The sequence below is a fragment of the Zunongwangia sp. L-65 genome, from assembly GCF_056859415.1.
In genome coordinates, this window is sequence record NZ_JBSXOK010000084.1 from 57,672 (window position 1) to 173,014 (window position 115,343).

At 35.9% G+C, this 115,343-nt stretch carries 92 protein-coding genes, 1 tRNA gene and 1 pseudogene (2 of these 94 cut by a window edge); 62 read left to right on the forward strand and 32 right to left on the reverse strand.

All coding sequences use genetic code 11. The annotated features are described in order from the left end of the window. The 3 genes from AC13DP_RS21600 to AC13DP_RS21610 form a co-directional block, all read left to right on the forward strand. Positions 1-756, forward strand: the 3' portion of a protein-coding gene (locus AC13DP_RS21600; RefSeq protein ID WP_483068454.1) for a hypothetical protein. Its footprint begins 81 nt before the window's first position; 756 of the gene's 837 nt are visible here — the last part of the coding sequence; its start codon lies beyond the left edge, outside the window; its stop codon occupies positions 754-756. 255 nt (positions 757-1,011) lie between these two features. Further along, on the forward strand, positions 1,012-1,617 hold the full coding sequence (locus AC13DP_RS21605; RefSeq protein WP_483068455.1) for a DapH/DapD/GlmU-related protein: 606 nt from the start codon (positions 1,012-1,014) through the stop codon (positions 1,615-1,617). Continuing rightward, on the forward strand, positions 1,614-2,342 hold the full coding sequence (locus tag AC13DP_RS21610) for a carbon-nitrogen hydrolase family protein (protein ID WP_483068456.1): 729 nt from the start codon (positions 1,614-1,616) through the stop codon (positions 2,340-2,342). Before AC13DP_RS21605 ends, AC13DP_RS21610 begins: the two co-directional genes overlap by 4 nt. A 27-nt stretch (positions 2,343-2,369) precedes the next feature. On the opposite strand, the gene AC13DP_RS21615 is transcribed toward AC13DP_RS21610, so the two are convergent. From AC13DP_RS21615 to msrA, 6 genes are all read right to left on the reverse strand, one after another. Continuing rightward, the gene (locus AC13DP_RS21615) at positions 2,370-6,860 is read right to left on the reverse strand and encodes an ATP-binding cassette domain-containing protein (RefSeq protein WP_483068457.1); all 4,491 of its coding nucleotides are present in this window, start codon (positions 6,858-6,860) and stop codon (positions 2,370-2,372) included. A 93-nt stretch (positions 6,861-6,953) separates the two neighbouring features. Next, complete coding sequence (locus AC13DP_RS21620; RefSeq protein WP_483068458.1) at positions 6,954-7,547, reverse strand: hypothetical protein; 594 nt, start codon at positions 7,545-7,547, stop codon at positions 6,954-6,956. Then, positions 7,537-8,016, reverse strand: a complete 480-nt coding sequence (locus AC13DP_RS21625) for an RNA polymerase sigma factor (RefSeq protein ID WP_483068459.1) — start codon at positions 8,014-8,016, stop codon at positions 7,537-7,539. Before AC13DP_RS21625 ends, AC13DP_RS21620 begins: the two co-directional genes overlap by 11 nt. Positions 8,017-8,247: 231 nt before the next feature. Then, positions 8,248-8,424, reverse strand: coding sequence for a hypothetical protein (locus tag AC13DP_RS21630; RefSeq protein WP_483068460.1), 177 nt, complete (start codon positions 8,422-8,424; stop codon positions 8,248-8,250). Between the two features lie 173 nt (positions 8,425-8,597). Beyond that, on the reverse strand, positions 8,598-9,194 hold the full coding sequence (gene folE, locus AC13DP_RS21635; RefSeq protein ID WP_013071967.1) for a GTP cyclohydrolase I FolE: 597 nt from the start codon (positions 9,192-9,194) through the stop codon (positions 8,598-8,600). A gap of 9 nt (positions 9,195-9,203) precedes the next feature. Next, a complete protein-coding gene (gene msrA, locus AC13DP_RS21640) occupies positions 9,204-9,743 on the reverse strand; it encodes a peptide-methionine (S)-S-oxide reductase MsrA (protein WP_013071966.1) in 540 nt (179 codons plus the stop codon). A gap of 180 nt (positions 9,744-9,923) precedes the next feature. Between msrA and AC13DP_RS21645 the strand changes: the two genes are divergently transcribed. The 9 genes from AC13DP_RS21645 (at position 9,924) to AC13DP_RS21685 (ending at position 20,592) form a co-directional block, all read left to right on the forward strand. After that, entirely contained in the window at positions 9,924-10,583 is a 660-nt protein-coding gene (locus AC13DP_RS21645; RefSeq protein ID WP_483068461.1) for an ABC transporter ATP-binding protein, read from the forward strand. Positions 10,584-10,632: 49 nt separating this feature from the next. Beyond that, on the forward strand, positions 10,633-11,397 hold the full coding sequence (locus AC13DP_RS21650; RefSeq protein WP_013071964.1) for a TIGR02757 family protein: 765 nt from the start codon (positions 10,633-10,635) through the stop codon (positions 11,395-11,397). 94 nt (positions 11,398-11,491) lie between these two features. Beyond that, the gene (locus tag AC13DP_RS21655; RefSeq protein ID WP_483068462.1) at positions 11,492-12,703 is read left to right on the forward strand and encodes a GAF domain-containing sensor histidine kinase; all 1,212 of its coding nucleotides are present in this window, start codon (positions 11,492-11,494) and stop codon (positions 12,701-12,703) included. A 202-nt stretch (positions 12,704-12,905) separates the two neighbouring features. Continuing rightward, on the forward strand, positions 12,906-14,831 hold the full coding sequence (locus AC13DP_RS21660; protein WP_483068463.1) for a BatA domain-containing protein: 1,926 nt from the start codon (positions 12,906-12,908) through the stop codon (positions 14,829-14,831). Beyond that, entirely contained in the window at positions 14,828-16,081 is a 1,254-nt protein-coding gene (locus tag AC13DP_RS21665) for a dihydroorotase (RefSeq protein ID WP_483068464.1), read from the forward strand. The genes AC13DP_RS21660 and AC13DP_RS21665 overlap by 4 nt, the downstream gene beginning before the upstream one ends. 14 nt (positions 16,082-16,095) lie before the next feature. After that, the gene (locus tag AC13DP_RS21670; protein WP_013071960.1) at positions 16,096-16,434 is read left to right on the forward strand and encodes a membrane protein; all 339 of its coding nucleotides are present in this window, start codon (positions 16,096-16,098) and stop codon (positions 16,432-16,434) included. Then, a complete protein-coding gene (locus AC13DP_RS21675) occupies positions 16,434-17,093 on the forward strand; it encodes an alpha/beta hydrolase (RefSeq protein WP_483068465.1) in 660 nt (219 codons plus the stop codon). Before AC13DP_RS21670 ends, AC13DP_RS21675 begins: the two co-directional genes overlap by 1 nt. A 210-nt stretch (positions 17,094-17,303) precedes the next feature. Then, a complete protein-coding gene (gene pta / locus AC13DP_RS21680) occupies positions 17,304-19,397 on the forward strand; it encodes a phosphate acetyltransferase (RefSeq protein ID WP_483068466.1) in 2,094 nt (697 codons plus the stop codon). A 1-nt stretch (position 19,398) separates the two neighbouring features. Further along, the gene (locus AC13DP_RS21685) at positions 19,399-20,592 is read left to right on the forward strand and encodes an acetate/propionate family kinase (RefSeq protein WP_483068467.1); all 1,194 of its coding nucleotides are present in this window, start codon (positions 19,399-19,401) and stop codon (positions 20,590-20,592) included. A gap of 925 nt (positions 20,593-21,517) precedes the next feature. Here AC13DP_RS21685 and AC13DP_RS21690 read toward each other — a convergent pair. Next, on the reverse strand, positions 21,518-22,018 hold the full coding sequence (locus AC13DP_RS21690; protein WP_483068468.1) for a hypothetical protein: 501 nt from the start codon (positions 22,016-22,018) through the stop codon (positions 21,518-21,520). Then, on the reverse strand, positions 22,008-22,778 hold the full coding sequence (locus tag AC13DP_RS21695) for an MBL fold metallo-hydrolase (RefSeq protein WP_483068469.1): 771 nt from the start codon (positions 22,776-22,778) through the stop codon (positions 22,008-22,010). The genes AC13DP_RS21690 and AC13DP_RS21695 overlap by 11 nt, the downstream gene beginning before the upstream one ends. Before the next feature lie 103 nt (positions 22,779-22,881). Between AC13DP_RS21695 and AC13DP_RS21700 the strand changes: the two genes are divergently transcribed. The 3 genes from AC13DP_RS21700 to AC13DP_RS21710 all read left to right on the forward strand — a co-directional run bounded on the left by AC13DP_RS21700 (position 22,882) and on the right by AC13DP_RS21710 (position 27,848). Then, positions 22,882-24,339: a TonB-dependent receptor gene (locus AC13DP_RS21700; RefSeq protein WP_483068470.1), complete on the forward strand. Its 1,458-nt coding sequence runs from the start codon at positions 22,882-22,884 to the stop codon at positions 24,337-24,339. Between the two features lie 336 nt (positions 24,340-24,675). After that, positions 24,676-26,997: a TonB-dependent siderophore receptor gene (locus tag AC13DP_RS21705; RefSeq protein ID WP_483068471.1), complete on the forward strand. Its 2,322-nt coding sequence runs from the start codon at positions 24,676-24,678 to the stop codon at positions 26,995-26,997. Between the two features lie 134 nt (positions 26,998-27,131). Then, positions 27,132-27,848 (forward strand): DUF4198 domain-containing protein, encoded by a 717-nt coding sequence (locus AC13DP_RS21710; RefSeq protein ID WP_483068472.1) that lies wholly within the window; start codon positions 27,132-27,134, stop codon positions 27,846-27,848. Between the two features lie 469 nt (positions 27,849-28,317). On the opposite strand, the gene murA is transcribed toward AC13DP_RS21710, so the two are convergent. From murA to AC13DP_RS21725, 3 genes are all read right to left on the reverse strand, one after another. Then, a complete protein-coding gene (murA, locus tag AC13DP_RS21715) occupies positions 28,318-29,631 on the reverse strand; it encodes a UDP-N-acetylglucosamine 1-carboxyvinyltransferase (protein ID WP_347407236.1) in 1,314 nt (437 codons plus the stop codon). Positions 29,632-29,646: 15 nt separating this feature from the next. Then, entirely contained in the window at positions 29,647-30,282 is a 636-nt protein-coding gene (locus AC13DP_RS21720; RefSeq protein WP_041579987.1) for a DUF4290 domain-containing protein, read from the reverse strand. Between the two features lie 248 nt (positions 30,283-30,530). Next, positions 30,531-30,824, reverse strand: a complete 294-nt coding sequence (locus AC13DP_RS21725) for a DUF493 family protein (RefSeq protein ID WP_228250538.1) — start codon at positions 30,822-30,824, stop codon at positions 30,531-30,533. 87 nt (positions 30,825-30,911) lie between these two features. Between AC13DP_RS21725 and AC13DP_RS21730 the strand changes: the two genes are divergently transcribed. The 5 genes from AC13DP_RS21730 (at position 30,912) to AC13DP_RS21750 (ending at position 35,447) form a co-directional block, all read left to right on the forward strand. Further along, positions 30,912-31,454 carry an AAA family ATPase gene (locus tag AC13DP_RS21730; protein WP_483068473.1) on the forward strand — a complete coding sequence of 181 codons (543 nt, stop codon included), beginning with the start codon at positions 30,912-30,914 and terminating at the stop codon, positions 31,452-31,454. A 2-nt stretch (positions 31,455-31,456) separates the two neighbouring features. Further along, positions 31,457-33,358, forward strand: a complete 1,902-nt coding sequence (locus AC13DP_RS21735; RefSeq protein WP_483068474.1) for a RecQ family ATP-dependent DNA helicase — start codon at positions 31,457-31,459, stop codon at positions 33,356-33,358. Between the two features lies 1 nt (position 33,359). Then, entirely contained in the window at positions 33,360-34,304 is a 945-nt protein-coding gene (gene fmt, locus AC13DP_RS21740; protein ID WP_483068475.1) for a methionyl-tRNA formyltransferase, read from the forward strand. Between the two features lie 184 nt (positions 34,305-34,488). Continuing rightward, positions 34,489-34,761 (forward strand): HU family DNA-binding protein, encoded by a 273-nt coding sequence (locus AC13DP_RS21745; RefSeq protein ID WP_013071944.1) that lies wholly within the window; start codon positions 34,489-34,491, stop codon positions 34,759-34,761. A gap of 125 nt (positions 34,762-34,886) precedes the next feature. Beyond that, the gene (locus tag AC13DP_RS21750; RefSeq protein ID WP_013071943.1) at positions 34,887-35,447 is read left to right on the forward strand and encodes a YqgE/AlgH family protein; all 561 of its coding nucleotides are present in this window, start codon (positions 34,887-34,889) and stop codon (positions 35,445-35,447) included. Between the two features lie 43 nt (positions 35,448-35,490). Here AC13DP_RS21750 and AC13DP_RS21755 read toward each other — a convergent pair whose 3' ends face one another. Next, on the reverse strand, positions 35,491-36,336 hold the full coding sequence (locus tag AC13DP_RS21755; RefSeq protein WP_483068476.1) for an aminotransferase class IV: 846 nt from the start codon (positions 36,334-36,336) through the stop codon (positions 35,491-35,493). Positions 36,337-36,388: 52 nt separating this feature from the next. Further along, positions 36,389-36,778 carry an START-like domain-containing protein gene (locus AC13DP_RS21760; protein ID WP_013071941.1) on the reverse strand — a complete coding sequence of 130 codons (390 nt, stop codon included), beginning with the start codon at positions 36,776-36,778 and terminating at the stop codon, positions 36,389-36,391. Between the two features lie 172 nt (positions 36,779-36,950). Between AC13DP_RS21760 and AC13DP_RS21765 the strand changes: the two genes are divergently transcribed. The 8 genes from AC13DP_RS21765 (at position 36,951) to AC13DP_RS21800 (ending at position 45,934) form a co-directional block, all read left to right on the forward strand. Beyond that, positions 36,951-37,024, forward strand: a tRNA-Met gene (locus AC13DP_RS21765). 754 nt (positions 37,025-37,778) lie between these two features. Continuing rightward, on the forward strand, positions 37,779-38,384 hold the full coding sequence (locus AC13DP_RS21770) for a TetR/AcrR family transcriptional regulator (RefSeq protein ID WP_347407239.1): 606 nt from the start codon (positions 37,779-37,781) through the stop codon (positions 38,382-38,384). A gap of 118 nt (positions 38,385-38,502) precedes the next feature. Further along, positions 38,503-39,852, forward strand: a complete 1,350-nt coding sequence (locus AC13DP_RS21775) for a TolC family protein (protein WP_483068477.1) — start codon at positions 38,503-38,505, stop codon at positions 39,850-39,852. A 7-nt stretch (positions 39,853-39,859) separates the two neighbouring features. Continuing rightward, a complete protein-coding gene (locus AC13DP_RS21780; RefSeq protein WP_339814347.1) occupies positions 39,860-40,924 on the forward strand; it encodes an efflux RND transporter periplasmic adaptor subunit in 1,065 nt (354 codons plus the stop codon). 8 nt (positions 40,925-40,932) lie between these two features. After that, positions 40,933-44,064, forward strand: a complete 3,132-nt coding sequence (locus AC13DP_RS21785; RefSeq protein WP_483068478.1) for an efflux RND transporter permease subunit — start codon at positions 40,933-40,935, stop codon at positions 44,062-44,064. Positions 44,065-44,123: 59 nt separating this feature from the next. After that, positions 44,124-45,185 carry an adenylate/guanylate cyclase domain-containing protein gene (locus AC13DP_RS21790; protein ID WP_483068479.1) on the forward strand — a complete coding sequence of 354 codons (1,062 nt, stop codon included), beginning with the start codon at positions 44,124-44,126 and terminating at the stop codon, positions 45,183-45,185. 2 nt (positions 45,186-45,187) lie between these two features. Beyond that, the gene (locus tag AC13DP_RS21795) at positions 45,188-45,574 is read left to right on the forward strand and encodes a hypothetical protein (protein WP_483068480.1); all 387 of its coding nucleotides are present in this window, start codon (positions 45,188-45,190) and stop codon (positions 45,572-45,574) included. A 69-nt stretch (positions 45,575-45,643) separates the two neighbouring features. Continuing rightward, positions 45,644-45,934 carry a hypothetical protein gene (locus AC13DP_RS21800; RefSeq protein ID WP_483068481.1) on the forward strand — a complete coding sequence of 97 codons (291 nt, stop codon included), beginning with the start codon at positions 45,644-45,646 and terminating at the stop codon, positions 45,932-45,934. A gap of 66 nt (positions 45,935-46,000) precedes the next feature. On the opposite strand, the gene AC13DP_RS21805 is transcribed toward AC13DP_RS21800, so the two are convergent. The 3 genes from AC13DP_RS21805 to AC13DP_RS21815 all read right to left on the reverse strand — a co-directional run bounded on the left by AC13DP_RS21805 (position 46,001) and on the right by AC13DP_RS21815 (position 48,518). Then, the gene (locus tag AC13DP_RS21805) at positions 46,001-46,243 is read right to left on the reverse strand and encodes a hypothetical protein (RefSeq protein WP_483068482.1); all 243 of its coding nucleotides are present in this window, start codon (positions 46,241-46,243) and stop codon (positions 46,001-46,003) included. 315 nt (positions 46,244-46,558) lie between these two features. Beyond that, the gene (locus AC13DP_RS21810; protein ID WP_483068483.1) at positions 46,559-46,939 is read right to left on the reverse strand and encodes a response regulator; all 381 of its coding nucleotides are present in this window, start codon (positions 46,937-46,939) and stop codon (positions 46,559-46,561) included. Beyond that, the gene (locus AC13DP_RS21815; RefSeq protein ID WP_483068484.1) at positions 46,917-48,518 is read right to left on the reverse strand and encodes a hypothetical protein; all 1,602 of its coding nucleotides are present in this window, start codon (positions 48,516-48,518) and stop codon (positions 46,917-46,919) included. Before AC13DP_RS21815 ends, AC13DP_RS21810 begins: the two co-directional genes overlap by 23 nt. Before the next feature lie 329 nt (positions 48,519-48,847). Between AC13DP_RS21815 and AC13DP_RS21820 the strand changes: the two genes are divergently transcribed. Beyond that, the gene (locus AC13DP_RS21820; RefSeq protein ID WP_483068485.1) at positions 48,848-49,945 is read left to right on the forward strand and encodes a sensor histidine kinase; all 1,098 of its coding nucleotides are present in this window, start codon (positions 48,848-48,850) and stop codon (positions 49,943-49,945) included. A 247-nt stretch (positions 49,946-50,192) separates the two neighbouring features. On the opposite strand, the gene AC13DP_RS21825 is transcribed toward AC13DP_RS21820, so the two are convergent. Further along, positions 50,193-51,359: an IS4 family transposase gene (locus tag AC13DP_RS21825; RefSeq protein ID WP_228252527.1), complete on the reverse strand. Its 1,167-nt coding sequence runs from the start codon at positions 51,357-51,359 to the stop codon at positions 50,193-50,195. Positions 51,360-51,753: 394 nt separating this feature from the next. On the opposite strand from AC13DP_RS21825, the gene AC13DP_RS21830 reads away from it, so the two are divergent. The 4 genes from AC13DP_RS21830 (at position 51,754) to purL (ending at position 59,400) form a co-directional block, all read left to right on the forward strand. Beyond that, positions 51,754-52,647: an AraC family transcriptional regulator gene (locus AC13DP_RS21830; RefSeq protein WP_483068486.1), complete on the forward strand. Its 894-nt coding sequence runs from the start codon at positions 51,754-51,756 to the stop codon at positions 52,645-52,647. A 76-nt stretch (positions 52,648-52,723) separates the two neighbouring features. Then, positions 52,724-53,563, forward strand: a complete 840-nt coding sequence (locus tag AC13DP_RS21835; RefSeq protein ID WP_483068487.1) for an SDR family oxidoreductase — start codon at positions 52,724-52,726, stop codon at positions 53,561-53,563. A gap of 450 nt (positions 53,564-54,013) precedes the next feature. Beyond that, positions 54,014-55,429, forward strand: a complete 1,416-nt coding sequence (locus tag AC13DP_RS21840) for an endonuclease (RefSeq protein WP_347405665.1) — start codon at positions 54,014-54,016, stop codon at positions 55,427-55,429. 305 nt (positions 55,430-55,734) lie between these two features. Further along, positions 55,735-59,400, forward strand: coding sequence for a phosphoribosylformylglycinamidine synthase (gene purL, locus AC13DP_RS21845; protein ID WP_347405666.1), 3,666 nt, complete (start codon positions 55,735-55,737; stop codon positions 59,398-59,400). A gap of 112 nt (positions 59,401-59,512) precedes the next feature. Here the strand turns inward: purL and AC13DP_RS21850 are convergent, their stop codons facing one another. After that, entirely contained in the window at positions 59,513-60,115 is a 603-nt protein-coding gene (locus AC13DP_RS21850; protein WP_483068488.1) for a DUF4136 domain-containing protein, read from the reverse strand. Positions 60,116-60,342: 227 nt separating this feature from the next. Between AC13DP_RS21850 and AC13DP_RS21855 the strand changes: the two genes are divergently transcribed. The 5 genes from AC13DP_RS21855 to AC13DP_RS21875 all read left to right on the forward strand — a co-directional run bounded on the left by AC13DP_RS21855 (position 60,343) and on the right by AC13DP_RS21875 (position 68,423). Then, positions 60,343-62,124: an AMP-dependent synthetase/ligase gene (locus AC13DP_RS21855; protein WP_339809910.1), complete on the forward strand. Its 1,782-nt coding sequence runs from the start codon at positions 60,343-60,345 to the stop codon at positions 62,122-62,124. Between the two features lie 217 nt (positions 62,125-62,341). Further along, the gene (locus AC13DP_RS21860) at positions 62,342-62,794 is read left to right on the forward strand and encodes a MarR family winged helix-turn-helix transcriptional regulator (RefSeq protein WP_228250598.1); all 453 of its coding nucleotides are present in this window, start codon (positions 62,342-62,344) and stop codon (positions 62,792-62,794) included. A gap of 2 nt (positions 62,795-62,796) precedes the next feature. Beyond that, positions 62,797-65,202, forward strand: a complete 2,406-nt coding sequence (locus tag AC13DP_RS21865) for a 3-hydroxyacyl-CoA dehydrogenase NAD-binding domain-containing protein (protein WP_483068489.1) — start codon at positions 62,797-62,799, stop codon at positions 65,200-65,202. 106 nt (positions 65,203-65,308) lie between these two features. Beyond that, complete coding sequence (locus AC13DP_RS21870; protein WP_273301118.1) at positions 65,309-66,496, forward strand: acetyl-CoA C-acyltransferase; 1,188 nt, start codon at positions 65,309-65,311, stop codon at positions 66,494-66,496. Positions 66,497-66,614: 118 nt separating this feature from the next. After that, a complete protein-coding gene (locus tag AC13DP_RS21875; protein WP_273301116.1) occupies positions 66,615-68,423 on the forward strand; it encodes an acyl-CoA dehydrogenase family protein in 1,809 nt (602 codons plus the stop codon). A gap of 217 nt (positions 68,424-68,640) precedes the next feature. Here AC13DP_RS21875 and AC13DP_RS21880 read toward each other — a convergent pair whose 3' ends face one another. From AC13DP_RS21880 to AC13DP_RS21890, 3 genes are all read right to left on the reverse strand, one after another. After that, positions 68,641-69,546: an SMP-30/gluconolactonase/LRE family protein gene (locus AC13DP_RS21880; RefSeq protein WP_483068490.1), complete on the reverse strand. Its 906-nt coding sequence runs from the start codon at positions 69,544-69,546 to the stop codon at positions 68,641-68,643. 82 nt (positions 69,547-69,628) lie between these two features. After that, positions 69,629-70,363, reverse strand: a complete 735-nt coding sequence (locus tag AC13DP_RS21885; RefSeq protein ID WP_483068491.1) for an LVIVD repeat-containing protein — start codon at positions 70,361-70,363, stop codon at positions 69,629-69,631. 3 nt (positions 70,364-70,366) lie between these two features. Then, positions 70,367-70,870, reverse strand: coding sequence for a hypothetical protein (locus AC13DP_RS21890; protein WP_483068492.1), 504 nt, complete (start codon positions 70,868-70,870; stop codon positions 70,367-70,369). 143 nt (positions 70,871-71,013) lie between these two features. On the opposite strand from AC13DP_RS21890, the gene AC13DP_RS21895 reads away from it, so the two are divergent. Both AC13DP_RS21895 and AC13DP_RS21900 read left to right on the forward strand, forming a co-directional pair. Next, entirely contained in the window at positions 71,014-72,780 is a 1,767-nt protein-coding gene (locus AC13DP_RS21895) for a mechanosensitive ion channel family protein (RefSeq protein WP_272957100.1), read from the forward strand. A gap of 105 nt (positions 72,781-72,885) precedes the next feature. Continuing rightward, a complete protein-coding gene (locus AC13DP_RS21900) occupies positions 72,886-73,992 on the forward strand; it encodes a mechanosensitive ion channel family protein (protein WP_483068493.1) in 1,107 nt (368 codons plus the stop codon). A gap of 146 nt (positions 73,993-74,138) precedes the next feature. On the opposite strand, the gene AC13DP_RS21905 is transcribed toward AC13DP_RS21900, so the two are convergent. Next, complete coding sequence (locus AC13DP_RS21905; protein WP_228252178.1) at positions 74,139-75,938, reverse strand: glycoside hydrolase family 15 protein; 1,800 nt, start codon at positions 75,936-75,938, stop codon at positions 74,139-74,141. Between the two features lie 95 nt (positions 75,939-76,033). On the opposite strand from AC13DP_RS21905, the gene AC13DP_RS21910 reads away from it, so the two are divergent. From AC13DP_RS21910 to AC13DP_RS21935, 6 genes are all read left to right on the forward strand, one after another. After that, positions 76,034-78,244, forward strand: a complete 2,211-nt coding sequence (locus AC13DP_RS21910) for a bifunctional alpha,alpha-trehalose-phosphate synthase (UDP-forming)/trehalose-phosphatase (RefSeq protein WP_228252177.1) — start codon at positions 76,034-76,036, stop codon at positions 78,242-78,244. Positions 78,245-78,387: 143 nt separating this feature from the next. Further along, positions 78,388-78,678, forward strand: a complete 291-nt coding sequence (locus tag AC13DP_RS21915; protein ID WP_013071881.1) for a YtxH domain-containing protein — start codon at positions 78,388-78,390, stop codon at positions 78,676-78,678. A 324-nt stretch (positions 78,679-79,002) separates the two neighbouring features. Beyond that, on the forward strand, positions 79,003-79,557 hold the full coding sequence (locus AC13DP_RS21920) for a fasciclin domain-containing protein (RefSeq protein ID WP_228252176.1): 555 nt from the start codon (positions 79,003-79,005) through the stop codon (positions 79,555-79,557). A 124-nt stretch (positions 79,558-79,681) separates the two neighbouring features. Continuing rightward, positions 79,682-81,031 carry a M28 family metallopeptidase gene (locus AC13DP_RS21925; protein ID WP_228252175.1) on the forward strand — a complete coding sequence of 450 codons (1,350 nt, stop codon included), beginning with the start codon at positions 79,682-79,684 and terminating at the stop codon, positions 81,029-81,031. 177 nt (positions 81,032-81,208) lie between these two features. Further along, positions 81,209-81,403, forward strand: a complete 195-nt coding sequence (locus AC13DP_RS21930) for a hypothetical protein (RefSeq protein ID WP_228252174.1) — start codon at positions 81,209-81,211, stop codon at positions 81,401-81,403. 29 nt (positions 81,404-81,432) lie between these two features. Then, positions 81,433-82,281 (forward strand): PRC-barrel domain-containing protein, encoded by an 849-nt coding sequence (locus AC13DP_RS21935; RefSeq protein WP_483068494.1) that lies wholly within the window; start codon positions 81,433-81,435, stop codon positions 82,279-82,281. A gap of 47 nt (positions 82,282-82,328) precedes the next feature. Here the strand turns inward: AC13DP_RS21935 and AC13DP_RS21940 are convergent, their stop codons facing one another. Further along, positions 82,329-84,455, reverse strand: coding sequence for a Tex family protein (locus tag AC13DP_RS21940; protein WP_483068495.1), 2,127 nt, complete (start codon positions 84,453-84,455; stop codon positions 82,329-82,331). Between the two features lie 159 nt (positions 84,456-84,614). After that, complete coding sequence (locus AC13DP_RS21945) at positions 84,615-85,583, reverse strand: App1 family protein (protein WP_483068496.1); 969 nt, start codon at positions 85,581-85,583, stop codon at positions 84,615-84,617. Positions 85,584-85,651: 68 nt separating this feature from the next. Here AC13DP_RS21945 and AC13DP_RS21950 point away from each other — a divergent pair, with 68 nt between their 5' ends. The 8 genes and pseudogenes from AC13DP_RS21950 to AC13DP_RS21985 all read left to right on the forward strand — a co-directional run bounded on the left by AC13DP_RS21950 (position 85,652) and on the right by AC13DP_RS21985 (position 100,428). Beyond that, positions 85,652-86,527, forward strand: a complete 876-nt coding sequence (locus AC13DP_RS21950) for a diacylglycerol/lipid kinase family protein (RefSeq protein ID WP_273300170.1) — start codon at positions 85,652-85,654, stop codon at positions 86,525-86,527. Positions 86,528-86,813: 286 nt separating this feature from the next. Continuing rightward, complete coding sequence (locus AC13DP_RS21955) at positions 86,814-89,897, forward strand: SusC/RagA family TonB-linked outer membrane protein (RefSeq protein WP_228252169.1); 3,084 nt, start codon at positions 86,814-86,816, stop codon at positions 89,895-89,897. 9 nt (positions 89,898-89,906) lie between these two features. Further along, positions 89,907-90,554, forward strand: a pseudogene (locus AC13DP_RS21960) (SusD/RagB family nutrient-binding outer membrane lipoprotein); the annotation flags it as partial. Between the two features lie 423 nt (positions 90,555-90,977). Continuing rightward, entirely contained in the window at positions 90,978-91,454 is a 477-nt protein-coding gene (locus AC13DP_RS21965; RefSeq protein ID WP_483068500.1) for a RagB/SusD family nutrient uptake outer membrane protein, read from the forward strand. Between the two features lie 107 nt (positions 91,455-91,561). Further along, a complete protein-coding gene (locus AC13DP_RS21970; protein ID WP_483068497.1) occupies positions 91,562-94,915 on the forward strand; it encodes a VCBS repeat-containing protein in 3,354 nt (1,117 codons plus the stop codon). Then, a complete protein-coding gene (locus tag AC13DP_RS21975; protein WP_483068498.1) occupies positions 94,915-98,181 on the forward strand; it encodes a VCBS repeat-containing protein in 3,267 nt (1,088 codons plus the stop codon). Before AC13DP_RS21970 ends, AC13DP_RS21975 begins: the two co-directional genes overlap by 1 nt. 2 nt (positions 98,182-98,183) lie before the next feature. Next, positions 98,184-99,524, forward strand: a complete 1,341-nt coding sequence (locus AC13DP_RS21980) for a vanadium-dependent haloperoxidase (protein ID WP_347405680.1) — start codon at positions 98,184-98,186, stop codon at positions 99,522-99,524. Positions 99,525-99,528: 4 nt separating this feature from the next. Then, the gene (locus AC13DP_RS21985; RefSeq protein WP_228252164.1) at positions 99,529-100,428 is read left to right on the forward strand and encodes a GyrI-like domain-containing protein; all 900 of its coding nucleotides are present in this window, start codon (positions 99,529-99,531) and stop codon (positions 100,426-100,428) included. A 587-nt stretch (positions 100,429-101,015) separates the two neighbouring features. Here the strand turns inward: AC13DP_RS21985 and AC13DP_RS21990 are convergent. Both AC13DP_RS21990 and AC13DP_RS21995 read right to left on the reverse strand, forming a co-directional pair. Then, positions 101,016-101,678 (reverse strand): gluconate 2-dehydrogenase subunit 3 family protein, encoded by a 663-nt coding sequence (locus tag AC13DP_RS21990; protein ID WP_013071866.1) that lies wholly within the window; start codon positions 101,676-101,678, stop codon positions 101,016-101,018. Positions 101,679-101,687: 9 nt separating this feature from the next. Next, positions 101,688-103,424 carry a GMC oxidoreductase gene (locus AC13DP_RS21995; RefSeq protein WP_013071865.1) on the reverse strand — a complete coding sequence of 579 codons (1,737 nt, stop codon included), beginning with the start codon at positions 103,422-103,424 and terminating at the stop codon, positions 101,688-101,690. Positions 103,425-103,542: 118 nt separating this feature from the next. Between AC13DP_RS21995 and AC13DP_RS22000 the strand changes: the two genes are divergently transcribed. From AC13DP_RS22000 to AC13DP_RS22035, 8 genes are all read left to right on the forward strand, one after another. Next, complete coding sequence (locus AC13DP_RS22000; protein WP_483068499.1) at positions 103,543-104,544, forward strand: sugar phosphate isomerase/epimerase family protein; 1,002 nt, start codon at positions 103,543-103,545, stop codon at positions 104,542-104,544. 13 nt (positions 104,545-104,557) lie between these two features. Beyond that, a complete protein-coding gene (locus tag AC13DP_RS22005) occupies positions 104,558-105,784 on the forward strand; it encodes a nucleoside permease (protein ID WP_013071863.1) in 1,227 nt (408 codons plus the stop codon). A gap of 13 nt (positions 105,785-105,797) precedes the next feature. After that, complete coding sequence (locus tag AC13DP_RS22010; protein ID WP_272957033.1) at positions 105,798-106,937, forward strand: Gfo/Idh/MocA family protein; 1,140 nt, start codon at positions 105,798-105,800, stop codon at positions 106,935-106,937. Between the two features lie 18 nt (positions 106,938-106,955). Next, the gene (locus AC13DP_RS22015) at positions 106,956-108,011 is read left to right on the forward strand and encodes a sugar phosphate isomerase/epimerase family protein (RefSeq protein WP_228252161.1); all 1,056 of its coding nucleotides are present in this window, start codon (positions 106,956-106,958) and stop codon (positions 108,009-108,011) included. Positions 108,012-108,076: 65 nt separating this feature from the next. Further along, positions 108,077-108,832: a 3-keto-disaccharide hydrolase gene (locus AC13DP_RS22020; RefSeq protein ID WP_347405685.1), complete on the forward strand. Its 756-nt coding sequence runs from the start codon at positions 108,077-108,079 to the stop codon at positions 108,830-108,832. 267 nt (positions 108,833-109,099) lie between these two features. Then, positions 109,100-109,708: a superoxide dismutase family protein gene (locus AC13DP_RS22025; RefSeq protein ID WP_347405686.1), complete on the forward strand. Its 609-nt coding sequence runs from the start codon at positions 109,100-109,102 to the stop codon at positions 109,706-109,708. Between the two features lie 98 nt (positions 109,709-109,806). Next, on the forward strand, positions 109,807-110,337 hold the full coding sequence (locus AC13DP_RS22030; RefSeq protein WP_013071858.1) for an RNA polymerase sigma factor: 531 nt from the start codon (positions 109,807-109,809) through the stop codon (positions 110,335-110,337). Next, the gene (locus AC13DP_RS22035) at positions 110,337-111,143 is read left to right on the forward strand and encodes an anti-sigma factor (RefSeq protein WP_347405687.1); all 807 of its coding nucleotides are present in this window, start codon (positions 110,337-110,339) and stop codon (positions 111,141-111,143) included. The genes AC13DP_RS22030 and AC13DP_RS22035 overlap by 1 nt, the downstream gene beginning before the upstream one ends. A 310-nt stretch (positions 111,144-111,453) precedes the next feature. Here the strand turns inward: AC13DP_RS22035 and AC13DP_RS22040 are convergent, their stop codons facing one another. From AC13DP_RS22040 to AC13DP_RS22065, 6 genes are all read right to left on the reverse strand, one after another. After that, on the reverse strand, positions 111,454-112,206 hold the full coding sequence (locus tag AC13DP_RS22040; protein ID WP_347405688.1) for a LytR/AlgR family response regulator transcription factor: 753 nt from the start codon (positions 112,204-112,206) through the stop codon (positions 111,454-111,456). 8 nt (positions 112,207-112,214) lie between these two features. Beyond that, entirely contained in the window at positions 112,215-112,511 is a 297-nt protein-coding gene (locus AC13DP_RS22045; RefSeq protein ID WP_013071854.1) for a 2TM domain-containing protein, read from the reverse strand. A gap of 16 nt (positions 112,512-112,527) precedes the next feature. Next, complete coding sequence (locus AC13DP_RS22050) at positions 112,528-112,800, reverse strand: 2TM domain-containing protein (protein ID WP_347405689.1); 273 nt, start codon at positions 112,798-112,800, stop codon at positions 112,528-112,530. An 11-nt stretch (positions 112,801-112,811) separates the two neighbouring features. Then, the gene (locus tag AC13DP_RS22055) at positions 112,812-114,143 is read right to left on the reverse strand and encodes a 2TM domain-containing protein (RefSeq protein ID WP_347405690.1); all 1,332 of its coding nucleotides are present in this window, start codon (positions 114,141-114,143) and stop codon (positions 112,812-112,814) included. A gap of 55 nt (positions 114,144-114,198) precedes the next feature. Continuing rightward, positions 114,199-114,819: a hypothetical protein gene (locus AC13DP_RS22060; RefSeq protein ID WP_347405691.1), complete on the reverse strand. Its 621-nt coding sequence runs from the start codon at positions 114,817-114,819 to the stop codon at positions 114,199-114,201. Between the two features lie 101 nt (positions 114,820-114,920). Further along, positions 114,921-115,343, reverse strand: partial view of a TonB-dependent receptor gene (locus AC13DP_RS22065; protein WP_347405692.1) — the 3' end only. The gene runs 1,740 nt beyond the window's last position; only the last 423 of its 2,163 coding nucleotides appear in the window; its start codon lies beyond the right edge, outside the window; the stop codon is at positions 114,921-114,923.

Sequence of the window (115,343 nt, forward strand, 5' to 3'; positions counted from 1 at the left end):
ACAATAGCAGATACACTTACTTACAAAACATTAATGCAAGATACTATTTCTGACGAAAGTACTGAAAAAACTAAAAGTGATTCGATTTTGGTTAAAATGAGCGATATGTTTAAGGCGATGCAAAAGCAATTCTCCAATTTAAAATACGAAACAAAACTTTTCCCTTCCAAAAACGGCAATGTGGACATTATTATGATGTTTAAAAAAGAACAAGCAGATACCACCGAAAATGTATTTTCAGGATTAGCTAAAATGAATGAAAATGTAGTTTTAAGGGGCAAAGTGAGTCCTGAAGGAGAATTATTGAGTTTCTATTATGAAGAGGATCAAAAAAACCTGATTTCAATGTTATTTGAACTTCCCACTGAACCTGTTGCTATTGGTGATGAATGGGAGTTGAAAGTTAATATGATTTCGCTAAAACAAAACTTTAAAGCAGACACTCTTTACAAGAACAATATTGTAAGACTTAAAGATGTAGAAATAAGAAACGGCAATAAAATTGCGGTAATAGAGTATGATCTCGAAGAATACGTTTCTGGAGATTTAGGAAACGTAATGATGACTATGTTCTCAAAAGATCAATCTGATAAAAAAACGTTTATGAAAATGTCTTATAAAGCAACAGCCGAATTTGATTTAGATAAAGGCTACTGGGTTGTATATGATGGAATTATGGATATTGAAACAAACTTTTCACTTATGGGAATGAGTGGCAATAAAAGAACCGTGTTTAAATTAATCCCTGAAAAATAGCTGTGACAATATCAGGAATAACACATTACAAGTTTTTCCAGAAAAATGTGATTTAGAATAGCAGCCTGCTTAAAATTAAATTATTGTTTTGGATTGGGTCGTGACTAACTGCCGTTAGCGATTATTACCGAGACACTTCCCCCTTCAAAAAATAATATTTATTTCGATACTCAATTGGTGTAAGTACGGTAATTTTTTTAAACACAGACCATTCTTTTTTGATCTTTATAAATTACTAATTGAGAATTCTAAACTATGATCGACCTAAACCAATACATCGAAAATCCTAAAGTGGCAATATGGCAAGCCAATTATTGGCAACCCTGGGAAATAATAGACAATTTAGAAAATATAGTATTGCAATTTTTAAAAACGATTGGGAGCGACTATAAAGTAAAAGACAGGATTGCTATTCACGAGAAGGCTACTATTGAGCCTGGTGTAACGCTAAAAGGACCATTAGTTATAGGCAAAAATAGCTTTATTGGTGCTAACGCCTATCTTCGAGGACCTATTTTTTTAGGCAACTCGGTAAAAATTGGCCCGGGTTCTGAAATAAAACAGTCAATAATCCTGGACCGTACAGCTATTGCCCATTTCAATTACATTGGCAATAGTATTCTAGGACAAAACATAAACTTTGAAGCAGGTTCTATATGTGCCAATCATTACAATGAGAGACAAGACAAGCAAATTTATGTAAAGCATGAACATGTGATTATCGATACAAAAACTGAAAAATTTGGTGCCTTAGTTGGAGATCACTCTAAAATTGGGGCCAATGCGGTGTTATCACCGGGAACGATTTTAGAAAAAAACAGTATCGTAAAACGACTTGAACTGATTGAACAAATAAAATGAAAATTTGCATCACTCAAACTGAACCTATCAAAGGGGATATCAATAGAAATATTGAAAAGCATCTTCAATTTATTGAGCGCGCCATTAAAAGCAAAGCAGATGCTATTATTTTTCCTGAACTTTCCCTGACAGGTTACGAACCTGAACTTGCTAAAAATTTGGCAACCGATATCAATGACCAAAGACTTGATGTATTTCAAAAGATTAGCGATGATAATCAAATATTAATAGGTGTTGGTCTACCTACCAAAATTGGAAATGGCACATGTATTAGTATGCTTATTTTTCAGCCTAATAGTCCGATAAAAATCTATTCCAAAAAGTACTTACATCCCGGGGAAGAAAAATTTTTCGTGCCAGGAGAAAATCTACTTCCCTTTAACTATAAAAATAATAAACTTGGATTTGCCATCTGTTATGAAACCTCTATTCCTGAGCATTCCAAAAAGATATATGACCAGGGAGCCAATGTTTATATAGCCAGTGTACTCAATTCTATAAACAGTGTGGATAACGATATTCGCCGAATTTCAGCTATTGCAGAAAAATATCAGATGACTTCATTTATGTCAAATTTTGTGGGAACCTCTGGAGGTTACCGATGCGCCGGTAAAACTTCAATCTGGAATAACCAAGGTAAGCTATTAGAGCAATTAAACCCTGTAAATGAAGGAATTGCAATAATAGACCTTAACACCCAGGAAACCACTAAAATTCAATTATAAAAATTGACCTAATCATTTGCTCTTATCTTACCTCAACACCACACCAACGCCTATTTTCTCTAATAAATAAGAATTATGATCGATTACTAAAAGATCATTATGCTCACTCAATTGCTTTAATGAGTGGTATAACAAATCAATATCTGCATAATGTAAGCCTATGCTGGGTTCGTCCAGTATCAACAATTGATTCTTCGTTTTGGTCTCTAACCAGTTATTTAACAACAAACGCTGTTTTTCACCCGAGGAAAGCGATTTTACGGTTTGATCAAGTCTTACATGAGAAAGACCAATTTTACTAAGAGCAGTCAATTGCTGAATAGCCTTTGCCGTACCTGCAAAGTCAGCAAACCAATCCTGCAATTCCGAGAGCTTCATCGATAGAATAGCAGCTACATGCTTTCCGGCTATCTTATATTGTAAAATTTCATCACGGTAACGTTTGCCTTCGCAAACATCACAGGTTTCAACATGCTTGGCGGCAACATCGAGACTAGTCGTTACTACACCTGTCCCCAGACAATTAGGACACTGACTTGTTTTATTCTTATAAGAAAAGTCTTTGGCCTTCCCCCCGGTTTCTTTAGCAAAAACCCTGGTAATCACTTTTAAAATAGCTAAATAATCAACCAATAAGGTACTATTGTACGCCCGTAGTTTTGTAGGTTCAAAATAATCGGCTCCTGCATATTCTTTTGGAAAATGAATGTTTCTACAATAAAAAGCTTGCTGTTGTTGTAAACTTGGTATCACTATTTCTTTCACCAATGTAGTTTTTCCTATGCCTGATTTTCCAGTAATAGCTGAAATACCTCCTACCGGAATTTCCAGCTGTTCCTTCTGTAGCCCATGTCTTGCTATTCCTTCAATTTTAATGGCTTCTTTTCCCTTCTTTAATTGCAGCTTTTTACTTTTTGCTTTTACATACGGATGGCATATATCAGAACGAAGATAATCAGCTGCACTTCCCTGAAAAGTAATAGCTCCTCCCAAACTTCCAGCTTTAGGACCTATTTGTACTAAATGATCTGCCGCCAGCATAATGTCTTTATGATGCTCGATGACAATCACCGTATTGCCTTTGGTCACTAGCGCTTTCAACAAGCTAATCAAATCGGCAATATTATTTTGTGACAATCCAGCCGAAGGCTCATCCAGTAAATACGTAACTCCCTGTAAAGGACTATTCAGTTGTTTAATAAGTGATACCCTTTGCTGCTCTCCGCCACTCAGAGTGTCTGATTTTCGATTTAAATGCAAGTGATCAATGTGTAACTGTTTTGCTCGTTTCAAAGTAGCCTTTAAATGTGTATGTAGTTTTGAAATTAATTCGGTATCAATCTCATCGGTTGGTTTTGCATTACGTAACCAGTTTTCAAATTCATATAAACTTTTGGATTTTAAATCTAGCATGGAATGCTGGGCTATTTTGATCTCCAAGCGTTCAGGCTGCAATCCGCTCCCTTTGCAATGACTGCAAGTTTCAGGGCTCAGTAGCGCAAGCATATGTTGATTGTGTTTGTTTTTTCTTACCAGAAAATATTCATCCATCAAATAGGTAAACAAACCTTTCCAAACCATTTTAATTTGCTGTTTTCCTTCCCGGGATTTGGTTTTAAACGCCCAGGTGGCTTCCCAGGTTTTATCAGGTATACCATAAAATAACAGATCTTTCTGTTCCTTATTCCATTGTTTAAAAGGAGTATTTAAATTAAAACCATAAGCCTTCCCTATTTCACTAACAATGGCCATATACTGCCCGCCTGCCTGTCCGTAGTAACTCAAGGCCTTGTTGTGCTCAAAAAGTCCGTCTGCAATACTCCGTTCTTCATCTAACACGATTTTAAATATATCTGGCAACATTTCTTCTCCTACCCCATCACAAACGCTGCACTTTCCAAGTTCATGAGCATTTGAAAAATGACTTGCCGACCATTCCTTACCTTCATACTGCGCTTTACGCGAAAAAGAAAAACGTAAACTTTTATCGATATCGGTCTGCTTAGCTACATCAGAACGTTGTGAAAATTGGTGATTTTTACGCGTAATACAAATGCTAGGGGTTAAGCCGGTGATATGATCTACTTCAAACTGATAATCAATCCCAACCCTGTTTTGTTGATAGCTGGAGAATTGTTTACTCATTTCCTGCAATCCATAACCGTGAAGCGTATCGATGACCAAAGAAGATTTCCCGGATCCGGAAATCCCTGTAACCACAGATAATTTTTGTTTTGGAAAACTAACATCCAGATCTTTTAACGCATGGGTGCGCGCTCCTTTTATCTCAATAAAATTGGTAGCAGATGGCTTAGCAATTACTTCATCAGAAGTGTTTATGGCCTCCGAATTATTTATCCAAACATCACATTGCGCTTGAAACAATGCATGATTTTCAAAACATACAATTCCAGAGGTTTGTTCTTTTAATTGCTGCAAAGCTTTTAGTAATTGTGCTACATTTTGCTGATGTAAGCCAATGCTGGGTTCCTCAAGTAACAAAATAGTTTGTCTGGTGGGTTTTGCAAAGTGTTTGGTCAATTTTATGCGTTGTGCTTCTCCTCCACTTAACGTATTTGAAGGTTGCCCTAATTTTAAATACCCTATTCCCAAACGCTGTAATAAAGCCAGTACGCCACATAGTTTCTTTTCTGCCTTAAAGAACTCGTAAGCTTCGGAAATACTAAGGTTATAAATTTCTGAAATATTCTTCTTATTCCAATGTACCTGTAATACTTCTGGCTTAAAGCGTTTCCCATTACATGCAGGGCAGGTTTGATTGATCGTTCCCATCACACTCATGGAAAGGCTGATTACACCTGCACCTTCACAACGGGGACAACGACCGACTTTGTTGTTAAAAGAAAAGGCACTTTTCTTTAACTGAAGTGCTTTGGCTGCATCGGTCTTCGCAAATAGATCCCTGATTTTATCGGCAATTCCGGTATAAGTTGCGGGATTGCTACGAGGTGTTTTTCCTATAGGTTGATCTGACACCGTAAGCATTTGTAAATCTTGCTGTTCGCTATAAGTTTTAATCGCATCTAAAACCGTGGCTGTTTTTCTACTAACTACCGCTAATTTATTTTTAGCTGGTTGAAAATCGGTTTCTGAAACCTGCTTTTGTTTTTTATTAATTTCCGGCTCAGGAGAATGTAAAGCCGATAATGTGGGACTGTCTATAGCTTCCGTCTGCAGGAATTCGGTTCGTTTCCCATTAAAGATGATTTCACCTCCATTAATTCCGGCTTTAGGCCCCAATTCAACAATCCAATCTGCTTTCCGAATCAAATTTAAATCATGTTCTACAACCATTACTGTATTACCACGGCTTATCAAACGTCTCAAAATTTGATATAGATGCTGCTGATAGGCCGGGGACAAACCAATAGAAGGTTCATCAAAAACATATAAAATGCCCTGCAGACTACTATTCACCTGTTTGATAAGTTTGATACGCTGCCCATCTCCACTTGAAATATCCATACTGGAAGTGCTCAATCGATAATGGTCCATTCCTAAACGAATCAAATCATCCAATTGCGTACACAGTTTATCCACAAGCACCTGTTCACCAGCCTCATATCCTTTAGACTGCAACTTCTGATACAGTTCATCTAATGGCAATTCCATCCATTCCTTAAAATTCAACCCTTTCCAGCGATACTTTAAATGCGCTGCCTTGATTCGTGCACCATGACAGCTGGGACAGGTTTTAGAACTGGCAAATCGTAGAATACTGGGATTCCTATCCAACCTAAGAATATCGCTCATGATAGGTAAAATACCTTTGTAATACCCGATTTCCCGAGGCTTGGCTTTAAAACCTTCCCAACGCAGTCGTGATTCTAAACTATGTTTTCCGTAATACACCTGAAGGCGATCACTACCGTTCCAAATCACATTTTTCTGCTCCTGCGTTAAATCTTTCCAGGGAATATCTACGGTAAATCCATGCGCTTCACAAACTTTATTTAACTCCTCTACCGTAACCTGAGAATATACGATATAGCCATTTGGTAAAGTGGTTACAATAGCACCCTCACGCAACGTTTTATTTTCGTCTCCTACTAATTTTGCTATATCAATATATTCTGCTTCCCCTATTCCTCTACAGATTTCGCAGGCTCCTTTTGGATGATTGAATGAAAATAGCGACTTACTCATACTTCCAGTCGTAGAATAGCGAGCGAATAAAATTCGGAAAATGGGTGTTAGCTCAGATAACGTACCAAAAGTAGCGTTGATTGATTGAAAACGCTTTGATTGTTCTACTTTGATTACCGGTGGCAACGCGGTAATATCATCTACTAAAGCCGTCGGAATGGCCGTAGCATTTTGTTGATTATAGGCCGGCAGGCTCTCTAAAAAATACCGATAGCCTTCATTACCAATCACCCCCATTGCTAATGAAGATTTTCCTGAACCGGAAAGACCGGTAACCACAATCAATTGATTTTCAGGAAAGTTTAAAGATATATTTTTGAGATTATTATGGTAGGCGTTTTGAATGCGCATGTAGAACTTTCTTTTGCTTTTAACTTTCAAAGATATGAGAATATAAACACCTACAAGATCAAATGCTAAAGCTTTCCGGCACAATTTATAATTCTATTTTTCTTCGCTTTCTAAATCCTTTACAATTTGATCCAGTTTCTTTAAAAGCTGTCCATAAACAACTTTGGTGGAAGCTAAATAAGAGAATAAACTTATTCCGGCTATACTTGTATAAATTAGGCCGGCTAAAATCACTTTTTTAATAACGGAAATCTCAGTTATCGTATTTAAATAAATTTCAGCATCGTGAAAAATAACCCACAATTCGACCACTATAAATAATGGAATAACCAGGCCTGTGAAAATAGTATAGAACCGCTTCTGATCTTTAATAAAAAGTTGATTGGTTTTCATATAATGCCCTACATCTTCTGATGGATTTATATTTTTTAGTTTCGCGATCGTATTTCGGTTTAACAGATATAGAAAAAAGATAAATCCAAAAGCTAAAAGGGCACCTATGTATTCTTTATACAAAATCAATAACCCGACCATCATTACGCCTATTGGGATTAAACTGAAATTATCTTTTTTTAAATATTTTATAATTTTCTGAAACCAGAGTTTAGATTCCCTATTATAAAAATCGATATGCTTAACATTTCCGTGATCTCCATTTTTCCAGATATTCTCGATACTATTTTCCATAAATTATTGCTTTAAGTTTTGTTTTAATGCGATTAATTCTTGCGCCGATAGTAGTTATATTTAATCCACTTACTTCGGCTATCTCTTTATAAGACTTGTCTTCTAAATATAAAACGATGATCCCTTTATCTACTTCCGGCAATTTTCGGATCGCCATATAAAGCATTTGCAGTTCCTCATCCGTAAAAGCTTCAGATTCAGTAATTAAATCATTATGAACAAACCCGTTGATTGCTCCATGCTTCTTTTGCTTTTTCAGCATTGTCATGCAAACATTCAGTGTTATTCTATATATCCAGGTAGACCATTTTGATTGTTCTCGAAAATTGTCCTTACTCTTCCAGATTTGGAGGCAGACCTCCTGAAAGTAATCCTCAAAATCAAATTCGTTATCGGTATATGCCCTACAAAGTTTAATAATCATCCCTTTATACGGCAGGATAAACTTTATATAAAAATCTTCACTCAAAATTGTTGTTTATCTTATAGGTAATCACAAAATGAAGTTTATTACCAATCTCTATTTATTTAAATTCAATCTAAATAATTTTCAATAAGCATTACGCAGTAATATACATCCATGGTTTATTTCGGTATGTTGGAATAACGGTTCTATTACCCCATTTCGTAAAAAATAAAAACAAAAAAGCCTGTCTGAACACATCAAACAGGCTTTTTCTTCATTAGATTAATTTTCTATTTACCAGCTTTCAACTTCTATGGTTCTAACCTGTTTTCTAGGTTCCTTTTTAAAAACGAAGGTATATACATACATTAATGTAAATGTTGGTATAATATCTGTAAAAGGTAAAATTTCCTCAATAAATACTATAATTGAAGCCAGTTTACCATTTTTACCTGGGTACATTTCTCTCATTTTACGAACTGCAAACGGCGCCCATAAAATATCTAAAAAAAAGGACCAATAACAGGAATACCGATAGTTAACATACCAATAGCATCCAGCATTAATCCCTTCAAAAATAATTTATCTTTTAGCATCTTTTTTAGTGTTTATTCCATTTATAAAAGCAAATAAGATGCCAGTTTTTAGGAAAGGTCTGAGCTGATGAGTTTTAAAAATTCGTTTCTGGTTTCTATCTTTTCAAACTGACCTCTAAAACCTGATGTGGTTGTGGTGCTGTTTTGCTTTTGTACACCGCGCATCATCATACACATGTGTTGTGCTTCAATTACTACAGCAACGCCCTGCGGCTGAAGCGTTTTATTTAAACATTCTAAGATATCGTGCGTTAATCGCTCCTGCACCTGTAACCTTCTCGCAAAAACATCAACTACTCTTGGCAATTTACTTAAACCTACAATATGTCCATTAGGGATATAAGCAATATGGGCTTTGCCAAAAAACGGTAGCATATGATGCTCGCAAAGTGAATATAATTCAATATTCTTTACGACCACCATTTCATCATAGTCTTCCTTAAACATGGCTTTCTTCAAAATCTTTTCAGCATCCAATTCATATCCCTGTGTAAGGAACTGCATGGCTTTTGCTGCTCTTTCGGGTGTTTTTAAAACACCTTCCCTATCTGGATTTTCGCCCAGTTCTGTAATTATTTTTTTATAATTATCTTTTAAGGAATCGGTAACTTCTATAGAGTATTCTTCGAAACTTTGATAAGCCATATCGGAATTTTATTTCTTTAATTTATCGGCAAAAAGTGATCGCAATTTATGGATTTTTGGATCGATAATATATTGGCAGTAGGGCTGACTGGAATGTTGATTGTAAAAATTATGATGCTCTTCTTCAGCTTTATAAAAAGCAGAGGCTTCGGTAACTTCAGTAACAATAGGATCTTTAAAAACTTCCTGTGCTTCCAGTTCTTTAATAACCTGTTCTGCAATTTGCTTCTGCGCATCAGAATGGTAAAAAATAGCACTACGATATTGTGTCCCTACATCGTTTTGTTGGCGGTTTAGAGTGGTAGGATCGTGGGTAGAAAAGAAAATTAATAACAGTTCCTGAAAGCTAATAACTTTAGGATCGTAATTAAACTGAATGCCTTCTGCATGCCCTGTTCTACCGGTCACTACCTCTCGATATGGCGGATTTTTAATCTCACCTCCGGTAAATCCAGAAATCACGTTACTTACCCCTTCCAATCGCTGAAAAACAGCTTCGGTACACCAAAAACAACCCGCTGCCAGGGTTGCTGTTTCTTCCTTCTTCATAAACTAATGATTTGTTCAAATGTAAGATTTACTACAAAGATCACATAGGCTATTTGACTTATTTTAGCATATACAGGTATAAATATTTGTTATCAAAATAGGTCCTGTGCATAATTAATCCTATTTTAAACTTGGGGGGTGTTATTAATTTGGCTAATTTTCGAGCACTTTACAGAGCACATGATAACAATTGAAAATATTCATAAATACTATGGTGATTTACATGTCTTAAAAGGTGTAGATCTTCATATTCAAAAAGGCGAAATTGTCTCGATCGTAGGAGCTTCGGGTGCCGGAAAAACCACGTTACTTCAAATTTTAGGTACTTTAGACCTCCCTGAAAAAAATAAAAATTCAAAACTGTTTATCAACGAAACTGATATTTATGGTCTAAGCCCCAAGAACTTGGCAAAGTTTAGAAATGATCACATAGGTTTTATTTTTCAATTCCACCAGTTATTGCCAGAATTTACTGCTATAGAAAATATTTGTATCCCTGCTTATATTAAAAACACTCCAAAAGTTGAAGCCGAAAAAAGAGCGATGGAATTGTTAGGGTTTTTAGGTCTAAAAAAAAGAGCACATCATAAACCATCGGCTTTAAGTGGCGGTGAGCAACAACGTATTGCCGTAGCCAGAGCACTTATGAATAATCCTGCCGTTATCTTTGCTGACGAGCCTTCAGGAAATTTAGACAGTGAATCTGCCGAAAATCTACATCAGTTATTTTTTAAGTTAAGGGACGAGTTTGGTCAAACTTTCGTTATTGTTACGCATAATGAAGAATTAGCCGATATGGCTGATAGAAAGCTTACTATGGTAGACGGTGAAATTGTGTAATTTCTCAATTAATTTTCGACTGAAGCAATAGTATATAAAGATTAGGTTTTTGAAGAAAAGCGAATTAAAAGAATTTCTGGATTTTAAGGTCAATCAATACAACAATCCGCAATTTATAGGCACTGATCCCATCCAGATTCCGCATCAATTCAGTAAAAAAGAAGATATTGAAATTGCAGGTTTTTTGGCTGCAACTATTGCCTGGGGCAATCGTAAAAGTATCCTGAAAAATGCCAATAATCTTATGGAGCGTATGGAACATGCTCCCCATGATTTTATCCTTAATTTTGGCGAGAAAGACCTCGAATCTATGGAAGGTTTTGTACATAGAACCTTTAACAGCATTGATCTTTGTTATTTTATGCTGGCACTTCAGCATATTTATAATAATCACGATGGCCTGGAAGCTGTTTTTAGCAAACATGCTTCGGCGAACTCCCTCCAACCGGCAATTCATGAATTCAAGAAAATCTTTTTTGAACTCCCACATGAAAGACGTACCCAAAAACATGTAAGCGATCCCCTAAAAAATTCTGCAGCAAAGCGTATAAATATGTACTTACGCTGGATGGTAAGAAGAGATCACTGCGGCGTCGATTTTGGCATTTGGAAATCTATTTCCCCATCAAAACTCTCCTGCCCACTCGATGTCCATTCAGGTAACATTGCCAGGAAATTAAAGTTATTAAAGCGTAAGCAAAACGACGCTAAAGCTTTGGCCGAGTTAGATGTGGTATTGCGCAAACTGGATCATCAGGATCCTGTGAAATATGATTTTGCCTTATTTGGTTTAGGTGCATTCGAAAAATATTGATCTAAACATTAAACTATTTTCTAAAATATTTGTTAATTTACTTTAACAATTAAAAATTGTTTTAGTTCTGCCTATCAAAAATTGATAAATCTATATGATTCAGCCTGCTCAACCTATCAATGAAAAAGAACGCTTAAATGCTTTAAGCTCCATTGAACTCATAAAAGATATTCCTGAAGAGGAGTTTGATAATATTACCCAGCTGGCCTCCTATATTTGTAAAACACCAATATCTGTAATTACCATTGTAGAAGATGAAAAAAACTGGTTAAAATCGAATCACGGTGGCCCGCCCATTACAGAGGTTGAAAGAAAATACTCGCATTGTGGCCATGCGATTTTAGAGCCTGGTATTTTAATGGAGGTAGAAGATATGCGTAAAGATTTAAGGTTTTACGATAACCCCTTTACTACCCATCCAGAGTCTCCCATACTTTTTTATGCGGGGATGCCATTATTAGACAACGATGGTTTTGCTCTGGGCACCTTATGCGTTTTAGATACTAAAAAGAATAAGCTTAACGATGCACAGAAAAAAGCCTTAAAAAATCTCGCAAAACAGGTTGAAAAACTATTTGAACTGCGACGTAAAAATCGTTATCTAGAAAAAATAAAACAAGAATTAGATGATCACAATACCTTATTAAAAGATTTTGCAGGTGTGGTTTCTCACGATATGAAAATGCCACTTGCCAATATGATTATTACAGCAGACCTTATAAAAGCGCGTTATAAACATAATGTGGATGAAAAAGGCCAGGAATTACTGCTAAATCTTAAAAAATCTGCTCTAAAATTAAGTGATTATATAAACGGGATTTTAAACCATTACGAAAGTGATCGCATTGTAGCTTCAAAAGAAGTAGAGTTTGATCTTCATCATCTTTTAGAGGATATCATAGATTTGCTCAATATCAATGACAGATGTGAAATTAATTTCCCTGCGGAAAATATATTTCTGAAATGTAACCGGGCAGCCCTAGAACAAATTTTTATCAACCTGATTAATAATAGCATTAAATACAATAACAAGGAAAAAATTATTATTGATATTGAAAGCGCTATAGACGAAAATCATTATTATTTTACCGTAACCGATAACGGAATTGGTATTCCTGAAGATCAGCTCTCTAATGTTTTCAAATTGTTTAAAACGCTTTATATTACCGATCGTCAGGGAAATCAGGGAAATGGAATTGGTCTTTCTACCGTCAAAAAACTGGTAGAATCACTCCACGGTAACATCAGTGTCTCCTCGGTACTTGGTGAAAGTACCAGCTTTAAATTTGATATCAAACGCGCTTAAACTAAACTTACTTCAAAAAAGAGATTTACGGCACGTTTTTACATCAAACTCATTGTAAGACGAGGCGAGAATACATTTGATGGAAATCATTAATTTCGAGGCATCCCGATAACTCTCGGGACGGGAGTCCAACATTTAATCTCGATTATCGAGTTTTCCTGCACCACAATTTCTTTATATTTGATAAATCTTAAAAACCGGTATGCAGTTTAAACATCCAGAGCTCCTTTATGCACTAATTTTACTGGTTATTCCCTTTATTGTTCACTTATTTAAACTTCGTAAATTTCAGAAAGAGGCTTTTACGAATGTAAAATTTCTTAAAAAAGTAGTTCAGGAAAACCGTAAAAGCAATCAACTAAAAAAATGGCTTATTCTAATCGCCAGAACTTTAGCACTGGCTTTTTTGATTCTGGCATTTGCACAACCCTTTATCCCTTCGGGCAAAACCTCCCAACAAAGTACAACCACCCTGCTCTATCTGGATAATTCGTTCAGCATGCAATTGCGTGGTGAACATGGCCCAATGTTGCCATATAATATTCAGCAAGTTATAGAAAACAGCGAGGAAAAACAGACCTTTGGACTATTTACTAATAATAACGACTTCGGAATTATTTCACCTGTTGAAAATCAAACCGAAATCCAGGAGATAGATTATAGTCAAAATTCGTTGAACTTCAACCAGATTAATTTAAAAGCCCGCCAGTTTTTTAAACAACATCCTGCTGATGTACAGCGATTGGTTTTGGTGTCTGATTTTCAGCAAAATTTGGGTGACTTACATCAGCTTGAAAATGTCGAATATCATTTTATAAAAAATAAAGTACAAAATATCGCTAATATGAGCATTGATTCGGCTTACGTTATCGATAAGAAATTAAATCAGGCTACGTTAAAAGTGATTTTTAGTAATAATGAAAAGCTAGATCGAGATATTCCTATTAGTCTAAGAAACGGTGAGCAAATATTGGCTAAAAAAAGTATTAATTTTAAAGACAGTAAACAGCAGGAAATAGAATTTCGTGTACAGGCGGAAGAAGTAGAAAATGGCGTCATCGCAATTGAAGATAACGGACTTTTTTACGATAATGAATTATTTTTTAGCTACGCGGAAACGCCTAAAATAACTGTTGTAAGCATTTCAGGAAGTGATAGCGATTTCTTTAAACGAATTTTTACTCAGGATCAATTCAATTACAGTAATTTTGAAGAAAGTGAAGTTGATTTTAGTGCTTTTAGCGGTGCAGACTTAATTATTCTAAATGAAGTAGAGCAGATAAATACAGCTTTACAAAATCAGATTTTAGAAAAATCAAAACAAGGAATGCCCATATGCATCATCCCGGCTTCCAATCTTCAGATCCAAAATTACAATCCGTTTTTATCAAATCTCGGTTTACCGACTATTCAGAATAAACAAAATCGAGAATTATTGATTACTGAAATTGCCTTTCAACATCCATTATTCGAGGCTACTTTCGAAAAAGAAATCAGTAATTTCCAATATCCCGAAGTACGTAGTTTTTATAATTTTAGTTCAGATATATCAGCGGCTTTGAGTTATCAAAATAACAAAGCTTTTTTGATGAATTCTGATCATAACTATTTATTTTCGGCACCCGTTAATCAGCAAAATTCAAACTTTCAAAATTCGCCATTAATCGTACCCGTTTTCTATAATTTGGGAATTTCAGCCTTAAAAATGCCCGACTTATACTTTGAAGTCGGTCAGGAAAATACATTCGACGTAAACATGGCAGGAAATAGTGATCAGGTGGTTGAAATTCAGCAAAATTCAGCAGAGAGTTTTATTCCACTTCAACAAAATACCTCCAGTAAGATCACTATAACGACTACCGACTTACCTGCAAAAGCGGGAAATTTTATGCTCACCTATCAGGAAAATAAAATTTTACCGGTTAGTTATAATTATCCCAGAGGCGAAAGCGATCTTAATTATCTGGATATTAATGACTTTAAAGATGTGGAACAGCAACCCAGTCTAAATACTTTTTTTGAAAGCGCAAAAGCTGCCCAACAAATCGATGTGCTTTGGAAATGGTTTGTTATTTTTGCATTGATCTTTTTAACCATAGAAATGCTCCTCTTAAAATTCTTTAAATGAAGCTACTTATAAAATCTGCCACAATCGTAGACCAGCAAAGCGATTATCATTTAAAACAAGCCGATATTTTTATAAAAGACGGCATCATTATAAAAATCGGAAATTCTATTAAAGAAAAGGCCGATAAAGAAATTAATATCCAAGGATTACACGTTTCTCAAGGCTGGTTTGATACGAGCGTAAGTTTTGGAGAACCAGGTTACGAAGAGCGTGAAACCATCGAAAACGGATTAAAAACAGCGGCATTTAGCGGTTTTACCGATGTGGTACTTAATGCACATAGCAATCCTACGATCGATAACAGTTCTGCCATTCATTCTATTAAAGCTAAAGCACAGGGAAATGCAGTAAATTTATTACCTACCGGCGCTTTAACGGTTAAAACCGAAAGTGTAGATTTAGCCGAACTTTACGATATGGGTAATGCCGGTGCGGTAAGTTTTGCAGATTATAAAAAACCAGTAAGCAATCCTAATCTTCTAAAAATTGCATTGCAATACGCTCAAAATTTTGACGGACTGGTACAATCATTCCCTTTAGAAAAGAAAATTGCAGGTAAGGGAATTGTCAACGAACACCATAATAGTACTCTTTTAGGCTTAAAAGGAATTCCAAATCTTGCTGAAGATTTACAAATTGCCCGCGATTTGTATCTTTTAGAATATACGGATGGGAAACTGCATATTCCAACTATTTCTACAGAAAAATCGGTTGCACTTATTAAAGAAGCCAAGAAAAAAGGACTGGACGTAACCTGCAGTGTGGCCATCCATAACCTGATTTTAACAGACGATTTACTTAGCGAATTTGATACCCGGGCAAAAGTACTGCCTCCGCTAAGGACAAAGAAAGACACAAAAGCCTTAATTAAAGGATTAAAAGAAGGTACGATCGATTTTGTGACCAGTGATCATGATCCTATTGATATAGAGAACAAAAAAGTAGAATTTGATAATGCCAGCTACGGAAGCATTGGATTAGAAAGTGCCTTTGGTGCTCTACACACTATTTTTTCTACGGAAGAAACTATTGAGATTTTAACTCGCGGAAGATCCCGCTTTAAATCTGAAAATATAAAAATAGCCGAAAAAGAAACGGCAAAATTAAGCTTCTTTTTACCCGAAGTAAAATACACTTTTGAAAAATCAGATATTCTTTCTACTTCACAAAATAGTATCTTTTTAGGGCAACAGTTAAAAGGAAAAGCGATTGGTATTTTTAATAATAATCAATTAATTATCGCAGAATAAATAATTCTAGAAGCATGAGTCCACAACCCCAAAACAGCTCGAATAACGGCAAAACTGCTGCGATTACGGCCTATATAACCATATTTGGCTTTATAATTGCTATTTTTATGAATATGGATGATAAACATAAATTGGCTAGTTTCCATATTCGCCAGGCTTTTGGAACTCATCTCATTTTTTACTTGCTTGGAGCCATAGCTTCCATGTTTAGTGATTTATTTATTCCTACGGCTTTTTATCTGGTCTCTGTAATTATTTGGATTTATGGACTAATTGCTGCAGTACAGGGGGAATTTAAAATGATCCCTTACATTGGAGTCTATTTTCAAAAATGGTTTAAATCAATTACGTAATGTACACAGCAAATTTATCTCTAGATCACGTTATAAAACAACCAAAAGGTCAAACTGAAAAAGCTCCCGTAGTTTTCATGTTTCATGGCTACGGAAGTAACGAACAGGATCTTTTTAGCTTTGCCAGCGAATTACCTGAAGAGTTTTTTGTAATCTCAGTAAAAGCACCTTATCCCATGCAACCTAGCGGAAATGCTTGGTATGCTATCTATTTTGATGATGCCAACGGGAAATTTAGCGATGATGAGCAAGCTGTTGAATCCCGGGATCTAATTGCAAAATTTATTGATGAAGCGATTGCAGCTTATCCAATAAACAAAAATAAAGTAACACTATTAGGCTTTAGCCAGGGAAGCATTTTAAGTTATGCCGTTGCACTCTCTTATCCAGAAAAGGTAAAAAATATCGTTGCGCTAAGTGGATATGTCAATAAAGACATCATCAAATCTGGGTTTGAAAATAATAATTTTGAACATTTAAATTTCTATTGTTCTCACGGAACAGTAGACCAGATAATCCCCATCGAATGGGCGCGAAAAACCAAACCCTTCCTTGACCATTTGAATATAAAAAATACGTATTCTGAATTTCCGGTAGGACACGGAGTTGCTCCCCAAAACTTCTACGAGCTTAAAGAATGGTTGGAGAAAAATGGATAGCTGTTTTCCCAATATTATTTCTTCCCTATTAAAGTTATTTTAACTTTATAATATGACATTTATTAGGTTTCATGCCTCAAATTACTGGTAAATTTGTACTACTTCTTTAACAAACAGAAGTATTTTGAAACTAATTTTAACTGTTAAATATCCCCATACAACTAGGGAATTAGCATCAAGATCTCATTAAGGTGAGCAAAAATAAACGCTATGAATAAAGGTATCTACATTGCTACCATGGAAGAAGACAGTGGAAAGTCTTTAATCTCCCTGGGCTTAATGCAAACACTTTTAGGAAAAACCGACAAAGTAGGATATTTTAGACCCATTATCGACGATTTTCCTAAGGATCAAAAAGACAATCACATTGAAACCATACTTTCCCAGTTTGATATCGAAATCCCTTATGAAAAAGCTTATGGCGTTACACGTAAGGAATTGGTAGACAAAAGAAATGCTGGTAAAGCAGGAGAAATTATCGATGTTATCATTCAGAAATATAAGTATCTGGAAGAGCAGTTTAATTTCGTTTTGGTTGAGGGCACCGATTTTTCTGTAAAAGGAAATGTATTTGAATTCGACACTAACGTCACTATTGCTAAAAACCTGGGACTGCCAACAATAATTATTTCTAGCGGAAAAGGTAAAACTCAACAGGAGCTTGTGGATGCCCTAAACTTTGCTTACAGTTCTTTCAATAACCGCGATGTAAAAGTTATTGGTGTAGTTGCGAATAAAATCCAGGAAGAAAATATTGAAAAGATCAAAGTAGATCTTGATAAGTTTTTCGCTAATGAGGTTGAAGTTTCTATCGTTCCCATGATCAACACACTACTTCATCCCACCATTAAAGAAATCGTGGAGGAGTTAAATGGTAAAGTTCTTTTTGGAGAAACGCATTTAAATAATCAAACCGGAAGTTTTGGTGTTGGTGCTATGCAGCTTAGAAATTATATCACCAAGCTTAAAGAGAATAGCCTGGTAATCACTCCTGGGGACCGTGCCGATATTATTCTTGGAGCCTTACAGGCTCATATTTCTGCCAATTATCCTCCAATTTCGGGAATTATACTTACCGGTGGACTCATACCTGAAGAAAGTATTTTAAAACTCATCGAAGGACTTTCTCAAATTGTTCCGATTATTTCTGTACAAGGCGGCACTTTTGGGGTGACTAATCAGATTGGAAGTATTAAATCTCAGATTTATAAAGACAGTAAACAAAAGATTATGACATCTTTGGCGGTGTCTGAAAAATACCTAAATCTTGATAGCCTGACTGAAAAACTATTCAATTTTCAGCCAAAAGCACTTACTCCAAAGATGTTTCAGTATAGCCTGTATAAACGTGCACAACAATCCAGAAAACGTATTGTCCTTCCTGAAGGAACAGACGAGCGTATCCTTATTGCCACGATGCGTTTAATCGCTTTGGATATTGTAGATATTACGCTTCTTGGTAATATTGATAAGATTAAAAATAAAATTGCAGATCTCGGCTTAAACATAGATCTAAATAAAATTGCTGTGATCGATCCTGTGCATTCATATAATTATGAAGATTATGCCGAAACTTTTTACGAGCTTAGAAAACATAAGAATGTAAATATGGATATGGCTCGGGATATGATGGCTGATGTTTCCTACTACGGAACCATGATGATTCATAAAGGTGATGCAGACGGGATGGTTTCAGGAGCGGCACATACCACCCAGCATACTATTAGACCTGCCCTTCAATTTATCAAGACAAAACCTGGCGTCTCTGTTGTATCTTCAGTATTTTTTATGTGCCTGGAAGATCGTGTTTCCGTCTTTGGGGACTGTGCAATCAATCCAAACCCTAATGCTGCCGAACTTGCTGAAATTGCCATTTCTTCCGCAGAAAGTAGTAAAGCTTTTGGGATAGAACCAAAAATTGCGATGCTGTCCTACTCATCGGGGACTTCTGGTAAAGGAGAAGATGTAGATCGCGTTCGTGAAGCTACAGAAATTGTAAGAAATAAACGTCCCGATCTTAAAATTGAAGGACCTATCCAGTACGATGCAGCGGTAGATGCTACGATAGGAAACAGTAAACTCCCAGGTTCTGAAGTTGCAGGACAGGCCAGCGTACTTATTTTCCCAGATCTTAATACCGGGAATAATACTTATAAAGCCGTACAACGTGAAACCGGAGCTTTAGCCATTGGCCCTATGCTACAAGGACTTAATAAACCTGTTAACGATCTTAGTAGAGGTTGTACCGTAGACGACGTTTTTAATACCGTAATAATAACCGCAATCCAGGCACAAGGAATTTAATATGAATATTTTAATAATCAACTCAGGTAGTTCTTCCATAAAATACCAACTTATAAAAATGCCGGAGGAAACGGTGGCAGCAAGCGGACTCGTGGAGCGTATTGGTTTACAAGGGTCTTTAATACACTACAAAACCGGGGAAGACAAAATGACCAAAGAAATTGATATCCCAGATCACGAAACAGGATTAAATAAAATCACCTCTTTCTTAATGGATAAAGAAGTAGGAGTGGTTGAAGATAAAAACCATATTGAGGTGGTTGGACATCGAGTGGTTCATGGTGGAAAAAGTTTTTCCAAAACTGTCGAAGTTACTGAAGATGTAAAAGAAAAAATTAGAAATCTTTTTCCTTTAGCCCCCTTACATAATCCGCATAATCTACTTGGAATCGAAGTTGCCGAAAGTGTATTTCCTGAAGCAAAACAAGTGGTAGTTTTTGATACGGCTTATTTTCAAACCATGCCAAAAAAAGCCTATCAATATGCCATTCCGAAAAAATTTTTAAATGATCACGATGTTAGGGCTTATGGCTTTCACGGCACCAGCCATAAATACGTTTCTGAAAAAGCGATCGAATACTTAAGCGAAAAGGGACTACCGTCAGAAAAAATTATCAGTGTACATCTTGGTAATGGTTGTAGTGTCACGGCTATAAAAGATGGAAAAGCTATTGATCACTCCTTAGGAATGGGACCTGCAAACGGACTAATTATGGGAACCCGTGCCGGGGACATCGACCAGTCTGTTATCTTTTATCTTATCGATAAACTTGGCTATTCTCCAGAAGAGGTTAAGAATATTTTATTAAAAGAAAGTGGAATGCTAGGGCTTACCGGCTATAGCGATATGCGAGATATTGAAGAACAAGCTGCTGAAGGTGATGAAAATTGTAGACTCGCACTTTACATGAATGGCTATAAGATTAAAAAATATATTGGTTCCTATATCGCAGCGATGAATGGTGTGGATGCCGTTATTTTTACCGCAGGAATTGGTGAAAATAGTAGTGTTATTAGAAAGATTGCTCTAGAAGATATGGAATATTTAGGACTGTATCTGGATCATCGAAAAAACGATGTGCGTGGTAAAAGCATTCGTTCTATCAATTTGCCGGAAGCTGAGAAACAAATTTTAATTGTTCCCACTAATGAAGAATTAGAGATTGCCAAACAGTCTTATTCTTTGGTGAGCTAAGTTAGTTAGTTGTTGTAAGTTGAATAAGCTCAGATTTTTAAAGAATCCGAGCTTATTTTTTAAATAAATAGCACTTCGATTAATTCTTCATTGATAGCAATGATTTTAATTCTGGTGAATTCTTATACTGTTCCAGACTCCAATCCATCTGAAAATAGGTTTACATATCGGAAAGACCAACTTCTGCCCGTAACTGTCTACTTTGTCTGGATTTTCAATAGGTTGAAAATACTGTTTACCGGTATTTTTATCGATCCAAACCTTGGCTGCCGTAAATTTGCTTCCCTCCTTCCCTAAGTGTGATTCGGTCTTTTAGCACGGCAAGATTAGAAGCTAAAGTTTTACCTTCTTTAACCGCAGATTCTACAACCGGTAAATACTTTTTTGTGTTTTTAAATCAGCATGCTAAATCACCAAAATAAAGATTGATTTTGCTGTACTTTCAGGTTTTCAGGCCAGGGAGTTTGTAATATTTTGAATACTTTTTGCCGATTGATTGAATCCTGAGTTTTCATTTTAGCAATAAGCTCTCTAAACTCGGTGATATTTGTTTTTCCCGCAGCTGAAGTTTAATTAATTCTATCCTGATCCCCTGATCGGTTTCCAAAATAGAATATATCTGTGTCACAACCTACTCATTTGGATCAAAATTATATTGAAAATAATATAGAAACTAAAATAACTGATGATAATCTTTTTATGATTGATGTCTGTCTTTCTTCAAAGACGAACCAGGAAAGATTTGTTTCAGGAAAAAATTAGTTTACGATCCTTATAATTTGGATTTCAAGAGTAAAGATGAAGCTACTAAAATCAAAAGTAATTTTTATTATGAAATTGAATATATGGAATGACGACAACAAACAGTTAGTACAGATTAAGGAAATCAATAAATAACTATTTCTTTCATACTTAGCTGTAGCTTTTATTCCGTAGGATAAAGGAAAGCATTTAGAGGTTCAAATTCAACATTACCATCATTAGTAACATAATAATTCAATAAAATTTCTCCCCAGTGTTCCCCATCCGTGAAATTGGCGATTAGCCATTTATGATTCAGTAGCTTTACTTTATTAATGCGCATTGGGCCATTCATTCCTTCAAACGGTACCATTTTATTATTCTCACTACTTCTATTCATATCGATTAAAACATCCTGCACTTTTCGTTCAATTTCGGCAGCGTCAAAACCGCTATTTTCAAAATAGGTCATAGCGGGCTCATTTCTTTTCAAACTAAAATCGTAAAACTCATCAGATGCTACTGTATTTATATGGTCGTCTTCCGTCTCTAATTCATCTAATCGCTTTTGTAAGCTAATGATTCTGTTTGTTTGATCGTCCAGGATTTTCTTATCGTTTACGTAAATAAAAATCGCGAACAATGCAGCAAATATGAATAAGTATAGCAGGATCTTATTTTTCATCAATACTGATTTTCAAATTGTCGTAGGCAAGATGTACGTTTTCAGGTAGTGATTGTTCTACCTCATCATGAAATCCCAATAAATGACTAATATGAGTCAAATATGTTTTATTTGGCTTAATTTTCTCGATAAATTCCAATGCTTCCGCCAGATTAAAATGAGAATGATGTGGTTCTATTCTTAAAGCGCTAACCACCACCACTTCCAAATTTTTAAGTTTTTCAGCTTCAGTTTCAGAAATAGACTTTATATCGGTTAAATAGGCAAAGCCACCCATTCGATATCCATATACCTGTAACTGGTTATGCAGGTAGCTTACCGGGGTGATGTGTTTACCTTCGATCTCAAAATCATTATCAGTAACGATATGTTCGTTGACACCTGGGGCACCGGGATATTTATTTTCAGTAACAAAAATATAATCAAAACGTTTTTTGAGCGCATTTAAAACCCTTTCATGTGCGTAAATCGGGATGTTGCCCTGTCTGAAGAAAAAGGGTCTAATATCGTCTAAACCGGCTACATGATCATTATGCTCGTGAGAAAAAAGTATAGCATCTAATCTGGCAAAATTATTGGCCAACATTTGCATTCTAAAATCGGGACCGCAATCTATTAAAATGTTTAGTCCCTCCCACTCTACCATTACTGAAACCCTTAGACGTTTATCTTTAGGGTTTTTACTTAAGCAAACGGGATGAGTACTACCAATAATGGGGATTCCCTGTGATGTTCCTGTACCTAAAAATGTAACTTTCAAGAATGTTATATTTGTGACAAAGTTAGGTATTATTTTTTGTTTACCTTAGTGTTTTAGTACCTTTGGAAGCGTAAAAAAGGAAAATTCATCTAAAAGGAAAAATATGCCAATCACCATAATGGGCGACAAGGAATTTGAGAATGTTCCTTCTATAAAGAGTAAAGCTCTTCGTATCAATCTAAACGAGAATATTTATGGTACCTTTTCTGAAATTGGCGCAGGACAGGAAACTGTAAGAAACTTTTTTAGAGCTGGTGGTGCTTCGGGCACCATTGCCAAGGCGATGAGTGCTTACGATAAAGATTTTAGTGATGCTATCTACGGTGTGGAAGATGACAGAAGATACGTTACTGAAGCCCGACTTAAAAAAATGCTTTCTCATGAAATTAAATTGATTGAAGAAAGGATTTCAAGAGAAAAGCACCCCAATAAACTTTTCTTTAGTTACGCCAATACCGTGGCCACCATAGACTTCGCTAAAAAGTATAAGGGACACGGCTGGGTTGGAATTCGTTACCAGATAAGCCCAGATGAAGATTATAACGAAATTAGCCTTCATATTCGGTTTAAAGAAAATGATGCCCGGCACCAACAAAATACGTTAGGAATTTTAGGAGTTAACCTCATTTATGGGGCATACTATAAATATGACAATCCTAAAAAATTACTGCGCTATTTATATGATCATATCGATAAAGATCAGTTAGAGATCGATACCATCAATTTTTCTGGCCCAAGATTTAAAAAGGTAGATAACCGTCTTATGAGTTTACAACTCGTTAAAAACGGCATGACCGATGCGGTAATGTTTAGTCCGGACGGAAATAATGTACTTCCGGCAAAAATTCTATATAAAAAGAATATCCTTGCACTTCGTGGTAGTTTTAGACCGGTTACGAAGGTGAACATGGATATGTTCCAGAAATCTCGTGAATTGTTCTTTAACGAAAATCGGGTTTCTGAAGAAAATACCGAAGTGATTTTTGAAATTACCCTATCTAACCTTAGAGCTGAAGGTGAAATAGATGAACGTGATTTTATGGATCGGGCAGAATTACTATGCTCACTAGGGCAAACGGTAATGATCTCAAACTTCCAGGAATATTATAAGGTAGTGGAATATTTTAGTAAGTATTCTAAAATGAGAATGGGGCTTGCCATGGGTGTAAATAACCTCGTAGATGTTTTTGACGAAAAGTATTACAGACACCTAAGCGGTGGTATTTTAGAAGCTTTTGGTAAATTGTTCTTTAAAGATCTTAAGGTTTACCTTTATCCACTTAAGGATCCTGAAACCGGCGAAATTACCACAAGTGAAAACTTAAAGGTACATCCACGTATGAAGGAATTATACAAATTCTTTAAATATAATGGTCGCGTAGAAGACATTGAAAATTATAATCCTGATATTCTGGATATATATTCAAGGGAAGTCTTACAAATGATCTCAGATGGAAAAGAAGGATGGGAAGAAATGCTTCCTGAAAAAACCACACAAATGATCAAAGAACAAAACTTGTTTCATTATAGAGAAAATAAAGAGCGAGCTCAAAAAGTCTGATTTTTGTAATTTAAAATCACATTTCTAATAAAATAGCTTCTTATTGAAGTCCTAAAAAAAGCGATCATTTTAATGATCGCTTTTTTTAGGACTTTTTCTTTTGAAAAAATGGTTAATCTTTCCGAATAACGACTGATCTTATCAAATTCAATTATATAAAAAGACAAACCAAATAATTTACGAATACCTAAAAAACAAATATTTACCATCTATCCCAACCAAGCATTTAAATTTTATCTGGATTGATTAAAAATTATATTAAATTTTTTATAATTCTTTTATATCACTTTAATACATTTGCTTTTATTGTTTATAATAAATCTAAATAAAAACAAAATGAAGAAAAGTTTACTTTTATTATTTCTAATCTTAAGTAGATTTTATGGGGCATCTGCCCAAAATCAGTCTGCAGAACTTAGTGGATTTGTTTTTGATGAGCAACAAAACCTGGTTAGCAATGCCCATATATACTTAAAAGATTCTAATTATGGTGCATACACTAATCAGAATGGTTTCTTTAGCATCACAAACATACCAAAAGGAGAATATACTCTTGTAATTTCCGAAATCGGCTTTATAAGAAAAGAGCTAACAGTTAATATTCAATCGAATAAAACTATAGAGGTCATCATTCAAAAAGAGATTACCTCCCTCTCGGATGTTTGGATCTCTGGAGAAAAAGAGGCTTACACGACTCGCAAGGTTTCTTCTTCCCTTAGACTAGATGAAGAAATCATCAATATTCCTCAAAATATCCAGATTATTACCAACGATGTCCTAAAAGACCAGGCGGCGATCTCTATCATGGAAAATGTCACCAGAAATGTTAGTGGTGCACAAATGATAGAACATTGGGGAAATTTTGCTAGAATTAATATGCGCGGCTTTAGAATTCCTCCCTTTAGAAATGGAATGAATGTATTATCTACCTGGGGTCCGATGGCCGAGGATCTTGCTTTGGTTGACCGTATAGAAGTAGTAAAAGGCCCCTCTGCCTTTATGTTATCCAGTGGAGAACCCGGTGGACTTTATAATGTAGTGACCAAAAAACCAACAGGTAAAACCGGTGGAGAGATTAGCATACTTACCGGCAGTTACAATACTTTAAGAGCTACGGCAGACATCGAAGGGAACTTATCTGAAAATAAAAAACTGCAATATCGATTTGTAGGTGCGGCATCTACCAAGGAAGCTCATAGAGATTTCGAGCCAGAAAATCGCTATACCCTTGCGCCGAGTATCAAATATAATTTTAATGATAAAACCTCGGTAACAGCACAGTATACCTATCAATATTACAAAACAAAACTTATAGGATCTGCTTATGTTTTTGCTCCTAATGAATACGCTGATGTGGACCGTGATTTTACATTATCAGATCCAAGGCTTGGTCCTTCGGTGATGAAAGAACACTATGGATTTATAAATTTTAAACATCAACTTAATCAGAATTGGAATTTAACCGCACAACTTAGTTATCTTAATTATCAGCATGAAGGTTCCAGTTTATGGATCAATAGCGCATTCGGAGTTCAGGAAAACGGTGATTTATTACGTAATATTAGTATTTGGGACGCCAAAGAAGAACAAAAGCTAGGACAGGTTTTTATTAATGGTAAAGAGCTAACTGGTGATATCTCACATAAAATTTTAGGAGGATTAGATTACGGAAATAAAAATTACATAGCGGATTGGTCGCAAAGCCTTAGCATAGATACTCAAGATAATCCTTTTAATATTTATAATCCACAGCCAGCAGCCCTATTACCTGAATTTGACAGGAGTAAAAATTTACAACAACGGGCAAGCGGAATTATAACTTCTAACTATCTTTCCTATTACCTTCAGGATCAATTGGGGTTTTTAGATGATGCACTGCGTCTTACTCTTGCCGGTAGATATACAGAGTTTAAAAGTAGTGCTTACGGCGTAACATCAGACGATAAAGTATTTACACCACGTGTAGCGGTATCTTATTCGATATTGGATAATTTAGTCATCTACGGAATGTACGACCAGTCTTTTTTACCAGAACAGGGAACGAACAGATTTGGCGACGCTTTTGATCCGGTAACCGCTGAGGACATTGAAGGAGGATTAAAGTTTGAATTCCTGAACGGAAAATGGAATGCTACCGCCACCTACTTCGATATTCATAAAGATAAATTCCTGGTAGCCGACCCTGAAGATGCCAACTACTCTTTACAGGTAGATACCGATATTACTTCCCGTGGTTTTGAATTTGATACCCGTGGAGAAATTACCAAAGGTTTAAACTTAATTCTAAATTACGCGTATACTAATGTAGAAGACGCCGATGGAAACCCTATTGCTGGTTTTTCAAAACATATCACCAACGGATGGTTAGATTATACATTCCAGAACCAAAATTTAAAAGGATTCGGGATTTCACTGGGCTACCAGTACCAGGTAGACCGCTCATCCTGGGTTTGGGGGGCCGATGGCCAAACAGATTTACCTGATTATTTTAGAATGGATGGAGCCCTAAGCTGGGAGAACGATAACTTTCGTGTAGCTCTTAACCTTAATAACCTTCTTAACGAATATCTATACTCTGGTGCAGATTATGGTACTTACGTATACTGGCAAAGTGAACCCGGAAGAAACTTTAGATTAAGCCTTAATTATAAATTTTAAGCTTCAAATTCCTCCAACTCCCTATAGCATTATTATAGGGAGGATATAATCATAACATCTAAAACTCTAACAAGTGATTTTTTTCAGCATTTAAAGAAAAGCTGAGAATAAACAGTTTAACTAAATTTATTTATATGAAAAAACTAAACCTAATTATCCTATTTTTACTTTGCTACAGCACATCCTTTGCACATTATTTATGGATAGAAACAAGGCCTAATGGCGAACTGAACAAAAAACAAGAAGTAAAAGTTCATTATGGAGAATACACCTATGGTGTTATCGAAAAAACCGATGGCGATGCTTTTAAAAGTGTTTCCAGTTTTGAAGTTTGGGTTATCAATCCTGATGGCACATCTACAAAACTGAATTTGGATAAAAAAGAAGACCACTATTTAGGGTATTTCACCCCTACTGAAGAAGGTACTTTTACCATTCAGCTGAAAAATGATAATATTGATGTGATCGATTATAGCGAATATGACTTTGGGATTTTTAAAACCCATTACCAGTCTTTTGCGAAAATAAACGTGGCCGATGCACCTACCGCTTCAACAATTACGAAGAAGGGTTTAAGCATTAAGGAAATTCCTTCTGCAAATGAAGAAAAAACATTGCAGATATATTATGAGGGAGAACCGATTAGCGAACAGGAAGTAAAAATATATGTTTCAGATCTTTGGTCTAAAACCCTAAACACTGATGATGAAGGTAAAATTTCATTTAAACTTCCCTGGAACACAAAATATACCGTAGAAACCACTAAAAATGAAAATGTTCCCGGTACTTATAATGGTAAAGATTATGAATTTATCTGGCATTGTGCCACCTATTGTTTTCCGCAGGAATAACACTGGAAGAATCCCGAACCTGAATTTGAATGAAATCCTTACAAAACCTTTCGTACCCAACCTTCTATTTTGTTGTGTTACAAAACAAATTTTTCCTAAAAATTCATTCAATTTGTTATAATGCCAATAATAATCAAGGCCAGAGTAAATAACTCATTTATTTAAAATGCATTCAGTAAATCCTAGGAATACCGATAGGATGTATAAGAAAATTATTTTTTAACCAAGGCATCCCGATAGCTCTGGATATATTAGAACATTTAATCTCGATTATTGGATAAAAATGGCTGCCCCTAGTCTAAGAAAAAAGATGTAAAAAACATCAGATTGGGATTCAATATCATTTGCTCACAAAGAATCTCATACCTATCCTTCTTCTTTTTCATGGGCAGCCTATTTTTAAGAAAAAACCTCGAGAATATATTCTCGAGGTTTTTATTTTATAATAATCTATATTAGGATTCCCACTTTAAGCAATTCTTTCGATCTTGGCCCCTATACTTTTTAAACGTGCCTCAATATCTTCATAACCTCTATCGATCTGCTCTATATTGTGAATAGTAGATGTTCCTTTTGCAGAAAGTGCTGCAATTAATAGAGAAATACCCGCTCTAATATCTGGAGAAGTCATTGTAGTAGCCTTTAAAGACGAATGGAAATCATGACCGATTACCGTGGCCCTGTGCGGGTCACAAAGTATAATCTTTGCTCCCATATCAATAAGTTTATCTACAAAGAACAATCGACTTTCAAACATCTTTTGATGAATTAGCACACTACCCCTGGCCTGTGTTGCCACTACTAAAATAATGCTTAGTAAATCTGGCGTAAAACCCGGCCACGGTGCATCGCTAATATTCATTATAGAACCGTCTATAAAACTTTGCACTTCGTAACCATCATTATGAGCCGGTATAAATATATCGTCCCCCCTACGCTCAATAGTAATGCCCAACTTTTTAAAAGTAGTAGGAATTAACCCAAGCATTTCCCAACGCACATTAGTTATGGTAATTTCACTCTTGGTCATCGCAGCAAGGCCTATCCAGGATCCTATTTCAATCATATCCGGTAAAATTGTATGCTCGCAGCCCCCTAGTTCTGTAACGCCTTCGATCACCAGTAAGTTAGATCCTACACCGCCTATCTTTGCTCCCATCGAGTTAAGCATCTTACAAAGTTGCTGTAGATAAGGCTCACAGGCAGCATTATAGATGGTAGTTGTTCCTTCAGCCATAACGGCAGCCATAACGATATTCGCTGTTCCGGTAACCGATGCTTCTTCTAAAAGCATGTATTTTCCCTTTAATCCGTTAGGCGCTTCTACTCCATAAAAACGTTCCTCCTTATTATATCTAAAACTAGCGCCAAGATTAATGAAACCTTCAAAATGCGTATCCAAACGACGACGGCCAATTTTATCTCCACCAGGCTTTGGAATGTATCCTTTACCAAATCTAGATAATAACGGTCCCACAATCATTATAGATCCACGTAGACCACTACCATCTTTTTTAAACTGCTCACTTTGCAGATACTCTAAATTTAGGGCATCACTTTTAAATATATAACTTCCTTTTCCTAATTTCTGGATTTTAACACCCAGATTCTCTAATAAACCAATAAGCTTATTTACATCTATAATGTCTGGAATATTATTAATTCTTACTTCTTCAGAAGTTAATAATACGGCACAAAGAATTTGCAGGGCTTCGTTTTTGGCTCCCTGAGGCTGAATTTTCCCCTGAAGCTGATGCCCTCCTTCAATCTGAAAAGTTCCCATGAAATTGGTTAAATTTTAGTAGCGTTTACGGCTTTTTCGACCTGTTCTTTTTGGACTATTGGGTTTTGTGTATTTTTTCTTCCCGCGCATAAGATTAGACGAATCGCTTAAGTCCTCATCAGAGTTTTTAAGATTTAGATCACCTTCACTTAATTCTTTTAAATGCTCAAAAATAACATTATCATCTACGGTGTCACGGTTCCAGTTTAAGAAAGATTTTTTCATGTGATTCGCAATGGCTAATACTAAAGCATCTTTAAACTCACCTTCATCATATTTCTTAGCCTCATCGATCATTCGTTTAATATTATTCCCGTAGAAACGATATTTTGGAAAGTTTTGAGGGTAATCCAAAGGATCAGGATGTTCTTCTAGTATTTCTCGGCTTGGCTTTGGGAAAGGTGAATCTACGTCCAGTTTAAAATCACTGATTATAAATAATTGATCCCACAGTTTATGCTGAAAATCCGGTACATCACGTAAATGCGGATTCATGTTTCCCATAACCGCAATTATAGATTTGGCTACACGGTTTCGCTCTTCATCATCCTTAATACTTACGGCATGCTCTACCATTTTTTGCAGATGTCTACCATATTCAGGAATTATCAACGTACTCCTTTCAGAGTTATATTCTAATGCGTTTGTCAAAAAAATTAGATTTAAATTCGGTAATATTAAATTGCAGAAGTTTATTCTGCCTGCAAAATAAGAAATATTAACCAAGTTGGGTAAAAGATCGTCGGTTTTTAATCAATAATTAAAAAATTAGTTATGCACTGATGTTTTAATTCCCAGGTATATACTCAACAGATCATCAGTTAAACACTAACTATCCATAGGGATATTGACGCAATAAGGCGTTAGGAATTATCAAGTAAAAACCTCAAAAATAGAATTTATAGTGAAATTACTCCCTCTATCTTGTCTCCTACTTCTCTATATTTTGCAATCACTGCATCTGGATTTTTCATCCTTACATTTACAGAAACGCTGGTGTAAGTTCCTTTTTTAGACTTTTTGGTGGTAATCACCGCTCCCATATTATCAAAAATATCTTCTACACCTTTTATTTTATCTTCTTCAGATGGCACTATAAACTTATATAAATATTCTGAAGGCCACATGGCAGTATCCTGAAGCTGTGATTTCAGTTTTGCGTAAAATTCATCCGGATTATTCGATAGACTCATATTATATTCTTCTTCTAATTTAAAGATTACAAAGATACAAGGTTTATACCATTTTTATAATCAAAATCAAATGTCGAAATTTGCAGGGTGAAAGCACAAAAAATTGTAATTACCGGTGGACCGGGAACAGGAAAATCTTCGATAATTTTCGAACTGGAAAAACGTGGCTATACCTGCCTACACGAAATTTCAAGACAGGTAACCCTTGAAGCGCAAAAAGAAGGAATCGATCAGCTATTTTTAGAACAACCGCTACTATTTAGTAAAAAACTTTTAGAAGGCAGGGATGCTCAATTTATCGAAGCTGAAGAATCTGGGGGTACTTTGATCTTTATAGATCGTGGCGTACATGACGTGATTGCCTATATGGATTATTTTAATACGAAATACGACGAGCCGTTTATTTCTACCTGTAAAAACCGAATATACGAACAGGTTTTTTTATTACCACCCTGGGAAGAAATATATAAGAGTGATAACGAACGCTATGAGAGTTTTGCTGAAGCCGAAAAAATATCAGACTACCTCTCTAAAACTTATATAGCTTACGGCTACAAACCTATAATTGTGCCTACCGGAACTGTCGAAGAAAGAACCGATTTTATTTTAAACAACACTAGTGAGGTATAATATTGCAGGAAGCTGTACAAATACTAAATAAATACTGGGGACACAAAGCGTTTAGACCTTTACAGTGGCCCATCATCGCCTCGGTTTTAGAGGGTGAAAATGTATTGGCTTTACTTCCTACTGGCGGCGGTAAATCTATATGTTTTCAGGTTCCGGCTTTACTGCGAAGCGGTATTTGTATTGTGGTTTCTCCGCTTATCGCCTTAATGGAAGACCAGGTAAGCAATTTGCAGGCAAAAGGAATAAAGGCCATGAGTCTTACCGGTGGTATTTCTTTTAACGATCTGGATAAAAAATTAGATAATTGCATTTACGGAAATTATAAATTTCTATACCTATCGCCAGAAAGACTTCAAATGGAGCTGGTACAGGAACGCATCAGATTAATGAATGTAAATTTGATTGCTGTAGATGAAGCTCATTGCATTTCGCAATGGGGACATGATTTTAGACCTGCCTATCGCAATATCAATATCTTTAATGAACTAAAACCAGAAGTGCCTTTAATTGCTTTAACTGCAACCGCAACTCCCCAAGTTATTGAAGACATCAAAGAGCAATTACAATTACCAGATCTTAAGCTACATAAAAAATCTTTTTACAGACCTAATATCGCCTATAACGTAGTTTATGCTGAAGATAAATTTTATGAAGTAGCTAAACTTTTAAAATCTGCAGAAGAAACAGCTATTATTTATGTAAGAAGTAGAAATGCTACCACTGAAATTGCTGGTTATCTGCAATCACAAGGCTACAAAGCCGAGGCCTTTCATGGCGGAATGAAACAGGTTGCCAAAAAGAAAAAACTGGAGGACTGGCTTCAAAATAAATTTAGAATTATGGTCGCCACTACCGCTTTTGGGATGGGGATCGATAAACCAGATGTTAGGCATGTAATCCATCTTAACTTGCCAGAAAATTTAGAGAGTTATTTTCAGGAAGCAGGCCGTGCCGGTCGTGATGATAAGTATGCTGAAGCAACAGTAATCACCAATAAAAGTGATATTCCGGTTTTAGAGAATCAATTTTTAGCAAGGCTGCCTTGCATTCCGGAAATTAAAGAGGTGTATAAAAAAGTGCTCGCCTATTTTAGAATTGCTTATGGAGAAGGTGAACAGGAAGTTTTTAATTTTAACTTTAACCTGTTTTGCAAACAATACCATTTTAATATTCATAAAACTTATGCTGCTTTACAAATTTTAGAACGTTGTGCCATCCTTAAATTAAGTGAAGAATTTCAGAAACGTACTTTAGTGAAGTTTGAAGTTTTTCCGGGTACATTAAATAGCTATCTAACCCATCAACCTGATGTTTCTGAATTTACCAAAACCATTTTAAGAACCTATGGTGGTGTCTTTGAAAATCTCACAGCTATAAACCTGGCTTCTTTAGCTGGAAAATCAAATATTTCTGAAACCGAAGCTTTACATCTGCTCCAGAAACTGGAAAAAGATGAGATTATTGAGTTTGAATATGCGCAACATGATGCCTCTGTTACTTTTTTAGTACCCCGGGAAGATGAACGTACTCTAATCCCGCATATCAGGTTTATCGAGCAATACCTTCAGCACAAAAAAGAAAAAATAGCACAGGTTTTGGACTATATCGCCAATAAGGAAAGTTGCCGCAGCAAACAGCTTTTAACGTATTTTGGAGAACAGGAAATTGAAGACTGCGGACTTTGCTCGGTTTGCACAAGAAAAAAAAACGGAAAACTAACCCGGGAATTGATGAATATCATCTATTTTGAAATTATAAAGATGCTAAGAAATACTGAAAAATCTTCCAGAGACCTGGTCACCCAACTACCTTTTGCGGAAGAACATATACTGGAAGTTTTACGACTTTTACTAGAAAAAAACAGAATAAAACGAACACCTACAAACAGCTATAAAATAAATTAAAATGAAAGACTTACGCATACTATTTATGGGAACGCCAGACTTTGCCGTAGAGGGTCTTGCCAAAATTATTGAAGCCGGCTACAATGTTGTGGGTGTAGTTACGGCTCCTGATAAACCAGCCGGTCGTGGAAGAAAGTTAAACCAAAGCGCGGTAAAAAAATTCGCATTAACAAAAGACCTGCCTGTTTTACAGCCAACTAATTTAAAGTCTGATGATTTTGAAACTCAGCTTAAATCATTAAAGCCCAACCTTCAGGTGGTGGTTGCATTTAGAATGTTACCCACAAAAGTTTGGAAGTTTCCAGCATACGGAACATTCAATTTACATGCTTCCATTTTACCGGAATACCGTGGAGCGGCGCCTATAAACTGGGCGGTGATCAATGGTGAGAAGACGACAGGAGTCACTACTTTTTTCATCGATGACAAGATAGATACCGGCAATATCATCCAGTCCAAAGAAATTGAAATCGAGGCTACAGAAAATGTAGGATCTGTTCACGATCGCTTAATGAAACTTGGTGGAGAACTCATTGTAGATACCCTTAAACTCATAGAAATTGGCGAAGTAAGAACCATTGCTCAAAATAAAGAAGAAGATCCAAAACCGGCCCCAAAATTAACCCGCGAAAACACCAAGATCGACTGGAGTAAAGATACTATCACTATTTACAACCTAATACGAGGCTTAAATCCCTACCCTGCTGCCTGGTGCTATTTTCAGAATGATGAAAAATTGAATGTAAAGATTTTTGATTGTGAAATCGCATTAAAAGATCATAAAGAAAAAGTGGGGAAGCTAAGTGTTGAGAAGTACCAAATTAAAGTAGCTACCAAAGATGGTTATATCTTGATTAATGAAATTCAACTACCAGGTAAACGTAAAATGAAAGTAAAAGATTTGCTAAACGGCTTAACGGTAGAAAATGAGGCTTACATGCTCTGAGCCCTTACGAATACTGAAATCATAAAAAATCAATAAATTTGGTCTACAATTATTAACATTTTGCCAAAGTTATCAACAAAGTTTCCGTTTTCCCTTGCCATTACTTGCATAGGCGATAAATCCATATAAATTTGTAAGAGCAATTAAACAGAATGTTTAACCAACAATTATTTAAATTCAAATTATGAACAAAACAGATTTAATCGACGCAATGGCTGAAGATGCAGGTATTTCAAAAGCTGCAGCTAAAAAAGCATTAGAATCATTTTTAGGAGGAATCGAAACTTCTCTTAAAAAAGGAGACAGAGTTTCTCTTGTAGGATTTGGATCTTGGTCTGTGTCTAAAAGAGCAGCACGTGAAGGTAGAAACCCACAAACAGGAAAAACTATTAAAATCGCTGCTAAAAATGTAGTGAAATTTAAAGCTGGTGCAGATTTACAAAAAGCTGTAAACTAATAATTATCACTATTTTAGTTAAAGTATTAAAGCTTTCCTCTCAGGAAAGCTTTTTTTATACATATTTTTTTAATATTTATTGTAAGGTTAGGAATAATTAGTTAGATTAGTTAAAAAGTATGCCTATGATTGCACTTAAACCCTCTAAAGGCCACCTTTTAATCGCAGAACCTTCCATTATTGGGGACATATCCTTTAATAGATCTGTAGTGCTTTTGGCCGAGCATTCTGAGCGTGGGTCTGTTGGATTTATTCTTAATAAGGTGTTGGATTTCACCCTAAAAGATTTAATTCCAGGCTTAAATGTAGATTTCCAGATTTATAATGGAGGTCCCGTAGAGCAGGATAATCTTTATTTTATTCATCGAGTCCCAGATTTGATTCCCGATAGTGTAGAAATTGCAGATGGCATCTACTGGGGAGGAAATTTTGATGCTGTAACCACTCTTATTTCCCAAAATATGATCGATGAAAATCAAATACGATTTTTTCTGGGATATTCTGGCTGGGATGCGGAACAATTGAATAATGAATTAGATTCAAATTCCTGGATCGTAGTCACTAACGAAGATCAAAAAAGCATTATTGAACGCCCTTATGATTCATTCTGGAAAGATCAGATGATGCAGCTAGGTGGCGAATATGTTTTATGGTCTAATGCTCCAGAGAATCCTAGTTATAATTAAATAATTAGATAAAATTCTTATTCTACCTGGCCTAACCACTACTCTAACCCAATCTTGCCTTGGCATTTAGTTTGGCTAACAAATCTTTTGCCACGGTATTAGTATACTCTTTTTTACGATATTTGGATATCGGCTGTATCCCTACGATTACATTTGTGATAAATAGCTCATCTGCTTTTTGTAATTCGAATGGTGAAATTGATGCTTCTTCAAAATTATATTCCTGCAACTTTTTGATCATATTTACCAACTGCTTTCGTGTAATGCCGTTTAAAGCACCATCGGTAAGTGGTGGCGTTTTAATACGATCCCCTTTTACCAAAAACAGGTTACCATTTAGTGCTTCTACAACAGATTTTTTTTCATTAACCAGTAAACAGTTGTGATAATTATTCTCTCTGGCAAAAATACCGCCAAGCATATTTACAGCTTTATTATTGGTTTTTATTGTTGAAAGCAAACCAGCGTTGATATAATGATCTTTAAAAAGTTCAACTTCATAAAAATCTTCATTAAGCGTATAAAAAGAATGCTCAATTTCTGAGGTAAGAATAAAATATTCGATATCTCTTACCTCAGGAGTATATAAACCACCCTCTTTTCTGAATACAGAAAATTTAACCCGTACAGGTTTGTCCTGAAGGTTATTTTCTTTAATAAGATTAATAATTTGTTCTTCTAAAAATTCTGGAGAAAACTCATTGGGAATTTCCATTCGCATAATACGCATAGAAGCCATCAATCTAAAATAATGATCTTCCCAAAACATTACTTTTCCGTTGATCACCCGTATGGTTTCAAATACTGAATCCCCATAGGCATAACCACGGTTTGTAATCGATAAACTCGCTTCGTTTTCTTGCAGTAATTCTCCGTTAAAATTGATCATAAAAAAGCCCCGATTAATAAGCGGGGCAAAGGTAAGTTTTAAATATCGAATATTAAACCGATCCTAATACCTGTTTTAGATCTGAAATCATATTTTCCCAAAGCATTTTACCTTCTTCTACCTCATCTTCATCCTCAGCGAAATCAGTAATCATTATAGAAACATCTTTAGTGATATCGTCTACCTGAATACGAATTTCAAAATAATATGGCGTGCCTTCTTCTTCAGCCCATCTAAACTTTACACGCTCATCACTTTTTTTGCTCACAAGCTTAGCCTGCTCTTCGCTACCTTCCCAGATAAAAGTAAATAATTCTCCGCGTGAATTCACATTATCAGCATACCACTCGCTTAATCCAGAGGGTGTTGATATGTATTGATATAGTAATGAAGGAGAAGCGTGAATTGGAAATTCCATTTCGTACTTTATCTTATCTTCCATTTTTCGATTTATTAGTTTCGAGCAATATATATATTAATTGGTAACATTAAAAGAAAAGATTTTAAATATTTTTGAAAAAATTATTTGCGGCATTTTAAATTGTTGTTATATTTGCACCCGCATTTGCAACAAAGTGTAAATGTTTTGTGATAGCAGTAATACTGCACTATACGGCGAGATAGCTCAGTTGGTTAGAGCGTCGGATTCATAACCCGGAGGTCCCGAGTTCAAATCTCGGTCTCGCTACTAAGAAAATCAAGGCTTCACAGAAATGTGAAGCTTTTTCTTTTTACACCTAGTACAGAATAAGTACAGAATTTCAGCTTTTTCAAATAAAATAAAAAGAGTATTTTAGAATAATCTTATTTAGTAGCAATTGAGATGAAATTTTAAGTTTTTTTCCTAAAATTTAATCGAGAAAATAATAACTCTTACGTCATATTCTAAGTTTAGTACCTAATATCTTTTTTAATTATTCCATTACTAAGTGGCAGATTTCTAAATTTCTACCAAATTTTAAAGTTTTACTTTTCTTTTATGGGTTTAATCACATTAACCGCATAAATAGAGAACATAGTGCGACAGGATTCGAACCCATCTGAAAAACCTTGTATTTATTGACTTTATCAAAGTTAACCTTGCAATTGTTAACCGAATTGTGAACCGTTTTAAAAATTTACTTTCGTCAGGTTTAAATTTTTATAAATATAGTTATTTTTTTTCCTTCCAATGGTTTGTCAATTGTATATTTATTTGCTCTTTAAAGGTACTTTTCCTCTTTACCCTTGGGAGAATATAATTTCAGTATACCTTTCTTAAAAATCCTTTTCAGTCCTCAAATCATCATTAAAGCTAAAATGAATTTACCATTATAGAACACGTTTTCTTATGCTTTTATACTTTATAGGTGAACAGAACTACTCTACAAAATATTAAAATGACTTCTTTTGGTTGATATTAAAAAATTATTCCTACATTTGCATACCAAACGTTCGGTTTTATGAAGGACTCTAAAGGACAAATATTAAAAACCTCATTACTTCTTTTTTTACAAAAAGGATTTAAAGAAGTGACGATGAAAGAAATTGTAAAAAGTTCAGGGTTTTCAAAAGGAGCTTTTTATCATTATTTTAGTAGTAAAGAAGAGGTCTTTAAAGAAGTGATAGACGTTTATTTCAGTCAAATGCTTCATCTCGATTACAATAATTTACCCTCCAATTCTTTACAATCATTTTATCAGGCTAATCTGGAAATTCTTCAAGAGCGGGATAATATATTGCAAAGTTGGTATAGGGAAACTTTCGAGGGAGATTTCCCCAATAATATGTATTACATTCTATTTGATGCCCTTCGCCTATTACCGGAAGTTAAAGAACAACAGACCAAGAGGATTCAGGAAGAATTGAAGGCCTGGGAAAAAGTCATCACCAATGCACTGACTACCGGAGAAATCAAAACTACGTTTTCACCTCAAAATTTGGCAAAGCAATTTGTATATAGTAGTGATGGAATTGCAATGCATATGATAATGATAAGTAGTTCTGAAAAACTTTTTAAGGAGGTAAAGGAAATCTGGGACAGTCTTTACGAAAGTGTAAAAGCTTAAAAAATTTTATACTAGTACATACCGAATGGTCGGTTCAATCGATGAAATAATGACTTTTTATAAGAATGACTTTTTTTAGTTGTAAACATACCGAACAGTCGGATTAAATATAAATAAGATGATAAAATACAGAAAACTTTTACTCCTTTTCGGAGTACTCCTTACTTTTTTACAAGCGAATGCGCAGAAATCCAAGGAGCTATCTTTAAAAGAGGCATTGAATTATGCACTTGAACATAAAGCGGATGCTAAAAAGGCAGCGTTGGATATCTCCAAAAGCGAATATCAAATTCAGGAAAAAAGGGCGGAAATATTGCCTACCATCGCATTGGATGGCAACCTGATTAATAATCCTATTCTTCAGGAAACCGCCTTACCTGGTGAAATTCTTGGAGAACCCGGCACCGTAGTAATGGCTCCTTTAGGTCAAAAATGGAACGCCGATGGGGGAATTAATTTAACACAGAAATTATTTGATCAATCGGTGTTTATCGGATTGAAAGCGGCAAAATCTAGCCGGGAGTTCTACCAAATCAATCAGCAACTTACCGAAGAAAATGTAATCGAAAAAGTGGCTTCACAATATTACCACACTCTCATTTTACAAGCCAATCTGACTGCGGTAGATACCACCTATCAAAATACCGTAAAGATTCAGCAAATCATTATAAGTCAATTTGAAAACGGACTGGCTAAAGGAATAGATGTAAAGCGTATTCAGGTAAAAGTGGCTAACCTTCAGGCGCAGCAACAAGAACTTCGGAACTCCATTCAAATCAGTAAAAACACCCTCAAGTTTTTAACCGGTTTACCTATGGAGATGATGATTACTTTAACGGAAGAGTCCTCTCCCCTCCTACCTCAAATTGAAAAAGAAACTTTTAACGTCAGCGCTCTCAACGCCTATCAATCGCTAACGAAAGAGAAAGAATTACGCAACTATGCGTTACAGGAAAGCAAGGCGGCCAATTATCCTACGCTTGGTCTTAGCGCTCAGTATCATTATCAGGGGTTAGGCGATACCTTCCCCATTGGAAAGGATGAAACCCAGCAGGTGTACTGGACGGATTATTCCAGTATCACCCTTAACCTGCACATCCCTATTTTTTCAGGATTGAAAACACGCGCTAAAATAAGACAGGCACAATTAGATGTGGAAACCCTTCAACTGGACATAGAAGATAAAAAACTATCGCTTCGGGCAGATTTCGAAAACGCGAAAAATCAAATCAGAACTAGTGAAATTACGATTGAAAATCAGCAGCAAAATGTCGTTTTGGCCAAAGAAGTCGTGGAAGATATTCAGAACAACTACACCAACGGACTCGCTCCACTAACTGATGTACTGGATGCCGAAACTTCCCTGATCGAAGCGCAAAATAATTATAACAAGGCGATACTCGATTATCGTCTGGCACTACTCGACTATTTAAAATCAAAAGGCGAATTACAAACCCTCTTAAAATAAGCAGAAAATGAAAAAAATAATATACACTATACTCATTGGCACCATAGTCCTTGGTGGGGCTATTTACCTCCTTCTTTCCAATAAAAAGCAAAATCAGCAGGAAACCGCTTTGATTACTCAAAAGAACGACGCTATTAGCGTTAAGGTAGATACGGTAAAACGCATTACCCCACAACTCAGTTATAGTAGTAACGGAACCTTTAAACCGGAACAGGAACTCATCGTCACCCCAGAAACTTCAGGCACCATTTTAAAAATTATGGTCAAAGAGGGCGATCAGGTACGGAAAGGCCAAACCCTGGCCTATCTCAAAAAAGATCAGGCCAATGTATCCTATCAGAATGCCAATGCCAATTACGAAAATGCCTTAGAGAATTATGAACGTTATCAACGGGCATACAAAACAGGCGGGGTAACCCAGGAGCAATTAGAACAAATGAAATTGCAGTTGGATAACGCAAAATCAAGTTTGGAAAATGCCAATTTGGATATTGAGGATACCCGCATTAAAGCTTCTATAAATGGTGTGATCAATAAAAAATTCGTAGAAACGGGAGCTGTTGTAAATACGGGTACATCCCTTTTTGAAATTGTAGATATCACGACTTTAAAACTTCGGGTAAGCGTCCCAGAACTACAGATTTCTAATATTCGTGCAGGTCAGGAAGCGCAGATTCAATTAAACGTTTATCCCGATACCACATTTACCGGCAGCGTATCTTTTGTGGCCGCAAAAGCAGATGGTTCTCTTAATTTTCCGGTGGAAATCACCTTACAAAACAGCCAAGTCCATCCTATAAAAGCCGGGATGTACGCTACGTCCATTTTCAATTTTTCTTCCGAAGAAATACACCCGATAAGAGTTATTTCTCGCAATGCCTTTACCGAAGGTTTGGGAGAAAGTGATGTTTTTGTGGTAAAAAACAACCAAGTCCACCTGCAAAAAGTACGAACAGGTAGAAACCTTAATAATCAGGTAGAAATTCTTAATGGCTTACAAGTTGGAGACGTGGTTGTGACTAGCGGACAGATCAATTTAGAAGATCAATCTGCTATACAAATTATTCAATAAAAAAAGATATGAAACTAGCAGCAATACCTATCAAACGTCCCACAATTGTAGTGGTTCTTTTTACCATTCTTATTTTAGGCGGACTTTATAGCTACAGTAGGTTGGGCTATGAATTGTTACCAAAATTCAGCCTCAATTTAATTACTATTTCCACTCCATATCCCGGAGCTTCTTCCAGTGAAGTGGAAAACTCGGTGACTAAGAAAATCGAAGATGCCATCTCTTCGGTAGAAAATGTCAAAAAAATAGAATCGAAATCTTTCGAAGGACTTTCAACCGTAAGTTTAACCCTGACTTCCGATGCCGATGAGAATGAATCCTTAAATGATGCGCAGCGTAAAATCAATGCGATTGAAAAAGACTTACCAGACGATGTAGACCCGCCATCACTCAGCAAATTTTCGCTTAGCGATTTGCCCATTATCACCATTGGTGCCACTGCCAATATGGAAGAAACAGCATTCTACGATTTACTGGATAAAAAAATAAAACCGGTACTCTCCAGCACCAAAGGTGTAGGCCAAATCACTGTCATTGGAGGTTCCGAAAGGGAAATACAGGTAAATATTGATCCTGAAAAAGTAAAAGGCTTCAATTTAACATTGCCCCAGGTGGTCAGCATTATTTTGAGCTCAAATATTGATTATCCTACCGGAAATTTAAAGACCCGCCACAATCGGGTGCTGATCCGTTTATCGGGTAAGTATGAAAATGTGGAGGAGCTACGCAATTTGGTGGTGAGTTCCACCGATGGTATCCAGGTACGGGTACGCGATATCGCTGAAGTAAGGGACACCCAAGAAGAAGTTACTAAAATTGCCCGGATAAATGGCAAAGATGCTATTATAATGCAGGTAATGAAACAGTCGGATGCCAACGCTGTAGAAGTGAGTGAAGCCATTTACCGCAGTTTAAAACAAATGGAAGCGCAATATGCCGGCAATCAGGTGAAATTACCTGTTGTAGATGACAGCAGTGAATTTACCTTACAGGCATCAGATGCTGTCATGCACGATTTAATATTAGCAGTGGTATTGGTCGCCGTGGTCATGCTGTTTTTCTTGCATACCATACGTAATGCTTTTATTGTAATGGTTTCCATTCCCGCATCCCTTATTGCCACATTTATAGGAATGTACCTCTTGGGATATACGCTAAACCTGATGAGTTTATTAGGACTTTCGCTGGTGGTGGGTATTCTAGTAGATGATGCCATTGTAGTATTGGAAAATATCTACCGTCATATGGAAATGGGGAAAAACCGGATTCAGGCCGCTTATGACGGGATGATAGAAATCGGGTTTACCGTTTCTGCAATTACCCTGGTAATTGTGGTGGTATTTCTTCCCATCGCGATGAGTACCGGGTTGGTTTCTGATTTAATTGCACAATTCTGTGTTACCGTCATCTTGGCAACCTTATTTTCCTTGCTTTCTTCCTTTACCATTGTTCCCTGGCTTTCTTCCCGGTTTGGGAAACTAGGAAAAATCACGGGTAAAAATTTCTTTGAAAGAATCATTTTAAGCTTTGAAAAAGGACTGGATAAATTCACCCATTTTGTAAGTGGTTTATTAAAATGGTCGTTGGTTCACAAAGGAAAAACCACCCTCATTGTGATGGTATTATTTATAGGTTCGTGTTCGCTTTTGGTAATGGGGTTTATCGGTGGGGAATTCCTTCCTCCGGTAGATCGCGGACAGTTTGTGGTACAATTGGAACTCAACAAAGATGCCTCTTTGGAAACCACGAATCTGGCTACTCAAAAAGCGGAAAAAATACTGAGTCAACATCCTGAAGTTAACCGCTTAGTCACTACTGTGGGGCAAAGTAGTGACGGAACTGTGGGCACTCAGGAAACTCCTTTTAAATCTGAAATTACGGTAGCCTTAGTCGATAAAGCCAAGCGGAAAGATAAAACAACCGTATTTGCCGCCCAGGTGAAACGGGAATTACAACAAGCCCTGGTGGGGGTAAAAATTAAAACCGCTACGGTAAGTATTGTAGGAGGCGCTGATGACGCCCCGATATCCCTGACCATTACTGCTCCCAATTATACAGATGCCTTGGAATTTTCTAAAAAAGCGCTGGATTCTTTAGCCAAAGTTCCAGGGGCTACCCAAATAAAAAGCAGTGCAGAAAAGGGGAATCCTGAAGTACAGGTTTCCATAGACCGGGATAAAATGGCGGCTTTAGGGATTGGATTGCAGGATGTAGGAATGGCTATGCAAACCGCTTTTAACGGCAACACCGATGGGAAATTCCGTGCCGGGGCTTATGAGTATGACATCAATATTAAATACAATGCGGGGCATCGGTTGTCTATTCAGGATGTGCGCGATATTTCTTTTGTGAATGCTGAAGGCAAAAGGGTGAAATTATCACAATTTTCGACTATTACCGAAGGTACTGGGCCTAGTTTTTTGGAACGTCGGGACAAAAGTGCCGCAGTGACTATTTCTGCACAAGCGGCAGGAAGACCTTCCGGCGATATTGCTGCCGATTGGGAAGAAGCTTTTGCCAAGATTCCACGAGAAAATGGCGTAAGTTATATCTGGGGTGGCGATATGGAAAACCAGTCGGATAGCTTCGGAACCTTACTCATCGCATTATTAGCCGCTATTATTCTGGTCTATCTTATTCTGGTGGTGTTATATGACAGTTATCTCTACCCATTGGTAGTGCTATTTTCCATTCCGCTTTCCTTTATTGGCGCTCTTTGGGCCTTGGCGCTTACCAATAATGCCCTAAACATATTTACCATTTTGGGAATCATTATGCTTATTGGCTTGGTGGCGAAAAATGCGATTCTTCTGGTCGATTTCACCAATCATCAGAAAGCCGAAGGGTTGGATACTTTTACGGCCCTTGTAAATGCCAATCATGCCCGGTTACGCCCTATTCTAATGACCACCATAGCAATGGTAATTGGTATGATTCCTATTGCACTGGCCAGTGGTGCCGGCGCAGAGCTCAACAACGGATTGGCCTGGGTGATCATCGGCGGACTTATCAGTTCACTGCTGCTCACTTTGATTGTGGTACCGGTAGTTTATGCCGCTTTCGATAAACTGGCTATAAAATTCAAAGGAAAAAACCACAATGCAGAGGCCATCAATAATTTGGTCACCTCAAAAAATTAAGGGGATGCCCACACGGCTTAAAGAAAAAAACGAAATGAATAGGATAATCTAGTACAACGATGTATATCAACAACTATAAAGCAACGGAAATAGCTATCATTATATGTAGTTGGATGCTGGCCCTTCTTCTTTTTGCTTATTTAAAATTTGGGGATGTTAATGATGCCTTTTTAATCCAATGGTATGATAAACAACTATTTTTTAATAGGAATATTTATAGTGTTGTCTTGGCATACGGCCTCTTGTTGGGATCGCTTTTAAGCATTATACATTTATATGTTTATCCTAGAATTATCCAGACCCCTTCTTTTACCAAAAACATCATTGCGAGGAGCGTATCTTTTTTAGTGTGTTTTAAAACCGCTGATATTATTATCAGCTTATTGTATAACGGACTTAATGATTTTCATTTAAGCTATTCCAACCAAAATAGCATTTTAAGAAGTTTATTCCTATACGCTGTAATTATCAATTTTCTAACTGATTTTTTCTTATTAATGCGAAAAAATTTAGGGCCAGATTACTTCTTTAACCTTATAAGGGGGAAATACCATAGGCCACGGGAAGAAAACAGAATCTTTATGTTTTTAGATTTAGCTTCTTCCACTACAATAGCGGAAAGAATAGGCCATATTGCTTATAGTTCCTTACTACAGGACTGCTTTAGAGAACTTACGCCATTACTACTTAAAAACAATGCCAGCATATACCAGTATGTAGGGGATGAAGCTGTGATCACCTGGAAAATCAATAAGCATACGAAAAGGAATCAATGTTTAGATTTATTTTTTTCTTTTCAGAAAAGATTACAGAAAAAGAAAGATTATTATTCGCAAACCTACCATACTGTACCCTTTTTTAGAGCATCTATTAATGAAGGCAGGATCGTAATGTCGACCGTGGGGGAACTAAAAACGGAAATCGTATATCACGGCGACGTTCTAAATACCGCGGCTAGAATACAGTCACTTTGCAAAACGTATGATACTGATCTTTTGATTTCTGAAAATTTCTATGGAAATATCAACGACAAAAAAATATTCCAATTCAAGTGCTTCAATAATATAGCTATTACAGGAAAAGATAAAAACATCAATATTTATAGTGTAAATCGTAACTAATAATGAAATATATAAAATGGCAAAATGGTGTGGCCATAGCCTGTGGAGTTTTTACAATTGTTTTTCTCTCCATTGCCTTCGCATTGCTGGAAAGTCAGATATATCCAGAATCCACTGAATTATTTGGAAAGATAAGTCTAAACATTCACGAGTGTTATTTACTTCTTTTAAAATTAAGTGCCAACCTTTTTAGTTGTTTTTTAGGCGGGTTGGTCATCGCTTTTATCAGTAAGAAAATCCAAAATATAATTTGGGGAAGTGCTTTTATCACCCTAATTATTATTTGGTTATGGTATAGCACAAAGAATCCTACGCTATTTTGGATTGTTTCAATTCTTGGGATTTTTCCCAGTATGTATTTGGGGCACCGTTTGATAAGAAAAAACTGAGAGATTTTTATCTAATTAGATGGCATCGAAAAATCAATCGCCATTCAATTAGCAAGAGGGACTAAAGTTGTGCTGGCTACCCGAAGTAAGAAAAAATTAGTAATTCTTAAGCAGCAGATTCTGGAAGAAAATGGACAGGCAGCATATGCGGTCACGGATGTTACTAAAAAGAAAGATCTTAGGCAACTGGTCGATATTGCTGTCCGGATTTATTCTGCTACCATTGATAAATTCTTTTGCTGTCCTGGATTCTTAAGTATGCTTTTTACAGAGAATAGAAATCCTTTATTTGTTTGTAAGATCGTATTTTCCAATTCAGAAAATATGTATTTTCTATCGATCCTGCTAAACCTTTTTTGACCACAATTCCCACAGTAATTTTCTTCTATGGATTTTCCACAATTTAAACAAGATTCAGCCATTTTATTATAGATTTCTTCTCTTAATTTCCGTTTTTGTTTTCATATAATCTCGCCCAGAACGAAATAAGAAAAATATAAAAACGAATGGCATAAAAATAAAAACTTTAGCTCCTTTATTTATGGTAATTATAATAGCACAAGTCACTAAAATAATAATCATCATAGCGTAAAAGCCTAAAATGATTTTTTTTGCTTTTAAATCTTTTAGTAATTTTTTATCTGATAGCTCTTGTATATTTATATTCATTATTAATCTTAATTACGCTTGTTGACAATTCTGCTAACTATAGCTAAAAATAGAATTTTTTAGAACATTATTTTTATAGACTTTTAGGGTACTTTTTTCCAATGCTTGGTTTTGGGGACTTCTGCCCTTAAAAACTCAGTGTTTTTCTTAAATTCCCCCTCGCCTAACGGCTACTATTAAAATGCTCAGCAAAAAGCTTTGTAAACCCATTCTTCACTTTCCGCTTTATACAAAATCAATTCAGTATTCTTATAAGTTGTTGTAACAATCGTGTCGACTAGATTATAAACCTGTCTATTTTTGATTGGTTTTTTATCAATTCTGAAGTAGCAGATCATTTTTCAATTTTTCCACTTTAGGATACGTTAAGGGTTTTATAATAAATGATTTCACTCGGGAGTGCTTATAGGAACGCCTTTTATCTCCCTCGGTTGGGGTCGAACTTACGATAATAACCTTAATGTTATCAAATCTTTCATGAGCATCCAGGTATGCCAGCACATCCCAACCGTTTAAAACAGGCATGTTTAAGTCTAAAAACAATAGTATCTTCTCATTAACCATATTTTCGATACAAGATATTGCTTGTTTAGGATTAGTAAAAACATCAATACTATCTTCAGGAAAGAGACTGCTTACAACTTTTTGATTGATAATATTGGTGATAGGATCATCATCTAAGAGTATAATAGTCATGAATTTCTTCTTTAGTTTCTGAAATTTCACAAATTTTACGCACCAGCATATCTAGTTTTTTACTTTCTGTATCCATATAATGAATAAATTGAGTCACCTCCTCGTTTAATTTCTGATTACGCAAAATATGAATTATCCCAAGAATATTTGCTAAGGGGGCACGGACAATATGAGCTTGCGTCCATTTTATTTCATTAAGCTTACGGTATTGCGTCTCAAGAGCTTTTACTTTTTCCATCTTCTCCGTAATTTCCGTGGAAAAACCGGATACTCCAATTATTTGATCGCTATCTTCCTGGATTATAGGGTTAAGAGAAATTTCATAATATCTAATTCGCTGAGTTAATTTATCCATTTCACAATATTGAAAATTTATTTGTTCTCCCTGAAAAGCCTTTCTATACATTATAAGCCATTGCCAACGATTTTTTCTGGTCATTTGAGATAATAAACCGCTTTGGTCTTCCCCTGATTCCACAACTTTATAAAAATTACGAACATGATCATGAAACGCCGGATTAGACAGGATTAAATTATGCTTCCTATCAACTACCCAGATACAATTCCTAGCACTTTGAATTACATAGCGCTGTAAATGTTGAATTTTTTTGAACTGAAACTCCTGAAATTTAACTTTAGAGATATCCCTAAAGTAAATATAGCTATTCGTCGTGCTGTGGATAATAGTATATTCATACCATTTATTTTTCTGTCGATCATAAACCTGGCCTACAAGCGTTCGTTTTTTAGCCAGTTTTTTCTTTACTGTATTAAAAACCACACTGGCATAAGCGCCATTTTGGGCTAATTCTTGCATTGATTGCCCGTAAAGACCATTATTTAAGCCTAACATTGTAATTAACGCTGTATTATACTGAACTATTTCTTCATTATTGTTGAGTCTAAGAACACCTACATGAATGGTATCTAAAATCTCTTTTCTTTCATTCAACACTTCTAACAAGTATTTTCTACTTTCACGCTCAGGTGTAATATCTTCAAGAATACCGGAAATTTTAAAAGGAAGATTGTCTTTAAATATAATTTTAGCAATTGCCTTAAAATGACGGTTCCTACCTTTGCCGACTAATGCGTGAAATTCAAAAGATTGAATACTTGAATATGGATTTTTAAAAAGGGCATTAAATATTAGTTTACGATCATTTGCCGTAACAGCCATTTGCCAAATCATATTTTCGGCAATATGTTCAGGGGAATTAAACATCTTAAAAACATTCTTTGACCAGGAGATCTTTTTCGAGCTTACATCATACTCCCACTCCCCTACCATACGATTATATTGTAAGAGGCTGATCGTATTAGAAAGCTCCTGCAACTTGTTGTTAGAAAATTCTAAATGTTTTTGAATACAGTTTTTTAAATGTCTTTTATCTAACCAGTCGGTATATAATACGTCTGCATATCCTAAATCTTGTATCGTAGAGAAATCCTCTTCGACATCAGGATTCAAAATAAGGATGGCTTTATTGTTTGCTATCGGTTTTTTAGGAATGCCCTGATCTATAGAATTGTGATGAACAAATACAAAATCAACATTACTCGGTTTTACTGAAGACAATCCGAAATCATCCATATGATTAAGCCCCAATTCCTTTAAAATAAGGGACAAATCTTTATAAAGTGAGCTAGATGTTGTATCGATTTTAAAAAAAAGACAATGCCTATTGTCCATAACTAGAGGTATTTATTAAATGCTTATCGCAACAACAATTTTTTATTTAAGAATTGTCGAATATAAATCAATATTTCAATAAAATACGTTTTATATTAAGGTTTAATAATCAGGATAAATTTTTATCAGTAAATTAAAAAAAATGTCAATTTTCTCCTATTTTCGGAAAATAAATACTTAATCTAATAGAAAAATAGATTAAATCATTTTAACTAATGACATCTCAAAACGATATACAGTTTGAACATTTTTTCCTATGGTCTGCAGATTTACTTTGTATCGCGGGCTATGACGGATTTTTACGGCAGGTTAATCCGGCTTTATGCAAACGCCTGGGCTATTCCATGATGGAACTACAACATCGTCCTATCCTGGATTTTTTGCATCCTGAGGACTATGAGAAGACTAAACAGGCTCGTTTGAACCTGCAGAATAGTAGGCCGCTGTATGATTTCGAAAATCGATATATAACAAAATCCGGAGAGACCATATGGTTATCCTGGACTTCTATTCCTATACCAGAGCGCCAGTTAATTTATGCGATTGCTAAGGATATTACCGCAAAAAAATTATTGGAAAATCATCGTAATGATATGATTCAAAATCTAAATCAACGCAACAAAGCGCTGCAAAAAGTGAACTATATGACTTCGCATGATTTACGATCTTGTGTGAGTAACTTGCAGAATTTATATTCATTATTGGATTTAGATAATATTGACCCTGAAAACAGAGAGATTGTTGATCTTATAGCAGATGCCACAGAAGAATTAAAAGTAACCCTTAGTGATTATATAGACGAGCTTAAAAGAAATTCAGAAGAAAAAATAAAAGCTGACAATATTTATCTTTATTCCGTATTACAACGGGTTCTAGAAAATATTAAAACCCTACTGACGGCCATAAATGTTAAGCTGAAAATTGACTTTTCAGAAGCAGAGATGGTTTATTTCAGTAAAACCTACCTCTATAGTATTTTTTTAAATCTTATCTCGAACTCCATAAAATATGCAACGGCAAAGCCACAGTTAATTATCGCTATGAAAAGTTCACAAACCAATTCATTTATTCATTTAGAATATAAAGACAATGGAATTGGTTTTGATGCTGAAAAGTATAAGGAACGCATTTTCCAAGCCCACCAGCAAGCATTTCAGGAAAAAGTAGTGACAGAAAATATAACAAAAGATAGTAAAGGATTGGGACTTTACCTGCTCCAAAGTCATATGGATGAACTTGGAGGAAAAGTATCCATACATAGTCGTCCAGGCCATGGTATTAAGGTAGATCTTTATTTTCCGAAAGTCAAATAATCTAAATATAAGATAACTCTTTCAGTAATCCTGCTTCCTTTACTTAATAACGCCTCCTGTTAAACCTTTCTATAAAGCACATTAATCTTTCCCAACTTAATATTCTATCCTTGTGGATATAAAGATACCCGCACTAATACAAATCAATAAATAATCAATTCCATCATTTTAAGGCAAGATTGTAAAAAAACACTTAGAATCATCCAAATAAATAAACTATTCAAGAATACTGCTGATGCGTTAATTTTTAGTTGTTAAATAAATCCAGTTGTTCTTTGTCATTTTGATTTGTTTGATATTCGGTTAAGAGCTCGTTTAAAGGAGTTTTATCGAATACTGAGATTCCCAATATTTGGACGATTTCATAAATTGAGAGGTTGCTTTTCATTTCATGTTTGATCCGTGCCACAATAAGGTAGGTACATATAGCAACCCAGATGTGGATATTGACTGCATTTTCAGACTGCCCCCATAATTTTTTTATGGTTAAGTTCTGTTTTATCCATTTAAAGAAAGTCTCTATTTGCCATCTGTTACGGTAAAGTTTGGCTATTTCTAAAGCTGATACTTCATGATTGTTGGACACAAAAGTAAGCAGGATATCGTTTTGAGCATCGTAATATTCAACCAGGCGTAGCGGGTCTGGATAAAGTTTACTTGATTTATAGCCGGCTAAAAGGATCGTCTTATCGCTTTTCAATCCAAATCTAGGATCGATGTTGTAATTATGTTCAATAACAGTATAATCCATCGTGGTCTTGGCTCTGGAAACGAAAAAGGCACCCATTTCATGCATATTATATAATGCTGCAAAATCTATATAAGCTTTATCCATAAGATATATTGCTCCAGTTACAGGAACTAATACGTCCAATATGTTGCTGTCGTGATATTTACCGTCGGTAATCATTACAAAAGAGGGAATACTGCCTCTTAGATCCAATAAGGTGTGCATTTTTATAGCTCCTCGAGAATATTTTCCTGGAGCCCAGCTAAAAAGTTTTAAGCTCAAGGAAATTGTCGTTGAATCTAATGCAAACACCTCATTTTTAAGGTCGATGTTAGGAATTGGAAAATCATCGTACATTGGTCGGACTTGCTCTATCAAATATTGACCAAAGTCTCCAAATATTTTCCAATCCCTTCGCTCATTGGCTCGTGATATACTTGATTGATTCACTCGCTTTTTGATTCCTAAGTGGTACAGTTTGTTTTGATGGGCTTTTAGGCAAGTACAAATATCACGTAAGGAATTACGGGCTGTTAGTTGACCAAAGAATAATTGAATAAATTGGTTCCAACAATTGAACTCCCTTGTTCCGTGGTCTCCATTGTATTTGGAAACGCACTTTTCAAACTCATAGCGGTTGATAAACTGCAAAAGTTGAGCGAAAACATATTTACCTGTATTCATAGCTTGTCTTAAAAAGGCAAAGCTACATTTCAATTCAAATCAAAAAATCAAAGAACGTGTATAAGTATTTTATTATCAGTTAATTATAAGTTTTTAAAGAAAAACAACGCATCACTAGTAATTCAAGAAAATGAAATGATTTTAATTATATCTCCTGTGACTAATGGAACATTTGGAACTCAAGATAACATTAAATCAAATGAAAAAATTTTGGATAAAACCATATATAATTTATTGCTCATTCGAGCTTAATTATATAATTCTACTCCGATTTTCTATTAGGTTTGTATTTGCTAAATTAGTTATTTAAACACTCAGATAATCATATACAGATATGTTAGCAGCCAGGTAAACAAACCAACTGCTTAAATACATCACCAAACTAATTATATAATTGGAATCTTTAGAAGAATTTTATAAGCATAAGTTTCAAACACCACCAAAATTCAAAAATCAGAAAAATGGGTTGTTTGACGTGTTTACTATTGAAGAAAACATGAAATATAATGTGAAGACCCCCGCTTATGTGCGGCGGGATTTTTATAAAATTCTGCTATTTGAGGGCGAAAATATTTTTCACTTTGGCGATGAAAGTATTCCGGTTTCAGGGAAGACACTTTTATTTTTCAACCCCAATACGCCCTATACTTACGAAACATTCGCCCCAGGAACCAAAGGTTATTTTTGTGTTTTTAAAGAAGATTTTTTTAAGGATAGCCTTAGAATTCATCTCACTGACCTACCACTATTTAAACCTTTTTCAAAACCCATCTATCCACTTTCAGATGATTTATTTGCAGAAATACATCCACTTTTTGTCAAAATGAAAAATGAAATGGAAGGGGATTACAGCTATAAATATGAGCTGATTAAAAGTTATGTGTCAGCATTAATATTTAGTGCTCTTAAACTTTCGGTTAGTCCTGCAAAGCCTGAATCTACCAATGCCGCTACTAGGATTACGGCTGTATTTATGGAGGTATTGGATAGGCAATTCTCTATTGAAAGCATCTCCCAAAAGATTACTTGCCGAACCCCGGCCGATTTCGCAGACCAACTGGCCATCCATATCAATTACTTAAACCGGGTTTTAAAGAAAACGACAGGAAAAACCACCACTGAACTCATTAACGAACGCTTATTGAGTGAGGCAAAAGCATTACTTAAGCATAGCAACTGGAATATTGCTGAAATTAGTGAAGCACTTGGGTATAAAGATCAGTCTCATTTTAGCTCATTTTTTAAAAGCCAAACCCAGTATGCTCCATCAGACTTCAGAAAGGTTTGATGATTACAAACTATGGTTTCCTTCCCGTAAATTTAAAGCCAGTGGTGCCGCTTAATTTTGTGGAAAATATAAAGTTATGCAAAATTCAAAAATTTGGTACATCACCGGAGCCTCTAAAGGGCTCGGATTATCACTAACAAAACAACTTTTACTAAAAGGCGAAAAAGTTGCTGCCACAAGCAGAAATGTAACAGCACTATCTAAAAAAGTAGGAAGTAAATATGCAGCTTCTTTTCTTCCGCTTGAAGTAGAGCTCACCAATGAGCAATCCATCAAAAACTCCATCACATCGACCATCAACAGTTTTGGTAAAATTGATGTCGTAGTGAACAACGCGGGCTATGGTACCGGTGGCGCTTTAGAAGAACTAACCGAGGATGAAATTCAACAGAGTTTTGATGTTAATTTCTTTGCCGTAATTAAAGTCATACAACAAGCGCTTCCTTATATGCGAAAAGAGCAATCCGGTCATATCATCAATATTTCATCAATTGCCGGTTTTGCTCCTGGCACGGGTTGGTCGGTATATGGAGCAGCCAAATCAGCCATGAACGGACTTTCTGAAGCTTTAGCCCAAGAGTTGAAGCCATTCGGAATAAATGTTTCCATAATTTCTCCCGGTTGGTTTAGAACAAGTTTTGCCAAGGAAGAATCCATCGAGCTAAACCAAAACCAAATTTCAGCTTACGAGCATATTAGAACAGCGCATCAAAAGTTTAAATCAATAGATGGCCAACAAATCGGAAATCCCGAGAAGGTGGCTGCTGTGTTATTAAAACTTGTAAATGAACCCCATCCACCAATGAACCTATTTTTAGGCAGTGATGCTTACGATAGGGCTTTTTCTAAAATTGAAGAGTTAGCAGATTCCATGAAAAAGCGAAAAGAAGTATCCTTTTCAACAGATTTTGAGTAAATAGGTTCTCCTTATTATTGTAAAACGATTATCCTAGCATGACGCTTTTATTTTTCTATAAAATAGAATAAAGTATGGTACTAATAAAGTAAAAAGTCAGATGTTATATTGGCTTCATCACTAAAAAACTAAAGTAAAATTGATCATATTTTAATCTAAGTGCTACATGAAACCGTAGTAAAAGATGCTTTGGCCTAATATTTATTTTGGGGGCATTTATAAACTACCTCAGATCTAATAAAACTTTCTTTTAAATTTCACTTAATTATACAAATTAACTGCTAAATACTTTTATGTTAAACCGCGGTTATTAACCATTAAAATATCAATATTATCAAAGTTAATGATATCTTAAAGTCAATTTCAAACTTTAAAACTTACATTCGCATGCTACAACATACCGGTATTTTAAATCAATTTTAATCTATAAAACCACAAATCATTCTAACGATGAAGTTTAAATTCAGTAATTTTTTATTTTGTTTTCTTTTTATTTTTCTAATTTCTTGTAGTGAAAATGACGATATAACACTAAACCCTGACGAGGACACAGAGAATTCAGATAATCCCGATGAAGTTGGCGAAGAAAACGGCGATGTATTAAACCTTGATTTTACAATTCCCGAAGAAATCACAGATTACTATAGTGATGTATCTTTTGAGGTAAGTGTAGAAGAATTAAAAGAGGAATTAATTACCCTCACTTCAACACAGCATACTACAGTTTTGGAATACTGGCAACGTCACGATTACTTATATGACGCTACTGAAGATCCTAACAATCCCGATCATGTAGTTTTAGTATATTCTGGTGAAAGCAGACCTAAAGATCAATATGAATCGGGTAACAACGACAATAAAAATCAAACATTCAATACCGAACATGTTTATCCTAAATCTAAAATTAATGTTGAAATAGGTGAAGCTGATCTTCATAATTTTTATCCTGCAGATATTAGCATCAATTCAAACAGAGGAAACAGCCCATTTGTTTCTGGAGAAGGAACATTCTCCTCTAAGACTAACGGATGGTATCCTGGCGACGATTGGAGAGGCGATGTAGCAAGAATTGTAATGTATATGAGCATTCGCTATGACCAAAGCTTCGAGACCGTAGGGAATCTGGATTTATTTCTAGAATGGAATGCAGCAGATCCGGTATCTGTTTTAGAGGTTCAAAAAAATAATGTAATTGCTGCAGCTCAGGGAAATCGTAACCCATTTATAGATAATCCATATTTAGCAACAGTGCTTTGGGGTGGTGATGATGAAGCTGTAAACACATGGACAACCGAATATAGTGGTCCAATTTCTGAAGAGTATACCGAAACTCCGGCGGAAGATAATGGTAATGACGGTGAAGAGGAAGAAGATAACACCGGTGGAGATAATGAAGGTAGTACGAATGCTGTTTTACTTTTTTCTGAGTATGTTGAAGGTGGCGGAAATAATAAAGCGCTCGAAATACTAAACATTTCTCAAGAAACTGCTAATCTATCCGGGTATAGCATTCAAAAACAGGTGAATGGTAACGGAGAATGGAGTAATGAGCTTTCGTTATCTGGAACCTTAGCCTCTGGGGAAGTTTTAGTTATTATCAATTCACAATCAGATTTACAAAAACTATTGGATGAAGCGGATATTAGTCAGGGCGGTGCCCCAATCGATTTTAATGGGAACGATCCGGTAGGTTTATTTAAAGACGGAACGCTTATCGATATAATTGGAACCTCAGGAGGTGATGATTTTGCAAAGGATGTAACGCTACGAAGAAAAGCTACGGTTACTGCTCCTTCAGCAACGTATAATAGTGACGAATGGGAATCATTCGAAAAAAATACAGTTGATAATATAGGAACCTATTAATTATAAGTTTTCTAAAATATATAAGCGTACCTAAATGGTACGCTTTTTCGTTAAATATAGTATTACGAACTAAAAAGAAAAGTGAGCTCCTCACCTTAATCATTAAACGCTAAAACACTTAAATATCTAGTAATCAGAAACATAAAACACCTCAATGATCTATTAAGCGAAAAAGCTAGAAAAGCCTTCCATAATTTAGCGGGAAGTTAAACGATATTATCGCCATTGGCAGGGCTAATAACTTTCAATATTCGGTTTAAAAAAGTAAATTTGCGCTTTCAACAACAACACAAAACTTCTTTAGGATGATCCTATTCTTCGGAACTCAAACCAATAAGGTTTATGCCGTGCAAACGGACAAACAGCTTTTAGCTGAAGATATTTCTAAATTAAACTGGCTTTTTGGAGGCGCGCAAAAATATAACGAATCTGCTTTGGCAGATTTTTTTGTTGGGCCACGTGCTGCGATGATCACTCCATGGAGTACCAACGCGGTAGAGATTACCCAAAATATGGGCATTGACGGTATTTTTAGAATTGAAGAATTCTATAAAATCGATGAGCTTTTTACCGATTTTGATCCTATGCTGTCTCAAAAATATTCTGAATTAAATCAGGATATTTTTAAAATTGACATTGAGCCTGAAGCTATTAAAGAAATTGAAGATATTGCAGCCTACAACCAGCAGGAAGGTTTAGCTTTAAATACTGAAGAAGTTGCCTATTTACAGGGACTGGCTGAGAAATTAGGTCGAAAATTAACCGACTCTGAGGTTTTTGGTTTTTCACAGGTAAATTCTGAACACTGTAGGCATAAAATCTTCAACGGAACTTTTGTTATTGATGGAGAAGAAAAACCTTCTTCCCTATTTAAAATGATCCGAAAAACTTCCGAAGAAAATCCTAACGAAATTGTTTCGGCTTATAAAGATAATGTGGCTTTTATAAAAGGTCCAAAATTAGAACAATTTGCACCAAAATCTGCCGATAAGCCAGACTACTATCAAAATACAGAATATGATTCTGTAATCTCTTTAAAAGCTGAAACGCATAATTTTCCTACTACAGTAGAGCCTTTTAACGGAGCGGCTACCGGTAGTGGTGGCGAAATCAGGGATCGTTTGGCCGGTGGTAAAGGTTCGCTGCCTTTAGCCGGAACTGCGGTATATATGACATCCTATAGCCGTTTAGCAGAAGACCGTCCATGGGAAAAAGCGATGGACGAGCGTAAATGGTTATATCAAACCCCAATGGATATTTTGATAAAAGCCTCTAATGGAGCTTCAGATTTTGGAAACAAGTTTGGCCAGCCACTAATTGTTGGATCTGTACTTACTTTTGAACATGAAGAGCACGGCAGAAAATTGGGATACGATAAAGTAATCATGCAAGCCGGTGGCGTTGGTTACGGTAAAGCAAGTCAGGCAAAAAAAGATATTCCAAAGAAAGGCGATAAAATCGTCATTTTGGGAGGTGAAAATTATAGAATCGGGATGGGTGGTGCCGCTGTTTCTTCTGCTGATACAGGAGAATTCAGTAGCGGAATCGAATTAAATGCCATTCAACGTTCGAATCCCGAAATGCAAAAACGTGCGGCTAATGCCGTACGTGGAATGGTGGAAGCTGATGATAATCCAATTGTTTCTATTCATGATCATGGTGCCGGCGGACACTTAAACTGTTTAAGTGAATTAGTTGAGGATACCGGAGGTGATATTGATCTTGATAAGCTACCTGTGGGCGATCCAACCCTTTCTGCAAAAGAAGTTATTGGTAACGAATCCCAGGAACGTATGGGATTGGTGATAGGAGAGAAAGATATTGATACGCTTAGACGTGTTGCCGATAGAGAACGTTCACCAATGTATGATGTGGGTGATGTTACAGGTTCTCATCGTTTTACTTTTGAAGGTAAAGAGAGTGGTAAAAAACCAATGGATTTGGATCTTTCAGATATGTTTGGAAGTTCTCCAAAAACTATTATGAACGATAAAACGATTACCAGAAACTATGATAAACTGGTATACTCGTCTTCCAATATTCAGGAATATTTAAAGCAAGTTTTACAGTTGGAGGCCGTTGCTTGTAAAGACTGGTTAACCAACAAAGTAGATCGTTGCGTTTCAGGTAGGGTAGCAAAACAACAAACCGCAGGGCCTTTACAATTACCGTTAAACAATGTTGGGGTAATGGCATTGGATTATAAAGGTAAAGATGGAGTGGCAACTTCTATAGGCCACTCCCCTATATCGGCCTTGGTAGATCCTGTAGCTGGTTCTAAAAATTCTATTGCTGAAGCACTTACTAACATCGTTTGGGCTCCGCTTGAAAAGGGCTTAAAATCGGTTTCCTTATCCGCTAACTGGATGTGGCCTTGTAACAACGAAGGGGAAGATGCCAGACTTTATGAAGCGGTACAGGGTGTTTCGGATTTTGCCATCAGCTTAGGGATCAACGTTCCTACCGGTAAGGATTCGCTCTCGATGAAACAAAAATATAAAGATGGCGATGTCCTATCTCCGGGAACAGTGATTATCTCGGCAGCTGGTCACTGCGATGATATTTCTAAAATCGTAGAGCCAGTTTTACAAAAAAATGCCGGCGCGATCTATTATATGAATTTATCACAGGATTCGTTGAAATTAGGAGGTTCTTCTTTTGCTCAGATCTTAAATAAAGTTGGAGACGAGGTCCCTACTATTAAAGATGATAAAAAATTCTCAGAGGCTTTTTACAATCTTCAGGGATTAATAAAGAAGGATATGATTGCTGCCGGTCATGATGTGGCTTCCGGTGGATTGATCACTACCTTGTTAGAAATGTGTTTTGCAGATCAGGAGTTAGGTGCTAACATCGATCTTTCAACTTTAGGCGAAAGCGATCTTGTAAAACTTTTATTCAACGAAAACAGTTCGGTTGTTTTTCAGGCATTCGACTATACTGCTGAAAAAGTTTTGGCAGAGAACGGAATCGAATACTTCAAAATTGGCGAAGTTTCAGAGAATGGTATCCTAACAATTAAAAATAGGGAAGAAACATTGAATTTTGATATTGCGGAATTACGTGATATCTGGTATAAATCTTCGTTTTTATTAGATCAAAAACAAAGCGGAAAAGAAAAAGCGGCAGAACGTTACAACAACTATAAAAATCAGCCACTTTCTTATAAATTCCCAACTAATTTTAGTGGAAAGCTTCCTGAAATAGATCAAAATAAGCCAAAAATCAAGGCGGCGATTATTCGTGAAAAGGGATCCAATTCTGAACGTGAAATGGCGCGTGCGATGCACCTTGCCGGTTTCGATGTAAAAGATGTGCATATGACCGACTTAATTAGCGGTCGTGAAACATTAGAAGACATTCAGTTTATTGCTGCAGTTGGAGGGTTCTCTAACTCTGATGTTTTAGGAAGTGCAAAAGGTTGGGCCGGTGCGTTTCTCTATAACGAAAAAGCTAAAACAGCTTTAGATAATTTTTTCAGAAGAGAAAATACCTTGTCGCTTGGAGTTTGTAACGGTTGCCAGTTATTTATCGAATTAGGATTAATAAATCCTGATCATGAAGAAAAACCGAAAATGTTACATAACGACTCGCATAAGTTTGAATGTAATTTTACTTCTGTAGAAATCGCTCAAAATAATTCGGTGATGCTGGGAAATCTTGCCGGTAGCAAATTAGGAATTTGGGCAGCACACGGGGAAGGTAAGTTTAGCTTTCCTTATCCCGAGGATAAATATAATATCGTTGGAAAATATGGGTTTGAAGGATATCCGGCTAATCCTAATGGATCAGATTTTAATACGGCAATGTTAACCGATGATTCTGGCAGACACCTGGTGATGATGCCGCATTTAGAACGTTCTACATTCTCATGGAACTGGGCATATTACCCAAAAGATCGTAAAGATGATAAAGTAACACCATGGCTTAGCGCATTTGAAAATGCAAGAAAATGGTTAGAAAATAAATAATCTTAGACTTAGAATTGTTAGTAAATATAAAAGGAGCTGAGAAATCAGCTCCTTTTTATTTAATACTAACTACAAAATCTTAGTTTGAGATAAAATAAATCAACTCAGTTTATTATTTTTTTGACTTATCCTGAAATAGAGGAAACTCACTAAAAATTTGATTTATAAGTTCTTCCTGCGCTTTAAGATTTGCTGCATTAACTATTGCTCCTGAAGTTTGCCCACTCCACACTAACTCTTTGGTTTTACTATCTACCAAATTAATATCAACAGCTCCTTCCTGATATTGATATGTATTTACATCGTAACCTGTAATTGGCCCGAAGTTAGCAAAACCGGGATAAAAGTAATTACTATATAGCGGACTTACCGCGGTCACCCCTGGGTCGTAAGGGTATGAAGCATACGCTGCATCAGATTGTTGATTTTGTTCAATACTTGTGGTCGAATTGATAAGAACAAGTAAGTCGGGATTTTCAGTATCTAATGCATACCCTGCATTTTTCATATTCCTATTTACCGTTTCCAGTACTACTTTATTAATATCTTGATTACTCTCCATTTTAGCAGTATTAAAACCGGTATTCGGCAAATAAGCATAAGTTCGATAATTAGTCAGATCTTTTCCCTTAGGATTAGTGGTTTTTACCTGGCTACCACAATAAACAAATAAAAGGCAAAAAACAACAAGCCCTAAAAATTGGTTGGTTTTCATAGTTTTTATAGCCAATCTAATGAAGTACATACAGGAAAAGAAACATATTTCTGCTTTTAAACATATTTTAACTAATCGCTTAAATTATTGATACATACAATAAATTATTCTTCTTATACTTTAAAATAATCATAAATCATCACTAAATTTTAGTTTCTTTTTTATTAATTTCATTTGAAATACTCTTATATTTTGCTATTTTGCAAGGTACTTTAATGATTACATTGATGAACGAGATAAAACGTCTTTTTGATTTTCCATATTATCAGCAGAAACATTTTCCGCTGGAAACCGCGCTGGCTACCAAGGTAAATGGCGAATGGGTAAAATTGTCTACCAACCAATACTTAGACCAGGCAAATAAAATTAGTAGAGGCCTTTTAAGACTTGGCATAAAACCCAATGATAAAATCGCAGTGATTTCTTCTAATAACAGGAATGAATGGAATATCATGGATATTGGTATATTACAGATTGGCGCCCAAAATGTACCCGTGTATCCTACAATTTCTGAACAGGAATACGAATACGTTATAAATCATAGCGAATCGATTTATTGTTTTGTTTCTGACAAAGAAGTATTGGATAAGGTAAATGCCATAAAAGAAAATACACATCTTAAAGAAGTGTACAGTTTCGATGAAATTGAAGCTTGTAAAAACTGGAAAGAAGTGCTTGATCTTGGTGAAGATCTCAGCAATCAGGACGAAGTTCAACAGCGTATGGACGCTGTAACTACTAAAGATCTTGCGACTCTAATTTATACCTCAGGAACAACAGGAAAGCCTAAAGGGGTAATGCTTTCTCACGAAAATATCGTAAGTAACGTTATAGGAAGCGCCCCACGTGTACCGTTCGATTTTGGGACCTATACCGCCTTAAGTTTCTTACCTGTTTGTCATGTTTTTGAACGTATGATTCTTTATTTATACCAGTATTATGCGGTTTCGATATACTTTGCAGAATCGATAGATATGCTTAGTGAAAATCTAAAAGAGGTAAAACCAAACGTGATTACTGCCGTACCCAGGTTACTGGAAAAAGTCTACGATAAAATTATAGCTAAAGGATCTTCTGCAGGAGGTATAAAAACGGCTTTATTTAATTGGGCCTTAAGCTTAGGGCATCAATATGAACCTTATGGAGCGAATGGATCATGGTATGAATTTAAACTTGGTATCGCACGTAAAATCGTATTTTCAAAATGGAAAGAAGGTTTAGGTGGTAATATAGAACTAATTGTTTCTGGTAGTGCGGCATTACAACCCCGCCTGGCCAGAGTTTTTGCTGCGGCAGGAATTCCTGTAATGGAAGGGTACGGACTTACTGAAACATCACCTGTAATAGCCGTGAACGATGAGAGAGATCATAATTTTAAAATTGGAACGGTTGGAAAACCTATAAAAAACTGCGAAGTGAAAATTGCAGAAGACGGAGAAATTTTAGCCAAAGGCCCAAGTGTGATGATGGGCTATTATAAAGACGAAGAAAAAACAAAATTAGTACTTACAGAGGATCATTATTTTCATACCGGAGATATCGGGGAAATTGATGCAGATGGTTTTTTAAAAATTACAGATAGAAAAAAAGAAATGTTTAAAACTTCAGGGGGTAAATATGTAGCACCGCAACTTCTGGAGAATACCATGAAGCAATCACAGTTTATTGAGCAAATAATGGTAGTGGGAGAAGGAGAAAAAATGCCTGCCGCCCTAATTCAACCCAATTTTGATTTTGTACGTGAATGGGCTTCGCGTAAAAACATTGATCTTGGAGATAAAAGTGAAAAAGAAATTGCTAATAATCAATTGGTGATCGATCGCATTCAGCAGGATATAGATTTTTATAACAAAAATTTTGGTCACTGGGAACAGGTAAAAACTTTCAAATTAACCCCAGAGGTATGGACTGTTGAAGATGGTCACCTGACTCCTACCATGAAAGTGAAGCGAAAGAATGTAAAAGAAAAATATAGTGATCTTTATAACCTCATATACGATCATCAATAATTCAAAATAACATTTAATTTATTGAATAAAAATCCCCAATCAAGGGGATTTTTTTGTTTAGTCTAAAAATTAAAGTATAAATAATATAATATTAACAAAATTTACATTTATTTATTATGCATGCATAGTATATTTTTATTACATTTGGGAGGCTTGCACCTCAGAAGTACCCAAAAATTATCATCTTAACTGATTAAATCCTTCGGAAGGGAAAAATATGAAAGAAAAAACGATAGATTATGTTTTGAGAGCTACCTGGATGGCTGTTTCTAAAATGTATAATGAAGAAGCCGGCAAAGCCGGTAGTACTATGGCAACGGGTTTTGCTTTACTTAGTATAGATCCAGAAAAAGGTACTCCATCTACTTCTCTGGGCCCAAAAATGGGTATGGAGGCTACAAGCCTTAGCCGAATTCTAAGAACCATGGAAGATAAAGGTTTAATCGTTCGTAAAAGAAATCCAGAAGATGGTCGTAGCGTTCTTATAAATCTCACAAATTTTGGTCTGGAAATGCGTAATTTCTCTAAAGGTGTGGTATTAAGATTTGATGAAGCCGTAAAAGAAAATGTTAGTGAAGAAGATCTTAGAACCTTTATCGAAGTAGCAAATACGATAATGGAATTAATTAATAATAAAAAAATTTATAAACCTGAAACCTCAGCTAAATAATTATGAAGCGAACAATCAATAAAGTTGCTGTCATTGGATCAGGAATTATGGGTAGCGGTATCGCCTGCCACTTCGCCAATATTGGCGTCGAGGTGTTACTGCTCGACATTGTTCCGCGAGAACTCAATGAAAAAGAGCAAAAAAAAGGACTTACCTTAGAAGATAAAGAAGTGCGTAATCGCATCGTTAACGATTCCCTTCAAAATTCTTTAAAATCCAAGCCCTCCCCTATTTATCATAAAGATTTTGCCAATCGCATAACCACCGGAAATTTAGAAGATGATATCGCTAAAGTTTCTGAAGTAGATTGGATTATCGAAGTGGTTGTAGAACGACTCGACATTAAAAAACAGGTTTTTGAAAAACTTGAAAAGCATAGAAAACCGGGAACTTTAATCACTTCCAATACTTCCGGGATTCCCATCAAATTTATGAACGAAGGAAGAAGTGAAGATTTCCAGAAACATTTCTGCGGAACACACTTTTTCAATCCGCCACGATACTTACGCTTATTCGAAATTATTCCAGGACCCGATACTTCAGGAGAGGTATTAGATTTCCTCAATGACTACGGAAAAAAATTCCTTGGAAAAAAATCGGTGATCGCCAAAGACACACCGGCCTTTATCGGAAACCGCGTTGGTATTTTCAGCATTATGAGTTTGTTCCATATGGTAAAAGATATGGATATGACTATTGAAGAGGTCGACAAGTTAACCGGACCGGTGATTGGTCGCCAGAAATCGGCTACCTTCCGTACTGTAGATGTTGTTGGTTTAGATACTTTGGTGCACGTTGCCAACGGTTTGTACGAAAACGTTCCTGATGATGAAGCTCACGATCTTTTTGCACTACCAGACTTCATCCAAATAATGATGGATAACAAATGGTTGGGAAGCAAAACCGGACAAGGTTTTTATAAAAAAGAAAAGAAAGAAGATGGTTCCAGTGAAATCAAATCCCTTGATCTTGATAAAATGGAATTCCGCGATCGAAAAAGCGCGAAATTTAGTGTATTAGAGCAAACCAAAACCATCGATAAACTTAGCGATCGCTATAAAGTTTTAATTAAAGATGAAGGAAGAGCAGGAAAGTTTTACCGCAAAAACTTTTCAGCATTATTTGCTTATGCTTCCCACAGAATTCCAGAAATTACTGATGAACTCTACAAAATTGATGATGCGATGCAGGCCGGTTTTGGATGGGAACACGGTCCATTTCAGGTTTGGGATGCACTTGGTGTAGAAAAAGGAATTGAAATGATGAAAGCTGAAGGTTACGAGCCTGCAGCTTGGGTTTCAGAAATGGTGGATGCCGGTATTACTTCCTTTTATTCCGTAAAAGAAGGAAACACCTATTATTATGAAATTCCGAAAAAGGAACACGTAAAAGTTCCGGGACAAGACTCCTATATCATCTTAGATAATATTCGCGAATCTAAAGCCATATTCCAAAATAGTGGCGTTGTCGTTGAAGATTTAGGTGATGGCATTCTAAATTTAGAATTCCGCAGTAAAATGAATTCCATTGGCGGTGATGTACTTGACGGAATCAACAAAGCGATCGATCTGGCTGAAAAAGAATACCGCGGACTGGTAGTATCGAACGACGGAAAAAACTTCTCGGTAGGTGCTAATATCGGTATGATCTTTATGATGGCAGTAGAGCAGGAATATGATGAGCTGAATATGGCCATTAAATACTTCCAGGATACGATGATGCGTATGCGCTACTCCTCTATCCCAACCGTATCTGCTCCGCATAATATGGCACTGGGTGGCGGTTGCGAACTTTCGTTACACGCCGATAAAGTGGTGGCTCACGCCGAAACTTATATTGGTTTAGTAGAATTTGGTGTTGGGGTAATTCCCGGCGGTGGAGGTTCTAAAGAAATGACCTTAAGAGCTTCTGATACCTACCAGAAAGATGATGTAGAGTTGAACCGATTACGCGAAAATTTCCTTACTATCGGAATGGCAAAAGTATCCACCTCAGCTTACGAAGCTTATGATACCAATATTCTGCAAAAAGGAAAAGATATTGTGGTGGTGAACCGCGACAACCAATTAACCATCGCGAAAAAACACGCGCTATTAATGGCAGAGAATGGCTACACCAAACCAATTATGCGCAAAGACATTAAAGTTTTAGGAAAACAAGCTTTAGGAGCTTTTTATGTAGGAACCGATCAGATGAATGCCGGAAAATACATTAGCGACCACGATAAGAAAATCGCTAACAAACTGGCTTATGTAATGGCTGGTGGAGACCTATCGGAAGCTTCTTACGTAAGCGAACAATATTTATTAGACCTGGAACGTGAAGCTTTCTTAAGCCTTTGCGGAGAACGAAAAACTTTAGAACGCCTTCAGCATATGTTACAGAAGGGAAAACCGTTGAGAAACTAATATCCCCACCTAACCTCCCCAGAGGGGAGGGATTTAGATGAATATTGTTTAACTAAAAAAATACCTTTTGTTCTCCCCCTTTGGGGGAGCTAGAGGGGGAAAATATATGAAAACAGCATACATAGTAAAAGCATACAGAACCGCAGTGGGGAAAGCACCCCGAGGTGTGTTCAGATTTAAAAGACCAGATGAACTGGCAGCGGAAACCATCGAATATATGATGGATAAACTTCCGGAATTTGACAAAAATCGTATCGACGATGTGATCGTAGGAAATGCAATGCCCGAAGCAGAGCAAGGCTTAAACGTAGGTCGGTTAATCTCTTTAATGGGATTAAAAACCGAAGACGTAGCCGGAATGACGGTAAACCGCTATTGCGCTTCAGGCTTGGAAACCATCGCTATTGCTTCCGCTAAAATTCAAAGTGGAATGGCCGATTGTATCATCGCCGGTGGTGCCGAGAGTATGAGCTACATCCCAATGGGAGGTTACAAACCGGTTCCCGATTATCAACTGGCAAAAGAAGGTCACGAAGATTATTACTGGGGAATGGGATTAACTGCCGAAGCGGTGGCCAATCAGTACAAAGTTTCTCGGGAAGACCAGGATGAGTTTGCCTATAATTCTCACCAAAAAGCCATAAAAGCACAGGCAGAAGATCGTTTTCAAGATCAAATTGTTCCCATTACCATAGATCAGACTTATGTAGATGGCGACGGAAAAAAGAAAACCAAAAGCTATACCGTAACTAAAGATGAAGGACCACGTAAAGATACTTCTGAAGCGGTATTGAATAAACTTCGTCCTGTATTTGCAGAAGGCGGAAGTGTAACTGCCGGAAACTCTTCACAAATGAGTGATGGCGCTGCTTTTGTAATGGTGATGAGCGAAGAAATGGTAAAAGAACTCAATCTTGAACCTATTGCCCGAATGGTGAGTTATACTGCGGTTGGTGTAGAACCAAGAATTATGGGAGTTGGACCGGTTAAAGCAATTCCCAAAGCCATCAAACAAGCTGGGTTAAAACAAGATGATATTTCATTAATCGAATTGAACGAAGCCTTTGCTTCTCAGTCGCTAGCGGTCATCCGTGAATTAGGATTAAACAAAGATATCGTGAATGTAAACGGCGGAGCGATTTCTATGGGTCACCCGCTGGGTTGTACCGGAGCTAAACTATCTGTTCAGATTTTTGATGAAATGCGTAAACGCAAGCTTAACAACAAATACGCAATGGTTACGATGTGCGTAGGAACCGGACAAGGTGCTGCGGGAGTTTATGAGGTATTCTAATCCCCACCTAACCTCCCCTAAGGGGAGGAATTTAAATTGAGAACTAACAAAATGTTTAATATAAAAACCTATAACCTCCAATAGGTAGTTCCCCCCTTCGGGGGATAGGGGGATTAAAATGAGTGATACAACTGAACAAAAAGATATATTACGCGGTGGTCAATTCTTAGTAAAAGAAACCAGCTGCGACGATGTTTTTACTCCTGAAGATTTTAACGAGGAGCAAAAGATGATGCGTGATTCTGTAAAAGAATTTGTAGATCGTGAAATCGTTCCACATAAGGAAAGATTCGAGAAAAAAGATTACGCACTTACGGAAGAAATTATGCAAAAAGCCGGGGAACTTGGTTTTCTTGGTGTTGCCGTACCCGAAGAATATGATGGATTAGGTATGGGATTTGTTTCTACAATGCTGGTTTGCGATTATATCTCGGGAGCTACCGGATCGATCGCTACCGCTTTTGGAGCACATACCGGGATTGGTACAATGCCGATCACATTATATGGTACCGAAGAGCAAAAGAAAAAATATGTCCCAAAATTAGCCACCGGAGAATGGTTTGGTGCATATTGTTTAACTGAACCGGGCGCAGGTAGTGATGCCAATTCAGGGAAAACAAAAGCCGTGCTTTCTGATGATGAAAAATATTACAGCATCAGCGGACAAAAAATGTGGATTTCAAATGCCGGTTTTGCGAATGTGTTCATCGTTTTTGCACGTATTGAAGATGATAAAAACATCACCGGATTTATCGTAGAAAACGATAAAGAAAACGGAATCTCCTTTGGGGAAGAAGAAAAGAAATTAGGGATTCACTCCTCCTCTACCCGTCAGGTATTTTTTAATGAAACCAAAGTCCCTGTAGAAAATATGTTAGCGGGTCGCGGTGAAGGTTTTAAAATCGCGATGAATGCCTTAAACGTAGGTAGAATTAAACTGGCAGCGGCTTGTTTAGATGCACAACGTCGGGTGACCGAAAATGCCGTCAAGTATGCTAATGAAAGAGTTCAGTTTAAAACACCCATTGCACAATTTGGAGCGATTAAACAAAAACTAGCCGAAATGGCAACTTCTGCTTATGTAGGCGAATCAGCTTCCTACAGAGCGGCTAAAAATATAGAAGACCGAATTCACCTTCGTATGGAAAGTGGAAATTCTCATTCTGAAGCCGAATTAAAAGGAGTAGAAGAATATGCAATTGAATGTTCTATTTTAAAAGTAGCCTGTTCTGAAGATATTCAGCATTGCTCCGATGAAGGAATTCAGATTTTTGGTGGAATGGGATTCTCTGCCGACACCCCTATGGAAGCGGCTTGGCGAGATGCTCGTATTTCAAGAATCTATGAAGGTACCAACGAAATTAACCGAATGCTTTCAGTAGGAATGCTCGTGAAAAAAGCGATGAAAGGTCACGTAGATCTTTTAGGACCTGCACAAGCCGTAGGAGAAGAATTAATGGGAATTCCATCTTTCGATAAACCTGATTATTCTGAATTATTTGCAGAAGAAAAAGAAATGATCAAAAAGCTGAAAAAAGTATTCTTAATGGTTGCCGGTAGTGCTGTTCAAAAATTTGGACCACAGCTGGAAGAACATCAGCAATTATTATTGGCTGCTTCAGATATTCTAATTGAAGTATATATGGCAGAATCGGCTATTTTAAGAACCGAAAAGAACGCGAAACGTTTTGGGGAAGATACCCAAAAAGAACAAATAGCAATGTCTCAGCTTTACCTTTATAATGCCGTTGAAAAAATCAACGCCAAAGCCAAAGAAGGAATTATTTCTTTCGCTGAAGGAGACGAATTACGAATGATGTTAATGGGATTAAAGCGTTTCACGAAATACGATAATTTCCCCAACGTCGTCAAATTAAGAACTGAAATTGCCGATAAATTAATCGCAGAAAATAAGTATTGTTTTTAAGTATTTTCTGGTTTAAGTGAATTTGGAGGCTACCCTTAAGCAAGGTAGCCTCTTTTTTTATTGATAATCGAGATTAAATGTCTAAAAGTCAATTTTCTTCAACCTGAACTTGTTTCAGGTCCTCATAAAGATTGAATATCAATATGATGAGATTCTGAAATGAAACTGTTTGCCGACAGGCAAATTCAGAATGACGTTTTTAGACAGCCTCTTTTATTTAATAATTCCATCGAATCCCGTGAGTTTTCATTGGAAGTTTATAAACCGCATCGGAAGCGGTAATAAACAAAATATCTTCATTGGCTCCACCAAAAGTAACATTACCTGTCCAATCTTTATCAATTTGAATATGATCTATTTTATTGCCTTCTTTATCAAAAACAACAACTCCATCGCCGGTAACATATAAATTTCCTTCATTATCTAAGGTCATTCCGTCAGAGCCCATATCAGCAAAAAGCTCTTTATCGGTTAGTGTACCGTTATCCTGTATTTGATACTTATACACTTTTTCTTTTGAAACATCTGAAACATACAAAACCTGATCTTTAGAAGAACCAATAATTCCGTTTGGAAGTACAAAACCTTCTGCTACGGGTGTTACGGTTTTATGATCTGGACTCAGGTAATACACTTTTCTTTTCTCCATCTCAGGAGATTTTCTTTCCCAGTATTCTCTTTGATAGTAAGGATCTGTAAAGTAAAAACCGCCCTTTTCATCCATCCATAAATCATTAGGGCCATTAAATGCCTTGTTTTCGTGACCGTCTAAAACAACGCTTACTTCTTTATCTGGACTTATCTTCCATAGCTGAAAATTTTCATCGGCACAGGTCCACAAATTTTGATCATCGTCAAAATACATTCCGTTAGAACGACCTGCATCTTTCATATAAACTGAAATGGAATTACTTTTTGCGTCCCACTTTAAAATTTGATTATTAGGCTGATCGGTAAAATATACATTTCCCTCCTTATCAGAAGCCGGGCCTTCTGTAAATATAAACTCATCAGAAATCAGTTCCGGTTTTGCTCCATCTTTCACAGGAGATGTATGTTTTTCACAACTCACCGTAAGTAGATGAAGGCTACATAGGCTAAGAATTAAAAGGTATTTTTTCATTTTCATTCAATTTTAAAAATTTTAAGCTTCAAATTTACTCATTAAAAAAAGGATTTTTATAGAACCAATATAAAGTGGAAGACTAAAATTCAATACTACCTCTTTCCGTATAAATCAATTCATCCTCCCCAATAGAAAGCTCAAATTGTGTAAGGCTTTCGTCTCCAATCACAAATAATTCGTCCCCCCTAATAATCACATCAAAACCTTTCACAGGAATAGACGACACAAAGTTTGGATATTGAGGTTGAGATACATCTAAGACCCGCACTATATCTAAATCGGTTACCAGTAAGTAATGATTATATAAACCTAAACCTATAGGCTGATTCATTTGTACGGTCGTTAATAATTCAGGATAAAGCGGGTTTTCAGTATTATAAATCTCTAACTGGTTGATGTTTCCCTGGCAGGCAGAATTGGTATGCAAGGTTACATAGGTATAATCACCTGAAGAAACTACAGGATCACAGCTTCTAATGTGGCTTACTTCTGCCAATCGCAATGGATTTTCGGGAGAAGAAATATCATAAATGTACATTCCTAATTGACTTCCTACAAAAAGCTTATCGCCAAGTCCAAACAAGGTTTCAATATTAAAACCTATATAGGTGTTTCCTTTAAAAACAGGATTTTCAGTATTTGAAACATCAAATACACTTAAAGATTCTTCCCCCACTGTATATAAATAATTTCCGGAAAGAGTAAAACGTGCTAAACTCCCCCCTTGGCCATCAGTAATATTTCCCCTATCACTACTATCTGAGCTGCAAGCACTCAGCAAAACCACCAATACAATAATTACAATTTTTTTCATCGTCTAATTTTTAGGTTGATAGCCAACAATTATTTGATCTGCAGGAATATCAAAATACGCTGCTTCATAACCGTCTGGCGAATTCAGCTGAGGGAAAACATCTGGAGTTCTAGTCATAGTTAGAATTTCATTCGTGTTTAAATTCAATTCTATGGAAAGTAGATCTACATAATGATGAACAAATATAGTATTCCCGCGTATCGCTAAATCTGTCGCTCCGGGAACTTTTAAAAATGAAATTGCTTCTGGATTTCCGGGATCTTGGTTATTGTAAATATGAAAACCTTCTTCCTCTTCGTTTATAAACAAAAATTGATCTTTCACATAAATTTTCCCGGCATTACTAACCGGTCTAGCTGATTTACGCTCAATTGTGCTCTCTAAAGTTTGTCTTGTTTGTGTAATTGGGGTATATCTGCTACCATGCATCATTTCGTCATCACCACCCCAGTAGATACATGACTGAAGCGAAATTGTACAAATAAATAGTAATAAATATTTCATCATATACATTGATTAGTTTATTAGTAGATGTTTTTCTATAACAATGGTTGCACTATAATTATTAAAAATTATGATTGAAATTAAACTCATATAGCTTTAACAAAGCTCTAATAATTTTTTGCTAAAAACCCTGTAAATTGTAAGGTATGAGAAAAAACTATTCAACGCTGTTCTGTTTTCTATTATTCTTCTTTCTAAATTGTAAGTTGCTTAACGCTCAGCAATCACAAGATTCTACCTCGCAAAAATCTGGTACAGGTTTGCCCGGTAAAACTCCAACGATTAAAGAGAAAGGAGACTTTAAAAGCAATGCCATTAAAGAATATAATGAAGCCTATTATGTTTTAAACCGAGTGAATAAAAGTATTGGTTTACCTCCCAATAACGTAAATTTCCAGACACCTCAGGCAACATTAGAATACTTTATCGTAAGCTCAAGGGAAAATGATTATAAAAAGGCAGCATATGCTTTAAACTTAAATCTATTACCTTCGAATCTATCCCATAAAGATGCGGCGCTTCTAGCAGAGAAACTTTATTTTGTAATCAATCAACGAGTAAAGCTAAACTGGGATGATCTACCCGATAGACCTGATGGACAGATCGATATACAAACCAGTACAAATAAAGCTGTAGCAGGAAATCCTCGTAGAAGTATTGTCTTTGGTGAAGTTGAATTAGATGGCATAGATTACGTGCTCAGACTGCAACGGGTAAAATATAAAGATTATGGTGCATTTTGGTTGATCTCCCCCAATACTGTAGAAAATATCGATGCACTTTATAAGGTATATGGTCCTAGAAAGTTGGATAGAATGATGCCCGGTTGGGCCAGAATAAAATTATGGAACATGCCTGTTTGGAAGTTTGTGGGGGCATTACTGCTCATATTACTTTGCTATTACATTGGAAAACTTTTTTCCTTTTACCTTAAAAAATTTCTAAATAAATCTAAAAAAAGATGGATCCAAAATATCTCAGATAAACTAACCACTCCGGCGGGCGTAGCGATTGGTGTTTTATCATTTTATCTCTTATTGAATAATCTAATTTCGTTTGCCGGATCCTTTGCAACTACCCTCTATGCTATACTTTTAATTGTGGTTATTGGTTCAGTTACCTGGTTTTTTATGAGAATGGTTGATTCTTTTATGCTGTATGTCGCAGAAAATAAGATTGGGGATACCACTATGGAAGAAAATTCTGAAGCCAGAAAAATGCTAACTTACATATCTGTGGCCAGAAGAATAGTTACTTTTATCGTGATTATATTTGGTGCTTCTGTGATCTTATCACAATTTAGATCTCTTGAAAAATTAGGCATTTCCTTAATGGCTTCAGCTGGGGTTGCCACGGTGATTCTTGGTATTGCCGCTCAAAGTACCTTAGGAAATATTATTGCCGGAATACAAATTGCCATTACAAAACCTGCCAGAATTGGAGATACCGTTATCATCGATGATAACTGGGGATACGTAGAAGATATTCGCTTTACTTATATGGTGGTGAGAACCTGGGATTGGCGCCGCATTGTCGTTCCTTTAAAACAGGTGATCTCGAATAGTTTTGAAAACTGGTCTATGACCTCAGCTCACCAAATACGCCCTATAAGTATTTACGCTGATTATAGGATCGATGTAAAAAAAGTTAGAAAAAAATTTAAAGAAATTCTTGAAACCAAAGAAAGCTGGGATGAGAAAAAACCACCGGTGGTGCAGGTAGTTGATACAACTGAAAAATCTATACAAATAAGATTTCTTTGTAGTGCCAAGGATGCTATAGAGGCTTGGGACCTACATTGTGAACTTAGGGAAGAACTGGTAAGTTATATAAGTAGTTTAGAAGATGGGCAATTCTTAGCGACTTCAAGAGTAAGAGTTCAGGAATTTCCTTCTCATAACTCTAAGCAATAATTCTAAAACAGCCTTCGGAATGCGAAAACCTTTTCAGTTAAAATAGTTTTAAGTATAAAAGTATTTAAATGGATTTTATATAAATTAAGAACAAAATCCAGAAAAATGACCCAAAACATACTAAACGACGAAGCATTGAACACTTCGTATTTAATTGTAGGAATTTTAGCAGTAGTCGTTGTATTTGTTATTGCTTTTTTTATCATTAAAAAAATTGGGAAAGATCCTAAAAATATACTTCCAGTTAACCTTGCGGGCCGGATTAGAATTCCCTTACTTATATTTTTGCTCTCTTTATTCCTTAAGCTTTGTCTTCTTGAAGATGTATTTTCCAATAAGGAACTAATTAGACTTATAAAACATTCCAGTACTATTGGAATTATAATAAGCTTTACCTGGTTTTTGATTGTTTTTTTAAAGGTTTTTAAAGAACGTCTTTTAAAAAAATATGATGTAAATACTGACGATAACCTTAAAGCGAGAAAGGTCTATACCCAGTTTACGATTCTTGAAAACATAGTGATCTTTATTCTAATAATATTGGCTATAGGTATTTCTTTAATGAGTTTTGATAGTATTCGGCAAGTTGGTTTAAGCTTACTTACTTCGGCCGGAATTGCCGGGATTATCCTTGGTTTAGCAGCCCAAAAAGCTATTGGAACGCTACTGGCAGGAATACAGATTGCCATTACACAGCCCATTCGTTTACAGGATGCTGTTATTGTAGAAGGTGAATGGGGCTGGATTGAAGAAATTACCTTAACTTATGTAGTTGTAAAAATTTGGGATAAAAGAAGGTTAGTAGTGCCCTCAACCTATTTTATTGAAAATACCTTTCAGAACTGGACAAGAAAATCGGCTGATATTATGGGCACCGTTTTTCTATATACCGATTACGATGTTTCTTTTGACGCTATTAGAGCTGAACTAACCGGACTTTTAGAAGGTTCACCACTTTGGGATAAGCAGGTAAATGTGTTGCAGGTAACTGATGCTACTGAAAAATCGGTGCAAATAAGAATATTAGTCAGTGCAAAAGATTCCCCTACTGCCTGGGATCTTAGGGTTTATATTCGTGAAAAAATTATTGATTTTATTCGCAAAAACTATCCGCACAGTTTACCGAAAACCCGCGTGGTATTACCACAACAGGATCAAAATCCTTCAGAAAGCATTTCTCCCGAAAAAAATCCTTCAACCACTACGCAATAAAAAATTGAAACAAAAAATCCCCATAAAATATGGGGATTTTTTGTTTCAATTATCATCATCAAACTTAATAAAGAAAGCAGTTTTAAATCATAAATTTTTACAATCTAATTCTGCCTTGGATAGTTAGTTCTCGAAGAAGATTACATTTAAAAGCCACTAAATGCATTTTCTTCAGAAGCATGCCCTTTACTAAAGTTTGCAGCCGTTTCTATCAAGGCTAAATGCGAATAAGCTTGTGGGAAATTCCCTAATAATCGTTTGGTTTTAAAATCGATATCTTCACTAAATAACCCAAGGTGATTACTATAAGATAGTAATTGTTCAAAAAGTGCTTTAGATTTTTCATCTTCCCCAATTTTATAAAGGCTATTAATTAGCCAAAATGTACAAATGGTAAAGGAAGAAGAAGGTAATCCAAAATCATCTTTGTTTTTATAGCGGTACATTAAACCATCGTTACATAATTCTTTCTCTGTGGCCTTAACCGTACTTACAAAGCGAGGATCTTTAGCATCTATAAATCCGTAAGATTCCATTAATAAAGTACTGGCATCAAGATCTGGTGAACCATAAGACTGGGTATAGGCCTGCTTCTCTTCATTCCAGCCATTGTTATAAATATCATCATAGATCTCGGCGCGAAGGGTTTTCCAATGGGTATCATTAATTCCCATTCTTAACACCTCCCCTATTTTTATAGCACGATCCACTGCCACCCAACATAATAATTTAGAAAATACGAAATGGCGATCTTCGGTTCGTAACTCCCAAATGCCTTTATCCGGTTTTTGCCAGTTTTCTTCAACAATCATAACGATACCACGAACAACCGTCCAGAGTTCTTCACTATTTTCAAGTGAAGTTTCAAATTGAAGGAATTGTTGATAGATTACTTCCATCAAAATTCCGTAGATATCATTTTGCTTTTGGATGTAAGCAGCATTTCCTGTTCTAACCGGATACGATCCTTTATATCCACTTAAATGATCCAAAATATGTTCGGTAAGCTCTTTTTGTCCATCAATACCGTACATAATCTGAATTTTTTCATCCTTATCTGGTATGATATCTATAATGAACTGTAAAAATTCACGAGCAGATTTTACGTGCCCAAGCCCTGCCATTACCTTAATGACCATTGAAGCATCACGAATCCAACAAAAACGATAATCCCAGTTTCGTTCCTCCCCTATCGTTTCTGGTAGCGAAGTTGTTGCTGCAGCAAGTACAGCACCTGATTTTTTATAACTAAGCAATTTTAAAACCAGGGCACTACGCATTATTTCATTACTGTAATGAGAATACCGTGTAGTCTTCTCACTCCAGTTCATCCAGTAAGTCTTTGTACGCTGGAATTTTAAATAGGAACGATCTAGGGACTGAGTAATCAATTTTTCATGATAGCCTATTAAACAATAAGCATTACCAGTAAGTGTAATTTCCCTTTGTTGAAGAATATCATCCAAATCGAGATTGGAATAGAAAAAAAGCGAATCGTATTTGCCTTCAACTGTATAACTTTTAATATAATTCCCTTTATTCTCGTTATGAGTTTCTTCCCTGGCAAAATCTAATCTGGGATTATAAATAACTTTAAATTTAGGTTTCCCCTTTAAAAGTCTTAAAAAACGAATAATATCGGGTGGGGAGTAATAAGAGCCGTCGTCTCTTGGGTATCTAGGCATAAAATCGATAAGCTGAAAAGCATCTTCACCATTATCGAAAACCGTAGATAAAATATTGGTTTCCCAAAGGTATTCTTGCGAAATATTGTAATCATCACTAACTTTAAACTCAAAGCTACCGCCTTTTTGTTCGTCCAGGATTTTTGCGAATACAGCAGCCGAATCAAATGCTGGTAAACAACACCAGTCTAAAGATCCTGTCTTGGATACAAGCGCACAACTCTTACAATTCCCGATTATTCCGTAATCTAAATTGTCCATATATCTTAAATTTCTTTTAAAAGAATGGTATTCTAAAATGAATTCCCGAAATTTAATAAAATTCAAATTGGCAACAACAGCATTAGCATATAATTATGAGTAAAACTATTATTATTTCTAACCGTCTACCCCTTAAAATATCATTAGAAGACGATCAACTTCGAGTCACCCCTAGCGTTGGTGGATTAGCCACAGGGCTTAAATCTTTTCATAAAGATGGAGACAGTATTTGGATTGGATGGAGTGGCTTAACCAAAGAAGAAATTCCGGATCATCTTGAAGATGAAGTGAAAGAAAAAGCGAAAGCTGAAGATTGCGTCGCCGTTAATCTCACCGAACAAGAGGTCGAAGGTTTTTATTATGGTTTTAGCAATCGTACTATTTGGCCATTATTCCATTATTTTATGGAATATACTGAAGCCGAATATAATTTTTGGGAAACCTATAAACAGGTAAATATAAAATACGCCAAAGAAGTCCTTAAATATTATGAAGAAGGAGACCGCGTTTGGGTACATGATTACCAGTTACTACTGGTGCCAAAATTGATTAGGGATGAAGAACCTGAAGCTATTATCGGCTTTTTTAATCATATTCCCTTTCCCTCTTACGAAGTTTTTAGAACACTCCCCTGGCGTGAATCTGTTTTAGAGGGAATGTTAGGCGCAGATCTTATTGGTTTTCATACCTACGATTACGAACGTCACTTCTTGAGTTCAGTGAGTCGTATTTTAAGATATCAGGTAGATTTCAATGAAATTACATTACCTGAAAGGATTGTTAAAGTAGATTCGTTCCCAATGGGGATCGATTACAAGAAATTTGAGGAAGCCGCTTTAAATCACTTCCGAGGAAGCGAAGACGAACAATCCGAATTACAAAGACGATTAGATCTTCACCTAGAAGCAACGCCCGATGCAAAATTAATCCTAAGTATTGATAGATTGGATTATACTAAAGGTATCGCCAATAGAATCAGGGCCTTTGAATATTTTCTGGAAAAATATCCAGAGTTTATTGAGAAAGTCCGTCTTGTTATGTTGGCAGTGCCATCACGCTCTAATGTGCCGCAATATCAACGCTTAAAACGGGAGATCGACGAATTAGTAGGACGTATAAATGGTAAATTCTCTACGGTAAGCTGGACACCTATCTGGTATTTTTATCGCTCGATGCCCTTTGATAATCTTATTGATCTTTATACCTCTTGTGATATTGCTTTACTAACCCCTATCCGAGATGGAATGAACCTTGTTGCTAAAGAATATATCGCTACGAGAACAGATCATACCGGGGTATTAATCTTAAGTGAAATGGCGGGAGCGGCACATGAGATGAATGAAGCCCTGATTATCAATCCTAATAATTTTGAGCAAATTGCACTGACTTTAAAACAAGCCATCAATATGCCTAAGGAAGAACAAATCGAAAGAAATAAAATTCTTCAGAAACGTTTAAAACGCTACGATGTAGAAAAATGGGCAAAGGACTTTATGAGTGCATTAATCAATACGGAAGATAATAGACGCTCATTTGAATCTATTCGTATATCTCCAAAAGTAGCTGAACAATTAATTGAAGATTACAAAAGTTCAGAAAAAAGAGTATTGTTTCTTGACTATGACGGAACTCTGGTAGATTTTGTAGATAAACCCGAAGATGCTCGCCCAGACCAGGAACTTATTGATTTAGTAACCCAGCTTAATGATCAAAAAAATACAGATGTTGTCATTATCAGTGGTCGCGATAAAGAAACCCTTGGCGATTGGTGGAAAGGAACATCTATAGAGTTAATCTCTGAACATGGGGCATGGATGCGTCAAAAAAATTGTGAATGGGAGCTATCTGAGAATGTAAAAAACGAATGGATGGATGCCGTAAGACCGGTGATCGAAAGTTTTGTAGACCGTACCCCGGGAACATTTTTAGAGGAAAAAAACTATTCTTTAGCATGGCATTATCGCAAGGCCGATCCAGAACTTGGAGAGATTAGGGCTAATGAACTATCTAATACCTTAAAAGGTCTTGTTTCTAATCGCGGTTTAAGTGTTTTAGCTGGTAATAAAGTATTGGAAATAAAAAGTAGTGGGGTAAATAAAGGTAAGGCCTCTTCCAAAAAACTTGTTGGCCATAACTATGATTTCATTTTTGCAATTGGCGACGACTGGACCGATGAATATATGTTTGAGGAATTACCTAAAAAGTCCTATACGGTTAAAGTGGGTATAAAGAAAACCAGCGCAAACTATTACGTAAATGATACGAAACGGGTTAGGGAAATCTTAAAATCATTTCTAGATGAGTAGTAAAATTAATCGAACAATAGTTGTTAAAAATATTGAGAAAAATTCCAAAAGTTTATATCAAGATTAACTCCAAAAATAAGGCTATGAGCCTGTTTATTAATAATTTTACGACAGAATAATTTACGAACTATAAAAACTTAACTATGAAATCAGGAGGAAAAATTTTAATAGGATTATTATCAGGAGCTGCTGCAGGTGTTGTTGCAGGTCTTTTATTTGCACCTAAGAAAGGGAAAGATACCAGAAAAGCAATTGCAGATACTAGTGATAACTATTATAAAGGAGCTAAAGGCCGAGTTACAGATTTTTCAGATTCTGTAGGTCATAAAATTGATGCTTTAAAAGCGAAGACAAAAGCAAATTTTTCTAATTCAAAATCTGAAGAAAAAATAAATGAAGCTAAAGCTGAAATTCATGAAATGAAAGCTAGCTAAATAATATAATTTTTAAGAAAAAGCTCCGAGAATAATTCGGGGCTTTTTTTATATCCATGTTTTACCTACATTCTTACCCACTCCATCTCCTTTTTTTACGAAGAGTTTTAAATAAGCCACCTGAAGGCTACTCCATAAGCACATATTATATAAGTATTTTTCTTTTGAGCACTGGGCTGAAAGAAACCGAATCGAATTACATAAGCTCCATTCCAATGCAATAATCTTTAATATTTATCATTTTAAGTATTTATTATGATAGTTTAAAAATCCAAACAGGAGTAGCTTCTCGTTTATATGATGTAACTAAAAAATACTTTTATTATGAAAAAATTATCATTTTTGCTAAGTTTTACTCTTGTATTATTTATTTTCAACAATTTAAGCGCTCAGAAAACAAAGATGGTTGGTGGTGCTGAAATGTATCCTTCTAAAACAATTGTAGAGAACGCATCGCAATCTAAGGATCACACCACCTTAGTAGCCGCTGTAAAAGCAGCAGATCTTGTAGGTACTTTAAGCAGTGACGGTCCTTTTACCGTTTTTGCTCCTACAAACAGTGCTTTCGAAAAACTTCCTGCTGGAACGGTAGAAACATTACTTAAGCCAGAAAACAAAACTAAATTACAGGCCATTTTAACTTATCATGTAATTGCAGGAAAATATGATGCAGCTAAAATTATGAAAGCGATAAAAAAAGGTAACGGAATGGCTTCATTCGAAACTGTAAACGGTCAAACAATTACCGCAATGATGGATGGTGATATACTAAAAATAAAAGATGCAAGTGGTAATATTTCTTCCGTATCGATTGCAGATGTTCACCAGTCTAATGGAGTTGTTCATGTAGTCGACACCGTATTTTTACCAAAAATGTAATAGTAGGCTAATATTTTATTTAAAAGCTGTTCAGCAATTATGAGCAGCTTTTTTTATTAGCATACATACTTATTTGCATGAACAGCCAAAGTTTATGTAAATTACCAATCCAAAAACCTTATATATGTTTAAAAAATTACCTCTTAACTTATTGATTTTTGCTGCACTATTATTTTCTAAAGAAACTATAGTAGCACAAGAAACCGATACAAAAATCTATGATATAATTTCAAAAATATCGGCTGATAGTATTGAAGCGGATATTCGAAAACTTGTAAGTTTTGGAACACGTAATACTTTTAGTGATACTGTTTCTGATAAACGTGGAATTGGCGCTGCCCGCCGTTGGATAAAGTCTGAGTTCGATAATATAGCTTCACAGTGTGGCTGTATGGATGTTTTTTATCAAAAGGACTTTGTGACTAAAGAAGATGGCAGCAGAATACCAAAAGACGCATGGGTTGTAAATGTTGTTGCTATTCAGAAGGGAACAAAATATCCTAACCGCTATATTATTATGAGCGGTGATATCGATTCTCGTGCCAGCAATACAATGAACTTTAAAATTGACGCTCCCGGAGCCAATGATAACGCAAGCGGAATGGCCGGCACCATGGAAGCGGCTCGTGTTTTATCCCAGTACGAATTCGAAAGCAGCATTGTTTATGTAGGATTAAGCGGTGAAGAACAGGGACTTTTTGGTGGTAAAGGCCTAGCTGAATATGCTAAAAAGAACAACTGGGATATCATTGGTATTTTAAACAACGATATGATCGGGAATATTGAAGGGGTGGACGGTGTGATTAGTAATCGTGACTTCAGAATTTTTTCAGAACCTGTTCCTCCTACCGAAACAGAAAACGAACGAAATATGAGACGTTTTTACGGCGGTGAAGTAGATGGAATTTCAAGACAGTTAGCACGATATATCCATAAAACCACTGAAATTTATATGCCAGAAATGAATCCCATGATGATCTATCGTTTAGACAGATTTGGTCGTGGTGGGCATCATAGGCCATTTAACGATCTTGGTTTTGCCGGTGTACGAATTATGGAAGCTCATGAAAATTATAATCGTCAACACCAGGATATAAGAACTGAAAACGGTATTGAATACGGCGATGTGATCGAAGGTGTTAATTTTGATTATGCAAAAAAACTAACCACTGTAAATGCCATTAACCTGGCAAGTTTAGCCTGGGCTCCACCAGCTCCGGCAAAAGTTGAAATTGGCGGAATTGTAGAGGCCAATACCAAGCTAAGATGGGAAGCTGTAAAAGATGCTGCCGGTTACAAAATTTATTGGCGTGATACCACCGCTCCACAATGGCAACATTCGAGATTTGTGAAAGAGGTTACAGAATTTACTTTAGATGGCATTGTAATCGATAATTTTTTCTTTGGTGTTTCTACTGTAGGAAAAAATGGTCACGAAAGTGTTGTGGTATTTCCATCGGGTACATTTAAATAACAATTAAATTCCTTTTTATGAAGGCGAAATCAGAGCAATCTGGTTTCGCTTTTTTTATGAGTTTTTAGCAACTGCTCTATATAATTAGTTAATTAACAATTGTTTGCTTTTTAATTAAATCAATTTAGTAGTGCAGTAGCGTACTTTTAGTACTAATTAATCATAAATTAAAGAGTTATGGCAGAAATAAGAATTGAGAAGAAGAAACAAATTTGGCCATGGATCATTGTTCTTATCGTTGTGGGAGTACTGGCATTTCTGTATTTCTACGGAAGCGCACAAAACGATGATAATGACAGTGAAAGTTCAATGGAAGAAATTGGTCTAAACAGCGATCAGGCAGCATCGAATATACCAACATTCGAAATTTAACCACAATTAACCAATAAAATCAACAAATTATGAAAACCAACGAAAAGCATTTATATAGTTTAAGTGAATTAGGGGATTATAAAATAGCCAAGCATGATCACGATATTCGTGGTTGGGAAGTAAGAGATCGGGATGCCAAAAGTATTGGTAAAGTAGACAACCTTCTTGCGAATAAAGAATTAGGAAAAGTAGTGTATGTAGATGTCGAAGTAAATCAGTCGATAATCGATAAAAACCATGATCCTTTTTCAGTCAATAATGATACTGGGTTTAAGGAGTTTATCAATAAAGATGGTGAAAATCATATTATTATCCCCATAGGTTTAATCGATATCTATCCTGAAGATAAATACGTACATACCAATTCACTGGATTATAATACGTTTGCCGAAACTAAACGCTATCGCACAGGAGAACCTATTTCAAGAAATTACGAAAAACAGATCCTTTCTTCTTATAAACAAAATTATCGTCCAAATGAAATTAAAGGAAAACAGGAGAGCTTGAGTAAAGACGAAATCGTGGATGGAAAATACAGTGCAAGAAAAACAGTTCAGCCTTCAGGTTACAATGAGGATGAAACGCAGCAGCGTATTGATAGGGAAAAAGCGAATTTAAAATATAAATCTGAAGTTCTTCATGACCGTGAAGAAACTACTGAAGAACGAATGGAGAGAGAGCGAGCAAAATTAAGGGCTACATCAGGAAATCCAGATCCTGCTTTTAAACCAACAAGAACTTATGATGATGACGGAAACTGGGTTAGAGAAAAAGAGTATGTAACTGATGCTGAAATCGAATCAAGACGTAAAGGCCGGATAAGAAAAGATGATGATTTTTACGATCAGGAAGAGTTTAAGCCTAGAAGACGTTACTAGAAAACCTTTATAATAAAAATCCCTGCAAATTGCAGGGATTTTTATTATTAATCTACCATGGAAAGCTGAATTCTTTTTCTATCCAGATCAACCTCTAAAACGGTAACCTCAACTTCCTGATTTAGACGGACGATCTGGGTGACATCGTTCACATAAGTATTAGATAATTTCGAGATATGTACCAACCCGCTTTGTTTTAAACCAATATCCACAAAACAGCCAAAATTAGTAATATTATTCACCAATCCTGGCAACCTCATTCCCGGTTTTAAATCGGTTATTTCGCGTATGCTTTCATCAAACGAAAACATACTAATCTTCTCTCTTGGATCTACGCCGGGTTTTTCTAATTCGGCCAGAATATCTTTTAAAGTAAGTAATCCCGTTTTTTCCGTGGTATATTGCTTTAATTTTATTTCCTGAAGTTTATTCTTGTTTCCCACCAATTCTGAAATATCGACAGAAAGGTCTTCCGCCATTTTCGTAACTAAGTGATAACTTTCAGGATGTACTGCTGAGTTATCTAAAGGATTCTTAGAATTTCTAATTCTTAAAAATCCAGCCGACTGCTCAAAGGCTTTGGCTCCTAAACGTGGAACTTTTAGTAGTTCTTTTCTAGACTGAAAAGCACCATTTTCCGTTCGTATTTTTATAATATTTTCAGCTAAGGAGGGTCCTAATCCACTTACATAAGAAAGTAATTCTTTACTGGCGGTGTTCAGATTGATTCCTATTTTATTTACGGTGCTCATCACCGTGGTATCCAAACGCTTTTTTAATAAAATTTGATCTACTTCGTGCTGGTACTGTCCTACTCCAATAGATTTTGGATCGATTTTCACCAATTCTGCTAAAGGATCACTTAGCCTTCTACCAATAGAAACTGCACCACGAACGGTAATATCGTAATTAGGAAATTCTTCCCTGGCTACTTTTGAAGCAGAATAAACTGAAGCTCCGGCTTCATTTACCACATAAACCTCAATATCACGATCAAACGGAATCGATTTTATAAACTGCTCGGTTTCCCTACTTGCTGTACCATTTCCTATAGAAATAGCTTCAATTTTATGTGCATTCACCAGTGATTTTATTTTCTTCGCTGCAAGACTACGCTCATTTTTTGGCGGATGTGGATAGATATTTTCGTTGTGCTCTAACTTTCCATTTTCATCTAAACACACCACCTTGCAACCGGATTTAAATCCAGGGTCAATGGCCAAAATTCGTTTTTCGCCCAATGGTGGTGCGAGAAGTAACTGCTCTAAGTTCAGTGAAAAAACTTTTATCGCCTCTTCATCAGCTTTTAGTTTAGTTTCATTTAAAAATTCGGTAAAAAAAGACGGTTTTAATAATCGCGAATATGCATCGGTTGCGGCTTCCTCAATAAGAGCTGTAGACTTTGAATTCCGATTTTTGATAATGGATTCAGTAATTAATTTTAAAGCTTCCGTTTTATCTACTTCAATCTTCAGTTTTAAAATTCCTTCTTTATCACCTCGGTAAATGGCTAAGAATCGGTGTGAAGGAATTCGCTTTAAAGACTCGTTCCACTCGAAATACTGCTGAAATTTTTGTGCTTCTTCTTCAATCGATTTTGCTTTGACTACTTTAGAAGAAATTTCAGCTCTCCTGGAATATAACTTCCTTATTTGTTTTCTAACATATTGATTTTCGTTGATCCACTCAGCAATAATATGCTTTGCTCCTTCTAGCGCCTCATCTACAGAATTGATCTTATTTTTAACGAATTTTGTGGCTGCGGAATAAATATCTGGCGCGTTTTGGGCCATAATTATTTTTGCCAAAGGTTCTAATCCGTTTTCCCTTGCTGTATCGGCTTTGGTTTTTCTCTTTTTCTTAAATGGCAGGTATAAATCTTCAATAATAGTAATATTTTCAGCATTTTCAATTTTCGCTTTTAATTGATTGGTAAGTGCATCCTGACTTTCAATCGCTTCAAGAATAGATTGCTTACGTTTTTCAAGATTATTAAAATATTGAAGCTCTTCTGATATTTGCTGAATTTGAGTTTCATCCAAATTACCGGTTTGCTCCTTTCGATAGCGTGCAATAAAAGGTACAGTCGCATCTTCCTGAAGTAATTTAATGGTATTTTGAATGCTTTTAGCCGGCAGGCCAAGCTTTTTGATTACAAATTGATCTAAACTCACAATAAAAATTTTAGCGGAATGCGAAGATAAGACTCCGCTTCAAAAAAAGTGTTTTAAAATGCAGAATCTGGATTGTAAACTTTCGAGCTTAAAATTATTAAAACTACGTAAGAACCTATAAGCACTTCAAAGGAATAACTTAACACGAAGAATTTTAACTTATATAATTTCCAGTTCTTTAGAATGTTTTATCGCCTGCTGACTGTTTTTAAAATAGCAGGTACTCACATTTAAGCTTTCGATATTATTTAAAACTTCTTTGATCTCTTCTTTCTGTTCTTTGCCGGTTTGTCGAATATAAATCGATTTTACATTTTCAGGATAAGTTTTACAGATTCGCTCGTAAATATGAACGTCTTGCTGCGAATCGTCTCCCAGTAAAACATATTCTAAATTTGGATAAAATGAGATAATATCTTTCACCTTCTGAAATTTGTGATCGTGATTTCCCCTTCCCGTTTTAATAAAATCTGAAATTCCGGTTTTTATCTTTTTCAGTTTAATCACAGCCTTTGGCAAATCGTGCATTTCAGCAAATTCAACAATAAAATCATATAAATTCCATTCGCTACTGGAAACATAGAAGAAAGAATTTGAAGCCTGTTCACTATCCTGCCCTGCTTTGCTTAAAGCTTTATAATGATCTACCACATCTTCAAAGATCTTTCTACGATTAACATTTTTGGATAACATCACATATAGCTTTTTAAAAAAGCTATTACTATGGGAAATTAAAAAGGTATCATCAATATCAGAGATGATTCCAAGCTGACTATCATAAGGCTTTAATAACTCCCCTTTTTCTATAATCCCAAAATGATCTTCCATTTTAGCGATTACCTCGTACTCATGCCACCCGCTTTCTAAATCTTTTTCAAAAGGAACAGTAAACCTAAAATATCCATCTTCCATGGTTTTAGTTTTCCATTCTTTTCCTTTAAAATATAAATGAAGCTCGTAATTAGATAATGGTTTAATTCTAAATTTATGGATAATAGCTGATGTATGTTTTATTCCTTTACGGTCTAAGCGATATTTATCGGGAGCCCAACTTTTAAATAGATGCCCAAACACCACCAATTCTTTATCATTTACATAGCCGCGGTAAAGTTTTAAGTCAAGTTTCAAATTTTTTAGTTTTTTATAAAGAATAGCCTAACTCCAAATTAGTTAATTTTAATCGCAATTATATAGATATGGCAGACTTTAGGAATATTTTAATGGTCGTAAACCCAATCTCGGGCGGAGAAGAGAAAGACGATCTTATCAAGGAAGTACGACAAGCAGTAGAAAAAAATAATTATAAATTTCATCTTTTTAAAACTACCGGTGAAAATGATATCCAAAAAATTAAAGAGGAAATCGATCAAATTCAACCAGAACGTGTTCTTGTAGTTGGCGGCGATGGTACGGTGAAAATTGTTGCTGAAGCCTTGTTTCATAAGGATCTGCCAATTGCAATTTTTCCTGCGGGCTCGGCAAATGGGCTGGCACTAAATGTTGGCATTCCAGAAAATAGAAAACAGCAAATTGAAGTTGCCATGGGTGATCATTTTACCAATCTGGATGTTTTGCAAGTGAACGACGAGTTATGCCTTCATTTAAGCGATATTGGCTTAAATGCCGAGTTGATCAAAAATTACGAATCCGCATCTATTCGGGGTAAGTTTGGCTATTTAATGCAATCAATACCTACTTTAGTTAGAAGCAAGTATCCATATGAGTACGAAGTTGAAATAGATGGTAAAGTCTATAATCATAAAGGAATAATGCTCGCTATAGCCAACTGTCAAAAATATGGCACAGGAGCTAAAATTAACCCTGAAGGACGACATGATGATGGAAAATTTGAAATCGTGATCTTTAAAAATTTAGATATCACTGAAATTTTAGGCACCCTAAGAGAAGATGTAAAATTTAATCCAGATTTTGCTGAAACCATTTCTACAGAACGGGCTATAATTAGTTGTAAAACGCCTATTGCTTTCCAAATTGACGGCGAATTTATCGAAAATACGCAGAAAATTGAGGTCAAAATTGCCGAAAAGAGTCTAAAAATAGCCGTGAAATAAGATTAATTATATTTTTTTTGATAGTTTTCAACAATTTTAAACATAAACGTTATAATTACGCTTATGTTGTGTTAAAATCTGCTGAAACCGCATCAATATTGAGATTATACAAATAAGTGTTAAAAACACACAGTTATGATTTTCAAAGTAAAACGCTATAAATTTTTAATTATTCATAACCTATAACTTTTCACATTTCATAATTATTGATTTTTGGTTTGAAATTTTATTAAATTTACATCTGGAAATTATAAGGTTTAGTTAATCAAACTGTAAAATTATTTTTATGAAACAAGGATTATTAAGGATCAGTTTGTTCCTTATAGCCGTACTGAGTTTTTCATTTGCAAAAGCGCAAACGGTTTCGGGAACAGTGACAGATGGCTCTATGCCGATCCCAGGAGTAAACATTCTGGTAAAAGGTACTTCTAATGGTACCACCACAGATTTTGACGGTAACTTTACTCTAAACGATGTAGCCAGTGATGCTACGCTTGTTTTTAGTTTTGTTGGTTTTGCTCAGCAAGAAGTTAAAGTAAATGGTAGATCAACTATCAATATTACTATGTCTGAGGATGCAGCAGCGCTAAGTGAAGTTGTCGTGATTGGTTATGGTTCTACTACCGTTAAAGATGCAACAGGTGCCGTAGCAACCGTTTCTGCCGAAGATTTTAACCAGGGGGTTATCTCTTCACCTGAAGAATTAATTCAGGGGAAAACTGCAGGATTACAGGTAACAAGTACTAGCGGTGAACCTGGTGCGGGCGTAAATATTAGAATTAGGGGTACCACCTCGGTTAGAGGAGGCAATAACCCTCTATTTGTAGTAGACGGTGTACCTTTAGCCGGTAGCGACACTTCTTCTGGAGGCACTGATGTTGGTTTTGGATCGAGTTCAGCTAAAAACCCGCTTAACTTCCTAAACCCCTCGGATATTGAAAGTATGAGTGTTTTAAAAGATGCTTCAGCTACCGCTATCTATGGTTCGCGTGGTGCAAACGGGGTTGTTATTATTACTACTAAATCCGGTCGGGGAAATAAAGGTCGTGTAGAGTATAGTACAACGACCAGTGTTGCAAATGCAGCGAATACCTATGACCTGCTAAACCGTGATGAATTTTTAGAAGCCGTAGAGGATCTTGGTAACGATCCCGACGCAATAGATTTTGGTGGAGATACAGATTGGCAACGTGCTGTATTAAGAACTGCTTTTTCTAAAAACCATAATCTTTCATATTCTAATTCCTATAAAACAGGAAATTATCGCGCGTCTTTAAGTTATGCTGACCAGGAAGGAATTATAAAAAATTCTTCTATGGAAAGAATTTCGGGTAGGATTAATTTTAACCAGCGTTTATTTGATGATCGTTTAAGCCTAAATTTACAAACAACCCTTTCTCAGGTTAAAGATGAAAGAGCTCCTATATCAAACAATGCCGGAGCTTCTGGTGATTTACTGGGGGGTGCCTATCAATCAAACCCTACTTATCCTGCAGATCCAGATTTTCAATTACCAGGATTAATTAATCCTTTGGCTTTATTAAAATATAATCAGGATAAAACGGATACCGAAAGACTACTGGTAAATTTTTCTGCAGAATACGATATCATTCCTGATTTAAGTGCAAAAGTTAACTTAGGCTATGACAAATCTGAATCTGATCGTCGTGCCTCTATTTCTCCAGACATCCTGGGAATTTCTGGAGTACCGGGAAATGGTCGTGCTAACTTAAATGAAATCGATGCTACTAACCGCTTGATGGAGATCACACTTAATTATAAGAAACAATTCGAAAATTCGAAAATAGAAGCTCTGGTAGGATACTCCTTTCAGGACTTTGAACGTAAAGGTTCTAATATTAGTGGATTCGGTTTCGGAACGTCTAACCTTAATACCATGGCAGATAACCTAGAATATTCCAGCAATATCCTTGCTTCTAATATTTCTGGTTCTTATCAGCAATATGGTTATAGTTCGGAAGGTTTTTTCGTAAATCGCTTGTTTCCTGAAATTGCAACCGATAATTTAACAGCTCCTTCAGGAATAAACGTGAATTCAGTCGCATTTGATTCTTTTAATACCACAGATGAACTTCAGTCATATTTTGCCCGTGTAAATTATACGCTATTTGATAAGTATATTTTTACGGGAACGATACGTGCAGATGGTTCTACTCGATTTGGTGGAAATAATAAATACGGTTATTTTCCCTCGGGTGCTTTTGCCTGGCAACTAGCTGAAGAAGATTTTATTCCGGATACCTTTTCTACCCTGAAATTCAGAATAGGTTACGGAGTTACCGGGAATCAGGAAATTCCATATAATCAGTACGAGCAACGTGAACGCTATTCCGATATAGGAATTGGCAACGGAGGTAATATTGTAGTGCCCGGTACTTCTTTAGTTTCTTTTGCAAACCCAGATTTAAAATGGGAAGAAACAAGCCAAACTAACCTGGGGTTGGACTTTGGGTTTATGCGAGATAGACTAAGTGGATCTTTAGACTTCTATTATAAAAATACTACAGATCTTCTTATTCAGGTATTCTCGGCCCAGCCATCACCTCAGCCTTTTGTGTATCAAAATCTGGATGCTAATATTATAAACAAAGGAGTAGAATTTAGCATTGATTATAACATATTCCAAACCGAAGATTTTTACTGGAATTTTGGATTTAATGTAGCTTATAATCACAATATGGTGGAAGACTTTGATGGTATTATCGATACAGGCGAAATTAATGGGCAGGGACTTACAGGCGCATTTGCACAGCGTTTAGTAGGTGGATATCCTTTATTCTCATATTATCTAAGAGAATTCACCGGTTTTGATGAAAACGGATTTAATACTTATGAAGGTGGAGATATCGACAACCAAACGTTTGTAGGTAAAAGTGCGCTACCTAAAACCAACTTAGGAATATCTACCCGCTTTGAATATAAAAATTGGGATCTTTCAGCTTTCTTTACCGGTCAGTATGGATTTTACGTCTATAACAATACCGCCAATGCTTTTTTTACCGCAGGTACACTTAGCAATGGTAGAAATGTAACTCGCGATGTTGTAGGTAATGGAGAATCACCTTTAAATGCTCCAGATGTATCTACCCGATTTTTAGAGCGCGGTGACTTCTTAAGAATGCAAAATGCAACATTGGGATATAATTTTAATTTTGATGAAAACAGTATTTTTAATTCCCTTAGACTATACTTAACAGGGCAAAATCTGTTTTTAATTACAAACTATTCCGGTTTGGATCCAGAGGTAGATACCAATAAAGCTTTAAACAACGTTCCTTCTGCGGGGATCGATTACACCTCTTACCCAAGGCCAAGAACTTATACCTTTGGACTGAACGTTACATTTTAAAAAAAGATTATGAAAAAAAAATATTTATATAGCACAATATTGGCAGGAGTACTTAGTATTTCTTACTCTTGTACCAATTTAGAACTAGATGATACCGACTCTATTTCAAGGGATGCAAGTGGTGATGGATTTAATGGGGTTGAAAATGTAGAAAGTTCTCTTACCAATGCGTACAATTCCATTCAGGGTCATTTACAGACTCAGGAAAATTTATACGCATTACAGGAAGCAACTTCTGATGAATTGTTAATCCCTACTCGAGGTACAGATTGGGGAGATAATGGAGTTTGGCGAACTTTGCACCAACACACCTGGGATGGTACCCATCGTTTTATTTTAAACACATGGAATAACTTCAATTCGAGTATTTACTCCAGTACCGAAATTATTGAAACCGATAATGCTAATGCTCAACAAATTGCCGAAGCTAAATTTTTACGAGCTTTTAGCATGTACTGGATCATCGATTTATATGGGCAGGTTCCATTTAGAAAGGTTACTGAGGGTCCAGATGTTAATCCGCAAATTATGTCTCGTACTGAAGCTTTTGAATTTGCCATAAAAGATCTGGAAGAAGCATTGCCAAATTTGCCCTCAACCGCTCCTGGAGAAAACACTGATAGAGCAAGTAAAGCGGCAGCACATTTTTTAATGGCTAAATTGTATTTGAATAAATTTATTTATTATGGGGAAACCAGTGCTTCTTCAGAAGATATGAATGCAGTTATCGAACATGTAAATGCTGTAATGAATGAAGGTTTTGCTCTTCAAAATGGTTTTTTCGAAATTTTTGAACCTGAGGTAACCGAAGCTGATACAGAAATTGTATTTAGAGTTAAGTATGGAGCAGATGCCAGAATGTGGTCTACTCTTCATTATAATCAAACCACACCCGATAATACCGGAGGTGGATGGAACGGTTTTTCAACACTTGCAGAATTTTATGATCTATTTGAAGGCGATCCACAAATTAACACTCCTGGGTCTGGACAGGAAGAACGTAGAGGTGCTGTTCCACTTAGTGGTGATGAACCGGGCACTAATATCGGACATGGATTCCTAATTAACCAGCAATATGCTATGGATGGATCAAAATTAACTGATAGGGCTGGTAATCCATTGGTTTTCACCAAACAATTACCGGGTTTAATCGGGAATAATGAAAGAAATGGAATTCGCGTATTAAAATATCACCCCTCAGATGGAGCATACCCAAATAACCTGATTGTATTTCGATATGCCGATGCTCATCTCATGAAAGCTGAAGCTGTAATGCGTGGTGGAAATGCGAACCAATCTGCATTAGAACTTGTAAACCAATTAAGAACGATTAGGGATGCTTCTCCCCTTTCAAGCCTAAGCGAACAAGATTTGCTGGATGAAAGAGGTCGCGAACTTTATATAGAATTTTGTAGAAGACAGGATCAAATTAGATTTGGAACTTTTAACTCTAGCTGGGAGCTTAAAGACAATACTGAAGAGTTTAGAGTTTTGTTCCCCATTCCTTCTGTAGCTTTAACTTCAAACCCAAATTTAGCTCAGAATCCGGGCTATTAGGCTTAGGCAATCTTTTAAGAGACTTAAGAGTCGGTTATCCGTCACTTAGGTCTCTTTTATTTTAATTTTTTTCTTTACTTGAAGTTTTTAATCAGTATAGTCCAATAATGAATAAATTATTATCGATTACAGGTTTATCCTTCTCCAAACATTTAGGTATCGTAGTGCTATTTTGTTTTTTATATGGCTGTAAAAAAGATGCTGATACTCAACATGAGAAACCTATAGATTTTTTATTTACAGAAATGCCAGCGGATTCTACCGGCATTTATTTCATCAATCAGGTTAAAAACGAAAAAGAATTCAATATTTTCAGATACCGTAATTTTTATAACGGTGCCGGAGTAGGAATAGGAGATATTAATAATGATGGTCTTCCCGATGTGTATCTTACTTCAAATATGGGTAAGAACAAACTATATCTTAATCAGGGCAATTTTAAGTTTAAAGATATTTCTGAAACATCAGGTTCGCAGGGAGATAGATCCTGGTCTACCGGGGTAACAATGGTAGATATCAATAATGATGGTTTACTAGATATTTATGTTTGTAATGCTGGGAACATTGAAGGTGAAGACCGTAACAATGAGCTTTTTATCAATAACGGGGATCTTACTTTTACAGAAAAAGCTTCTGAATATAACTTGAATGAAAATGGTTTCACTACCCATGCTGCTTTTTTTGACTATGATCTGGATGGTGATTTAGATGTTTATATCCTAAATAATAGTTTTATTCCTGTTGCCAGTCTTGGTTATAACAACAAAAGGGATCTGCGTGCTAAGGATTGGAATTTACCTGATGTTTTTAAAGGTGGTGGAGATAAACTATTACGAAATGATAATGGAAAATTTACGGATGTTAGCGAAGAAGCCGGCATCTATGGGAGTCTTATTGGTTTTGGCCTTGGAGTAACTATTGGCGATATAAATAATGATATGCTTCCAGATATTTATGTTTCTAATGATTTTTACGAACGTGATTACCTTTATATCAATAATGGGGACGGAAGTTTTCGAGAGGACATCAAAAATCAGGTATCGCATTTAAGTCTATCTTCAATGGGAGCAGATATGGCAGATATCAACAACGATGGATTACCTGAAATTTTTGTAACCGATATGCTTCCCGAAACAGATGAACGCTTAAAAAACACCAGTGAATTTGAACGTTTTGATCTCTATAAATTAAAGGAAGACCGAGATTTTTTTCACCAGTACATGCAAAACAGCTTGCAATTAAATAATGGCAATAACAGCTTTTCTGAGATTGCTTTTTATAGTGGTGTGGCACAAACAGATTGGAGCTGGGGCGCTTTAATTTTCGATATGGATAATGATGGTTATAAGGATATTTATGTGAGTAACGGCATATACCATGATCTTACCAATCAGGATTTTATGGATTTTTTTGCGAATGATATTCTTCAGCAGATGGTACTCACTGGTCAAAAAAAAGAATTTGATTCTATTTTAAGCGAAATGCCAAGTACTCCTATTCCCAACTATGCCTTTAAAAATAATGGTGATTTAAGCTTTTCTAATGTTACAGAAGATTGGGGATTTGGTAAACCTAGTTTTTCTAATGGATCAGCTTACGGAGATTTGGATAACGACGGAGATCTGGATATTATCGTAAATAATGTAAACATGGATCTATTTGTTTACCGCAACGAAACAAATAAAAAGAGAAATCATAACTGGACTAAAATCCAGCTAAAAGGCAGTAACAAAAACACCTTCGCCATTGGTAGTAAAGTGATCGTATATACCAAAGAAAAACAGTTAACGCAACAGCTCATTCCTACTCGTGGATTTCAATCCTCCGCAGATTACAGCCTCACTTTTGGCCTGGGACCTTATAAAAAAATAGATTCCATACGTGTAATTTGGCCTGATAAAACTTCTTCTTTAAAAACCGGTATTGATAGTAATAAACCTGTGGTTTTCGATCAGGAAGAAGAAGCTGAAAAATATAATCTTCCAGAATCGCAATCTGAGCAATATTTTAAAGAAATCGTCTCCAATTTCAAACCGCACCAAGAAGATAATTATGTAGACTATGATTACGAAGGTCTTATTAATAAAATGCTCTCCCGGGAAGGGCCTGCAATCGCCGTTGCCGATATCAATAATGACGGAAACGATGATTTTTATATTGCTGGCGCCAGAAACCAGTCGGGTGTGCTTTATCTTCAGCAAGCCGATGGTAAATTTTCACAAAGTATTTTGGACGACACTGAAAATTCAAAACTTGTTGAAGAAACCGGCGCAATTTTTATTGATGTTGATAATGATGATTTTAAAGATCTTATTATAATTTCTGGAGGAAATAATATTTATGCTGAAAAAGAACAGTATGAAACTCGCATTTATCTAAACGACGGTAAAGGGAATTTCAGTAAGGCCAATTCGGCACTACCTGTTAATAATCAAAATGCGGCGGTTATTGCAGCCAACGATATTGATAATGACGGAAGAACCGATTTTTTTATTGGGTACCGTAGTAAACCCGGAGTTTATGGTGTAAATCCAAAACATCAACTGCTTAAAAATGAAGGAAACGGTAATTTTAAAACTTTAGATACGTCCATTTTAGATAATCTAGGAATGATTACCGATGCCCAATGGACCGATATTGATAATGACGGCAAAGCAGAATTGATCATTACAGGAGACTGGATGGCAACGGCTATTTTTAAATTTAAAGACGGAAAATTAATTAAATTAAACTCTAATCTTGATGAATATTCAGGGGCATGGAATAGCATACATGTGGCTGATCTAAACAATGATGGTCTAGCAGATTTAATTTTGGGGAACCGGGGCACCAATTCTTTTTATAATGCCAGCAAAGAAGCTCCTGTTAAATTGTACATCAATGATTTTGATAATAACGGTACTGTAGAGCAGATTTTTACACAACGAATTGAGGATAAAGATGTTCCCATACATTTACGCCGAGAGCTATCAGGGCAGATTTCTTCAGTAAAAAAGCAAAACCTAAAATTCTCTGAATATGCCACAAAATCTATAGATCAGTTATTTTCCAAAGAAGTTTTGGACAAAGCTTTAGTAAAGGAAATTAGAAGCTTTAAGAGTATTATTGCAATCAACAAGGGGAATGGAAATTTTGACATTAAGGAAATGCCAGCCAAAGCACAATTTAGTTCTATTCATGCAATCGAAAGCCTTGATGTAAATAATGATGGTAATTTGGATATAATTATCGCGGGTAATGATTACGATCTAAAACCTCAGTTTTCAAGATTAGATGCTAATTACGGACTTGTTTTAATCAATGACGGAAATGGTAATTTTAGAGCGGAATCTTCAGAAAAAACCGGCTTATTTTTTAAAGGACAGGTTCGGGATCTAAAAATTATTCAAAATAAAAAAGGTGAAAAGTACCTGTTGGTAGGAATTAACAACGAAAAACCAAAACTGTACAAACTCCAGTAATGAAAAAACTTGGGTACATATTGATTTTTGCTGTTCTAGCGGCCTGCTCTAAAAACGAAAAAGTTCAGGAAACCGCCACTCCTCCCCTTTTTAAAGAATTGAACACTCAAATCACTAATCTTGATTTCATTAATACACTTACGCCAACCGATAGTCTTAATATTTTAGATTACCTGTATTATTATAATGGCGGGGGCATTGCAATTGGCGATATTAATAACGATAGCCTGCCGGATATTTTTCTTACAGGAAATCAGGTTGCCAATAAATTATTTTTGAATAAAGGAAACCTGCAATTTGAAGACATCACCGCAACTGCCGGAGTCGCCGGAAATTCAGATTGGAACACCGGTACAGCAATTGTCGATATCAACGGTGATGGACTTTTAGATATATATGTTTGCGCTGTTGTAGGCATTAACGGACTAAAAGGGAAAAATGAACTTTTTATCAATAATGGTGACGGAACGTTTACCGAAAAAGCAGCCGATTTTGGTTTAGACTTTCAAAATTATAGCACCAACGTCGCATTTTTCGATTATGACAATGATGGTGATTTGGATATGTACTTATTGAATCATGCTGTACACACTGTAAACACTTATGGCCCTGCTGATATTCGAGAAAAAAGAAATGAAAGAAGCGGTGATAAATTACTGAGAAACGATGGAACCCATTTTACCGATGTTAGTGAAGAAGCCGGAATTTATGGTGGACCAAATGGTTACGGACTTGGAATTGCGACGGCTGATTTTAATAATGATGGATTTACCGATATTTATATTAGTAATGACTTTCATGAAGATGATTTTTACTATCTGAATAATGGTGATGGAACGTTTACCGAAAGCCTTAAATCTAAATTTGGGCACACCAGCCGGTTTTCTATGGGAAGCGATGCTGCCGATGTAAACAATGATGGATTTTTGGATATTCTCACTTTAGACATGCTACCTGATGATGAAAAAGTTATTAAAGCGAGTATGGGTGACGATTCCCCAGACATTCATAAAATGAAAATCGAAAGGCTACATTATCACGAGCAGTTTAGCCGTAATATGCTCCAAGTAAATCAGGGTGGTCAATACTTCCAGGATTTAGGTTTAATTAGCGGCCTTGCCGCTACCGATTGGAGCTGGAGCGCACTTTTTGCAGATTATGATTTAGACGGAATACAGGATGTTTTTATTTCAACGGGAATTCCAAAACGCCCAAATGATTATGATTATATAAAATATGTCTCGAATAATCAGGTTCAAAAAGAACTCACTAAAGGGAATAAAATCGATAAAAAAGCAATCCAGATGATGCCTTCCGGGGCAGTAGCAAACCGTATCTTTAAAGGTAGCGAGAACCTGAATTTTAAAGATCGTTCTGGCAACTGGATCTCTAAAGATAGTATTATGAGTACCGGCTCGGCTTATGCCGATTTCGATAATGATGGTGATCTGGATATTATTACCAATAACATCAATGCACCCGCAAGGATTTATGAAAATTTAATCACTAAAAACAATAAGAATTTTCTAAAAATAAAACTTAAATATAAAGCTCCAAATATTCAGGGTATTGGGAGTAAAGCAATTGCTTATCAAAATGGAAACCAACAAATAAAACAATTATTCACCACTCGCGGCTTTCAATCGGCTTCAGAAGCAATATTGCACTTTGGTTTTCCTGATACAACAAAAATCGATTCCCTTTTCATTATATGGCCAGACAATTCAGTTCAAAAATTATCGAATCTTAAGCTGGGTAAAAGCCTTTACATGACCTCAAAAGAGAACCTTGAAAAGGTGAATTATGCCGAGTTATTCCCCAGGAATAGGCCATGGTTTAGTAAAATCGATTCTTTACCCGGATTAGATTACGAACATAAAGAAAATCGCTATCAGGATTTTGATCGCCAGAAATTAATTCCTTATCAAATTTCAGATCGTGGACCAGCCGTTGTTGTAAAGGATATTAATGGGGATGCAAAAGAAGATATTTTCTTCGGAAGTGCGAAATTCGAAAAATCAGCGATATATTTTCAAACTAAAAATGGCTTTGAAAAACAATCAATTTCGGCTTTAGAAAACGACGCCCCTTCCGAAGATATTTCTGCAATTATTGAAGATTTTGATCAAAATGGGGAAAATGACCTGCTTGTAATTTCCGGCGGTGGAGAATATTATGGAGAAAACAAGGCTTTATTAGACCGATTATATCTTCAACAGGATAAAAATTTCAGTAAAGTTGAATTCCCGGAATATTTTGAAAATGGTAGTGTTGTAAAAGCAGCCGATTATGATAATGATGGTGACTTAGATCTCTTTATTGGTAGTGCAGCGGTTTCTAATGATTTTGGTAACATTCCACAGTCTTTTTTATTAAAAAATGATAATGGAAGTTTCAGTATTGATAAAGAAAATAACCTGGGGAAAATCGGGATGGTTACCGATGCGATCTGGACTGATTTTGATAAGGACGGGCAAATCGATCTTATCGTAGTTGGAGAATGGATGGCACCCAAGTTCTATAAAAATCAAAAAGGAAAACTTATAAGCTCTAAAATCGACCATCACTTAAAAGGCTTATGGCAAAGCATTGCTGAATTTGACATAGATGGTGATGGAGATAAAGATTATTTACTGGGGAATTGGGGATTAAATACAAAATTAAAAGCAAACAGGGACAATCCGCTTAAAATGTATTATCTTGATTTTGATGCGAACGGAAGTACAGAAACCATTCTCGCTCAGGAAAAAAACGGAAATTATTATCCTGTGAATGGTTTAGATATGTTGGTAGGACAATTAGCTTATTTAAGGAAAAAATTCCCCGATTATAAAAGTTTTGCAGGAAAAACTATCGAAGAAATTTTTGATAAAAAGCAGCTCGAAAAAGCTGAAATTTTGAAAGTAGAAACCTTGGCTTCTGGATATTTACTAAATGAAAATGGGAATTTTAGCTTTAAAGCGTTTAAAAATCCGTTACAAGTAGCCCCAATAACCGCATTTTTAGAACACGATTTTAATAAAGATGGTAAAACAGAAGTACTTGTTGGTGGTAATTACTTTGGTACCATACCATACCACGGCAAATTCGATCAGCTCGCCGGCATTATGCTACAGTCTGTCGACACTTTAATGGAAGCCAAAGATCTTGGTATTAATTTTACGCAAAAAGCAGTAATTAGTTTCAATATACTAAATTTGGAAGATAGGGAATACCTGTTAGTGACCTATAACAACAATAAACCAGAAGTTTATAAACTGAACTAAATATGAAAAAAGTTCTAGTATTACTTTTAACGATATCGTTATTCACAGGATGTGCCGATGAAAAAAGCGCATCTAAAAAATCTGTTGCGATAAGTGCGAATAATTATCACGAAGCTTTAGATAAAATCACCAACATCATGGTGCATGATATATTCTCTCCGCCGGTAGCAAGCCGAATTTACTCCTATTCCAATCTTGCTGCTTACGAAATTGTAGCGCAGCATAATCCGGAAATGAATTCATTAACAAAAACTATAAATGCAGATATAGAAATCCCTGTATTAGATACAACGAAAGCTATCGATTATAGAATGGCCGCTTTAATCGCACAATTGGAAATTGGAAAAACACTTATTTTCTCTGAAGTTGAAATTAGCGATTACAGCGATAGTTTATTTGTAAACTGGAAAGAAAATAATGAGGAAATCTTTATTAACTCTGAAGCTTACGGCATGCAGGTAGCGAATGTTTTTAAGCAATGGATTGATAAAGACAATTACAAACAAACGCGAACAATGCCCAAATTTTCGGTGTATACTGAAGATGTTTCCAGATGGCAACCTACCCCACCCGCCTATATGGATGGGATAGAACCGCACTGGATGAAAATAAGGCCTTTTACCTTAGACTCTGCTTCACAATTTAAACCAAAAAGCCATCCTGAATTTTCTATGGAAGAAGGTTCACAGTTTTACAAAGAATTGATGGAGGTTTACGATGTGAGAAACCAGATGGAAGAAACAGGAAACAAATCTGAAGAAATGGCGATTGCTAAATTTTGGGATTGCAATCCTTATGTTTCTACACAACGTGGACATTTAATGTTTGCCACCAAAAAAATTACACCGGGTGGTCATTGGATTGGTATCACGAAAGTGGCTTGTAACAAGGCCAATCTAGACTTCGATAAAACCGTTTATGCGTATACTACTACGAGTATGGCAATTGCTGATGCTTTTATTAGCTGTTGGGATGAAAAGTATCGTAGTAATCTTGTACGCCCTGAAACATTGATCAATAAATTTATCGACGACCAGTGGAAACCGGTTTTACAAACGCCACCGTTCCCAGAGTATACCAGTGGTCACTCTGTAGTAAGTGGAGCTTCGGCAGAGGTCTTATCAAAACTATTTGGAGACCAATTTCATTTTTTAGACGATACTGAAGTTCCTTATGGATTACCAAAACGGGAATATGCCTCTTTTAGAAATGCAGCCAAAGAAGCGGCTTTAAGTAGACTATATGGTGGCATTCATTACCGGGCGGCTATAGAAAATGGTTTAGATCAGGGAATATCTCTGGGTAAACATGTGATTAATACGCTAGAGGTAAAAACGCTATAATCTGATGGGAAAAATTTTATCGGGTATTTTAATAGTTGGGATCATTGGTTTTTCCATCTGGTATTTTGCGGTTAAGCCCTACGACTACAGTATCGCATTTACCACCAATACCCCAGGTGGAATTATTTATGAAAGAATTGAATATTGGCAATACGAGCATTTTGATAAAGCCGAAATTTTGGAGGAAAACTTTGATGAACAGGTTAAACATCTAGTTAAATTTCAGGATACCCCCCTAATTATCGATTGGAATATTAGTCAGCTCAACGATTCCGTAAACAAGGTAAAAGCTATTGTTAGCCATCCAGAAAGCTTAATTTCCAGTCGGTTTTCTATACTAATTGGTGAAAATAAAGAACAGGATAGCCTTAAAAAAGAGCTTGAAATAATCAGAAAGTCTCTTGATAAAGAAAAAAACAATTATAATATTGAGATTATTGGCGAAACAAAGGCGCCAAAAGCCGACTATTGCGCCTGCATAGGTTTAAAAGGAAAGCTTCAACAAAAAGCAATGCTTATGATGACCAATATTGGTTATTTATCGGATTATGTTTTAGAGCATGATCTTGAAATGCCCGCAAAGCCAAGAGTTCTGGTAAAAAGTTGGGACAAGGGGACCAATGAAATTAAATTCGATTTTTGTTTTCCGATTGTTAAAAAAGAGGGACTACCAGAAACCGAAAAGATCAAATTAAGAACATTACCATCGTTTAATGCAGTGCATACGATTTTTAATGGGAACTATCTTTTTACACACTTCGCCTGGTATAAATTGCAGGATTATGCCAAAGCAAATCATTTAAAAATTAGTGATCAGGTTCTTGAGGTATTTAATAATAATCCTGAAATGGGTGGAAACTCCATCGAATGGACAACCGATATCTATACCTTAATAAGAGATTAACAGTCAAGAAAAATGCTGGACTATAAATGAATTTATCTGTTCGTCCTATAAAACTTTTATAATGCCAATAATTGGAAATAATGAGATTTTTCAGGTTTTAAGCCTTAATTTTTGAAAAACTTACAGGCGCTATTTGGTACTCAAAAAAGAATATATAAAAAGTATATCGAATAATTCCAATCCATTCTTTTTTCTTGTTTCATTCAGTGAAGCGTTCTTGATTCTTTAACCGGACAACGGTGATTGATTTGCTAACTTTGCTAAGATTTTCAAATCAGTAATAATAACTTTTTAAATGACGTTTTTTAAATAAAATTTTAGAAAACCGACGTCAATAAACTATTTCAGGGCGTGTCTATAATGCATCCTTGTATATTTATTTTTTATCGAGACATCTTGAATAGCAGCTACTTTAGATGGGAAAGTGGGTATTATCAATATATGGTGCTACCAATAAAAAAGCTGTCCCTTTTAGAAGAGACAGCTTTTTTCGGATAATTAGTAATTTAGATTACCTAAATTTAAGCTATAACAATATACTTTAATTTGCTTTAATATTAAAACTAAAGTATTTTATTTTGAGAAATTTAAAGCGACATGGCTTTACCTCCCCCCAGTTCTTCAACCGGGCCACAAGGAATGTATTCTCCTGGGATAGGATCGTACCAAAGTACATTTTCCCCAATTTGTTCACTAGTTTTCCAAGCCCAGATTCCCAAATCCCTTACCGTTTCTAAATAAGCAAGGGCTCCAGAATCTTGATTCATTTCTTCTCCTAATTCTTCTTCATCAGGAGTTTGTTCTTGTGGGTCTTGAGTTTCGGTATTCCTTTTTGGTCTAAAGCTTTCCCTTTCTTCCGGAGTAGCTTTTAAATATTTTGCGATGATTTTATCAAATTCCTCAGGAGTTCCATTACCCGGATCTTTATCAAATTCCTTTTTAAAAGCACTGGCAAAAGCATCTGCCGATTTCTTAAATTCTTTTTGCTGCGACTCGGGAGCTACTTCAGCCATATAAGAATCTATAAATTCAGGTATATTTAATTCACTTGCTCCCGCAGTATCTGTTTTAGGCAAAATAATGTCCAAAACTTCTTTCAGAATAAAACCGTTTGATGCGCTGAGATAAGTAGGCTGCCAATTGTAAGTAGGTTCATTCTTACAGCTTTGTAGTAAACTTAAAGTACTTGGCCCAACGACCATCACTCCAGCTCCTAATCCTATATTTCTTAAGGCCTGTCTTCTATTCATGATTTTGGTTTAAGCGTTAGACGAATTTTTAAAGTTTTTGGAAGCGTGATCTGCTGCTCTGGCAGTCATAGCCATATAAGTTAACGAAGGGTTCTGGCATCCAGAAGATGTCATAAAAGAACCATCTGTAACATACACGTTTTTCACGGTGTGTAGCTGGTTATTACCGTTTAGAACCGAAGTTTTTGGATCGCGGCCCATTCTTGCAGTTCCCATTTCGTGAATTCCAAGACCAGGAGCGCCAATATTATCGTAAGAAGAAATTTCACGGCAACCTGCTTTTTCTAGCATAGCTACAGCCTGTTCTTTCATATCCTTACGCATTTTAAGCTCATTTTCTTTGAACTCAGCATCAAAAGTTACGGTAGGTAATCCCCACTTATCTAACTTATCATAATCCAAAGTCATTTTATTATCATGGTAAGGAAGACATTCTCCAAAAGCTAAAAGACCCATAGTCCAGCCACCAGGCTTAACAATAGCTTCTTTCATTTCTTTACCATAACCCAGCTCGGCAATAGCCTCCTGCCAGTCTCCACGGCTAGCACCTCCCTGGTAACCATAACCTCTAATAAAATCCAAACCTTCGTTATCTTTTAGATTCCTAAAGCGAGGAAGGTAAATTCCGTTAGGCTTTCTTCCTTTGTAGTAAGAATCCTCAAATCCGTCAAACTTACCTGAGGCTCCAACCAAGAAATGGTGATCCATCACATTATGTCCTAGCTCTCCACTATCGTTTCCTAAACCATCAGGAAATCGATCAGACTTTGACTGCATTAAAATACTGGTAGAAGCAATAGCCGAAGCACAAAGGAAAATAACATTGGCTTTAAATTCCATTTCTTCTTTCGTCTCTGTATCAATTACTTTTACTCCTGTTGCTTCCTTGGTGTCCGGATCGTATAATACTTCACTTACAATAGAATAAGGTCTTAGTGTCATATTATTCGTTTTACTCGCCGCTGGTAATGTAGAAGACGGACTGCTAAAATAACCTCCATAAGGACAGCCTCTTATACAACGATTTCTAAACTGACAATTAGAGCGACCTTCAAATTTTTTATCTCCGGTTATATGCGCTACCCGACCTGCCGTTAACACACGACCATCAAAATTTTCAGCAATTTTTTCTCTTATATGTTCTTCTACACAGTTTAGATCCATCGGCGGAAGAAAATTCCCGTCAGGTAACTGAGAAAGCCCTTCTTTGCGACCACTTACCCCTATGTAAGATTCTACATAGTCGTACCATGGTGCGATATCTTTATAACGAATGGGCCAGTCTACTGCAACACCATCTTTTTTGTTTGCATTAAAATCAAGATCACTTAAACGATAACTATGGCGTCCCCACATGATTGATCGTCCACCAACATGATATCCACGCATCCAATCAAACCTTTTAGTTTCGTTATAGGGGTGATCTATATCATCAACAAACCAGTGTGCACTGGCCTTATTTGTGGTATATCCTGTACGTGCCTGTTTTTGTTGACGAGCGGCTTCTTCTCGCGTTTGTTGCCCTTTAAACTTATAATCCCAGGGATCATCATTCATCGTAGGATAGTCTTTTACATGTTCTATCATACGACCTCTTTCTAATACAAGGGTTTTAAACCCTTTTTCACATAATTCTTTCGCGGCCCATCCTCCGCTAATACCTGTTCCTACCACAATGGCATCGTAGGTATCGTTTTCGTAATAACTTTTGCTCACGGTAATGTTATTGGTTAATAATTTGATCATCGAATCTTCTCAAATATATAAATTATTGCGTATAATTTCACATCTTTGAAAAAAACAATACATTTATAACTGCAAAAAAATTGATCTCACATTATTTTAAAACATATTAACAGATTATATGAATAATAAATTATCCCGATTCCGCATCTTAGTTTTGGGGGTAATTGTCTTTAATTTATCCTTGCTTTCCTGTAAAAATAAGGAAACTGAAAATAAAGACAACAGCTCCGCAGCCATTGATTCTACTGAAAGCAATGAGCCTTTTTTTAAATTGAGCTTGGCTCAATGGTCATTAGAAAAACCTATTCACGAAGGCGAATTAGATCCTGTTGATTTTGCTGAAAAAGCTAAAGAATTAGGATTTAATGGTATTGAATATGTAAACCAACTTTATTTTGATAAATATCGAAATTCTAATGATCCGGAAGCTGCTTTTTCCCAACTTTTAGATACGCTAAAAGCAAAAAGTGAGCAATTTAATGTTAAAAACGTATTGATAATGGTTGATGGCGAAGGTGATTTAGCAGCTATCGATGATAAGGACAGAGAAGATGCCGTAGAAAAGCATAAACGTTGGGTAGATGCCGCCAAATTTTTAGGTTGTCATGCTATTCGTGTGAATTTATTTGGTAGTGATAATGAAGCCGAATGGAAATCTAACGCCGTAAAAGGTCTTACCGAATTATCTAAATATGCTGCTACCCAAAAAATTAATGTTTTGGTTGAAAACCACGGTGGCTTATCCAGTAATGGAAAATTACTTGCTGAAGTTATGGAAGAAGTAGATCTGCCCAATTGCGGTACCCTTCCTGATTTCGGTAATTTCTGTTTACGCAGGAAAGATGGTAAAATGTGGGGAGCAGAGTGTATAGAAGAGTATCCCACTTATCAGGGAATCGAAGAAATGCTTCCTTATGCCAAAGCCGTTAGTGCAAAAACTTATGAATTCGACGAGAATGGGAAAGAAACTACTCTTGATATAAGACGAATTTTAAAATTGATAAAAGAATCCGGTTATACCGGGTGGATTGGTGTGGAATACGAAGGTACCGATATAACGCCAGAAGAAGGAATCCTAAAAACAAAAGAACTATTATTAAAAGAAGCAAAGCAGCTTTAAACATTACTATACTATGAAGAAACTGGTAAGATTTCAACTATCGCTAATGATGTTTTTAGAATTTTTCATTTGGGGTGGTTGGTTTGTAACATTAGGTACATTTTTGGCCGATAATTTACAGGCAACCGGGGCAGAAACTGCTTTGGCTTTCTCTACACAATCCTGGGGCGCCATTATAGCTCCATTTATTATTGGGCTGATTGCTGATAGATTTTTTAATGCTGAGCGAATTTTAGGGGTACTGCATTTAATAGGTGCCATATTAATGTATATGATGTACAGCTCTGTAGATTTCGGTAGTTTTTACCCCTATGTTCTTGGTTACATGGTATTATACATGCCCACTTTAGCCTTGGTAAATTCTATTTCTTTTGCACAAATGAAAGATCCATCAAAAGAATTCTCTAATATTAGAGTTTTTGGAACCATTGGCTGGATTATTTCTGGAGTAGTAATTAGTACCGTATTTGCATGGGACGCTCCAGAAGCAAGAGCTGAAGGGATGCTAAAATATACGTTTTTAATGGTAGCCATTGCATCTGCATTTTTAGGCCTTTTTAGTTTTACCTTACCAAAAACACCACCATCTGGAAAAGGCGAAAAAATTACCATTAAAGATATACTTGGATTAGAAGCTATCGGACTCCTAAAGAACAGGAACTTTTTTATGTTCTTCTTATCCTCAATACTAATTTGTATACCACTTGCTTTTTATTATCAAAATGCGAATCCGTTTTTAGCCGAAGTCGGTATGGGAGCCCCAACGGTAAAAATGGCAATTGGTCAGGTTTCCGAAGCACTATTCCTTTTACTTATACCATTTTTCTTTAAACGCTACGGTTTTAAAATTACATTAATAGCTGGAATGTTGGCATGGACGATAAGATATTTATTGTTTGCCTATGGAAATGCAGACGAGTTAGTGTTTATGCTCTACATTGGTATTGCATTACATGGGATATGCTATGATTTCTTCTTTGTATCCGGACAAATTTATACCGACTCTAAGGCCGGTCCAAAAATTAAAAGTGCCGCACAGGGTTTAATTACACTGGCTACCTATGGTGTTGGAATGCTAATAGGCTTCTGGGTAGCAGGACAAATTAGCGATATGTACCTTAACGCAGATGGTACTCATGACTGGACTAATATCTGGATCGTACCAGCTGGATTTGCCTTTGTGGTAATGATCATTTTTGCTATCTTTTTCCGAAATGAAAAAGTCGAATATTCTGAATAAAAATTAAAATAAAATGGGAAAGAAAATTAAACTGGGCATCCTTGGAGGTGGCGGTGATTCATTAATTGGTGTTTTACATCGTGTAGCTTCTTCAATGTTCGATAAGTTTGAGGTTGTTGGAGGTGTTTTTAATACCGATAAAAATGAAAGTATACGATTTGCTGAAGAAATTGGAATTAGCACCAATCATATTTATGCTAATCTTGATGAGCTCATTGAAAAAGAGAAAAGCTTACCTGAAGAAGAACGTATAAAAGTAGTATCCGTACTTACCCCAAATTTTCTTCATTTTTCGATGGCTAAACAACTATTGGAAAACGGATTTCATGTGATTTGTGAAAAACCAATGACCACTACGTTAGAAGAAGCTAAAATTCTTAAGAAAACCTCAGATAAAGCGGGGAAAGTCTTTGCGGTTACCTACACGTATACGGGATATCCAATGGTACGCCAAATGAGGGAAATGATCACTTCAGGAAAGCTTGGAAAAATTCAGAAAATAGATGTTCAGTATTATCAGGGTTGGATAAACCCCATTATTCATGATAAAGAACAACGAAATACTATTTGGCGACTCGATCCTGAAAAATCTGGAATAAGCTGCTGTATTGGTGATATTGGTACTCATGCTTATGACATGATTGAATATATAACAGGCATGGAGGTTAAAAAGATCCTTGCAGATCTAAATTATCTTTACGAGGATAACGCAATGGATATCGATGGCACCGTGTTACTAAGACTTGACGATCAGGTTAAAGGTGTGCTTAGAGCTAGCCAGATCGCCACCGGAGAAGAAAATAATTTTACCGTAAAAGTTTACGGGGACAAAGCCGGAATAAAATGGGAACAGGAAAACCCTAATTACCTTTATTTAATGGAAGAAGGTAAACCTTTACAGATCTTAAAACCAGGACATGCCTATAACAGTGATTTTTCACTAAGCGGAACAAAACTACCACCAGGACATCCTGAAGGAATTTTTGACTCTATGGGTAATATTTATCATGGGGTGGCAAAAGCAATTTTAGGAGAAAAGGCTTTTGATGGCGAATACCCAACCATTATCGATGGTTTACGAGGAATGAACTTTATCGAAAAAGCGGTAGAAAGCCATAAGAAAGGTAATGTTTGGACAAATATAGACGATTAATCTGCAAAAAATTAACCAATGAAAACGATAAAAGGACCTGCAGTTTATTTAGCTCAGTTTATGGATACTAAAGCTCCATTTAACAGCTTAGACGGGCTTTGCCAATGGGCTGCAGATTTAGGATACAAAGGAATACAAATCCCTACCTGGGAGTCGGCACTAATCGACCTTAAAAAAGCAGGAGAAAGCAAAACCTATTGTGACGAGCTTAAAGGAAAAGTTGAATCTTACGGATTAGCAATTACCGAGCTTTGTACACATCTACAGGGACAGCTGGTTGCCGTACATCCTGCCTACGATATCATGTTTGATAATTTTGCTCCAGATGAATATAAGGGCAATCCTAAAGCCAGAACACAATGGGCTATAGAACAACTAAAAAGTGCTGCTAAGGCCAGTCGGAATTTTGGACTGGATGTACATGGTACTTTTAGCGGCTCTCTTTTATGGCATACCGCTCACCCATGGCCGCAACGACCAGATGGTCTTGTTGAACTTGGTTTTAAAGAATTAGCGAATCGATGGCTGCCAATTCTAGATGTTTTTGATGAACAGGGAGTCGACCTTTGTTATGAAATTCATCCCGGTGAAGATCTTCACGATGGTGATACTTTTGAGCGCTTTCTAGCGGAAACAAATAATCACAAAAGAGTTAATCTTCTTTACGATCCAAGCCATTTTGTGCTACAACAATTAGATTATTTAACATATATCGATCATTATCATGAGTTCATTAAAATGTTTCATGTGAAAGATGCCGAGTTTAATCCTACCGGTAAAAAAGGAAGCTTTGGTGGATATAATGATTGGATAGACCGTGCGGGTAGATACCGCCATCCTGGTGACGGTCAGGTAGATTTTAAAACGATTTTCTCTAAATTAACCCAATATGGATGTGATGTCTGGGCGGTAATGGAATGGGAATGTTGCATAAAATCTCCCGACCAGGGAGCTAAAGAAGGAGCTCCATTTATACAAAGCCATATTATCGAAGCCACCCAGAAAAAATTTGATGATTTCGCAGGATCCGAAATTAACGAAGACCATCTTAAAAATATTCTGGGATTAAAATAAATATTCAAAATCAATACCACCGAGAACTATTATCTCAAATAATTTTAACCTTAACCTAACCGTAAATGAAAAAATTAGGATTAGTACTATTAGCTGCTGCTGTAACAACAATTAGCTGCAAAAATTCTGAATCTGAGAATTCAGAAAAATCAAATGAAAACAAGGAAAATGTCGTTACCGGTAAACCGGCTCCAAATAGTGATTGGAATGATCTTACTACAGGTGATATAAATGATCACTGGAAAGGCTATAACCGTGATTCTATTACACAATGGACGCTAAACGACGGGACTTTACATTTTGTCCCGAAAGAAGGAAGAAATCAAAGTGAAAATTTAATTACGAAAAACAGTTATACCGATTTTGAACTTTCCATGGAATGGAAAATTTCTGAAGGTGGAAATAGCGGATTTATGTGGGCTGTAGTAGAAGACAAAGACCTAGGTGAGCCTTATTTAACCGGTCCTGAAATCCAGGTATTGGATAATGAAAAACATCCAGATGGTAAAAATGGTCCTAATCGTCACGCCGGTGCTCTATATGACATGGTTGCTCCTCCTGAAAATGTCACCAAACCAGTAGGAGAATGGAATAGCGTTGTTTTAAAAATAGATCATAAAACTAATGAGGGCTCTGTGACTCAAAACGGAGTAAAAATCGTTGAATTTCCTGTTGAAGGAGAAGGATGGGAAGAACTTGTTAAGAATTCAAAATTTGCGGACTGGGATCGATTTGGAAAATCTAAATCTGGTCATATTGCTTTACAGGATCATGGTCACGAGGTTTGGTTTCGAAATATTACGATTAAAGAATTAAACTAGTTTTTAGTTTTTATAAAGAACCGCGCTGCTATGCGCGGTTCTTTTTTTGCCTTACTATCCTACTATACCCAGGCTGAAAAACTTAAATACTAACAAAAACAGGGATATAATTTTAAGTAATGAAACTTTATTTAAAAGTATTAATACTATAAGTTTAAAACTGAATTCTAAAGGGGTTTTGACTGTTAAGCTTGCCTTAAATACTTGCATTCCTTTCCTAATCTTGGTACATTCGTTATGATTAATTGTAAAACCAATCAGGAAATTATGAAACGTATTAGCTTACCGCTACTTTTTTGTGCTACGCTTTTTATAACCAGTTGTAAAAACGAAAAAAAAGAAAGTGATAGTACAGAATTAGAAGAGCAAACAACCGAAATGAGTTCTGATTCCAACAAAATGGAAGATGAAAATGCTGATGAGAAAAAATTAATGGTAACCTTAGAGCCAAAAAGTGACAGCAACCTTTCTGGAGAAGTAGTCTTTACTCAGAAAAATGGTGAGGTTACTATGGAAGCTACCATTATGGGACTTTCTGAAGGTAAACACGCTATTCACATTCACCAGAAGGCAGATTGCTCTGCTGCAGACGGTACATCCGCAGGTGGACACTGGAATCCTACCAATGAGCCTCACGGTAAATGGGGATCTGAAGATGGCTACCATAAAGGTGATATAGGAAATTTTGAAGTAGATGCTTCAGGAAAAGGTACGATTACTGTAACTACTGACGAGTGGTGTATAGGATGTGGCGACGATACTAAAGATATCGTAGGTAAAGCTATTATTGTACACGACGGTGTAGACGATTTTACCTCTCAGCCGTCAGGTGCTGCTGGTACCCGTGTGGGATGTGGAGTTATCGAAATGAAATAAAATTGGGGTAAAATCCTACAATTGAAAATAAAAGCAGCTAATTAATTAGCTGCTTTTATTTTTTTATCTATTTTTAAATAAACTAACCATTAAATTTTATGCAGCAGGATGGCTTAATTTTAGAGCTACAAAAAGGAAATCAAAAAGCCTTTGAGCGCATTTACCAACTTTACTCTGAAAGTACCTACGGTATCATTTTTAGCATTATTGGGGAAAAGGATATCGCAGAAGAGGTTTTACAAGATGTATTCATGAAAATATGGGAAAATGCGGAATCCTACGATTCCAGCAAAGGCCGATTTTTTACCTGGATCCTCAATATTGCCAGGAATGCTTCCATAGATAAGATAAGATCTAAAAGTTTTAAAAACAAAAAACAAAACCTCGCTGCAGATAATTTCGTAGATATATTAGAATCAAACTCTAATTTTAGTGCTAGTGCAGACGCCATAGGATTGAAAAAATATATCGAAATTCTGAAACCCGTTTGTAAAAAATTAATCGACCTATTATTTTTCAAAGGCTATACTCAAAAAGAAACCGCTGATGAATTAGAAATGCCTTTGGGAACGGTAAAAACCAGAAACAGGGCCTGTATTAATAAATTAAGAGAAATTATAGGAAACTAATGGCTAAAATAGAAGATTATATATCATCAGGTATTTTGGAACTCTATGTTTATGGCGCTCTTAGTGAAGCTGAAAGTCGCGAGGTGACCTCTATGCTTAAAGAATATGCCGAAGTTGAAAAAGAAGTAGAGGAAATTGAGGCTGCCCTTCAGAAACTTGCAATTGGAGTAGCCCCCTACAATCCTGAAGCATTATTAGCTTCACTTAAATCTAAACTTACTCCGCGTAATTCCGTTAGGTCTATCGCACCAAAAAGCACGCGTCGCGCTAAATGGGTAACATATATGGGGTGGGCTGCAAGTCTCGTACTTTTAATAGGCTTATTCTTTTTGTTCCAGCAAAACAGTGCGCTTAGAAGATCGTTAACCGAAGCGGAAACTAAGAATAGCATTATAGAGCAACAAATTGCGGATATTAGAGCAGATGCTGAAAATACAAAACAGATTTTAGCGGCACTAAGAGATCAAAATATTTCAAGAATACCATTACAGGGACAGGATGTAGCTCCTGGCGCCTATGCTACGGTATACTGGAATGATAACGAAGATACCGCATACATTGATGCCCTTGGCTTACCAGAACCACCAAGAGGTATGGTTTATCAAGTATGGTCGCTAACCATGCAACCATTAACACCAACGAGTATTGGTTTATTAGAGGATTTTGATGAAGCTGGATCTAAAATATTTAAGTTAGCCAATACTAATGAATCTGAAGCTTTTGGTATTACCCTGGAGCCTGAGGGCGGTAGCCAATCTCCTACCATGGAACAGTTATACGTGCTAGGTACAGTAGCAGCTCCTTAATACTTTTAGAACTATTTGGTGGTGCCTGTAAAACCAATATATTTGAGAATAAGAAAAGCCCTGCGAATGCAGGGCTTTTTCATAGGCGCCAGTAGTAAATTGCTAACTTTGAGTAAAGACGAAAGGCCTGTAAAAACAAGCCTTTCACCTAACCAACCAAAAAAATCAAAAACTCAAATCTGAAATTCGACCAAAAAAAACGATTCAAGTAGAAAGGCTTCTTTACTGCCCTTCATTTATATTTACGAAATAAAGTTTTATTTGGTTTTAAAAATATTGAGTTTTAACATTTTATTCTAACATCCTAAATCTAAGAAATCCAACTCTTAAAGTCCTTAACGCGTTCTCTACTCACAATCATTTGAAATTCTTTAAAATTCATGAGTTTAAGCTCTAATCTAGAGTTAGTATACGAAATAATATCTTTAATTGCTTTTAAGTTTACAATACACTTTCTATTAATTCTAAAAAACAGGCTAGGATCCAGATCTTTTTCAAGCTGCTCTAAAGAGGCATCCATTAGGTAAGCTCTACCTTCACTATTTTGGATATACGTGGCTTTATTTTCTGAATAAAAACAAACAATATCATCTACGTCTATAATTTTAAGATGCTGCCCTATCTGAATGGTAAATCTTGACTTATAATTACTGGAAGGGGAAAGATGAAGTAAATTTCTAAAATCATCTACATTTAATTGTACCGACTTTGACTGATGTGTTTCTTCAAATTTTTCGATGGCGTCATCCAGCTCCTCATCATCAATTGGTTTTAATAAATAATCTATGCTATTTAATTTAAAAGCTTTTAATGCATACTCATCATAGGCCGTTGTAAAAATAATTGCACTTTTCACTTTTACGTTTTCAAAAATTTCAAAAGAGAGTCCGTCACTTAGTTGAATATCCAGAAATATAAGATCTGGATGCTCATTTTTAGAAAACCAGGCAACCCCCTCGGCCACAGAATGAAGCATTACCACTACATCTAATTCTCTTTTATTTAGTAAACGATTTAATCGCCTTGCGGCGGGCTTTTCGTCTTCAACAATTACTACTTTCATGTAAAATATTATTCCCAGCGATGCTGATCATGTTCTTCATTCATGTATTCATTTATCTTTCGCTCTTCCCAATCCTTACTAAACATGGGATTTTTATCAAAAGCTTTTAAATAATCGAAAGCCAGGCCAATCCCCCACCCAAAGAAAACCCATAAAAACCAGGGATAACTTAAATCTATGGTGTACCAATTAATACCAAACAATAAAAGATTTACTACGATAAACACCATTAAGTGCGTATAAAAATCTTTAATTTTTTGCACTTTTCTTCGTGCTTCAATATATTTTTCTTCTGAATTTTTCATGATCGATGATTTACCTTTATTTATACAATATCTCTTTAATCTTACGCTCTTCCCAATCCCTTCCTAAAAAAGGATTTTTATTAAAAGCCTTTAAATAATCAAACGCCAAACCTATTCCCCATCCAAAAGTTCCACATAAAACCCATGGAAATTCGATATATTTTATCTGGTAGTTAATACTCAAAAAAACAAGATTAACGAGGATAAAAGTTACCAGGTGGGCGTAGAACTTTTTTATATTCTTTATTTTCTCTTGTGCTATAAAATATCTGTCTGCTAAATTTTTCATAATTAAGTATATTAATCTTCTTTGTTGATGATTTCTTTAATCTTACGTTCCTCCCAATCCTTTCCTAGAAAAGGACTATAGTTAAAAGCTGCAAAACCATGAAACAGTAATCCCAGTCCCCAACCTAGCGCCGGAAAAATAACCCATATAAAATCTGTAGTCAGATAATTAAAGACCGCTAGCACAGGAATTATTATACAATAAGACGTAAGGTTCCCGTAGAATTCTTTCTCTTTATGTACGCGTTCTTTTGCCTGTAAGTATCTTTGGCTATCTATTATTTTCATTTTTTCAGATTTTAAAGGTTTTAACTGGTTGGTTTGTTTTGTCAATAAAGGAAGACGCACCATAAACTCGTCTTCTGTTTTAATAATTTCCATTGTCCTTTTAGTAAGCAGGTTGTAGCGTTCTTTAATATTTACCAGGCCTACCCCACTTCCACTTTTTAAAATTTCTTTAGGCTGTAGGTTATTCTTCACCACAAGTACCCTATCCGCCTCGTAAATTGTAATAACCAAAGGAGAGTCGGGAGTTATTTTATTATGTTTTACAGTGTTTTCTAATAATAACTGTAGTGAAAGTGGTACCACCTTCGCTTCGGGATTTGAAAGTTGTTCAGGAAAATCATATATGATAGAATCTTCGAAGCGCATTTTTAAAAGATTCATATAGACTTTAGCAAATTTAAGTTCTTCTTCTATCGTTACCAGTTCTTTGCTTTTTTGCTCTAAAACATAGCGATATACTTTAGATAATGAACCGGTAAATTTTTGTGCCATATCAGGATCTTCATCAATTAAAGAACTCAACACATTCAGACTATTAAAAAGAAAATGAGGATCAAGCTGATTTTTAAGTGCATCAAATCTTGAAGTGGCTGTTCCTGCGATGATTTGCTGCTCTTTTACTTTTTCTTCCTGCCTGGCTCTAAAAAAATAAACAAGATGAAAAAACAAGGATATTACTGTACTGAACAATAGCGGAAATAAATAATATCTTAATTTCTCTTCACTTATAAATTCAGTAAGCGTTTTAGTTGGCACCAAGAGAACAATTTGTATAAGCCTACACAAAAAATAAGCTATAAGAGTTACTATTATTGATCCTGATGCTGAAAGGAAAACTCTTTTTGGCCCGGCATTTTCCCAACCTACATATTTCTCAAAAAGATCGGCATACAAAACATTTACAATGGTTAGGGATAAACTATAAAAAACCATTATTCCCCAATTTTCTAAATCTTTAAAATAATCAATTTTAAAGTCGTTAAAAATTAGGTTTATAATAAAAACCAAAATACTTACTATAAAACTAATCTTGATAATTTTATTTAGGGTTTGCATAGGATTGCTATTATGTTCTAAAAATACTCTAATTTTTAATTAAAATCTCTATACCCTAATTTTTGCAATCTTCTAAAGCTTTGACAGCCTGTTCTCTCCCCCAGTTTGGGTAAAACGGTGTATCGTTCTTAAACTCATCAAATAAAACGATAGAAGCTTTGATCTCTTTACAAATTGGTGTTGTATCCTTTCCAAAGAACTTTGCTCCTCCTAAATCAAATTGTGCTTTCTCAAATTTAATCCTTGGGTTTTTGGGCTCCAACTTTTCAGCTTTTGCATAAATCTCGTTGATTTTTGGCATATATTTTTGTCCGTTGACCATAGGATTTTGTGTAATTTTCACAGTATAGATAAGCGCCTCGAGCACTAAAAGTTCGGCATTTTCATCGGTTTTCATCAACGCTGATTGTAAAGCTGTTTCTGCTTTTTTTAGCTGATTTTCTAACATTTTTTGATCTTTAGTACTAAAGGCTGCCGTCGTATTTACCAATCCCAAATAATAATCGGGTAACCAGTTTTCCTTTTCTGCCGCCGCAATACGCTCAAAAATAGCACTAGCGGTTTCAACTTTATCTTCCTGCCAGTTTTGCATGGCTTTTTGCATGGCTTCTTCGTAACTCTGTGCAGATATCGCTTCAGAAATTGTAAGTAAAAATAGAATAATAAGTGTTTTCATTTTTTGATTGATTTTATTTCTTATTGTAAAATTGGATAAATAAAGGCTGCTTTTAAATAATAGCTTACTGAATCGTCGAATTTCAATACCGAATTGTAATTTTAAAGTTGATCCAACTGATTTCGCTTTTTATTATCACTTATCGTCCAAAAGAACCCCACAAAGAAAAACCTGTCGGCCGTGGGTCTAATTGCCTTTGCAGTGTATTTTCCTGAGGCATTTGGTGTGTTTGAGTAATCATATCCAAATACATTTTTAGTGCCCAGAATATTGGAAACCGAGACATAAAGAATTTGCTGTTTATTAAGTAAATATGCCCAGTTGAAATTCAAACTATGGTAAGATGAAGTTTTTTCACTCATAAAATTTGAAGTATTAGGGTTGTTATAGGGCCTGCCTGAATTAAAATTATAAGTAAATCCGGCCTGACTCCGTAAAGATTGAACCCAATATTTACTGACAATAGAAACATTGTGATTGGCTACATAATTTGGTGTTACCTTCTCTGGATAGTTTTGATATTT

What these genes read in the sequence shown, in the direction of transcription:
- AC13DP_RS21995 (WP_013071865.1), bottom strand. Translation starts at nt 103,424, where the DNA reads ATGATCAAATTATTAACCAATAACATTACCGTGAGCAAAAGTTATTAC.
- AC13DP_RS21860 (WP_228250598.1), top strand. Translation starts at nt 62,342, where the DNA reads ATGAAAGAAAAAACGATAGATTATGTTTTGAGAGCTACCTGGATGGCT.
- AC13DP_RS21630 (WP_483068460.1), bottom strand. Translation starts at nt 8,424, where the DNA reads ATGAGAGAAATGTACCCAGGTAAAAATGGTAAACTGGCTTCAATTATA.
- AC13DP_RS21885 (WP_483068491.1), bottom strand. Translation starts at nt 70,363, where the DNA reads ATGAAAAAAATTGTAATTATTGTATTGGTGGTTTTGCTGAGTGCTTGC.
- AC13DP_RS22040 (WP_347405688.1), bottom strand. Translation starts at nt 112,206, where the DNA reads ATGAAAGTAGTAATTGTTGAAGACGAAAAGCCCGCCGCAAGGCGATTA.
- AC13DP_RS21700 (WP_483068470.1), top strand. Translation starts at nt 22,882, where the DNA reads ATGCCAATCACCATAATGGGCGACAAGGAATTTGAGAATGTTCCTTCT.
- AC13DP_RS21920 (WP_228252176.1), top strand. Translation starts at nt 79,003, where the DNA reads ATGAAAAAATTATCATTTTTGCTAAGTTTTACTCTTGTATTATTTATT.
- AC13DP_RS21610 (WP_483068456.1), top strand. Translation starts at nt 1,614, where the DNA reads ATGAAAATTTGCATCACTCAAACTGAACCTATCAAAGGGGATATCAAT.
- AC13DP_RS21775 (WP_483068477.1), top strand. Translation starts at nt 38,503, where the DNA reads ATGATAAAATACAGAAAACTTTTACTCCTTTTCGGAGTACTCCTTACT.
- AC13DP_RS21670 (WP_013071960.1), top strand. Translation starts at nt 16,096, where the DNA reads ATGAGTCCACAACCCCAAAACAGCTCGAATAACGGCAAAACTGCTGCG.
- AC13DP_RS21605 (WP_483068455.1), top strand. Translation starts at nt 1,012, where the DNA reads ATGATCGACCTAAACCAATACATCGAAAATCCTAAAGTGGCAATATGG.
- AC13DP_RS21760 (WP_013071941.1), bottom strand. Translation starts at nt 36,778, where the DNA reads ATGGAAGATAAGATAAAGTACGAAATGGAATTTCCAATTCACGCTTCT.
- AC13DP_RS22060 (WP_347405691.1), bottom strand. Translation starts at nt 114,819, where the DNA reads ATGAAAACACTTATTATTCTATTTTTACTTACAATTTCTGAAGCGATA.
- folE (WP_013071967.1), bottom strand. Translation starts at nt 9,194, where the DNA reads ATGGCTTATCAAAGTTTCGAAGAATACTCTATAGAAGTTACCGATTCC.
- AC13DP_RS21825 (WP_228252527.1), bottom strand. Translation starts at nt 51,359, where the DNA reads ATGAATACAGGTAAATATGTTTTCGCTCAACTTTTGCAGTTTATCAAC.
- AC13DP_RS22050 (WP_347405689.1), bottom strand. Translation starts at nt 112,800, where the DNA reads ATGAAAAATTTAGCAGACAGATATTTTATAGCACAAGAGAAAATAAAG.
- AC13DP_RS21925 (WP_228252175.1), top strand. Translation starts at nt 79,682, where the DNA reads ATGTTTAAAAAATTACCTCTTAACTTATTGATTTTTGCTGCACTATTA.
- AC13DP_RS21905 (WP_228252178.1), bottom strand. Translation starts at nt 75,938, where the DNA reads ATGGACAATTTAGATTACGGAATAATCGGGAATTGTAAGAGTTGTGCG.
- AC13DP_RS21665 (WP_483068464.1), top strand. Translation starts at nt 14,828, where the DNA reads ATGAAGCTACTTATAAAATCTGCCACAATCGTAGACCAGCAAAGCGAT.
- purL (WP_347405666.1), top strand. Translation starts at nt 55,735, where the DNA reads ATGATCCTATTCTTCGGAACTCAAACCAATAAGGTTTATGCCGTGCAA.
- AC13DP_RS21910 (WP_228252177.1), top strand. Translation starts at nt 76,034, where the DNA reads ATGAGTAAAACTATTATTATTTCTAACCGTCTACCCCTTAAAATATCA.
- AC13DP_RS21865 (WP_483068489.1), top strand. Translation starts at nt 62,797, where the DNA reads ATGAAGCGAACAATCAATAAAGTTGCTGTCATTGGATCAGGAATTATG.
- AC13DP_RS22000 (WP_483068499.1), top strand. Translation starts at nt 103,543, where the DNA reads ATGAATAATAAATTATCCCGATTCCGCATCTTAGTTTTGGGGGTAATT.
- AC13DP_RS21870 (WP_273301118.1), top strand. Translation starts at nt 65,309, where the DNA reads ATGAAAACAGCATACATAGTAAAAGCATACAGAACCGCAGTGGGGAAA.
- AC13DP_RS21855 (WP_339809910.1), top strand. Translation starts at nt 60,343, where the DNA reads ATGAACGAGATAAAACGTCTTTTTGATTTTCCATATTATCAGCAGAAA.
- AC13DP_RS21615 (WP_483068457.1), bottom strand. Translation starts at nt 6,860, where the DNA reads ATGCGCATTCAAAACGCCTACCATAATAATCTCAAAAATATATCTTTA.
- AC13DP_RS22010 (WP_272957033.1), top strand. Translation starts at nt 105,798, where the DNA reads ATGGGAAAGAAAATTAAACTGGGCATCCTTGGAGGTGGCGGTGATTCA.
- AC13DP_RS21980 (WP_347405680.1), top strand. Translation starts at nt 98,184, where the DNA reads ATGAAAAAAGTTCTAGTATTACTTTTAACGATATCGTTATTCACAGGA.
- AC13DP_RS21705 (WP_483068471.1), top strand. Translation starts at nt 24,676, where the DNA reads ATGAAGAAAAGTTTACTTTTATTATTTCTAATCTTAAGTAGATTTTAT.
- AC13DP_RS21660 (WP_483068463.1), top strand. Translation starts at nt 12,906, where the DNA reads ATGCAGTTTAAACATCCAGAGCTCCTTTATGCACTAATTTTACTGGTT.
- AC13DP_RS22030 (WP_013071858.1), top strand. Translation starts at nt 109,807, where the DNA reads ATGCAGCAGGATGGCTTAATTTTAGAGCTACAAAAAGGAAATCAAAAA.
- AC13DP_RS21840 (WP_347405665.1), top strand. Translation starts at nt 54,014, where the DNA reads ATGAAGTTTAAATTCAGTAATTTTTTATTTTGTTTTCTTTTTATTTTT.
- AC13DP_RS22015 (WP_228252161.1), top strand. Translation starts at nt 106,956, where the DNA reads ATGAAAACGATAAAAGGACCTGCAGTTTATTTAGCTCAGTTTATGGAT.
- AC13DP_RS21900 (WP_483068493.1), top strand. Translation starts at nt 72,886, where the DNA reads ATGACCCAAAACATACTAAACGACGAAGCATTGAACACTTCGTATTTA.
- AC13DP_RS21620 (WP_483068458.1), bottom strand. Translation starts at nt 7,547, where the DNA reads ATGGAAAATAGTATCGAGAATATCTGGAAAAATGGAGATCACGGAAAT.
- AC13DP_RS21880 (WP_483068490.1), bottom strand. Translation starts at nt 69,546, where the DNA reads ATGAAAAAATACCTTTTAATTCTTAGCCTATGTAGCCTTCATCTACTT.
- AC13DP_RS21850 (WP_483068488.1), bottom strand. Translation starts at nt 60,115, where the DNA reads ATGAAAACCAACCAATTTTTAGGGCTTGTTGTTTTTTGCCTTTTATTT.
- AC13DP_RS21745 (WP_013071944.1), top strand. Translation starts at nt 34,489, where the DNA reads ATGAACAAAACAGATTTAATCGACGCAATGGCTGAAGATGCAGGTATT.
- AC13DP_RS21770 (WP_347407239.1), top strand. Translation starts at nt 37,779, where the DNA reads ATGAAGGACTCTAAAGGACAAATATTAAAAACCTCATTACTTCTTTTT.
- AC13DP_RS21655 (WP_483068462.1), top strand. Translation starts at nt 11,492, where the DNA reads ATGATTCAGCCTGCTCAACCTATCAATGAAAAAGAACGCTTAAATGCT.
- AC13DP_RS22055 (WP_347405690.1), bottom strand. Translation starts at nt 114,143, where the DNA reads ATGCAAACCCTAAATAAAATTATCAAGATTAGTTTTATAGTAAGTATT.
- AC13DP_RS21965 (WP_483068500.1), top strand. Translation starts at nt 90,978, where the DNA reads ATGGATGGATCAAAATTAACTGATAGGGCTGGTAATCCATTGGTTTTC.
- AC13DP_RS21675 (WP_483068465.1), top strand. Translation starts at nt 16,434, where the DNA reads ATGTACACAGCAAATTTATCTCTAGATCACGTTATAAAACAACCAAAA.
- AC13DP_RS21790 (WP_483068479.1), top strand. Translation starts at nt 44,124, where the DNA reads ATGTATATCAACAACTATAAAGCAACGGAAATAGCTATCATTATATGT.
- AC13DP_RS21755 (WP_483068476.1), bottom strand. Translation starts at nt 36,336, where the DNA reads ATGATCAATTTTAACGGAGAATTACTGCAAGAAAACGAAGCGAGTTTA.
- AC13DP_RS21810 (WP_483068483.1), bottom strand. Translation starts at nt 46,939, where the DNA reads ATGACTATTATACTCTTAGATGATGATCCTATCACCAATATTATCAAT.
- AC13DP_RS21970 (WP_483068497.1), top strand. Translation starts at nt 91,562, where the DNA reads ATGAATAAATTATTATCGATTACAGGTTTATCCTTCTCCAAACATTTA.
- AC13DP_RS21915 (WP_013071881.1), top strand. Translation starts at nt 78,388, where the DNA reads ATGAAATCAGGAGGAAAAATTTTAATAGGATTATTATCAGGAGCTGCT.
- AC13DP_RS22045 (WP_013071854.1), bottom strand. Translation starts at nt 112,511, where the DNA reads ATGAAAAATTCAGAAGAAAAATATATTGAAGCACGAAGAAAAGTGCAA.
- AC13DP_RS22025 (WP_347405686.1), top strand. Translation starts at nt 109,100, where the DNA reads ATGAAACGTATTAGCTTACCGCTACTTTTTTGTGCTACGCTTTTTATA.
- murA (WP_347407236.1), bottom strand. Translation starts at nt 29,631, where the DNA reads ATGGGAACTTTTCAGATTGAAGGAGGGCATCAGCTTCAGGGGAAAATT.
- AC13DP_RS21785 (WP_483068478.1), top strand. Translation starts at nt 40,933, where the DNA reads ATGAAACTAGCAGCAATACCTATCAAACGTCCCACAATTGTAGTGGTT.
- AC13DP_RS22020 (WP_347405685.1), top strand. Translation starts at nt 108,077, where the DNA reads ATGAAAAAATTAGGATTAGTACTATTAGCTGCTGCTGTAACAACAATT.
- AC13DP_RS21805 (WP_483068482.1), bottom strand. Translation starts at nt 46,243, where the DNA reads ATGAATATAAATATACAAGAGCTATCAGATAAAAAATTACTAAAAGAT.
- AC13DP_RS21780 (WP_339814347.1), top strand. Translation starts at nt 39,860, where the DNA reads ATGAAAAAAATAATATACACTATACTCATTGGCACCATAGTCCTTGGT.
- AC13DP_RS21890 (WP_483068492.1), bottom strand. Translation starts at nt 70,870, where the DNA reads ATGATGAAATATTTATTACTATTTATTTGTACAATTTCGCTTCAGTCA.
- AC13DP_RS22005 (WP_013071863.1), top strand. Translation starts at nt 104,558, where the DNA reads ATGAAGAAACTGGTAAGATTTCAACTATCGCTAATGATGTTTTTAGAA.
- AC13DP_RS21645 (WP_483068461.1), top strand. Translation starts at nt 9,924, where the DNA reads ATGATAACAATTGAAAATATTCATAAATACTATGGTGATTTACATGTC.
- AC13DP_RS21710 (WP_483068472.1), top strand. Translation starts at nt 27,132, where the DNA reads ATGAAAAAACTAAACCTAATTATCCTATTTTTACTTTGCTACAGCACA.
- fmt (WP_483068475.1), top strand. Translation starts at nt 33,360, where the DNA reads ATGAAAGACTTACGCATACTATTTATGGGAACGCCAGACTTTGCCGTA.
- pta (WP_483068466.1), top strand. Translation starts at nt 17,304, where the DNA reads ATGAATAAAGGTATCTACATTGCTACCATGGAAGAAGACAGTGGAAAG.
- AC13DP_RS21875 (WP_273301116.1), top strand. Translation starts at nt 66,615, where the DNA reads ATGAGTGATACAACTGAACAAAAAGATATATTACGCGGTGGTCAATTC.
- AC13DP_RS21975 (WP_483068498.1), top strand. Translation starts at nt 94,915, where the DNA reads ATGAAAAAACTTGGGTACATATTGATTTTTGCTGTTCTAGCGGCCTGC.
- AC13DP_RS21795 (WP_483068480.1), top strand. Translation starts at nt 45,188, where the DNA reads ATGAAATATATAAAATGGCAAAATGGTGTGGCCATAGCCTGTGGAGTT.
- AC13DP_RS22035 (WP_347405687.1), top strand. Translation starts at nt 110,337, where the DNA reads ATGGCTAAAATAGAAGATTATATATCATCAGGTATTTTGGAACTCTAT.
- AC13DP_RS21990 (WP_013071866.1), bottom strand. Translation starts at nt 101,678, where the DNA reads ATGAATAGAAGACAGGCCTTAAGAAATATAGGATTAGGAGCTGGAGTG.
- AC13DP_RS21750 (WP_013071943.1), top strand. Translation starts at nt 34,887, where the DNA reads ATGATTGCACTTAAACCCTCTAAAGGCCACCTTTTAATCGCAGAACCT.
- AC13DP_RS21985 (WP_228252164.1), top strand. Translation starts at nt 99,529, where the DNA reads ATGGGAAAAATTTTATCGGGTATTTTAATAGTTGGGATCATTGGTTTT.
- AC13DP_RS21725 (WP_228250538.1), bottom strand. Translation starts at nt 30,824, where the DNA reads ATGAGTCTATCGAATAATCCGGATGAATTTTACGCAAAACTGAAATCA.
- AC13DP_RS21690 (WP_483068468.1), bottom strand. Translation starts at nt 22,018, where the DNA reads ATGAAAAATAAGATCCTGCTATACTTATTCATATTTGCTGCATTGTTC.
- AC13DP_RS21935 (WP_483068494.1), top strand. Translation starts at nt 81,433, where the DNA reads ATGAAAACCAACGAAAAGCATTTATATAGTTTAAGTGAATTAGGGGAT.
- AC13DP_RS21955 (WP_228252169.1), top strand. Translation starts at nt 86,814, where the DNA reads ATGAAACAAGGATTATTAAGGATCAGTTTGTTCCTTATAGCCGTACTG.
- AC13DP_RS21950 (WP_273300170.1), top strand. Translation starts at nt 85,652, where the DNA reads ATGGCAGACTTTAGGAATATTTTAATGGTCGTAAACCCAATCTCGGGC.
- AC13DP_RS21685 (WP_483068467.1), top strand. Translation starts at nt 19,399, where the DNA reads ATGAATATTTTAATAATCAACTCAGGTAGTTCTTCCATAAAATACCAA.
- msrA (WP_013071966.1), bottom strand. Translation starts at nt 9,743, where the DNA reads ATGAAGAAGGAAGAAACAGCAACCCTGGCAGCGGGTTGTTTTTGGTGT.
- AC13DP_RS21820 (WP_483068485.1), top strand. Translation starts at nt 48,848, where the DNA reads ATGACATCTCAAAACGATATACAGTTTGAACATTTTTTCCTATGGTCT.
- AC13DP_RS21930 (WP_228252174.1), top strand. Translation starts at nt 81,209, where the DNA reads ATGGCAGAAATAAGAATTGAGAAGAAGAAACAAATTTGGCCATGGATC.
- AC13DP_RS21835 (WP_483068487.1), top strand. Translation starts at nt 52,724, where the DNA reads ATGCAAAATTCAAAAATTTGGTACATCACCGGAGCCTCTAAAGGGCTC.
- AC13DP_RS21895 (WP_272957100.1), top strand. Translation starts at nt 71,014, where the DNA reads ATGAGAAAAAACTATTCAACGCTGTTCTGTTTTCTATTATTCTTCTTT.